General features: G+C 68.5%; 95 protein-coding genes and 3 pseudogenes (1 of these 98 cut by a window edge). 33 read left to right on the forward strand and 65 right to left on the reverse strand.

Annotation, left to right across the window (positions count from 1 at the left end; genetic code table 11):
* The 6 genes from C8K36_RS13945 to C8K36_RS13970 all read left to right on the forward strand — a co-directional run.
* A protein-coding gene (locus C8K36_RS13945; protein WP_107985081.1) for a phosphoketolase family protein crosses the window boundary here: on the forward strand, positions 1-1,329 show its 3' portion. It extends 1,059 nt beyond the left edge of the window; 1,329 of the gene's 2,388 nt are visible here — the last part of the coding sequence; its start codon lies beyond the left edge, outside the window; it ends in the stop codon at positions 1,327-1,329.
* Positions 1,330-1,422: 93 nt separating this feature from the next.
* Positions 1,423-2,193, forward strand: coding sequence for a glycosyltransferase (locus C8K36_RS13950; RefSeq protein WP_107985082.1), 771 nt, complete (start codon positions 1,423-1,425; stop codon positions 2,191-2,193).
* Entirely contained in the window at positions 2,190-3,137 is a 948-nt protein-coding gene (locus C8K36_RS13955) for an acyl-CoA dehydrogenase family protein (protein WP_107985083.1), read from the forward strand. Before C8K36_RS13950 ends, C8K36_RS13955 begins: the two co-directional genes overlap by 4 nt.
* The gene (locus tag C8K36_RS13960; protein WP_258195409.1) at positions 3,134-3,916 is read left to right on the forward strand and encodes a PIG-L deacetylase family protein; all 783 of its coding nucleotides are present in this window, start codon (positions 3,134-3,136) and stop codon (positions 3,914-3,916) included. The genes C8K36_RS13955 and C8K36_RS13960 overlap by 4 nt, the downstream gene beginning before the upstream one ends.
* Positions 3,913-4,515 (forward strand): SAM-dependent methyltransferase, encoded by a 603-nt coding sequence (locus tag C8K36_RS13965; protein WP_107985084.1) that lies wholly within the window; start codon positions 3,913-3,915, stop codon positions 4,513-4,515. The genes C8K36_RS13960 and C8K36_RS13965 overlap by 4 nt, the downstream gene beginning before the upstream one ends.
* Positions 4,516-4,597: 82 nt before the next feature.
* Entirely contained in the window at positions 4,598-4,849 is a 252-nt protein-coding gene (locus C8K36_RS13970) for a DUF4235 domain-containing protein (protein ID WP_181319559.1), read from the forward strand.
* A gap of 34 nt (positions 4,850-4,883) precedes the next feature.
* On the opposite strand, the gene C8K36_RS13975 is transcribed toward C8K36_RS13970, so the two are convergent.
* The 4 genes from C8K36_RS13975 to C8K36_RS13990 form a co-directional block, all read right to left on the reverse strand.
* Positions 4,884-5,741 carry a mycofactocin-coupled SDR family oxidoreductase gene (locus C8K36_RS13975; RefSeq protein ID WP_107985086.1) on the reverse strand — a complete coding sequence of 286 codons (858 nt, stop codon included), beginning with the start codon at positions 5,739-5,741 and terminating at the stop codon, positions 4,884-4,886.
* Positions 5,742-5,843: 102 nt separating this feature from the next.
* Entirely contained in the window at positions 5,844-7,316 is a 1,473-nt protein-coding gene (locus C8K36_RS13980; protein WP_107985087.1) for an RsmB/NOP family class I SAM-dependent RNA methyltransferase, read from the reverse strand.
* Complete coding sequence (gene fmt, locus C8K36_RS13985) at positions 7,313-8,236, reverse strand: methionyl-tRNA formyltransferase (RefSeq protein ID WP_107985088.1); 924 nt, start codon at positions 8,234-8,236, stop codon at positions 7,313-7,315. The genes C8K36_RS13980 and fmt overlap by 4 nt, the downstream gene beginning before the upstream one ends.
* Before the next feature lie 119 nt (positions 8,237-8,355).
* The gene (locus tag C8K36_RS13990) at positions 8,356-10,017 is read right to left on the reverse strand and encodes an alpha/beta-hydrolase family protein (RefSeq protein WP_107985205.1); all 1,662 of its coding nucleotides are present in this window, start codon (positions 10,015-10,017) and stop codon (positions 8,356-8,358) included.
* Between the two features lie 209 nt (positions 10,018-10,226).
* On the opposite strand from C8K36_RS13990, the gene C8K36_RS13995 reads away from it, so the two are divergent.
* Positions 10,227-10,433, forward strand: a complete 207-nt coding sequence (locus C8K36_RS13995) for a hypothetical protein (RefSeq protein ID WP_107985089.1) — start codon at positions 10,227-10,229, stop codon at positions 10,431-10,433.
* A gap of 14 nt (positions 10,434-10,447) precedes the next feature.
* On the opposite strand, the gene C8K36_RS14000 is transcribed toward C8K36_RS13995, so the two are convergent.
* Positions 10,448-11,443, reverse strand: a complete 996-nt coding sequence (locus tag C8K36_RS14000; protein ID WP_258195411.1) for an esterase/lipase family protein — start codon at positions 11,441-11,443, stop codon at positions 10,448-10,450.
* Positions 11,444-11,582: 139 nt separating this feature from the next.
* On the opposite strand from C8K36_RS14000, the gene C8K36_RS14005 reads away from it, so the two are divergent.
* Together C8K36_RS14005 and C8K36_RS14010 are read left to right on the forward strand one after the other, a co-directional pair.
* Entirely contained in the window at positions 11,583-12,599 is a 1,017-nt protein-coding gene (locus C8K36_RS14005) for a magnesium and cobalt transport protein CorA (RefSeq protein ID WP_107985206.1), read from the forward strand.
* Positions 12,600-12,665: 66 nt separating this feature from the next.
* Positions 12,666-13,013: an EthD domain-containing protein gene (locus C8K36_RS14010; RefSeq protein ID WP_107985091.1), complete on the forward strand. Its 348-nt coding sequence runs from the start codon at positions 12,666-12,668 to the stop codon at positions 13,011-13,013.
* On the opposite strand, the gene C8K36_RS14015 is transcribed toward C8K36_RS14010, so the two are convergent.
* The 16 genes from C8K36_RS14015 to C8K36_RS14090 all read right to left on the reverse strand — a co-directional run bounded on the left by C8K36_RS14015 (position 13,010) and on the right by C8K36_RS14090 (position 30,770).
* Positions 13,010-15,031, reverse strand: a complete 2,022-nt coding sequence (locus C8K36_RS14015; RefSeq protein WP_181319560.1) for a primosomal protein N' — start codon at positions 15,029-15,031, stop codon at positions 13,010-13,012. The two genes, C8K36_RS14010 and C8K36_RS14015, sit on opposite strands and share 4 nt — an antisense overlap.
* A gap of 22 nt (positions 15,032-15,053) precedes the next feature.
* A complete protein-coding gene (gene metK, locus C8K36_RS14020) occupies positions 15,054-16,265 on the reverse strand; it encodes a methionine adenosyltransferase (protein ID WP_107985092.1) in 1,212 nt (403 codons plus the stop codon).
* Positions 16,266-16,435: 170 nt separating this feature from the next.
* Positions 16,436-17,713, reverse strand: coding sequence for a bifunctional phosphopantothenoylcysteine decarboxylase/phosphopantothenate--cysteine ligase CoaBC (coaBC, locus tag C8K36_RS14025; protein ID WP_107985093.1), 1,278 nt, complete (start codon positions 17,711-17,713; stop codon positions 16,436-16,438).
* Positions 17,714-17,727: 14 nt separating this feature from the next.
* A complete protein-coding gene (gene rpoZ, locus C8K36_RS14030) occupies positions 17,728-18,006 on the reverse strand; it encodes a DNA-directed RNA polymerase subunit omega (protein ID WP_107985094.1) in 279 nt (92 codons plus the stop codon).
* An 87-nt stretch (positions 18,007-18,093) separates the two neighbouring features.
* Entirely contained in the window at positions 18,094-18,681 is a 588-nt protein-coding gene (gene gmk, locus C8K36_RS14035; protein WP_107985208.1) for a guanylate kinase, read from the reverse strand.
* Positions 18,682-18,738: 57 nt separating this feature from the next.
* On the reverse strand, positions 18,739-19,059 hold the full coding sequence (gene mihF / locus C8K36_RS14040) for an integration host factor, actinobacterial type (protein ID WP_107985095.1): 321 nt from the start codon (positions 19,057-19,059) through the stop codon (positions 18,739-18,741).
* Positions 19,060-19,546: 487 nt separating this feature from the next.
* A complete protein-coding gene (gene pyrF, locus C8K36_RS14045; protein ID WP_107985096.1) occupies positions 19,547-20,383 on the reverse strand; it encodes an orotidine-5'-phosphate decarboxylase in 837 nt (278 codons plus the stop codon).
* Entirely contained in the window at positions 20,383-23,736 is a 3,354-nt protein-coding gene (gene carB, locus C8K36_RS14050) for a carbamoyl-phosphate synthase large subunit (protein WP_107985097.1), read from the reverse strand. Before carB ends, pyrF begins: the two co-directional genes overlap by 1 nt.
* A complete protein-coding gene (gene carA, locus C8K36_RS14055; protein ID WP_107985098.1) occupies positions 23,736-24,896 on the reverse strand; it encodes a glutamine-hydrolyzing carbamoyl-phosphate synthase small subunit in 1,161 nt (386 codons plus the stop codon). The genes carB and carA overlap by 1 nt, the downstream gene beginning before the upstream one ends.
* Positions 24,893-25,435 (reverse strand): transporter, encoded by a 543-nt coding sequence (locus C8K36_RS14060; protein WP_107985099.1) that lies wholly within the window; start codon positions 25,433-25,435, stop codon positions 24,893-24,895. The genes carA and C8K36_RS14060 overlap by 4 nt, the downstream gene beginning before the upstream one ends.
* On the reverse strand, positions 25,435-26,754 hold the full coding sequence (locus tag C8K36_RS14065; RefSeq protein WP_107985209.1) for a dihydroorotase: 1,320 nt from the start codon (positions 26,752-26,754) through the stop codon (positions 25,435-25,437). Before C8K36_RS14065 ends, C8K36_RS14060 begins: the two co-directional genes overlap by 1 nt.
* Before the next feature lie 53 nt (positions 26,755-26,807).
* A complete protein-coding gene (locus tag C8K36_RS14070) occupies positions 26,808-27,749 on the reverse strand; it encodes an aspartate carbamoyltransferase catalytic subunit (RefSeq protein ID WP_107985100.1) in 942 nt (313 codons plus the stop codon).
* Positions 27,746-28,354, reverse strand: a complete 609-nt coding sequence (gene pyrR, locus C8K36_RS14075) for a bifunctional pyr operon transcriptional regulator/uracil phosphoribosyltransferase PyrR (RefSeq protein WP_107985101.1) — start codon at positions 28,352-28,354, stop codon at positions 27,746-27,748. The genes C8K36_RS14070 and pyrR overlap by 4 nt, the downstream gene beginning before the upstream one ends.
* A gap of 195 nt (positions 28,355-28,549) precedes the next feature.
* Positions 28,550-29,071, reverse strand: coding sequence for a transcription antitermination factor NusB (nusB, locus tag C8K36_RS14080; RefSeq protein WP_107985102.1), 522 nt, complete (start codon positions 29,069-29,071; stop codon positions 28,550-28,552).
* Positions 29,072-29,635 carry an elongation factor P gene (gene efp / locus C8K36_RS14085; protein WP_107985103.1) on the reverse strand — a complete coding sequence of 188 codons (564 nt, stop codon included), beginning with the start codon at positions 29,633-29,635 and terminating at the stop codon, positions 29,072-29,074.
* A 16-nt stretch (positions 29,636-29,651) separates the two neighbouring features.
* Positions 29,652-30,770, reverse strand: a complete 1,119-nt coding sequence (locus C8K36_RS14090; RefSeq protein ID WP_107985104.1) for a M24 family metallopeptidase — start codon at positions 30,768-30,770, stop codon at positions 29,652-29,654.
* A 102-nt stretch (positions 30,771-30,872) separates the two neighbouring features.
* Between C8K36_RS14090 and C8K36_RS14095 the strand changes: the two genes are divergently transcribed.
* The gene (locus C8K36_RS14095; RefSeq protein ID WP_107985105.1) at positions 30,873-31,490 is read left to right on the forward strand and encodes a B-4DMT family transporter; all 618 of its coding nucleotides are present in this window, start codon (positions 30,873-30,875) and stop codon (positions 31,488-31,490) included.
* Between the two features lie 89 nt (positions 31,491-31,579).
* On the opposite strand, the gene aroQ is transcribed toward C8K36_RS14095, so the two are convergent.
* From aroQ to C8K36_RS14145, 11 genes and pseudogenes are all read right to left on the reverse strand, one after another.
* Positions 31,580-32,008 (reverse strand): type II 3-dehydroquinate dehydratase, encoded by a 429-nt coding sequence (gene aroQ / locus C8K36_RS14100; RefSeq protein ID WP_107985106.1) that lies wholly within the window; start codon positions 32,006-32,008, stop codon positions 31,580-31,582.
* Positions 32,005-33,114, reverse strand: a complete 1,110-nt coding sequence (aroB, locus tag C8K36_RS14105) for a 3-dehydroquinate synthase (protein ID WP_107985107.1) — start codon at positions 33,112-33,114, stop codon at positions 32,005-32,007. The genes aroQ and aroB overlap by 4 nt, the downstream gene beginning before the upstream one ends.
* Positions 33,115-33,277: 163 nt before the next feature.
* Positions 33,278-33,775, reverse strand: a pseudogene (locus tag C8K36_RS14110) (shikimate kinase); the annotation flags it as partial.
* Positions 33,776-33,779: 4 nt separating this feature from the next.
* A complete protein-coding gene (gene aroC / locus C8K36_RS14115) occupies positions 33,780-34,967 on the reverse strand; it encodes a chorismate synthase (RefSeq protein ID WP_107985210.1) in 1,188 nt (395 codons plus the stop codon).
* A gap of 139 nt (positions 34,968-35,106) precedes the next feature.
* Entirely contained in the window at positions 35,107-35,949 is an 843-nt protein-coding gene (locus tag C8K36_RS14120) for a shikimate dehydrogenase (RefSeq protein WP_107985109.1), read from the reverse strand.
* Complete coding sequence (gene mltG, locus C8K36_RS14125; protein ID WP_107985110.1) at positions 35,946-37,364, reverse strand: endolytic transglycosylase MltG; 1,419 nt, start codon at positions 37,362-37,364, stop codon at positions 35,946-35,948. The genes C8K36_RS14120 and mltG overlap by 4 nt, the downstream gene beginning before the upstream one ends.
* The gene (ruvX, locus tag C8K36_RS14130; protein ID WP_107985111.1) at positions 37,361-37,945 is read right to left on the reverse strand and encodes a Holliday junction resolvase RuvX; all 585 of its coding nucleotides are present in this window, start codon (positions 37,943-37,945) and stop codon (positions 37,361-37,363) included. The genes mltG and ruvX overlap by 4 nt, the downstream gene beginning before the upstream one ends.
* Before the next feature lie 2 nt (positions 37,946-37,947).
* Positions 37,948-40,620, reverse strand: a complete 2,673-nt coding sequence (alaS, locus tag C8K36_RS14135; protein WP_107985112.1) for an alanine--tRNA ligase — start codon at positions 40,618-40,620, stop codon at positions 37,948-37,950.
* Positions 40,621-40,730: 110 nt separating this feature from the next.
* Positions 40,731-40,877, reverse strand: coding sequence for a hypothetical protein (locus tag C8K36_RS24825; RefSeq protein ID WP_181319544.1), 147 nt, complete (start codon positions 40,875-40,877; stop codon positions 40,731-40,733).
* A gap of 33 nt (positions 40,878-40,910) precedes the next feature.
* Positions 40,911-42,332: a replication-associated recombination protein A gene (locus C8K36_RS14140; protein ID WP_107985113.1), complete on the reverse strand. Its 1,422-nt coding sequence runs from the start codon at positions 42,330-42,332 to the stop codon at positions 40,911-40,913.
* Positions 42,333-42,377: 45 nt separating this feature from the next.
* Positions 42,378-43,043 carry a TetR/AcrR family transcriptional regulator gene (locus C8K36_RS14145; RefSeq protein WP_107985114.1) on the reverse strand — a complete coding sequence of 222 codons (666 nt, stop codon included), beginning with the start codon at positions 43,041-43,043 and terminating at the stop codon, positions 42,378-42,380.
* 193 nt (positions 43,044-43,236) lie between these two features.
* Here C8K36_RS14145 and C8K36_RS14150 point away from each other — a divergent pair, with 193 nt between their 5' ends.
* The 7 genes from C8K36_RS14150 to C8K36_RS14180 all read left to right on the forward strand — a co-directional run bounded on the left by C8K36_RS14150 (position 43,237) and on the right by C8K36_RS14180 (position 52,902).
* Positions 43,237-44,043 carry a TauD/TfdA dioxygenase family protein gene (locus C8K36_RS14150; protein WP_107985115.1) on the forward strand — a complete coding sequence of 269 codons (807 nt, stop codon included), beginning with the start codon at positions 43,237-43,239 and terminating at the stop codon, positions 44,041-44,043.
* Positions 44,044-44,105: 62 nt separating this feature from the next.
* Complete coding sequence (locus C8K36_RS14155; protein ID WP_107985116.1) at positions 44,106-45,071, forward strand: TauD/TfdA dioxygenase family protein; 966 nt, start codon at positions 44,106-44,108, stop codon at positions 45,069-45,071.
* Between the two features lie 166 nt (positions 45,072-45,237).
* Positions 45,238-47,568: an arylsulfatase gene (locus C8K36_RS14160; protein ID WP_107985117.1), complete on the forward strand. Its 2,331-nt coding sequence runs from the start codon at positions 45,238-45,240 to the stop codon at positions 47,566-47,568.
* Between the two features lie 267 nt (positions 47,569-47,835).
* Positions 47,836-49,410, forward strand: a complete 1,575-nt coding sequence (locus C8K36_RS14165) for an ABC transporter substrate-binding protein (RefSeq protein ID WP_107985118.1) — start codon at positions 47,836-47,838, stop codon at positions 49,408-49,410.
* 6 nt (positions 49,411-49,416) lie between these two features.
* The gene (locus C8K36_RS14170; RefSeq protein WP_107985119.1) at positions 49,417-50,376 is read left to right on the forward strand and encodes an ABC transporter permease; all 960 of its coding nucleotides are present in this window, start codon (positions 49,417-49,419) and stop codon (positions 50,374-50,376) included.
* Positions 50,373-51,248, forward strand: coding sequence for an ABC transporter permease (locus tag C8K36_RS14175; protein WP_107985120.1), 876 nt, complete (start codon positions 50,373-50,375; stop codon positions 51,246-51,248). The genes C8K36_RS14170 and C8K36_RS14175 overlap by 4 nt, the downstream gene beginning before the upstream one ends.
* Positions 51,249-51,270: 22 nt before the next feature.
* Positions 51,271-52,902 (forward strand): ABC transporter ATP-binding protein, encoded by a 1,632-nt coding sequence (locus tag C8K36_RS14180; protein ID WP_107985121.1) that lies wholly within the window; start codon positions 51,271-51,273, stop codon positions 52,900-52,902.
* 59 nt (positions 52,903-52,961) lie between these two features.
* On the opposite strand, the gene C8K36_RS24830 is transcribed toward C8K36_RS14180, so the two are convergent.
* Together C8K36_RS24830 and C8K36_RS14185 are read right to left on the reverse strand one after the other, a co-directional pair.
* Positions 52,962-53,120, reverse strand: coding sequence for a hypothetical protein (locus C8K36_RS24830; RefSeq protein ID WP_181319545.1), 159 nt, complete (start codon positions 53,118-53,120; stop codon positions 52,962-52,964).
* 96 nt (positions 53,121-53,216) lie between these two features.
* Positions 53,217-53,831 (reverse strand): PIG-L deacetylase family protein, encoded by a 615-nt coding sequence (locus tag C8K36_RS14185; RefSeq protein WP_107985211.1) that lies wholly within the window; start codon positions 53,829-53,831, stop codon positions 53,217-53,219.
* A gap of 212 nt (positions 53,832-54,043) precedes the next feature.
* On the opposite strand from C8K36_RS14185, the gene C8K36_RS14190 reads away from it, so the two are divergent.
* Positions 54,044-54,805 carry a TetR/AcrR family transcriptional regulator gene (locus C8K36_RS14190; protein WP_258195413.1) on the forward strand — a complete coding sequence of 254 codons (762 nt, stop codon included), beginning with the start codon at positions 54,044-54,046 and terminating at the stop codon, positions 54,803-54,805.
* Between the two features lie 3 nt (positions 54,806-54,808).
* Here C8K36_RS14190 and C8K36_RS14195 read toward each other — a convergent pair whose 3' ends face one another.
* From C8K36_RS14195 to aspS, 3 genes are read right to left on the reverse strand one after another with little or no spacing between them, the layout of a single operon-like run.
* Entirely contained in the window at positions 54,809-55,987 is a 1,179-nt protein-coding gene (locus C8K36_RS14195; RefSeq protein WP_107985123.1) for a kinase, read from the reverse strand.
* Positions 55,988-56,029: 42 nt separating this feature from the next.
* Complete coding sequence (locus tag C8K36_RS14200; protein WP_107985124.1) at positions 56,030-57,001, reverse strand: DUF389 domain-containing protein; 972 nt, start codon at positions 56,999-57,001, stop codon at positions 56,030-56,032.
* A 25-nt stretch (positions 57,002-57,026) separates the two neighbouring features.
* A complete protein-coding gene (aspS, locus tag C8K36_RS14205; RefSeq protein ID WP_107985125.1) occupies positions 57,027-58,850 on the reverse strand; it encodes an aspartate--tRNA ligase in 1,824 nt (607 codons plus the stop codon).
* Positions 58,851-59,043: 193 nt separating this feature from the next.
* On the opposite strand from aspS, the gene C8K36_RS14210 reads away from it, so the two are divergent.
* Together C8K36_RS14210 and C8K36_RS14215 are read left to right on the forward strand one after the other, a co-directional pair.
* Entirely contained in the window at positions 59,044-59,985 is a 942-nt protein-coding gene (locus tag C8K36_RS14210; protein ID WP_107985126.1) for a neutral zinc metallopeptidase, read from the forward strand.
* 75 nt (positions 59,986-60,060) lie between these two features.
* Positions 60,061-61,584 carry an AMP-binding protein gene (locus C8K36_RS14215; RefSeq protein WP_258195424.1) on the forward strand — a complete coding sequence of 508 codons (1,524 nt, stop codon included), beginning with the start codon at positions 60,061-60,063 and terminating at the stop codon, positions 61,582-61,584.
* Between the two features lie 5 nt (positions 61,585-61,589).
* Here C8K36_RS14215 and C8K36_RS14220 read toward each other — a convergent pair whose 3' ends face one another.
* Positions 61,590-62,747, reverse strand: a complete 1,158-nt coding sequence (locus tag C8K36_RS14220; RefSeq protein ID WP_107985128.1) for an AI-2E family transporter — start codon at positions 62,745-62,747, stop codon at positions 61,590-61,592.
* Positions 62,748-62,914: 167 nt separating this feature from the next.
* Between C8K36_RS14220 and C8K36_RS14225 the strand changes: the two genes are divergently transcribed.
* The 3 genes from C8K36_RS14225 to C8K36_RS14235 all read left to right on the forward strand — a co-directional run bounded on the left by C8K36_RS14225 (position 62,915) and on the right by C8K36_RS14235 (position 65,406).
* The gene (locus C8K36_RS14225) at positions 62,915-64,066 is read left to right on the forward strand and encodes an acetyl-CoA C-acetyltransferase (RefSeq protein WP_107985129.1); all 1,152 of its coding nucleotides are present in this window, start codon (positions 62,915-62,917) and stop codon (positions 64,064-64,066) included.
* Between the two features lie 66 nt (positions 64,067-64,132).
* Entirely contained in the window at positions 64,133-64,909 is a 777-nt protein-coding gene (locus C8K36_RS14230) for an ArsR/SmtB family transcription factor (RefSeq protein WP_107985130.1), read from the forward strand.
* Positions 64,909-65,406, forward strand: coding sequence for a DinB family protein (locus tag C8K36_RS14235; protein WP_107985212.1), 498 nt, complete (start codon positions 64,909-64,911; stop codon positions 65,404-65,406). The genes C8K36_RS14230 and C8K36_RS14235 overlap by 1 nt, the downstream gene beginning before the upstream one ends.
* Here C8K36_RS14235 and C8K36_RS14240 read toward each other — a convergent pair.
* Together C8K36_RS14240 and C8K36_RS14245 are read right to left on the reverse strand one after the other, a co-directional pair.
* Positions 65,383-65,586: a hypothetical protein gene (locus C8K36_RS14240; protein WP_107985131.1), complete on the reverse strand. Its 204-nt coding sequence runs from the start codon at positions 65,584-65,586 to the stop codon at positions 65,383-65,385. The two genes, C8K36_RS14235 and C8K36_RS14240, sit on opposite strands and share 24 nt — an antisense overlap.
* Positions 65,587-65,654: 68 nt before the next feature.
* Entirely contained in the window at positions 65,655-66,680 is a 1,026-nt protein-coding gene (locus tag C8K36_RS14245; protein ID WP_107985132.1) for an Rv2578c family radical SAM protein, read from the reverse strand.
* Positions 66,681-66,799: 119 nt separating this feature from the next.
* Here C8K36_RS14245 and C8K36_RS14250 point away from each other — a divergent pair, with 119 nt between their 5' ends.
* Positions 66,800-67,165, forward strand: a complete 366-nt coding sequence (locus tag C8K36_RS14250) for a RidA family protein (RefSeq protein ID WP_107985213.1) — start codon at positions 66,800-66,802, stop codon at positions 67,163-67,165.
* A 51-nt stretch (positions 67,166-67,216) separates the two neighbouring features.
* Here the strand turns inward: C8K36_RS14250 and C8K36_RS25205 are convergent.
* Positions 67,217-67,585: pseudogene (locus C8K36_RS25205) on the reverse strand (M23 family metallopeptidase); the annotation flags it as partial.
* Between the two features lie 519 nt (positions 67,586-68,104).
* Here C8K36_RS25205 and C8K36_RS14260 point away from each other — a divergent pair.
* The 3 genes from C8K36_RS14260 (at position 68,105) to C8K36_RS14270 (ending at position 70,434) form a co-directional block, all read left to right on the forward strand.
* Positions 68,105-68,482: a BlaI/MecI/CopY family transcriptional regulator gene (locus tag C8K36_RS14260; protein WP_107985134.1), complete on the forward strand. Its 378-nt coding sequence runs from the start codon at positions 68,105-68,107 to the stop codon at positions 68,480-68,482.
* On the forward strand, positions 68,479-69,426 hold the full coding sequence (locus C8K36_RS14265; protein ID WP_107985135.1) for a M56 family metallopeptidase: 948 nt from the start codon (positions 68,479-68,481) through the stop codon (positions 69,424-69,426). The genes C8K36_RS14260 and C8K36_RS14265 overlap by 4 nt, the downstream gene beginning before the upstream one ends.
* A 165-nt stretch (positions 69,427-69,591) precedes the next feature.
* Positions 69,592-70,434 carry a F510_1955 family glycosylhydrolase gene (locus tag C8K36_RS14270; RefSeq protein ID WP_107985136.1) on the forward strand — a complete coding sequence of 281 codons (843 nt, stop codon included), beginning with the start codon at positions 69,592-69,594 and terminating at the stop codon, positions 70,432-70,434.
* 12 nt (positions 70,435-70,446) lie between these two features.
* On the opposite strand, the gene C8K36_RS14275 is transcribed toward C8K36_RS14270, so the two are convergent.
* The 6 genes from C8K36_RS14275 to C8K36_RS14300 form a co-directional block, all read right to left on the reverse strand.
* Positions 70,447-71,004, reverse strand: coding sequence for a TetR/AcrR family transcriptional regulator (locus C8K36_RS14275; protein ID WP_258195414.1), 558 nt, complete (start codon positions 71,002-71,004; stop codon positions 70,447-70,449).
* 14 nt (positions 71,005-71,018) lie between these two features.
* Complete coding sequence (locus C8K36_RS14280) at positions 71,019-72,476, reverse strand: MFS transporter (protein WP_258195415.1); 1,458 nt, start codon at positions 72,474-72,476, stop codon at positions 71,019-71,021.
* A gap of 182 nt (positions 72,477-72,658) precedes the next feature.
* The gene (locus C8K36_RS14285) at positions 72,659-74,644 is read right to left on the reverse strand and encodes a 5-oxoprolinase/urea amidolyase family protein (protein ID WP_107985138.1); all 1,986 of its coding nucleotides are present in this window, start codon (positions 74,642-74,644) and stop codon (positions 72,659-72,661) included.
* Positions 74,641-75,306 carry an urea amidolyase associated protein UAAP2 gene (locus tag C8K36_RS14290; protein WP_107985139.1) on the reverse strand — a complete coding sequence of 222 codons (666 nt, stop codon included), beginning with the start codon at positions 75,304-75,306 and terminating at the stop codon, positions 74,641-74,643. Before C8K36_RS14290 ends, C8K36_RS14285 begins: the two co-directional genes overlap by 4 nt.
* A complete protein-coding gene (locus C8K36_RS14295; RefSeq protein ID WP_107985140.1) occupies positions 75,303-76,175 on the reverse strand; it encodes an urea amidolyase associated protein UAAP1 in 873 nt (290 codons plus the stop codon). Before C8K36_RS14295 ends, C8K36_RS14290 begins: the two co-directional genes overlap by 4 nt.
* Before the next feature lies 1 nt (position 76,176).
* A complete protein-coding gene (locus tag C8K36_RS14300; RefSeq protein ID WP_107985141.1) occupies positions 76,177-77,712 on the reverse strand; it encodes an amino acid permease in 1,536 nt (511 codons plus the stop codon).
* Positions 77,713-77,986: 274 nt separating this feature from the next.
* Between C8K36_RS14300 and C8K36_RS14305 the strand changes: the two genes are divergently transcribed.
* The 3 genes from C8K36_RS14305 (at position 77,987) to C8K36_RS14315 (ending at position 80,433) form a co-directional block, all read left to right on the forward strand.
* The gene (locus C8K36_RS14305; RefSeq protein WP_107985142.1) at positions 77,987-78,685 is read left to right on the forward strand and encodes a TetR/AcrR family transcriptional regulator; all 699 of its coding nucleotides are present in this window, start codon (positions 77,987-77,989) and stop codon (positions 78,683-78,685) included.
* Positions 78,686-78,748: 63 nt separating this feature from the next.
* The gene (locus tag C8K36_RS14310; protein ID WP_107985143.1) at positions 78,749-79,078 is read left to right on the forward strand and encodes a type VII secretion target; all 330 of its coding nucleotides are present in this window, start codon (positions 78,749-78,751) and stop codon (positions 79,076-79,078) included.
* Complete coding sequence (locus tag C8K36_RS14315) at positions 79,075-80,433, forward strand: hypothetical protein (protein ID WP_107985144.1); 1,359 nt, start codon at positions 79,075-79,077, stop codon at positions 80,431-80,433. The genes C8K36_RS14310 and C8K36_RS14315 overlap by 4 nt, the downstream gene beginning before the upstream one ends.
* A 28-nt stretch (positions 80,434-80,461) precedes the next feature.
* On the opposite strand, the gene C8K36_RS14320 is transcribed toward C8K36_RS14315, so the two are convergent.
* The 5 genes from C8K36_RS14320 to C8K36_RS14340 all read right to left on the reverse strand — a co-directional run bounded on the left by C8K36_RS14320 (position 80,462) and on the right by C8K36_RS14340 (position 86,884).
* Complete coding sequence (locus tag C8K36_RS14320; RefSeq protein ID WP_107985145.1) at positions 80,462-81,466, reverse strand: malate dehydrogenase; 1,005 nt, start codon at positions 81,464-81,466, stop codon at positions 80,462-80,464.
* Between the two features lie 106 nt (positions 81,467-81,572).
* A complete protein-coding gene (locus C8K36_RS14325; protein WP_107985146.1) occupies positions 81,573-84,176 on the reverse strand; it encodes a helix-turn-helix transcriptional regulator in 2,604 nt (867 codons plus the stop codon).
* Between the two features lie 103 nt (positions 84,177-84,279).
* The gene (locus tag C8K36_RS14330; RefSeq protein WP_107985215.1) at positions 84,280-84,861 is read right to left on the reverse strand and encodes a hypothetical protein; all 582 of its coding nucleotides are present in this window, start codon (positions 84,859-84,861) and stop codon (positions 84,280-84,282) included.
* Between the two features lie 46 nt (positions 84,862-84,907).
* On the reverse strand, positions 84,908-86,188 hold the full coding sequence (gene hisS / locus C8K36_RS14335) for a histidine--tRNA ligase (RefSeq protein WP_107985147.1): 1,281 nt from the start codon (positions 86,186-86,188) through the stop codon (positions 84,908-84,910).
* A 15-nt stretch (positions 86,189-86,203) separates the two neighbouring features.
* Entirely contained in the window at positions 86,204-86,884 is a 681-nt protein-coding gene (locus C8K36_RS14340; RefSeq protein WP_107985148.1) for an MBL fold metallo-hydrolase, read from the reverse strand.
* Positions 86,885-87,079: 195 nt separating this feature from the next.
* On the opposite strand from C8K36_RS14340, the gene C8K36_RS14345 reads away from it, so the two are divergent.
* On the forward strand, positions 87,080-87,934 hold the full coding sequence (locus tag C8K36_RS14345; RefSeq protein ID WP_107985149.1) for a peptidylprolyl isomerase: 855 nt from the start codon (positions 87,080-87,082) through the stop codon (positions 87,932-87,934).
* Complete coding sequence (locus C8K36_RS14350) at positions 87,934-88,728, forward strand: peptidylprolyl isomerase (protein WP_107985150.1); 795 nt, start codon at positions 87,934-87,936, stop codon at positions 88,726-88,728. Before C8K36_RS14345 ends, C8K36_RS14350 begins: the two co-directional genes overlap by 1 nt.
* Before the next feature lie 74 nt (positions 88,729-88,802).
* Here C8K36_RS14350 and C8K36_RS14355 read toward each other — a convergent pair whose 3' ends face one another.
* The 10 genes from C8K36_RS14355 to C8K36_RS14400 all read right to left on the reverse strand — a co-directional run bounded on the left by C8K36_RS14355 (position 88,803) and on the right by C8K36_RS14400 (position 100,261).
* On the reverse strand, positions 88,803-91,139 hold the full coding sequence (locus C8K36_RS14355) for a RelA/SpoT family protein (RefSeq protein ID WP_107985151.1): 2,337 nt from the start codon (positions 91,137-91,139) through the stop codon (positions 88,803-88,805).
* Positions 91,140-91,220: 81 nt separating this feature from the next.
* Positions 91,221-91,787: an adenine phosphoribosyltransferase gene (locus C8K36_RS14360; RefSeq protein WP_107985152.1), complete on the reverse strand. Its 567-nt coding sequence runs from the start codon at positions 91,785-91,787 to the stop codon at positions 91,221-91,223.
* Positions 91,788-91,795: 8 nt separating this feature from the next.
* Complete coding sequence (locus C8K36_RS14365; RefSeq protein ID WP_107985153.1) at positions 91,796-93,550, reverse strand: ABC transporter substrate-binding protein; 1,755 nt, start codon at positions 93,548-93,550, stop codon at positions 91,796-91,798.
* Between the two features lies 1 nt (position 93,551).
* The gene (secF, locus tag C8K36_RS14370; RefSeq protein ID WP_107985154.1) at positions 93,552-94,727 is read right to left on the reverse strand and encodes a protein translocase subunit SecF; all 1,176 of its coding nucleotides are present in this window, start codon (positions 94,725-94,727) and stop codon (positions 93,552-93,554) included.
* 2 nt (positions 94,728-94,729) lie between these two features.
* Complete coding sequence (secD, locus tag C8K36_RS14375; protein WP_181319546.1) at positions 94,730-96,448, reverse strand: protein translocase subunit SecD; 1,719 nt, start codon at positions 96,446-96,448, stop codon at positions 94,730-94,732.
* 147 nt (positions 96,449-96,595) lie between these two features.
* On the reverse strand, positions 96,596-96,940 hold the full coding sequence (gene yajC / locus C8K36_RS14380; RefSeq protein WP_107985156.1) for a preprotein translocase subunit YajC: 345 nt from the start codon (positions 96,938-96,940) through the stop codon (positions 96,596-96,598).
* A 177-nt stretch (positions 96,941-97,117) separates the two neighbouring features.
* Complete coding sequence (gene ruvB / locus C8K36_RS14385) at positions 97,118-98,242, reverse strand: Holliday junction branch migration DNA helicase RuvB (RefSeq protein WP_107985157.1); 1,125 nt, start codon at positions 98,240-98,242, stop codon at positions 97,118-97,120.
* The gene (gene ruvA / locus C8K36_RS14390) at positions 98,239-98,844 is read right to left on the reverse strand and encodes a Holliday junction branch migration protein RuvA (protein ID WP_107985158.1); all 606 of its coding nucleotides are present in this window, start codon (positions 98,842-98,844) and stop codon (positions 98,239-98,241) included. The genes ruvB and ruvA overlap by 4 nt, the downstream gene beginning before the upstream one ends.
* The gene (gene ruvC / locus C8K36_RS14395; protein WP_107985159.1) at positions 98,841-99,416 is read right to left on the reverse strand and encodes a crossover junction endodeoxyribonuclease RuvC; all 576 of its coding nucleotides are present in this window, start codon (positions 99,414-99,416) and stop codon (positions 98,841-98,843) included. Before ruvC ends, ruvA begins: the two co-directional genes overlap by 4 nt.
* A gap of 92 nt (positions 99,417-99,508) precedes the next feature.
* Positions 99,509-100,261, reverse strand: a complete 753-nt coding sequence (locus C8K36_RS14400; RefSeq protein ID WP_107985160.1) for a YebC/PmpR family DNA-binding transcriptional regulator — start codon at positions 100,259-100,261, stop codon at positions 99,509-99,511.
* A gap of 305 nt (positions 100,262-100,566) precedes the next feature.
* Here C8K36_RS14400 and C8K36_RS14405 point away from each other — a divergent pair, with 305 nt between their 5' ends.
* A complete protein-coding gene (locus C8K36_RS14405; protein ID WP_107985161.1) occupies positions 100,567-101,601 on the forward strand; it encodes an alpha/beta hydrolase in 1,035 nt (344 codons plus the stop codon).
* A 27-nt stretch (positions 101,602-101,628) separates the two neighbouring features.
* Here the strand turns inward: C8K36_RS14405 and pdxT are convergent, their stop codons facing one another.
* The 3 genes and pseudogenes from pdxT to C8K36_RS14420 all read right to left on the reverse strand — a co-directional run.
* Positions 101,629-102,234, reverse strand: coding sequence for a pyridoxal 5'-phosphate synthase glutaminase subunit PdxT (gene pdxT, locus C8K36_RS14410; RefSeq protein WP_107985162.1), 606 nt, complete (start codon positions 102,232-102,234; stop codon positions 101,629-101,631).
* Positions 102,235-102,329: 95 nt separating this feature from the next.
* Positions 102,330-103,151 carry an acyl-CoA thioesterase gene (locus tag C8K36_RS14415; protein WP_107985163.1) on the reverse strand — a complete coding sequence of 274 codons (822 nt, stop codon included), beginning with the start codon at positions 103,149-103,151 and terminating at the stop codon, positions 102,330-102,332.
* A 114-nt stretch (positions 103,152-103,265) separates the two neighbouring features.
* Positions 103,266-103,817: pseudogene (locus tag C8K36_RS14420) on the reverse strand (pyridoxal 5'-phosphate synthase lyase subunit PdxS); the annotation flags it as partial.

Here is a 103,817-nt window from a genome sequence, read left to right on the forward strand (position 1 = left end):
CCGACGGGCGATAAACGGATGGGCGCGAACCCGCACGCGAACGGCGGCCGACTTCTACGCGACCTCGACCTTCCCGCGGTGGCGCGGTACGCCGTCGACGTGCAGGCGCCCGGTGCGACCCACCACGAGACGACGCGTCCACTGGGCGAGTTGCTGCGCGACATCTACGTCGCCAACCCGGACAACTTCCGACTGTTCTGCCCCGACGAGACGAACAGCAACCGACTCGGCGCGGTGTTCGAGGTGACCGACCGCTGCTCCGCCGGGACCGTCGTCCCGGGCGACGATCACGTCGGTCGCCACGGCCGCGTGATGGAGGTGTTGTCGGAGCACCTGTGCCAGGGCTGGCTCGAGGGCTATCTGCTCACCGGGCGGCACGGCCTGTTCGCGACCTACGAGGCATTCGCCATGGTGAGCGCGTCCATGACGATCCAGCACACCAAGTGGCTCGAACGGGCCCGCTCGCTCGACTGGCGCGCACCGGTCGCGAGCCTGAACATCCTGCTCACCTCCACCTGTTGGCGCAACGACCACAACGGGTTCTCACACCAGGGTCCGGGGCTGATCGACACGGTGCTCTCCCTGTCCGGCGGTGTCACCCGCGTCTATCTGCCTCCGGATTCCAACTGTCTGCTGGTGGTGGCGGAGCACGTGTTCGCCGAGCGGGACTGCGTCAACCTGCTCGTCGTCGACAAGCAGTCGCATCCGCAGTACCTCCCACTCGAGCAGGCCCGCGAGCACGTCGACGCGGGCGCCTCGATCTGGGACTGGGCGGGCACCGAGAACACCGAGGGCTCCCCCGGCGCCGAACCCGACATCGTGCTCGCGTGTGTCGGCGACGTGCCCACCGAGGAGACGCTCGCGGCCGCGGCACTACTGCGCGGACACGTCCCGGATCTGCGGGTGCGGGTCGTCAACGTCGTCGACCTGATGTCGATGGCGCCGCCCGACGTGCATCCGCACGGGCGCTCGCACGAGGACTTCGCGCACTTGTTCACCGAGGACGTCGACGTCGTCGTCGCGTGGCACGGCTACGCCCGCGCCTTCCACCAGTTGCTGCACGGCCGGATGAACCCCGATCGGTTCCACGTCCGCGGCTATACCGAGCAGGGTTCGACGACGACGCCCTTCGACATGGTGGTGCTCAACCACATGAGCCGCTACCACCTCGCGATCGAGGCGCTGCGACGATCCACTCGGACGCCGGCCGGCGCCGAGGCCCTGTCCGGGTACTGCGAGCGCATGCTCGAACGCCATCACGGATACGTGCGCGAGCATCTCGAGGACATGCCCGAGGTCCGGAACTGGGTGTGGCCCGAACCTGTGTGATCAGCAGTTGCCGTGCAATCGACCACCGAATGTGCAAGATTCGACACAGATTATCTCCCGAAGACGCCTGATATCTTTTCGAGAGGAGCACCTGTGTCCTGTAACGCAAACCCCGACCCGCGCTCCGCTCACCGGACGGGTCCCGCCCGCGCGCCGAAGTGCGTCGTCACAGTCGTCCCGGCCCACGACGAGCGAGATCTTCTCCCGCGCTGCCTGACAGCATTGGACGCCGCCGCACGACGCTGCCCGGTGCCGGTGCGGACGACGGTCGTCCTCGACGCCTGCACGGACGGCACCGAGGCGGTGATCCCCGAGGGCGTAGCTCGGATCGACGTCCGAGGCCGCAACGTGGGCGCCGCTCGGGCCGCCGGCTTCGCCGCGAGTGGATGCGTCGGCCGTGACGACGTGTGGTTCGCGACCACGGACGCGGATTCGGTCGTGCCGGAATCCTGGTTCGTCGACCAGTTGGTGTTCTGGGCCGACCACGACGCGATGGTGGGCACCGTGCGCGTCGATTGGACGCATCACACCGCTGCGACCAGAAGTCGATACGAACGTCGGTATCGCCGACGCGACGGCTCGGTGCACGGTCACGTACACGGGGCGAACCTCGGGATCCGCGCGGACGTGTACGGCGCCCTCGGTGGCTTTCACGCCCACGCCACCGGCGAGGACGTGGACCTCGTCGACCGTCTGCAGCGCGCCGGGCACCGCATCGCGTGGGACGAGCAGAGCATCGTCTCGACCTCCGATCGCCGCGATCCCCGGGCACCGGGGGGCTTCGGCCAGTACCTGCACTCCGTCGCCGCGGCGAGCGGATCATCGGGCCTCGTGGTCAGCGCTGCGGCCGTGGAGGAACGATGACGATGAGTTCGGTTACCGTCCATCCGAACGTGACACCCGACGACGCCACCGGTTGGCCGTTGCCGGGGTCGGGCGGCACGAGGAGCAGGTGGCAGGCGCTCACCGACGCGGCGCGCAGCGATCTCGTCGGGGCTCGAATCCTCGAGGCACACGCGGACGCGGTCGCGATCCTCGCCGAACTGCGGGGTCCGCAACCCCGCCCGGGTGAACTCTGGGGCGTGTGGGCCGCAGAGCCGCCCTCACCGGTTCTCACTGCACACCGCACCGCATCGGGTTTCGTGCTCGACGGACGCAAGCCCTGGTGTTCGGGTGCGCACACGTGCACGCACGCGCTCGTGACCGCGCGGCTCGAGGGTGAACGGGCGCTGTACGCGGTCGATCTGCGAGGACCCGACACAGTGGCGGTGCCCGACACGTGGCATGCGGTCGGCATGGCGGCGAGCGACTCCGGGGCTGTGGATTTCGTCGGCGTTCCCGCCGTCCGGGTCGGGGATCCCGGCGCGTACCTGACCCGCCCCGGATTCTGGCACGGCGCGATCGGCGTGGCCGCCTGCTGGTACGGCGGTGCCCTCGCCGTCGCGGACCAGCTCCGGCGTCGCGCGGGCGACGATCCCCACCGGCTGGCCCATCTGGGGGCGGTGGACGCCGCGCTGTACTCGGTGGAGTGCGTCCTCGATGTCGCGGCCGCGGAACTCGACGCCGATCCGACCGATGCGCACGCCGGCCGGATCCGTGCACGACGGGTGCGCGCCGTCGCCGAGGCCGCCGCGACCGAGACGCTCGACCGGGTGGGACGAGCGCTGGGCGCCGGGCCGCTGTGCGACAACCACGCCCACGCGCAGTTGGTGGCCGACCTCACCGTGTATCTCCGCCAGAGTCACGCAGAACACGACCTCGCCGATCTGGGAGCCGCCCTCACCCGACCCGAAAGGAGCATCCTGTGACGGCGAACGCGCCCCGGATCTCGCATCCTCGAACAACGTCCGAACGGTTCGGCGCCGTCCCCGTAGAGGCCGGCGGGACCCCCGAATCCGAGTGGGCCGGGAACACCTCCTTCGCCCACCTCGACGTCCACACATGCCCGGAACTTCTCGTCGCCGCTCCGCATCCCGACGACGAGGTGCTGGGCGTCGGAGCGCTCGCGTCGGAGCTCGCGGCGCGCGGCACCCCGGTGTCCATCCTCTCCGTCACCGACGGTGAAGCGTCACACCCGGACTCACCGACTGTCACACCCGACGCGCTCGCAGCGATGCGCCGTACCGAGTCCGAACGTGCCGCGCAGCGCCTCGGGTTGCCCGCCCCCGACCGACTCGGACTGCCCGACGGCTCCGTCTCGGATCACGAGAAGGAACTCGCAGAGATGATCACCGAACGCCTGCGCCCCGGCGCATGGTGCGCGGCACCCTATCGACACGACGGGCATCCGGACCACGAGTCCGTCGGGCGGGCTGCCGCATACGCCGCCCGGCAGGCGGGGGCGGTGCTGATCGAGTACCCGATCTGGTTGTGGCACTGGTCGTATCCGCTCGATCCGTCCGTTCCGTGGCACCGCGCGAGAACCTTCCACCCGACGGGCCGTCGACAGCGACTCAAGCGGGACGCCGTTGCCGAGTTCACCAGCCAGACAGCGGACCTGTCCCCCGACCCCGCCGATCGCGCGATCCTGCCACCGCGGATCCTCGACAGACTGCTGCGCGACCACGAGACGGTGTTCGTCCCGTGAACCGAATGCCCGACGACTACTTCGACCGGATGTACGCCGACTCGGCGGATCCCTGGGGATTCGGCGAGCGCTGGTACGAGGAACGCAAGCGCGCCCTCACCGCGGCGATACTGCCCCGTCGACGATTCCGCTCGGCATTCGAGCCGGGTTGCTCGATCGGCAATCTCACCGAGGTACTGACACCGCGCTGCGAGCACGTCCTCGCCACCGATGTCGCCGACGAGGCACTCGACCGCGCGCGGTCGCGGCTCGGGGAATGCAATGTCTCGTTCCGACGCTGGGCGCTGGGCGACCCGTGGCCGGCCGAGACCTTCGATCTCGTCGTACTCAGTGAGGTCGCGTACTACCTGCACCCCGAGGAACTGACCCGGGCGCTCGGTGACCTGGTCGAGCACCTGGACGACGACGGGGTGCTCCTCGCAGCGCACTGGCGCCACCCGGTCCCGGACTACCCGCAGACCGGGGACGCCGTCCACACCGTGCTGGCGGCGCAGTCGGGCCTCGCGCGCACCGCGCGGTACGCCGACCCGGACGTTCTGATCGAGACCTTCGAGCCATCCGTCCGCTCCGTGGCTGCCCGCGAGGGCCTGCTGGGATGAGCCGTCCACAACCGACCACGACACCACCGCTGCAGGCCCGTATCGGCCCGCACCTACGAAGGGAAACCTGATCGTGAACAAGATGACCGCGAAGGCGTTGTACAAGCCGCTGTCTCTCGCCACCGGAGTGCTCGGCGGCCTGTTGGCCGGCGTCGCGTTCCGGGAGATCTGGAAGCGGGTCGGCGACGACGACCATGCACCGGACGCGACGGATCTCGAGCGCTCGAACCGGGAAGTTCTGGTCGCCGCGGCGCTGCAGGGCGCCATCTTCGCCGTGGTCAAGGCCGCGGTCGACCGCGCCGGCGCCAAGGGATATCGCGCACTGACGAACTGACCCCGCGGACCGCGGCCGGGCGCGGGGACGAAGCTCAGACTCCGAGTTTCATCCCCGCGCCCGCGTCCACCCTCAACTGCTGGCCGGTGACGAACCGCGACTCGTCCGACGCGAGGAACACCACCGCGTGCGAGATGTCCTCGGGTTCGACCCACGGTGTCGGCATCGCCTGCATGAACGGGAACGTCACCTCGGCGTCCGCGGCCGTCGGGTTCTCGAGATCGGGCCGGAACGTCTTGTACATCGGCGGGCTCTGCAGCATCGGCGTGTTGCAGTTGGTGGGGTGGATCGCGTTGACGCGAATCGAACTGGGGCCCAGCGTCAACGCCAGCGAGTGCGTGTAGGTCGCGATCATCTTTTTGGCGAGGCCGTAGCCGTCGCCGCCGGGGCCCTGCAGCGCTTGCTGTCCGTTGATTCCCGTCTGCGGGACGAGGCCCGCCACCGATCCGGTGGCGATGATCGATGCGCCGGCACCGAGATGCGGCATCGCCGCGTGGATCGTGTTGACGACCCCGACGAAGTCGACGTCGAACGCATCGACGAACCCCTGCGGCGGAATGTGGTTGCCGAGCGGGCAGATTCCCGCATTGGCGACCACGACGTCCAGGCGGCCGAGCTTTTTCACCGCCGCCGTCAGTTCGCGTTCGAGGGCAGCGCGGTCCCGCACGTCCACCTTGGCGGTGACGACCCGGCGCCCGGCCTTCTCGACCAGATGCCCGGTCTCCTCGAGGTCCGCCTCGGTGGCGAGCGGGTACTCGTTGCTGCCGATGTCGGCGCAGATGTCGAAGGCGATGATGTCCGCGCCCTCGTCGGCGAGGTGGACGGCGTGACTGCGTCCCTGCCCGCGTGCGGCGCCCGTGATCAGAACGACTTTCCCGGCAACCCGATTCATCAGTGCTCCTCCGTGGCCGTCCACAGTGAGCGGCGGTGCCGCCGCCCACTGTGGATTAGAACACGTTCGACTGTGACTCAGGCCACGTTCGTCGGGTCCGGATCAGGAGTCCGACGGCCTGCGCAGCGCCGCCATGAACATCGCGTCCGTCCCGTGGCGGTGAGGCCACAGCTGGACGCCCGGGCCCTCGCCCAGGCCCGGGACACCGGGCACCAGCTCGCGCGTGTCGAGGGCGATCGCACCGTGCCGGCGGACCGCGTCCGCCACCACCGCGACCGTCTCGGACGCATGCGGCGAACACGTCGAGTACATCACCACGCCACCAGGACGAACCAGCTTCAGGGCCGACGCCAACAACTCGCGCTGCAGCTTCACCAGCGCGGCCACGTCCGACGGCTGCCGCCGCCACCGGGCCTCCGGCCGGCGCCGCAGCGCGCCCAGGCCGGTGCAGGGCGCGTCGACGAGGACTCGGTCGTAGCCGCCGTCGAGACCCGGGTCGCGGCCGTCCGCGACGTGCACGTCCACCGGCAGGTCCTTGGTGGTCTTGCGTACCAACTCCGCCCGATGCTCGGACGGCTCCACCGCGTCGAGCCGTCCGCCCTCGATGCCGACGAGGGCGCCCAGCAGGGCGGCCTTGCCGCCGGGTCCAGCGCACAGGTCGAGCCATCGCCCACCGTCGGGTCCGTCGAGCGGCGCCAGCGTCAGCGCGCGGGCCACCAGCTGGCTGCCCTCGTCCTGCACCCCCGCGAGACCCTCGCGTACCGCATCGAGCTGGCCGGGATCGCCACCGTCGAGGTGCACCGCGTACGGCGAGTACGGACCCATCTCACCACCGGTGACGAGCGCGAGTTCCTCCGCGGAGATCTCGCCCGGACGCGCGACGAGGTGCACGGTGGGCCGGGCATCATCTGCGATCAGCACGTCCTGCAGTTCGGCGGCGTCGGCGCCGAGGGAGTCCGCAAACGCCTGCGCGATCCACTTCGGATGCGCGTAGCGGAAGGCCAGGTGACCCACCGGATCGGTGACGGCGTCGGGAGCGAGCTCGGCGACCCACTCGTCCTCGGTCTTCTCCGACACCCGTCGCAGCACCGCGTTGACGAACCCCGACTTGCCGGGACCGGCCTCCGCGCGCACCAGGTCCACCGACGTGGCGACCGCCGCGTGCGGGGCGACCCGGGTGCGGAGCAGTTGGTACGCGCCGAGTTGCAGCACGTCGAGCAGCGGCCCGTCGATCTCCTCGACGGGGCGGCCCGCACACGTGGCGATCACCGCGTCGAGCAGACCACGCGCCCGGGCCGCGCCGTACGCCAGCTCGGTCGCCAGAGCGGCGTCGCGGCCGTCGAGCCGCCGCTCCCGAAGGAGGCCCGGCAGAACCAGATTCGCGTACGAATCGCGTTCGCGGACGGCCCGCAGGACGTCGCGAGCCGCGCGGCGTGGCTGATCGACCGAGGCCTGCGCCGGATCCGGGCGGCGGGCCTGGCGCGGGCGATCGTTGCGCCGGCCCGATCCTCCGGGGCGACCACTCGATCCTCCGGCTCCGCCGGATCGCCGTGCCGGTCGCTTCTCGTCACTCACTGTGCTCGTACCTCTCCGTCGAGGCGCGCACCGCGCGCCCAGTCCACTGCCGCCATCTGCTTCTTGCCCTGCGGCTGCACCTGATCGAGGCGCACCGCCGTCGTCGACGTCCCGACGAAGAAGCCGTCCTTGCGAACCTCGATCCGTCCCGGCGGCAGCGTCTCCTGCGCCAACGTCACCGGTCCGACCTTCACCCGCAGATCACCGATCATCGTCCAGGCCCCGGGAGCCGGGGTCACGGAGCGAACGTGGCGGTGCACCGCGAGCGCGGGCTGATCCCACCGGATCCGCGCCGACTCGACCGACACCTTCGGAGCGTGCGAGACGCCGTCGCGAGGCTGCGGGACCGCCTGAACCGACCCCTCCTCGACGCCGTCGAGGACGCTCTCGAGCAGGATCGCACCGCTCTCCGCAAGTCGGCCGAGCAGCGTGCCCGCGGTGTCGGTCGTGCGGATCGACTCGGTGACGACGCCGTACACGGGACCCGTGTCCATGCCCTCGTCGAGCGCGAACACGGTGGCGCCCGTCATCTCGTCACCGGCGTTGATGGCGGCCTGCACGGGCGCCGCGCCGCGCCACGCCGGCAGCAGCGAGAAGTGCAGGTTCATCCATCCGAAGCGCGGGACATCGAGCACCGGGCGCGGCAGCAGATTGCCGTACGCGACGACCGGGCAGGCGTCCGGCGCCAGTTCCTGCAGTCGCGCGAGAAACTCCGGGTCGGACGCCGACTTCGGCGTCAGCACCTCGATGCCGTGTTCGTCGGCGAGCTGTCCGATCGGCGAGCGCACCAGTTTGCGGCCCCGGCCGGCGACGGCGTCGGGCCTGGTGACGACGGCGACCACCTCGTGTCGCTCCGAGTCGATCAGCCGTCGCAGCGACGGCACGGCCGGTTCCGGTGTCCCGGCGAAGACGATCCGCATCAGCGTCGGACCTCCGTGCGCGGGGTACGGGTGGTCCTGCGAGTGGACACGGACTTCACGAGGGCGGCTCCCGGAGCGTCGAATCCCGGCGGTGCCGGGAGGGGGTTCACCCCGCGATTCTACGGAGCGCCCCCATCCCCGGTCAGCGCCGCCTGCACCCGCGCGGTGTCCGCGTCGGACCACCCCTCGGGCTGGAGAATTCGCGCCCACATTCCGGTGGCCTCGGGCCCGTACGAATGGCCGTGCCCGTCCGGCACATCCGCGGAGAACACCATGTCGAGGGTCACCTGCCAGAACGTCACGAACGGCATCCACGTCATGTTGGGGTCCACGTCGCGGCCCCGCGGTTCCTGCAGCCAGTCGGGCTCGTTGAACAGCAGGCTCGGCGACCACCACACGATGGGGTCGCTCGCGTGCTGCCAGTACACGATCCGGCGCGGTTTCCACGGCGTTCCGAGATCGAGGTCCTCGGGTTCGGACGCGAACCGCACCGAGGCGCCGTCTCCGACCACCGGCAGGATCTCCGGCGATCCGGCATCACGGGCCGCCGTCACCTCCTGCCACTGTGGCGTGAAGTTGGGGGTTCCGACCCAGAGTCCGCCGTCGACGCGGGCGGCCATGTCCTGGAATCCGGCGAAGGCGTTCTGGCCGCCGTAGGAGCCCAGGCTCTCACCGAACACCACCAGCCTCGGTCGGGTTTCGACCGGCAGGTCGATCCACCGGGTGAACACCGCGTTGAAGAGGGCGCGCCCGGCGATCTGCGGGCTCTCCCGGTCCGCGATGAACGCCAGCGGGCTCGGCAGGAACGAATACTGCATCGACGCGATGGCCGTGTCGCCCGCCTCGATGTACTCGAGCGACGACGCCACACTCTGGTTCACCCAGCCGCGTCCCGTGGTCGTGTTGACGGCCAGGACCTTTCGCTCCCAGGCCTTCGTCCGGTCCAGTTCGGCGACGACCAGGTTCGCGACCGAAGGCACGGAATCCGCCGACTCGCGTCCGGCGTACACCCGGATCGGTTCCTTCGCGGGACGGCCCGTGACCGCGGTGATGTCCGCAGCACCCGGGCCGCGGCCGACGAACGTGCGCCCCTCCTGCCCGAGCGTGTCCCACGCCTGCGCCGATGCGGGCGACCCGCTCCGCTCGGGGACGGTCGGCTGTTCGACGCCGGCAGCGGTTGCGGTGTCGGCGCCCGAGAAGCTCCAGTTGGCAAACGCAACCAGGCCGTTGTAGAGCGCGCCGTTGACGAGCAGGACTGCGAGCAGGACCGCCACAGCCAGCCCCGCCACGTTGGCAGCGGGCCGCGGAATCAGGCGCCGGGCCAGCGCGGCGAGCTTCCTGGTCCCGACCCGGATGCCCCGCCCCGCTTCGAGCAGCACGAACCAGACGACGAGAGCGATGAGAAACACCAACAGGACGTTGGCCTGGTGGGTGCGCTCGATGCCGACGAGATCACGGACGTAGTTCTGCCACACCCCGCCGAGCACCAGGAACACGGGAACGAGGATCACGGCAGCGACGCCGAGAACCCACCAGCCGATCCGCCGGGTACGCGGCGACCACGACGGTTGCACGCCGCACGAGCGGATCACCCAGGCCGCCAGGCACCCCGCCCCGTAGCCGGCGGCGACAGAGATTCCGGTCGCGACACCCTGCAGGTACCAGGCACGCGGCAGCAGCGAGGGGCTGATGGACCATGTGAAGAGCACCAGGGCGAAGGCGAGCCCCACCGGATGCAGTCGCCGGCCGTACGTCCGCGTCCCGCGCCAGAACCGGCTCAGCGCCGACCGGGAGTCGGCTCCACCGTCGGCGGGTAGGTCGTCTGGCACGTCGGCGGCGCCGGACGTCCTGGTGGCAGCAGTCATGGCCGGAACGATAAGGCCTCGACACCGTTTCGACGCCGCAAACGCCACGCTGCCGCCGTGTCCTGCGGTCTACTGCGAGCGCGGGTGCGTCTGGACCCGCCCGAAACCGAGGCTCGGAGGCCGACATGACGGGAATCGCCACCAAGTTCGACAAGGCCTTCGAAACGCGATCGGTCGACGATCTCGCCGACGCGCCGGTCTCGGCGTTGCAGGGTGTGAGCGATTCCGACGCCGAGCACCTGAAGGCCGCGTTCAACATCAGGACTGTGCGCGATCTGGGCACGAACAAGTATTTCCTGTGGGCGCAGGCCGTGGCGAAACTCGCCGAATGACCCGACACGGACCGTCAGGAGTTACTGACGACGATCATGTCGAGGATCCCGGTCCCCAGCGGGACCGGCCGGCACACCGGTGCGGGGGCCGTGGGATCGAGTTCGCGCACAACCAGTCCGAGCGCGAAGGAGTCGTACACCATGTTGAAGTGTCCACCCTTGTTCTCCGGGCACAGATCCTGCACCGACAGATTCGTCGCACCCGGATCCCGTAGCGCAATGTTGCTGTGGGGCTGGATCATCTCGTCGTAGCGCGAGCCGATCGTGGTGTACCTGACACCGGGCACGGTGTCGCCCCCCGCATTGAGTGCGGCCAGGAACGCGGACCCCTGCATCTGCTGGCTGATCGCCTCCGACGTGAGCCATTCGACGATGCGGTCCGGCCGCGGCAGAAGTCTGAGCAGTGTGACGATCCCGTACATGTTGCCGCCGTACGTGGGCGACGCGACCCCCACCCAGCGATCGACCACCGCGGCGCCCCCGAGTCGATTGACGTAGTAGCGCGCGACGGTGGCGCCCTGCGAGTAGCCCACCAGGTCGACCTTGGCGGCCGTGGTCGCGGCACGCACCCGTTCGACGAAGTCCGCCACCTCGGCGGCGCTGCGCGCCATGTCGCCCCGCGCGTACTTCCCGGGCTTGCCGTCCGAACCGTAGTTGAGCGTGAACACGCAGGCGCCGCGTTCGGCGAGCATCGGCGCCAGGGCGGCCCAGTCGATGTACGAGTCCGAGTCGCTTCCGTGTACAAGGACGACCGGATCCGGATCAGTCGGGCCTGTCCGGCACTCGAAATCGTTCGAGCCGGGCGGCGCCGAGTCCGGATGGTCCTCGGCGTACAGCAGCGCTGCGGCGTGGCGAGTCTGGACCGGACCCGGTTGGGTCGGAACGACATACGACGTATCGGCGGCGGACGATCCCACCGGGAGCGCACCGACGGCCGCCCGCGACGCACCCAGGGCGATCACGAGTACGACTCCCGCCGTTGCCGCGATCATTCGTACGGACCGACCCATACGCACCTCCCGTGGCGGAAAACCTGGACCGTGTCTACCAAGATCACCGGGGCCGCGTCGCCTCGGCGACCGGTGGGCGAGATAACGATCCGGGAACGTGATGGAATAGGGCCATTGCGCGAGAGAATCAGGGGCACTGATGACCATCGTGGACAACGCGGTCTACGTCGACGGAGCGCGCGTGGACACTCCGCCGTCGCTCGACTGCACCTACCGCGCCCTGCGCGAGCACGGCGGCATGGCCTGGATCGGCCTGTATCGACCGGATGCCGCCGAGGTGGAGTCGCTCGCCGACGAATTCGGCCTGCATCATCTCGCCGTCGAGGACACGATCGCGGCTCATCAACGTCCCAAGCTCGAACGGTACGACCAGACCCTGTTCGTGGTGCTCCGGCCCGCCCGCTACCTCGACGACGTCGAGAAGGTCGAGTTCGGCGAGGTGCACCTGTTCGTCGGTCCCGATTTCGTGGTGACAATCCGGCACGCCGAATCCCCCGACCTCGCGCAGGTCCGGCACCGCCTCGAAGCCGACCCCGAACTGCTGAAACTGGGGCCGGAAGCCGTTCTGTACGCGATTCTCGACCAGATCGTCGACGACTACCTGCCCGTCGCGGCGGGCCTCGAGAACGACATCGACGAGATCGAGAACCAGGTCTTCACGGGTGATCCTGACGTCGCCAAGCGCATCTACGACCTGTCCGGCGAGGTCATCGACTTCCAGCGCGCCACCCATCCACTGGTGACGATCCTCGAGGCCCTCGAACGCGGGTCCGACAAGTACCGCGTCGACCTCGAACTCCAACGGCACCTGCGCGACGTCCTGGACCACACACTGCGGGTCGTCGAGCGCGCCGATTCGTTCCGCTCTCACCTACAGACTGCGCTGACCGTGCACGCCACGCTGGTCGCCCAGCAGCAGAACGAAGAGATGCGCCGGCTCACGCTGACCAGCCTGGCGCAGAACGAGGAGGTCAAGAAGATCTCCGCCTGGGCCGCAATCCTTTTCGCGCCGACCCTGGTCGGCACCGTGTACGGCATGAATTTCGCCGACATGCCCGAACTCGGGTGGCAGTTCGGCTATCCGATGGCCGTCCTGCTCATGGTCGCGACATCGGTGACCCTGTATCTCGTCTTCAAACGCCAGCGCTGGCTGTGAGATTCACCTTCCGGTGAGCGAGATCACATCTCGCTCGAATACCGAATGCGCACTTACAGTCCCGGAATGATCAAAGCCGTCGCTCTCCTCGCCCGTAAGTCCGGACTCACGCACGCCGAGTTCGTCGACTACTACGAGAACAACCACGCCAAGCTGATCCGCAGCCTGCTGCCGCAGATTCGGGAGTACCGCCGCAACTATCTCGACGTGGCATCGGGAATCGGCGCGGACGGCGCGCCCACTCCGGACTTCGACGTCATCAGCGAGTTCGTGTTCGACGACCGAGCCGCCTACGACGACATGCTCGCCACGCACGCGCGACCCGAGGTCGCCGCCGCAATCGAGGCGGACGAGGAGAACTTCCTCGACCGGTCACGCAACCGCATGTACATCGTCGACATCCGCGAGAGCTAACCGATCCGCAGCGGGTCCACCTGCACTCGAACGGGACCTGTCGACCGGCGGGCGCTCCGCACCGCACGCGCCTCGGCCAGCGCCTTGGCGAGCGCCCGCCCGTCGGCGCGGGGCACCCGAACGAGCATGCGCTCCACCTCTTCCGGTTCCGGTTCGTCGCTCGAGAACGGCAGTCGTTCACCGGGCGGCAGGGGCACCGGTCCCAGGACCTCCGCCGAATCGGGCAGCGCAGCCAGCTCGAGTATCTCGCCGATCGATGCCGCCGTGCCGTCGATCGCGGCAAGGTGCACGGCGGGCGGGAAACCGACCTCCGTCCGCTCCTCGAGCTGAGCGCGGGCGTGCCACACCGGATCCCAGCGCACCAGCGCCTGGACCGTGGGGATCCCGGAATCGGCGACAACCACCACCTGACCACCATCGCCGTGCGGACGGACGAGCGCCGACGCGGTCATCCATCGGCGCAGCGCCTCCTCCGCGGCCCGCAGATCCGCGCGGCCCAGCAACGCCCATCCGTCGAGCAACAGCGCCGCTCCGTATCCGCCGGGCATCACCGGTTCGGCGCCTACCGTCGACACGACCAGCTTGGGCCCCGGCTCGATCTCGGACTTGACGTCCGAGCCACCCGACGTGTGCACCGCGAACCCGGCGAAGGCTCTGCCCAACTCCTCGGCGGTGCGACCGGCACCCACGACGACCGCGCGCAGCGCGCGTGCACCGCACGCATTGCAGCGGTGGTTGGTGTCGGCGACTCCGCACCACTTGCACGTCGGGGAGCCTGCACCATCCGGCCCCGCGGCCGCCGGCAGCGACAGCGGGCCGTTGCACCGTCGACACCGCGCGGGTGCACGGCACTTCGCACACGCCAGCGAAGGAACGTAGCCACGGCGCGGAACCTGCACCAGCACACCGTTTCCTGCGGCCAGCGCCTGCCGGGCCGCGGCGAAGGCGATGCCCGGCAGACGAGCGGCGCGGGCACCGGGGTCGCGGGCGAGCGCGTGATCGCTGTCCGCGAGTGCGGTGATCATCGGTGTCCGGGACCGTACGACGTCTCGCCCCGCCACCAGGTCGTGCGCCCACCCCGAGTCCACGAGGGCCTCCGCCTCCGCCGTCCGTGCATGCCCGGCCAGGACCACGGCGCACCCCGTCGAGTGCGCGCGCAGCAGCGCGACCTCGCGCGCGTGCGGGTACGGCGATCGGGGCTCGGACAGGCTGCTGTCGCCGTCGTCCCACACCACCACCAGACCGAGGTCCGGTGTGGGCGCGAAGACCGATGCCCTGGTTCCGACGACGATCCGCGCCGTGCCCCGCAGGGCTGCGAGCCATCGGCGATAACGCGCGGACGGGCCGAGGCCGGCCGCCAACCCGACGACGTGATCGGCGCCGACGACGCTCTCGCATGCCGTGACCAGTCTGTCGAGGTCTCGCTGGTCAGGGACCACGAGGACCGCCCCCCGACCCGTCGCCGCCACGACACCCGCCAACTCACCCAATCGCAGCGCCCAGTCCTCACCGGGGAGTGCCTGCCACGCGGCGCGGGGACCACGTCCGGACTCGAGCGCCTCCAGGAAGTTGACGCCGTGGGTATACGCGGACCAGGCTTCCCGATCGACCTTCGCGACGTCCGGTGCCGGGCGTGGGGCCCACTCCTCCGACTCGACCTTGGCATGCCGGGGTGGGATCGCCAGACGCAGTACGTCGGTACGGGTCCCGGCGTAGCGGTGGGCCACCGCGTCGACCAGGTCCCGAACCTCCTCGGTGAGAACGGGTTCCGCCGAGACCACTCGGTCCAGCCACCCGAGCTTCCCGGGATGATCGCTCGACGGGGCCCGCTCGAGGATGAAACCGTCGACGAGACGCCCCGAGAACCGAACCCGCACGCGCACACCGGGCACGGCCTGATCGTCGAGGTCCGCCGGAACGAGGTAGTCGAACTCCCGGTCCAGGTGCGCAACAGGAAGCAGCGGCAGCACACGCGCCACAGGCGCGTGTGCTGCCGCTGTCTTGTCGGTGCCGGTCAGCGAACCGATCTCTCGGTCGCGATCAGAGGCCTGCGGCCGCGCGCAACTTCTCCGCGCGGTCGGTGCGCTCCCACGGCAGGTCCACGTCGGTGCGACCGAAGTGGCCGTACGCCGCGGTGTCCGAGTAGATCGGGCGCAGCAGGTCCAGGTCGCGGATGATCGCGCCGGGACGCAGGTCGAAGACCTCGCTGATGGCCTGCTGGATGGTGGCCACGTCCACCTTCTCGGTGCCGAACGCCTCGACGAACAGGCCGACGGGGGCGGCCTTGCCGATGGCGTAGGCCACCTGAACCTCGATGCGGTCGGCGAGACCGGCCGCAACGGCATTCTTGGCGACCCAGCGCATCGCGTAGGCGGCCGAGCGGTCCACCTTGGAGGGATCCTTGCCGGAGAACGCGCCGCCACCGTGGCGGGCCATGCCGCCGTAGGTGTCGACGATGATCTTGCGGCCGGTGAGCCCAGCGTCGCCCATGGGGCCGCCGAGCACGAACTTGCCCGTCGGGTTCACGAGCAGACGGACGTCGGCGGTGTCGAGCGGAATGGTGAGCTCGGACAGGACATGTCCGAGGACCTTCTCCCGCAGATCCGGGGTCAGCAGGTTGTCGAGGTCGATGTCGGCGGCGTGCTGCGTCGAGATGACAACCGTGTCGAGGCGGACCGGACGGTCGCCGTCGTACTCGATGGTGACCTGGGTCTTACCGTCCGGGCGCAGATACGGCAGCACACCGGTCTTGCGGACCTCGGTCAGACGACGCGACAGACGATGTGCGAGCGCGATCGGCAGCGGCATCAGTTCCGGGGTGTCGGTGCACGCGTAGCCGAACATCAGGCCCTGGTCGCCGGCGCCCTGACGATCGATCTCGTCGTCGGAGGCACCATCGACACGCGCCTCGTGCGAATGGTCGACGCCCTGTGCGATCTCGGGCGACTGCGCGCCGATCGCGATGTTGACACCACACGAGTTGCCGTCGAAACCCTTGGCGGAGGAGTCGTAGCCGATCTCGAGAACCTTGTCGCGCACGATCTTCGGAATGTCGACGTACGCGGACGTGGTGACCTCGCCGGCGACGTGAACCTGTCCGGTCGTCACCATGGTCTCGACCGCGACGCGGCTGCGCGGATCCTTCTCGAGCATCGCATCGAGGATGGAGTCACTGATCGCGTCACAGATCTTGTCCGGGTGACCTTCGGTCACGGACTCACTGGTGAATAGCCGCTTGCCGGACGTGCTCACAGATCTCCCTCTCGACGTTCTGCCGAATCCCGAGTCGCCGGACCCGTGTTGCCGGACTCCGGGAACTCGATACGACACCTGAGCTGATTTTCGTTTCGACTTCTATTCAATACCGCGGACGACCCTAGTGCCAGGAAGCCGTCCCCGGCGCCATCTGCTGGCGCAGTGTGTTACTCGAAGACCATCAGACCGGCGACCGCGTCGAGGACACGACTCGCCATCAGCGATTTCGATCCCGGCTCGATGGCCGACTCGGTGCCATCCGCACCGAGCAACCAGCCGTCGTTGTGGTCCACCTCGAACGCCTTGCCGTCTCCGACGGCATTGACGACGAGAAGGTCACAGCCCTTGCGGGCAAGTTTGGTGCGGGCATGATCGAGAACCCCGCCCGTCGCGTCACCGGTCTCGGCGGCGAACCCGACGATCGCGGTGGACGGCGCGATCGTGCCGTCTCGACGAGCCTGCACGAGACCCGCCAGGATGTCCTCGTTACGGACCAGCGGAATCGTATCCGGCTCGTCCGCCCCCTTCTTGATCTTGCTGGTGGCCACGGTCGCCGGGCGAAAGTCCGCGACGGCAGCAGACATGATCACGGCATCGGCGTCGATCACGTGCTTCATGACCGCCTCGCGCATCTGCTCGGCGGTACGTACGTGCACGACGTCGACGGCGGCCGGGTCCCCGAGCTCCGCGGTGGCCCCCGCGACGAGCGTCACCTGGGCGCCGCGCTGGGCGGCCAGGCGCGCGATCGCGTAGCCCTGCTTGCCGGAACTCCGATTGCCCAGGAACCGCACCGGGTCGAGCGGTTCACGCGTGCCGCCTGCGGACACGACGATGCGCCGCCCCTCGAGGTCCCGCGGCAGTGCCGCGGGCCGCTCGAGAAGCAGCGAGGCCAGCGTGAAGATCTCCTCGGGCTCGGGCATGCGGCCCGCGCCCGTGTCCTTGCCGGTGAGCCGGCCCGACGCGGGTTCTATGACGATGCTGCCGCGTTCACGCAGCGTCGCGACGTTCCAGACGGTCGCGGCGTGCTCCCACATCTCGGTGTGCATCGCGGGCGCGAACACCACGGGGCAACGCGCGGTGAGGAGCGTCGCGGTCAGCAGGTCGTCCGCGCGTCCTGCCACCGCGCGGGCCATGAGGTCCGCGGTGGCCGGCGCGATGACGACGAGATCTGCTTCCTGGCCGAGGCGGACATGAGCCACCTCCGGCACGTCCGCGAACACCCCGGTCTGAACCGGGTTGCCCGACAGCGCCTCGAAGGTCGCGCGGCCGACGAACTGGAGCGCAGCCTCGGTAGGGATCACCCGGACACTGTGACCGCTCTCCGTGAAACTCCGGACGAGGGCACAACTCTTGTAGGCGGCGATACCGCCGCCGACGCCGACGACGATCCGCTTCCGCGCCACCTGCGACCCGTCAGCCGCCGAATCGGGTTCCCGATCGGACACGGGCGTTGCTCCGCTCACTCGCCTTCGGTGTGCTCGAGCAGGTCGGAGTGGATCTCGCGCAGCGCGATCGACAGCGGCTTCTCCTGCAGACCCGGCTCGACGAGCGGGCCGACGTATTCGAGGATGCCGTCACCGAGCTGGTTGTAGTAGTCGTTGATCTGACGAGCGCGCTTGGCCGAGTAGATGACCAGGGCGTACTTGGACGACGTGCGCTCGAGCAACTCGTCGATCGGCGGGTTGGTGATGCCGAGCGGGGTGTCGTAGGCAGGCAGGGCGCCTGCAGTTTCGGACACTAGTGCTTCGGTGCTGCTCACTCGGTTTCTCCTGAACTGGACTGGTTAAGTGCCAAATCGAAATGCCGGAACTAGGGGCAACTGTACCTAGACCTGTCGCCCAGCCAGTAAGGATACCAACTCGTGGCAGGCCTGGCTGACGTCCTCGTTCACGATGACCGTGTCGAACTCGTCCTGCGCGGCCAGTTCGACCTTCGCGGTCTGGAGCCGCCGCTCGACGACGTCGGCAGGTTCGGTTCCGCGGCCCGTGAGGCGAGACACCAGCACATCCCAACTCGGGGGTGCCATGAAGGCCAGCACAGCCTCCGGCATGGCCGCCCGCACGGAGCGGGCGCCGACCAGATCGACCTCGAGGAGAACGGGCTTGCCCTCACTCAATGCCCGACGGACCGGCTCGGCCGGCGTGCCGGAGCGCTGCAGACCTCCGTGAATCTCCGCCCATTCGAGCAGTTCACCCGCCGCGATCATGCGGTCGAACTCCTCGCGCGTGACGAAGTGGTAGTCCTGGCCGTCGACCTCACCCGGACGCGGGTCGCGGGTGGTGGCCGAGACGCTGAAGACAACCTCGGGGAAACGCTCCCGCAGCAGCCGAACGACGCTGGACTTACCCACGGCCGAGGGGCCGGCCAGTACTACCAGCCGACCCCTCCGCACTGCGCTGTCTGCCTCGGACATCGCCGAGGCGGCACTGCTGCCTGACACGTTTTCTGCGTCAGAGATCACGTCTCTCGCTCAGGCCTCGAAATCGAAGCGCTGCAGCAGAGCCTTGCGCTGACGGTCGCCCAGGCCGCGCAAGCGGCGGGTCGGGGCGATCTCCAGCTCGGTCATGATCTCCTGAGCCTTGACCTTGCCAACCTTGGGCAGAGCCTCGAGCAGCGCCGAGACCTTCATCTTGCCGAGAATTTCGTTCTCTTCGGCATCCTTCAGGACCTGCTTCAGGTCGGTGCCGCCGCGCTTGAGGCGCTCCTTGAGCTCAGCCCGGGCCTTACGGGCGGCAGCCGCCTTCTCCAAAGCAGCAGCGCGCTGCTCATCGGTCAACTGGGGAAGGGCCACGGTTCCTCCGTCTCATCGTGTGCACATATGGTCTACAACCCCCGGATAACCAGGGGCGATAGCGACCGTACCCACGTGGAGCGTCGATTGCTAACCCACCCCCCGACGTAGACGCCCGATTCGGGTGGGATATGTGTTCATTCGACGGTGCGTTCGAATGGGACGTAACGCACCGGACGATTCGAACACGAATCCACGCGCCAACCTGGGCCCGAGCGCTATAACCCCAGGTCGTGGCCGCATTCCACGCCCTCGCGGCCCGGTCGGCTCACCGCGACGGCGTGGTGTGGCACACAGTTCGACCGCGGCCGGTCGTCGACTCGGAAAAATCCGGAAGAATTCGCGAAAGTCACGCGCCGTCGTCGCGTGTCGCACGGCTGTGCCATGCGGAATCGGCACCCCCACAACGACAAAAGCCGGACCCGGTGAGTCACCGGATCCGGCCTGTGCCGGTGTGTCACGGCGCGTGAGCGCCGTTTCAGGAGCGTCAGCCCTGAAGGAATGCGAAGGCCTCGACCGACCGCCCCACGGCCTCCTGCAGCGCCGTCACGGACGGCCCTGCCCGCAGCACCTCACGGGACACGCTGGGGACGACTGCGCGCAGGCTGGCACCCGCGAGACGGCGGACGTCGTCCGCGGTGCCGCCCTGATGCCCGACGCCCGGCATGAGGATCGGCCCGTGGAGTGCGCTCAGGTCGGGCGCGTCGGCCAGCGTTGCGCCGACAACGACGCCGACCGAGCCGAGGACGTCCGCACCGGCGTTGCGGGCGGCCGCTTCGTCGACCATCACCTGGCTGATCTTGCGGCCGTCGGCCGACGTCGACAGCTGGACCTGCGCACCCTCCGGGTTGGACGTCGCCGCGAGGACGAACAGTCCGCCGCCATTTCGCTCCGCCAACTCCAGCACGGGGTCGAGAGAGCCGAACCCGAGGTACGGGGACACCGTCACCGCATCGGACTCCAGCGGCGACCCCTCCCCCAGCCAGGCCCGCGCATACGCGTTCATCGTGGAGCCGATGTCGCCGCGCTTGGCGTCGGCCAGCACGAGTGTCCCGGCCTCCCGCAGCACCGTCACGGTCCGTTCCAGGACCGCCATGCCCCCCGAGCCGTACGCCTCGAAGAAGGCGACCTGCGGCTTGACGAGTGCCACCTGCCCGACGAAGGCCTCGACGCAGATCTCGCTGAACCGCTCGAGCCCCTCGACGCTGTCCGGCAGACCCCACGCCGCGAGCAACTCGGGGTGCGGATCCACGCCGACGCACAGCGAGCCGTGACGGCCCGTCGCCGCGTGGAGCCGCGCCCCGAACGACTGGCGAGCCGCCATCACTGCTGAGCCGGCTCGCGCAAGCGCGCGTGCAACTCCTGCAGCGACTGGACACCGATGTCACCGCGGATAGCGGCCTCGATGCCCTGCACGGCTGCGGATGCACCCTGCACGGTGGTGATGCACGGAACGCTCTTCGACACCGCCGCGCTGCGGATCTCGTAGCCGTCGACGCGCGGGCCGGAGTTGCCGTACGGGGTGTTGATCACCATGTCGACCTCTCCGTCCTTGATCTGGTCGACGATCGTGCGGGCACCCTCGGGCAGGGCCTCACCGGACTGCTTGTGCACCTCTTCGCACGTGATGCCGTTGCGACGCAGGACGTCGGCGGTGCCCTCGGTGGCCAGGATCCGGAAGCCCAGGTCGGCGAGCCGCTTGACCGGGAAGATCAGCGAGCGCTTGTCCTTGTTGGCGACCGAGACGAACACCGAGCCGCTGGTCGGCAGCGAGCCGTACGCGGCGGTCTGGCTCTTGGCGAACGCGGTACCGAAGTCCGCGTCGATGCCCATGACCTCGCCCGTCGACTTCATCTCGGGGCTCAGCAGCGTGTCGATGCCGGTGCCGTCGGCGCGACGGAACCGGTTGAACGGCAGCACCGCTTCCTTGACCGCGACCGGAGCGTTGATCGGCGCGTGACCGCCGTCGCCCTCCGCCGGGAGGATGCCGGTGGTCCGGAGTTCGGCGATGGTCTCACCCATCATGACCCGGGCACACGCCTTGGCCAGCTGCACCGCGGTCGCCTTCGAGACGAACGGCACGGTCCGGGATGCGCGCGGGTTGGCCTCGAGGACGTACAGGATGTCGTCCTTGAGCGCGTACTGCACGTTGAGCAACCCCTTGACGCCGATGCCCTTCGCGAGCGCCTCGGTGGATCGGCGCACGTTCTCGAGGTCGGCGCGGCCGAGAGTGATCGGCGGCAGTGCACACGCGGAGTCACCGGAGTGGATGCCGGCCTCCTCGATGTGCTCCATCACGCCGCCGAGGTACACCTCGGTGCCGTCGCACAGCGCGTCGACATCGATCTCCACCGCGTCCTCCAAGAAGCGGTCGACCAGCACCGGCCGGTCGTCGGAGATCTCGGTCGCGCGGGAGATGTAGTTCTCGAGCGACTGCTCGTCGTACACGATCTCCATGCCGCGTCCGCCCAGGACGTACGACGGGCGCACCAGCACCGGGTATCCGATACCGGACGCGATGTCGCGTGCGCCCTCGAACGTGGTGGCGGTGCCGAACTTCGGCGCGGGCAGGCCGGCCTCGGTGAGGACACGACCGAACTCACCGCGATCCTCGGCGAGGTCGATGGCCTCGGGGCTGGTGCCCACGATCGGCACACCGGCAGCCTTGAGGCGCTTCGCCAGCCCCAGCGGCGTCTGACCGCCGAGCTGGACGATGACCCCGGCCACCGTGCCGGACTGGCACTCGGCCCGGTACACCTCGAGCACGTCCTCGAAGGTCAGCGGCTCGAAGTACAGGCGGTCGGCGGTGTCGTAGTCGGTCGAGACGGTCTCGGGGTTGCAGTTGACCATGACGGTCTCGTAGCCGGCCTCGGACAGCGTCTGAGCAGCGTGCACGCACGAGTAGTCGAACTCGATGCCCTGACCGATACGGTTCGGGCCCGAGCCCAGGATCAGGACCTTGGGACGCTCGGTCTGCGGTGCCACCTCGGTCTCGGCCGCGGGATCGAGCTCGTAGGTCGAGTAGTGGTACGGCGTCTTCGCCTCGAACTCGGCGGCGCAGGTGTCGACGGTCTTGTAGACCGGGTGCACCTTCAGCTCGTCGCGCAGCGCGCGGACCGCGTCCTCACCCTCGGGGCTGTCGCCACCGAGTTCGGGGCGCAGCGACGCGATCTGACGATCCGACAGGCCGTGGTACTTGGCCTGGCGCAGCATCTGCTCGTCGAACTTCTTCGCGGCACGGATCTGCTCGCCCAGCTCGCAGATCTGCTGCATCTGGTCCAGGAACCACGGGTCGATAGCGGTCGCGTCGAACAGCTGCTCGATGGTGGCGCCCAGCGCGAACGCCTTCTCGATGCCGTACATGCGGCCGTCGTGCGGAACCTTCAGCTCCTCGAGCAGCGACTCCAGGTCGGTGGCCTCGACCGCGGGGCCCGTCCAGTAGCCGGCCCGCTTGGTCTCGAGCGAACGCATGACCTTGCCGAATGCCTCGGTGAAGTTGCGGCCGATCGACATGGCCTCGCCGACCGACTTCATCGTCGTGGTCAGGGTGCCGTCGGCGCCGGGGAACTTCTCGAACGCGAAGCGCGGAGCCTTGACGACGACGTAGTCGAGAGTCGGCTCGAAGCAGGCCGGAGTCTCGCCGGTGATGTCGTTGACGATCTCGTCGAGCGTGTAGCCGATGGCGAGCTTGGCTGCCATCTTCGCGATCGGGTAACCGGTCGCCTTCGACGCCAGAGCCGACGAGCGGGACACGCGCGGGTTCATCTCGATGACGACCAGGCGGCCGTCCGTCGGGTCCATCGCGAACTGGATGTTGCAGCCGCCGGTGTCGACGCCGACCTCGCGCAGGATGTCGATCGACAGGTCGCGCATCGCCTGGTACTCGCGGTCGGTGAGTGTCATGGCCGGGGCCACCGTCACCGAGTCGCCGGTGTGGACGCCGACCGGGTCGACGTTCTCGATGGAACACACGATCACGACGTTGTCGCGACCGTCGCGCATCAGCTCGAGCTCGTATTCCTTCCAACCGAGGATGGACTCCTCGATCAGGACGTTCGCGGTGGGTGAGGCAGCCAGGCCGCCGCCGGCGATGCGCTGGAGGTCCGCCTCGTCGTACGCCATGCCGGACCCGAGGCCACCCATCGTGAAGGACGGGCGGACCACCACGGGGTAGCCGAGCTCGGCAACCGTGGAGAAGACCTCTTCCATCGTGTAGCAGACGCGCGAGCGCGCCGACTCGCCACCGACCTTCTCGACGATGTCCTTGAACTTCTGGCGATCCTCGCCGCGCTGGATGGCATCGAAGTCGGCGCCGATCAGCTCGACGTCGTACTTCTCCAGGATGCCCTGTTCGTGGAGAGCGACCGCGGTGTTGAGCGCGGTCTGGCCGCCGAGTGTCGCCAGCACGGCGTCGATCTTGTGGCCCTTCTCCGCCTCACGCGCGATGACCTTCTCGACGAACTCGGCCGTGATCGGCTCGACGTACGTGGAGTCGGCGAACTCGGGGTCGGTCATGATCGTGGCCGGGTTGGAGTTCACCAGGGAGACGCGCAGGCCTTCCTCACGGAGAACCCGGCAGGCCTGGGTGCCCGAGTAGTCGAACTCGCAGGCCTGTCCGATGACGATCGGCCCGGAGCCGATCACCAGGATGTGCTCGAGATCTGTACGACGTGGCATTACTTCTTGACTCCCTCGAGCAGGTTGGCGAAACGGTCGAACAGGTACGCGGCGTCGTGCGGTCCCGCCGCGGCCTCGGGGTGGTACTGCACGGAGAACGCGGAATCGTCGAGCAGGCGGACGCCCTCGACGGCGCCGTCGTTGGCGCACGTGTGGCTCACCACGGCGCGGCCGAACGGCGTGTCGAACTCCTGCCCTGCCTCGCCCTCCAGCGCGAACCCGTGGTTCTGCGCGGTGATCGCGATGCGGCCGGTGCCGTGTTCGATGACCGGAATGTTGATGCCGCGGTGGCCGAACTTCATCTTGTAGGTGTTCAGCCCCAGGGCGCGGCCCAGGATCTGGTTACCGAAGCAGATGCCGAACAGCGGCAGCCCCTGTCCCAGCACCTCCTTCGTGAGGTGCACGGCGCCGTCGGCGGTGGCGGGGTCGCCCGGGCCGTTGGACAGGAAGACGCCGTCGGCCTTCAGATCCAGGATGTCGTGCAGCGTCGCGGTCGACGGCAGCACGTGCACCCGGATGCCCCGCTCGGCGAACATGCGCGGAGTGTTGGTCTTGATGCCGAGGTCGATGGCAGCCACGGTGAAGCGGGCCTCGCCACCGGTCGGCTCGACGATGTAGCCGTTGGGCGTGGACACCTCACCGGCCAGGTCGGCACCGAGCATCGTCGGCTGGCTCTTGACGCGCTCCAGCAGGATATCCACGTCCGCGAGTGCGGCACCCGAGAACACGCCGGCACGCATCGAGCCGCGGGTGCGCAGGTGGCGCACGAGGGCGCGGGTGTCGATCCCGGCGATGCCGACGATGTCCTGACGGACCAGTTCGTCCTGCAGGGAGCCGGTGGCACGCCAGCTGGACGTGCGGCGCGAGGGGTCGCGCACGACGTAGCCGGCCACCCAGATCTTGGACTCGGACGACTTACCGGTCGGCCCGACCGACTCGTTGTCCTCGTCGTTCCAGCCGGTGTTGCCGATCTGCGGTGCCGTCGACACCACGATCTGGCGGTGGTAGCTGGGGTCGGTCAGCGTCTCCTGGTAGCCGGTCATGCCGGTGCTGAAGACGGCCTCGCCGAGGGTCTGTCCCACGGCCCCGAAGGTGGTTCCGCGGAAGACCCTGCCGTCCTCGAGAACCAGAACCGCCGTAGTGGAATCAAAGTCGCTCATGCGTCTTCTCCGTTCTGCTCGACCTCACCAGAGCCCGCCGCATTCGCTGTGTCATCACTGTCTGTCTTGCGCACCCACTCGGGGTACACCGTCTTGTCGTCGCCACGGAATCCCGTGTCGATCTCGGTGCCGGTGGGCAGTTCCCACCGGATCACCAGGACTCCGTCTTTCGTCATGACCTTTCCGGCGAGTCCGCTCTCGGTGCGGATCGCGCGGATCGATCCCTCGGGGATCCAGATTGCCGAGGCGCCGTCGCGCTCGAGCAGGATTCCGCCCGTCCAGCGGCTGATCTCGCCGGTGGCGCGGTGGCCGATGTCACCGACGGCGATCCGGTCCTGCCAGCTGGGGGCGATGGTGCTGCCCACGTAGAGGCCGGTGCTCGGGGCGATCAGCTGCCTGCCGAGATCGGCGGGCACCTTCGGGAGCTCGCCGATGGTCTCGGCCTGCCGCCTGGCCCGGGCCTTCCAACCGCGATACATCAGGAAGACCGCGAAAGCCCAGATCGCGATACAGCCGACGACCCACAGAATGCGTTCCATCAGACCATCACTCCTCGAGCGCGAACCTTGCCGTCCCGCGCGGTGACGCGGCCGCGCAGCACCGTGGCCGTCACCTTCCCCGGAAGCGTCATCGCCTCGTACGGGGTGTTGTTCGCGACGCTGGCCAGTTCCGGTCCGTGGACCGTCCACTCCGTGTCCGGATCGACGAGCACGAGGTTGGCCGGCTCGCCCACCTCGATGGGGCGACCCTGGTCGTCGAGGCCGACGATCTCGGCGGGACGTTCACTCATCACGCGGGCGACGCCGCGCCAGTCGAGCAGACCGGGCCGGACCATCGTCGCCACGACGATCGACAACGCCGTCTCGAGTCCGAGCATGCCGGGGCGCGCCTGCGAGAACTCGCAGCACTTGTCCTGCTCGGCGTGCGGTGCGTGATCGGTGGCCACGCAGTCGATGGTCCCCTCGGCCAGCCCCTTGCGCAGGGCGGCGACGTCCGACGCCTCGCGCAACGGCGGGTTGACCTTGTTGACCGCGTCGTACGTCTCGAGACGCGAGTCGTCGAGCAGCAGGTGATGCGGGGTGACCTCGGCCGTGATGGAGATGCCCTGGCTGCGGGCCCACTTCACGAGCTCGACCGAACCGGCGGTGGACGCGTGGCAGATGTGCACACGCGCACCGGCGTCGCGGGCGAGCAGCGCGTCGCGGGCCACGATGGACTCCTCGGCCGCTCGCGGCCAGCCGGCCAGTCCGAGACGGGCCGCGGTCGGACCCTCGTGTGCGACGGCCCCCTCGGTGAGCCGAGGCTCCTCCGCGTGCTGCGCGATCAGCACCCCCAGCGACGCCGAGTACTCGAGCGCCCGACGCATGATCAGCGGGTCGGCGACGCAGTGACCGTCGTCGGAGAACATTTTCACGCGGCCGACGCCGGCAGCCATCGTCGCCATCTCGGCGAGTTGCCTGCCCGCGAGTCCGACGGTGACCGCACCCACCGGGTGCACGTCCACGAGGCCGACTTCCTGGCCACGGCGCCACACATGGTCGGTGATGACGGCCGAGTCGGCGACGGGGCTGGTGTTCGCCATCGCGAACACCGCTGTGTAGCCGCCCAGCGCCGCGGCGGCGGAACCGGAGTCGATCGTCTCGGTGTCCTCGCGGCCCGGCTCACGCAGGTGCGTGTGCATGTCGACGAAGCCCGGCAACAGGATCTGGCCCTGCCCGTCGATGACCTCGACGTCGTCGCCCGCGCTCAGGCCGACGCCGATCTCGAGGATCTGACCGTCGCCCAGGAGCAGATCGGTCGGCTCGCCCTCCCCGTACACCAGAACGTTCTTGATCAACACGTTCCCGCTCGCGGACATCTGCGGCGCCACCTTCTCGTTTCTCGTCTTTTCGCTATTTGTGTTCGGTCCGCTCACGCGACCTCTTCCGTTCCCACCAACAGCCGGAACAGCACTGCCATTCGGACGTGGACGCCGTTGGTCACCTGCTGCAGCACAGCCGTTTTCGGCGAGTCGGCGACCGACGACGCGATCTCCATGCCGCGCAGCATCGGACCGGGGTGCAGCACCACGGCGTGATCGGCCAGCAGGCCCAGCCGCTTCTCGTTGAGCCCGTACGTGATCGAGTACTCGCGCGGCGACGGGAAGAACCCGCCGTTCATTCGCTCGGCCTGCACCCGCAGCATCAGCACCGCGTCCAGCCCGGGGAGTTCGGCGTCGATCGAGTGCGACACCCGGACCGGCCACGTCTCGACCCCTGCCGGCAGCAGCGTGCGCGGCGCCACCAGGACGACCTCGGCACCGAGCATCGAGAGCAGCAGCGCATTCGAACGCGCCACGCGGCTGTGCAGGATGTCGCCGACGATCGCGATGCGGCGACCCTCGATGCCGCCCAGTCGCTGGCGCAGCGTCAGCGCATCGAGCAGGGCCTGCGTCGGATGCTCGTGGGTGCCGTCGCCGGCGTTGATGACGGCCGGGCCGCCGTCCTCCGCGGCACCGGTCCATGCTGCGATCTGGTGCGCCGCACCGGAAGCCGGATGCCGGACGATCAGGGCGTCGGCACCGGCCGCACGCAACGTCATCGCCGTGTCGCGCAGGGACTCGCCTTTCGACACCGACGAACTGGAGGCGCTGACGTTGATCACGTCGGCGCTCATCCACTTGCCGGCCACCTCGAACGACACGCGCGTGCGGGTGGAGTTCTCGAAGAAGACCGTCATCACGGTCCGCCCGCGCAGCGTCGGCAGCTTCTTGACCTCGCGTCCGAGCAGGGCCTGCTCGAAGCGCTCGGCCTCGTCGAGTAGCTCGGTCGCGGAGTCCCGGTTCAGGTCCGCGATGGAGAGCAGGTGCTTCACTTCTCGATCTCCTCTGCGTGCCCGCTCGACAGCACGACGCCGTCCTTGCCGTCGTGCTCGGCGAAGAGCACGGCGACGTCTTCGGTGCGTGCGGTGGGCACGTTCTTGCCTACGTAGTCCGCGCGGAGCGGCAGCTCGCGGTGGCCTCGGTCGACGAGCACCGCCAGCTGGACGGCGCGCGGTCGGCCGAGGTCGCGCAGCGCGTCGAGCGCGGAGCGGACCGTGCGGCCGGAGAAGAGGACGTCGTCGACGAGGACGACGAGCGCGTTGTCGACGCCACCCTCGGGGACGGACGTGCGCTCGAGCGGCCGGTGCGGCTTGGTGCGCAGATCGTCGCGGTAGAGCGTGATGTCGAGGGAGCCGACGGGCGGCCTGACACCCGCGAACTCCTCGATCTTGTCGGCGAGCCGAGCGGCGAGCGTCGTGCCGCGGGTGGGGATTCCGATCAGGACGACGCGAGGTGCAGAACCATCGGTGGCGTCGAGCGCGGTCTTCTCGATGATCTGGTGCGCGATGCGGGCGACGGTCCTACCGACATCGGCCGGGGACAACAGTTCGCGAGCGTTCGCGGGCGAGCCGGATGAGGGCCCTTCGGGCGTACGCATACAGCGACCTCCTTCTCCGCCTCTCTGGACGGATCGTTAAAGGATGTCTGACGCGGCTCAGCCTATCAGCGGCGGCAGCCGCGTCAGATTCCGGGTAGTCCGGGTCCAGGGCCGTTCGGACGACGCTGTGTCCACGGCCACAGGGACGACACTGCCGCCCACCCCGGGGCGGGAATGGGCGGCAGCGTCGTCACGTCAGGACTCGGTGTCTTCGGTGTTCTCGGTGTTGTCGATGTTCTCGATGCTCGGGCGCTGCGAGGTCGCAGCGGCAGCGGCGCGAACCTGGGGCGCCACCAGCACGACCTGGCCCAGCACACCGTTCACGAAGCCCGGCGAATCATCGGTGGACAGTTCCTTGGCAAGTTCGACGGCCTCGTCGACAGCCACCACCGGAGGAACGTCGGTGGCATGGAACAGCTCCCACACGGCAATCCGGAGGATCGCACGGTCCACCGCAGGCAGACGATCGAGCGTCCAGTCCTGCAGGTGGGACTCGATCACCTGGTCCAGCCGGTCCAGGTTCTCCGCGACACCCTGAACGACCGTCACCGTGTACGGGGCGACGGGCGCCACCGAATCGTCGCGGCCCGCGAGATCCGACCGGTCGTCCGCGAGGCGGACCGGATCGACGTCGCGTGCTTCGGCCTCGAACAGGAAATCGACGGCCCGCTTGCGGGCCTTGTGACGTGCTCCGAGTTTCTTATGCGTGCCCGACACTCAGGAATTCACGCGCCCGAGGTAGTTGCCGTCACGCGAGTCGACCTTGAGCTTGTCACCCGTATTGATGAACAGCGGAACCTGGATCTCGGCACCGGTCTCGAGCGTGGCCGGCTTGGTGCCACCCGTCGAGCGGTCGCCCTGCAGACCCGGATCGGTGTGCTTGACCTCGAGCTCGACCGTGACCGGGAGCTCGACGAACAGCGGCGCGTCCTCGTGCGTCGCGACCTGGACCCGCATGTTCTCGAGCAGGAAGCGCGCACCGTCACCGACGGTGGTCTCGTTGACCGGAATCTGGTCGTAGGTGTCGCCATCCATGAAGATGTAGTCGCTACCGTCGTGGTACAGGTAGGTCATGTCGCGACGATCGACCGTCGCGGTCTCGACCTTGACACCAGCGTTGAAGGTCTTGTCGACGGTCTTGCCGGACAGGACGTTCTTCATCTTGGTGCGCACGAAAGCGGGGCCCTTACCCGGCTTGACGTGCTGGAACTCGATGATCTGCCAGAGCTGGCCCTCGATCTTCAGCACGAGCCCGTTCTTGAAATCACTGGTGTCTGCCACTTAGTTCGCGTCTCCTTCAGACGATTGCGAAATCCTTGCTGGTGAGAGTGAGGAGTTCCGGCCCCTGCTCGCGAACGACGAGCGTGTCCTCGATCCTGACGCCACCGCGCCCGGAGAAGTACACACCCGGCTCGACGGTCACCACCGCACCGCAAAGCAGTGTACCGGTGCCGAGCTTGCCGATCCCGGGCGCTTCGTGGATCTCGAGGCCGACGCCGTGGCCGAGTCCGTGCAGGAACAGGTCGCCGTATCCTGCGGACTCGATCACCGACCGCGCCGACGCATCGACCGAACCGACCGGTACACCCGGGACCAGCGCCGCGCGACCGGCAGCCTGCGCCCGCGCGACCAGGTCGTAGAGGTCGCGTTGCCAGTCGTCCGCCGTCTCCAGGACGTACGTGCGCGTCATGTCGGAGTGGTAGCCGCCGATCTGGGCGCCGAAGTCCAGCTTCACGAAGTCGCCCGACCCGAGGACCGCCTCGGTGGGGCGGTGATGCGGAACCGCGGAATTGGGCCCGGCCGCAACGATGGTCTCGAACGAGATGCCGTCCGCACCCCGCTCGAACATCAGCCACTCCAGTTCGCGGGCCACCTCGCGCTCCGTGCGACCGGGGCGTAGTCCGCCTCGCTCGACCAGAGCGGCGAGCGCCTCGTCGGCGGCCGTGCAGGCACGACGCAGCAGGTCCACCTCGCCCTCGTCCTTGACCTCGCGCAACCGCTCGACGATCCCGGGCGCCCGCAGCAGCTCGATCCGCGGCGCGACCTCCTCCCACGCCGCGTGCTGGTCGAACGTGACGACGTGGCTCTCGAACCCGACCCGGCCGACGCCCCACGCCGTCACGAGTTCCAGCAGACCCGGCGCGCACGCCCTGGCGATCTCGGCGCGCAGATCGGGGACCTGCTCCCCCACCTGCACGAGGTATCGGCCGTCGGTGGCGATGACCGTCCGGTCCTCGGCTCCGGTGTCGTCGGCAGCCGAAACGATCAGCGCGGCATTCGATCCCGTGAACCCCGTGAGGTACCGGATGTTGAGCAGATCGGTGACGAGCAGCACATCGAGTTCACGTTCGCGCAGGATCTCGCGGAGCCGTGCCCGACGTGCGGCGGTCGACGTGGGCGCCTCATGGATCGACATGCACCGAAACTACCCCTCGGGGCAGCCGTGTCCGACACCTCTTCGGCCCGTTTGTGTGGGTTACGACACACGCCCGGAATCCTGCTGGTTACGCTGTGTCACATGAATGGGTGGGTCGTACGTGGTCTCGGTCTGGCATTGGTATACGTCGTGGTGCGCACGTTCCTCGGCGCCGCGGTGACGGAGTGGCCCCAGCAGGGCAGCATCCTGCGGTGGTTCTCGTTGATCGTCGTGATCCTCGCCGCGTTCCTGTGGGGCGCGCTCGACGGCATTCGCGACCGTCGTGCGAATCCGGATCCCGACGACTCGGCCGACCTGACGATGCGGTGGCTCGCGGCCGCCGCCGTCGCGGGTGTGCTCGCCGGAGCCCTCTCATGGCTGGTCGGCATGATCTTCGACATCGCGGTCGCCAACGGTTCGTTGTTCTTCGAGGTCACCTCGGGGGCGGCATTCACCATCCTGCTGATCTTCGTCCCGGCGACGATCGCCGTCGCACTGGGTCGCTTCCTGGTCGGACGCGAGTCGAATAACTCACGCGACGCGGTGGCGTACGAGCACGACGCGGATCTCGAGGTCGAAGAGAATGCGGCCGAGAACTACGCCGGTAGCGAGTGGTCGTCCGAGCACGGTCAGGTTCCGGCCGACGACTCCGCCACCGAGGTCTTCTCGCCGGTCGATCCGGACGGGCAGCACGGCGGGGCACATCGCGCGGACAAGTAGCGGAGACAGTCCACATACGGACGAGAGCGGGCCGGGGTGGTGATACCACCCCGGCCCGCTCTCGTCGGACGTCGATCAGTGAACGATCGTCAGCCTCGCTCGGCGAGGAATCTCAGCGCCAGCGCGTAGCCGGCGACTCCCAGGCCGACGATCGACCCGGTCGCGACGGCGCCCAGGTATGAGTGATGCCGGAACTCTTCGCGCGCATGGACGTTGGAGATGTGCAGTTCCACCAGTCCGGCGGTCAACTCTGCGCACGCATCCCGCAGGACGACGGACGTATGCGTCAATCCCCCGGCGTTGAGGATCACCGGTTCGCCCGCGTCGGCGGCGTCGTGGATCCAGCCCAGCAACTCACCTTCGCTGTCGCTCTGCCGGACGACGACCTCGATCCCGAGTTCCTTCGCGGTTCGCTCGCACAGTGCGACGAGGTCGTCGTGCGTGGTGGAGCCGTAGACCTCGGGCTGGCGCTTGCCGAGGCGACCCAGGTTGGGGCCGTTGACGACCTGAACCCTCACAGCAGCACCGACCCGCCACTGGGGCTCGCGTCCCGCGCGATCGCCCCGTACGCGGCGACGAGCAGCGACGGATCCGGTCCCTCGAGACGACCCGGCTTGGCGAGGCCGTCGAGCACGACGAAGCGCAGCAGCCCGGCGCGGTTCTTCTTGTCGGTCTGCATACCCTCGAGCAACTGCGAGAACGCGTCGCCGTCGTAACTGGTGGGCAGACCGACGAGCTCGAGGATCGACCGGTGCCGGTCGGCAGTGGCATCGTCGAGGCGGCCCGCGAGTCGACCCAGTTCGGCCGCGTACACCAGGCCGACCGCCACGGCGGCGCCGTGACGCCAGCGGTAGCGCTCGCGCCGCTCGATCGCGTGACCGAGTGTGTGTCCGTAGTTGAGAATCTCGCGCAGATTGGACTCGCGCAGGTCGGCAGCCACGACCTTGGCCTTGACCTCGACCGAGCGACGGATCAACTCGGGCAGGACCGTCCCGGCCGGATCCAGCGCAGCCGCGGGATCGGCCTCGATGAGGTCCAGGATGACCGGGTCGGCGATGAAGCCGGTCTTGATGACCTCGGCCATGCCCGCAACGATCTCGTTGCGCGGCACCGTCTCGAGTGTCGCCAGATCGATCAGCACCGCCGACGGCTCGTGGAACGAGCCGACGAGATTCTTGCCGGCCTCCGTGTTGATGCCGGTCTTGCCGCCGACCGCCGCATCGACCATCGCGAGCAGCGTCGTGGGCACGTGCACGATGCGCACACCGCGCATCCACGTCGCGGCCACGAAGCCGGCGAGGTCGGTGGCGGCTCCGCCACCGAGGCTCACGATCGCGTCGCTGCGAGTCAGGCCGATACGACCCAGGACCTCCCAGCAGAAGCCCGCGACCGCGAGGTCCTTACCTTCCTCTGCGTCCGGGATCTCGATGCGATGCGCATCGATCCCCTTCTCTGCCAGAGCCGCCCGCACCGCTTCCGCAGTCTCCGCGAGCGGCGGCTGGTGGAAGATCGCCACCGTGCGGGTGCCCGCGAGCTCATCGACGAGCTCACCGAGCAGACCCCGCCCGATGATCACCGGGTAGGGATCGGCCGTTGCCACCTCGACGCGTACCGGTTCCGTCACTTCTCTACTGCTCCGCTTCTGTGTCGTCTCGTGCAATGCCGTCTCGTGCAATGCCGTCTCGTGCAATGCCGTCTCGTGCAATGTCGTCCCTGGCCAAGTCGTCTCTCGCCAGATCGTCTCTCGCCAGGTCGTCTGCGAGTTCGTCCGGTGCAGATCCGCCGGTCAGCTTCGTCACCACCTGCTGGACCACGCGGCTGGGACTGCGACTGTCGGTTCGTACCCGGATCGTCGCCACCTGTCGATACAGCGGCCGACGACGACGCATCAGTGCGTGGTACTTCGCCTTCGGGTCGGCACCGGCCAGCAGTGGTCTACCCGAACTCGTGCCCGTCCGTTTGAGGCCCTCCGCGACGCTGATCTCCAGGTACACCACGGTATGCCCCACCAGCCGGGACCGTGTGCGTTCGGACAGGATCGCACCACCGCCCAGGGACAGGATCCCGTCGTGGGACGCGAGTGCCTCCCCGATCACCTGCTCCTCGATCTCCCGGAAGAACGGTTCCCCGTCCGTCTCGAAGATCTCCGGGATGGTGCGGCCGGTCCGCCGCTCGATCTCCGCGTCGGTATCGAGCAACTCGACATCGAGTGCCTGCGCGAGCCGCCGGCCGATCGTCGACTTCCCCGCGCCCGGCGGCCCCACGAGCACAGCGCGCGGTGTCATCGGATCACCGCGGCGGACGAGCCGCGATGCCGTCGACGTATCGCTGAAAGTTCGAGCGGGTCTCGGCGATCGAGTCGCCGCCGAACTTGTCGAGCGCGGCCTGGGCAACCACGAGAGCCACCATCGCCTCCGCGACGACACCCGCGGCCGGGACCGCACACACGTCGGAGCGCTGATGGATGGCGACAGCCTCCTCGCCGGTAGCCATGTCGATGGTCGACAGGGCCCTCGGCACCGTGGAGATCGGCTTCATCGCGGCGCGTACGCGCAGCGCCTCACCGTTGGTCATGCCGCCCTCGAGCCCGCCTGCGCGGTTGGTGGAGCGCAGGATGCCGTCCGGCCCGGGTCGGATCTCGTCATGTGCCGCGCTGCCGCGGCGACGCGCCGTCTCGAAGCCGTCACCCACCTCGACGCCCTTGATCGCCTGGATGCCCATGAGTGCGGCGGCGAGCTTGGAGTCGAGACGGTCGGCACCACTGACGAACGAGCCCAGACCGACCGGCAGTCCGTGCACGATGACCTCGACGACGCCGCCGAGCGTGTCGCCGTCCTTCTTGGCGGCCTCGATCTCGGCGATCATGGAGATCTCCGCTGCTTCATCGAACGCCCGCACCGGGCTGGCATCGATCGCGTCGAGGTCGCCGGCCTGCGGGCCTGCGCCGACATACGGATCGGAAGCGCCGATCGAGATCACGTGGGACACCACCTCGACGCCGAACAATTGACGGAGGAACTGGCGGGCGACGGTGCCGGCCGCGACGCGAGCCGCGGTCTCGCGGGCGCTCGCGCGCTCGAGCACCGGACGGGCGTCGTCGAAGCCGTACTTGAGCATGCCCGAGTAATCGGCGTGACCGGGGCGCGGACGCGTCAGCGGCGCGTTACGCGCCTGACCGGCGAGTTCTGCCTCGTCCACCGGGTCGGGAGACATGATGGTCTCCCACTTGGGCCACTCGGTGTTGCCCACCTCGACGGCGATCGGGCCGCCGAGCGTGCGACCGTGCCGCACGCCGCCGATGATCGAGACCTTGTCGGCCTCGAACTTCATGCGGGCACCGCGGCCGTAGCCGAGACGACGGCGCGCCAGCTGCGTCGAGATGTCGTCGGACGTCACCTCGACACCGGCGACCATCCCCTCGAGCATCGCGACGAGGGCGGGACCATGGGATTCTCCAGCAGTTATCCAGCGCAACACATCCAGCATCTTTCCACGAGGAAGGGACCAGGTACGACAGTGGGCCGTCGGTGGGCCGTCGGTGGGCCGTCGGTGGGCCGTCGGCCGCTTTCGTCACACCCGCCACAGGCAGGTGCACCGCACGACGGCACCGGCAGAACTAGGAATCGAGTGCGGCGGCCATCGCCTCGCGGGGCGCGGGCATTCCGGTGAACTGCTCCACCTGGCCGTACGCCTGGTTCAGGAGCATCGCGAGTCCCCCGACGACGGTGCCGCCCGCCCGCGAGACGGCCTCCGCCAGCGGCGTCGGCCACGGATCGTAGATCGCGTCGAGCACGAACGGCGCCCGGCCGATCGCGTCGGCGAAGGGGGTTGCCCCCGCCGACGGGACGGTGCTCACGAGCACCGCGGACGCCGCGCAGACGTCGCCGAGTCGGGAGTCGTCGAACGGCAGGTGGCGCACGTCGAGGCCCACGGCCTCCGCGCAGTCGAGGGTGTCCCGTGCCCGGCCGGCATCGCGTGCGACGACGGTCACCGAGCCCACCCCGAGGTCCGCGAGCGCGACGAGCGCGGGCCGCGCCGTTCCGCCCGCTCCGACGACGACCGCCGACGCGCCGGTGAGGTCACCGATTCCGCCTTCGACGAGCGCGCCGCGGACACCGTCGACGTCGGTGCAGTCGGCGCGCCATCCGCCGTCGACGCGGACGAGCGTGTTGGCCGAGCCGATCGTGACGGCGCGGTCGGTGCGCTCGGTCGCGAACTCGAGGGCCGCGACCTTGCCGGGCATCGTCACCGACAGGCCCACCCATTCGGGCCCGAGGCCCGACACCAGCTCCGGTAGCTGCTCGCCGGTGCACTCGATCCGCTCGTACGTCCAGTCGACCAGCCCGAGCGCGCGATAGGCCGCGAGGTGAAGGTTCGGGGACTTCGAGTGTGAGATCGGGCTCCCGAGTACCCCAGCCTTCCGGGCCTTCCTGGCGTCACGGGCAGACACGTCGTTCACCTTCCGCTGTCGAGGATGCCGCTCGTGCGAGCCAACTCGATGTTCGCGAGGTGCTCGTCGTAGCTGCGGGTGAAGAGCGTGGTGCCCTTCTTGTCGATCGTCACGAAGTACAGGAAATCACCCGGCGCCGGATTCTCCACCGCGCGAAGCGCATTGATACTCGGCGACGCGATGGGCGTCGCCGGCAGGCCCGGCATGGCGTACGTGTTCCACGGGGTGACCCGGGCACGGTCGGCGTCGGTGGTGGCGACCTCGGTCTCGTCGAGGGAGTAGTTGACCGTCGAGTCGAACTGCAGCGGCTGGTTCACCGCGAGACGATTCACGACCACGCGCGCGACCTTGTCGAAGTCGGCGGGCAATGCCTCGCGTTCGACGAGCGACGCGACGATGAGCATCTGGTACGGGGCCAGGCCCACGCTGCCGCCCGCAGTCTCGAGACCCGTCGCCTCGTAGCTCTCGGCACTCGACCCGACCAGGTGGTGCAGGATCTCGACGGGCCCCTGGGTCGGATCGAAATCCCAGCTGCCGGCCGCGATCAGACCCTCGAGCTGACGATCCCGGTCCGGGACGTTGGCGACCGGCGTGCGCGCCCAGTCCGGGACGCCGAGCGCCGCGAGGTCCGCGCCCGCGCCCGCCTGGTTGAGCTGGTCGTAGCTGATGCACTTCTTCGTATCGGCCGGGCCGACACAGCTGGCTTCGGAGATGAGCGTGTAGATGCCCTTCTTCACCGCCCCCGTCTGGACATCACGGGTGTCGTGGAGCTGACGGCCTTCCGAGATCACCATCGCCCCGACGCGCGCGGTCGGCGACACGAGGGCCGCGACCGCGTCCGTTCCCGAGATCTGGGTGGCGACCGAGTAGAAGCCGGGCTGCACCGAACTCATCGCATCGTTGCGGAGCGCGGCGCGATAGAACGCGGCCCCGCTCTTGACGACGTCCTTGGTCGCCATCTCGTCGGCGATCTGATCCGCAGTGTCGCCGGGATGGACCTGCACGACCACTTCGGGACCACCCGGTCCCGCGTAGTCGGCCACGTCGCCGCCGGTGATCTGGCCGTACACCGCGACCGCGGCAGCGCCCAGCCCTCCGAGCAGAACCGCTCCGGCCAGGACTCCGATCACCCGGCCCCGGCGCTTGCGCCGTGCGGCCGCCTGCAACCGACGAGCCTCGCCGCGGCTGATGGGATGTGTGCCGACGGCGGTCGGCAGCGCTCGGCGGCGGTCGTCGTCGTACTCGTATCGGTCGTACTCCGGCTCGTAGCCGTAGCCCTGGTCGTGCGGCTGCCCGTACTCGGGCTCGAACGCGGGTCCGTGGTCGTTGCCGGACGCGTACCGGTAGTTGCCGTCGTGATCACCCGCATAGCCGGGGGTCGACTCGTATTCGGGACGACCCGACGGTGGCCGATGATCGTTCACAGGGCGTCTCCCGTGGGTCGATCGCCACCGTCCGCATCCGACACGTTCACCGCGCTACTCCGCTCGTCCAACCATCCCTGCAAGATCGCCACCGCTGCGGCCTGATCGATCATCGGCCGCTGTCCCTTGGCTCGGACACCGCTCTCCCGCAGTGCCCGCGACGCGGTGACCGTCGTCAAACGCTCATCGGCCATTCGCACCGGGATCGGCTCGATCCCGCGCTGTAATCGCCGAGCGAATGCGGATGCCAGATCCGCGGCCTTCCCTCGCTCACCGCGCAGCGTCTGCGGCAGCCCGACGATAACCTCGACGGCCTCGTACTCCTCGACAAGCGCGACAATCCGCCGGATGTCCGGCGCGTCGGGCCCCTTCTCCTTGGACCGCGGAACAGTCTCCACCGGCGTCGCGAGAATGCAGTCCGGGTCGCACGAGGCGACCCCGATCCGCACACTGCCGACGTCGACGCCGATCCGGCGTCCGCGCCCGGGATCGTCGACCCCGGGGCGATCGGGACCCGACCGGGCAGAACTGTCGGGACCCGACTGGGCAGTACTGTCGGGACCCGACGAGGCCGGGGCCACCGCTAGGAGTTTCCTGCCAGGTCGGCGACCCGGCCCCGGACACCCTCGAGCGCCGCGGGGATGCCGGAGACGTCGGAGCCGGAGCCCTGCGCCATGTCGGCCTTGCCGCCACCGCGTCCGCCGATCTGCGGGCCGAAGCTCGATACCAGCTCACCGGCCTTGATCCCGAGGTCCTGCGCCGCCTTGGTCGCGGCCACCACGAACGGCACCTTGCCGTCGGCGTCACCGAGCAGCACCACGACAGCGGGCTGCGTGCCGAAGCGGCCACGGATGTCGGTCACGAGGCTGCGCAGGTCGTTGCCGGCGACACCGTCGGGTGCCCGCTCGGCGACGAGCAGCACCTCACCGAAGCGGTGGGCCTTGTCGACGAACGTGCCCGCCGACGCGAGCACGGCTGCAGCCTTGGTGGCCTCGAGTTCCTTCTCGGCGACCTTGAGGCGTTCGACGAGCGCCTCGATACGGGCCGGGACCTCGTCCGACGGCACCTTGAGCGACGACGCGACCCCGGCGAGCAGCGCGCGCTCCTTCGCCAGGTAGCGATAGGAGTCGAGACCCACGAACGCCTCGACGCGGCGTATGCCGGAGCCCACCGAGGACTCGCCGAGCAGCGTGACGGGGCCGATCTGCGCCGACGTCTGCACGTGCGTACCGCCGCACAGTTCCATCGAGAACGGTCCGCCGATCTCGACGACTCGCACCTCGTCGCCGTAGTTCTCGCCGAAGAGCGCCATCGCACCCATCTGCTTGGCCTTGTCCAGATCGGTGACGAAGGTGTTCACCGCGTGGTTGGCGGCGACGGCCTCGTTGGAGACGACCTCGATTTCCTGCTTCTGCGACTCCGACAGCTGGCCCTGCCAGTTGAAGTCGAAGCGCAGGTAGCCCGGCTTGTTGAGCGAACCTGCCTGAACGGCGTTGGGGCCCAGCACCTGTCGCAGCGCCGCATGCACCATGTGGGTGCCGGAGTGGCCCTGCGTCGCACCCTTGCGCCATTCGGCGTCGACCTGCGCGAGAACGACATCGCCCTCGGTGATCTGGCCTTCCTTGACGGTGACCTTGTGGACCCAGACCTTCTTGGCGATCTTCTGCACGTCGTTGACCTGCACGCGCAGACCGGCCGCGGTGATCGTGCCGATGTCGGCGATCTGGCCGCCCGCCTCCGCGTACAGCGGGCTGCGGTCCAGGATGACCTCGACGTCCTGGCCCGCGGTCGCGGTGGGCACCCGGACACCGTTCGAGATGAGCGCGAGCACGTGCGCCTCGGACACCAGTTCGTTGAAGCCGGTGAACTCGGTGGGTCCGCGGTCGACCAGGTCCTTGTAGACGGTGAGGTCGGCGTGCGCGTGCTTGCGCGCCTGCGCGTCCTCCTTGGCACGCTTGCGCTGCTCGGCCATGAGCGAACGGAAGCCGTTCTCGTCGACGCTCAGGCCGGCCTCGGCCGCCATCTCCAGAGTCAGGTCGATCGGGAAGCCGTAGGTGTCGTGCAGGGCGAATGCCTCGCTGCCGCCGATGACCTTCTTGCCCGTGGACTTCACCTCGTCCGCCGCGATCTCGAAGCGCTTCGAGCCGGAGTCGAGGGTGCGCAGGAACGCTGTCTCCTCGCCGACGGCGACGTTCGAGATGCGCTCGAAGTCGGTCTCGAGGACCGGGTAGGACGGTGCCATCGTGTCGCGCACCACGGCCATGAACGCGCCCATCGACGGCTTGTCGGCTCCCAGCAGCTTCGCCGAGCGCACGATGCGGCGCAGCAGGCGACGCAGCACATAGCCGCGGCCGTCGTTGCCCGGGTTGACGCCGTCGGCGATGAGCATCGCGGCGGTGCGGGCATGGTCGGCGATCACGCGGAGGCGGACGTCGTCCTCGTTGTTCTTGCCGTACGCGCGGCCGCTGAGTTCCTCGGCCTTGGAGATGACGGGGCGCACGAGGTCCGTCTCGTACACGTTGTCGACGCCCTGCAGCAGGAACGCGACGCGTTCGACGCCCATGCCGGTGTCGATGTTCTGCTTCGGCAGCGGGCCGAGGATCTCGAAGCTGTCCTTGCCGGAGCCCTCGCCGCGCTCGTTCTGCATGAACACGAGGTTCCAGATCTCGAGGTAGCGGTCCTCGTCGGCCTCGGGGCCGCCCGGGGCGCCGTACTCGGGGCCGCGGTCGTAGTAGATCTCCGAGCACGGGCCGCACGGGCCGGGGACACCCATCGACCAGTAGTTGTCGGCCATACCGCGGCGCTGGATGCGCTCGTCCGGGATGCCGGCCTCTTCCTTCCAGATGTCGCGGGCCTCGTCGTCGTCCAGGTAGACGGTGACCCACAGTCGCTCGGGGTCGAAGCCGTAGCCGCCGTCCTCGACGCTGTCGGTGAGCAGCGCCCACGCGTGCTTGATCGCGCCGCGCTTGAAGTAGTCGCCGAAGCTGAAGTTGCCGGCCATCTGGAAGAACGTGTTGTGACGGGTGGTGACGCCGACGTTCTCGATGTCACCGGTGCGCACGCACTTCTGGACGCTGGTCGCGGTGGAGTACGGCGGGGTCTGCTGGCCGAGGAAGAACGGCTTGAACTGGACCATGCCCGCGTTGACGAACAGCAGGTTCGGATCGTCGAAGATCAGCGAGGCGCTGGGCACCTCGGTGTGGCCCGCCTTGACGAAATGGTCGAGGAAGCGCCTACGGATCTCGTGGGTCTGCACCGGGGTTCGTCCTAACTTATGTCCGTCTGATGAAACAGTGTCCAGCCGCCGACATCGCCACCGAAATGCGAATCAGCCATTCGCAAGCTTAACGCCCCGGCGCTCGCCATTTATTCGGCGGACGTGGCGGGCTCGGGCAGACGGTCACGACGGCGCCGGTCCTCGACGAAGTGGCCGACGACGACGAGGCTGCGAAACGCGGCGAAGCGGCGGTGACCACCCCCGCCCCCACGAAGCTCGCGGTGGCGCTGCAGCACATAGCCGGATTGTGACGCGGATCTCGCGACGACTCAGCGCCCTCGCACGATCCTCCGCAACTTTCCGACACGGGAGGCGATCTCGCGCTCCACGCCGTGCCCGGTCGGTTCGTAGTAGTCGACGCCGACGAGTTCGTCCGGCGGGTACTGCTGCGGGAGGACACCGTCCGGATGGTCGTGGGGGTATCGGTAACCCACCGCGTTGCCGAGCCCCGCGGCCCCGGCGTAATGGCCGTCCCGCAGGTGCGGGGGCACCAGCCCGGACTTTCCGGCCGAGACGTCGGCCATCGCCGCCCCGAGCGCGGCAATGACGGCCCCGGACTTGGGCGCGGTCGCCAGGTGGATCGTGGCCTGCGCCAACGCGAGCCGAGCCTCCGGCATGCCGATGAGCTGCACGGCCTGCGCGGCGGCGGTCGCGGTCTGCAACGCCGTCGGGTCGGCCATCCCGATGTCCTCGCTGGCGTGCACGACGAGTCGGCGGGCGATGAAGCGCGGATCCTCTCCCGCGGTGATCATCCGGGCGAGGTAGTGCAACGCGGCGTCGACGTCGGAGCCACGAATGGACTTGATGAACGCGCTGATGACGTCGTAGTGCTGGTCGCCGTCCCGGTCGTAGCGGACGGCCGCCTTGTCGACGCTCGATTCGACGGTCTCGAGGTCGAGCACGGCCGGCCGCTCGTCGGTCCTGTCGAGCGCGGCGCCGGCCGCGGCCTCGAGCGCGGTGAGCGCGCGGCGAGCGTCACCGGCGGCGAGACGGACCAGGTGTTCGAGCGCGTCGTCGGCGATCTCGACGGAACCGCCGAGGCCCCGCTCGTCGGCGCGGGCCCGCTCGATGACCACGCGGATGTCGTCGGAGGTGAGGGACTGCAGTTGCAGCACCAGGGAGCGTGACAGCAGCGGAGAGACGACCGAGAACGACGGGTTCTCCGTGGTGGCAGCCACCAGCAGGACAATCCGGTTCTCGACCGCGGCCAGCAGCGCGTCCTGCTGTGTCTTGGAGAAGCGATGGACCTCGTCGATGAACAGCACCGTCTGCTCGCCCTGGAGCAGCCTGCGGCGAGCCAGTTCGATGACACCCCGCACCTCCTTGACGCCCGCGGACAGGGCTGACAGCGCCTCGAACTTGCGTCCGGTCGCGCCGGAGATCAGCGAGGCCAGCGTGGTCTTGCCGGTACCGGGCGGGCCGTAGAGCATGACGGACGACGCCCCCGATCCCTCGACCAGCCGGCGCAACGGGGTGCCGGCACCGAGAAGGTGCTGCTGCCCGACGACCTCGGACAGATCGGTGGGACGCATCCGCACGGCCAGCGGAGCACCGGGATGTGGACGGGACACCTGCCGAGGAGCCGACGTGAGCGGCTCGACCTCGGGTTCGGCCGCGGAGTCGGCCGAGGGTGCCTCGAACAGGCCCGCCGAAGCATCGGCCGGGTCCGTGTCGCCGAAGAAATCAGTCACGCCCCGACGCTACTAGCCGGCACCGACGCGCCGACCAGGCCACACTCAGGAGTGACCCCGCGCACGATGCGTCTCGTCGGAGGTCGGTGCACGCAACAATCCCTCCCAGGCGTCGATGCATGCCGACAACTCGCCTTCATCGGGAGACGCACTCGACCGACCGTAGCGGGCCAGCGTCCGCAGCGCGCTCTCGTAGACCATCATGATCCGTTGCCGCCGTGCATCTTTCGGAAGATCGACGAGGGCATCGGCGAGGGCGTCGCGTAACGCCCGGTCGACGGCGATGCCGCTGGCGGTCACAACCGGATCTGCCGCACCGAATACGCTGCCGAGGACTTCGGTGTCCAGCAACCGGTCGACGAGACCGACGTAGTGGTTTCCTTCGCGAAGACTGTCGGCGAGCGGCTGCACGAGGCACCACAGCGCGTCTCGGACACCCAACCGACCGTGACGCGTGCTCCGTTCACGGATCATCGCCTCCCGCTCCGCGTTGATCACGGGCAATCGATGCTCGAGAACTGCTTCGAGCAACTTCTCCTTCGAACCGAAGTAGTAGGTGATCACCGACGAGTTGTGTTGCCCTGCGGCACTGCGGATCTCAGCCAGGGTGACTGCCCCGTAGCCGCGCCGGGCAAACAGTCGCTCGGCCGTCTCGACCAGGAGGACCCGCGTCTCCTGGCCGGCGCTGTAGTGGCCACGTCGGGCGGTCATGGCTGCCCACCCTAATCGAGCCGGATCTCGACTCGGCGCGCCCCGACGCCTTTCCGGCATTGCGCGCGTTTATCGTGCGATCGCCGATCTGTAAACCCCTGAGCGCACGGGGAGTGCATCCATTCCGGAAATTAATAGCCTCCCATTACTTTGACTGTCGTCCCAGTCCCCCAGCCGAATTCGAGGACGATCGATGACGACACTCGCACACCCCATCGTGACCGTCGTTCCGCTCGCCGGAGCGATAGGCGCCGAGATCCGCGGCCTCGACGTAGCCAACCTGTCCGACGCGGATCTCCACGCCGTCCGGGACGCGCTGCACCGCCACGGGGTTCTGTTCTTCCCCGCGCAAGGTGTCGACCCCGCCACCCATCTGGCGTTCGCGCGGAAGTTCGGCGAGATCGTCTACCCGCACGAGCACCTGGCCCACCTCGGCGACGAGGGCTACCGCGAGATCAGCGTCATCAGCACCGACAACGGCAGCGCCTACCAGGCCAATCGCTGGCACTGCGACGTGGCGTGGAGGCCGGAGCCGACGCGCTTCAGCGTGCTGCACATGCAGGTACTGCCCGCCGTCGGCGGCGACACGCTGTGGTCCAACCAGTACGCGGCGCTCGACGCGTTGTCTCCGCCGATCCGCGAAGCGCTGTACGGACTGACGGCCACGCATCGGATCGCGCCGCTGCCCAACGTCCCGGAGGCCGTTCACCCGCTGGTGATCCGACATCCGGACACCGGGCGCGAAGCACTGTTCGTCAACGATCTGTTCACGTCCGCGATCAACGACGTCACCGACGACGAGAGCCGCGCGCTCCTCGGGCTACTGAAATCCGTCTCGATCCGACCCGAGTTCACCGTCCGCCGCCGCTGGGCTGTCGGCGACATCGCGATCTGGGACAACCACTTCGTCCAACACAACGCCATCTACGACTACGGCGATCAACCGCGTCGGATCCACCGCATCGAGGTCGCTCCCGAGGCGCCCGTCCCGGCCCGCTGATCTGCTGCCCGGCAGCGCACCACACCACCCATTCCGAAACCCCGTTCCCTCAAGGAGGAATCGTGACCACCCTCGAGACTCGCCCCACCACCGCGTCCGACATCTACGCCGCCGGCGGCATCACCGTCACCAAGCTGGGAGAGCACATCGGCGCCCTGATCGAGGGCGTCCATGTGTCCGGCGACATCGCCGCCGAGACCGCCTACGCGATCCGCTACGCGCTGGCCGCCAACAAGGTGGTCGTCTTCCGCGGCCAGCACCACGTCACGGACGACATCCAGTACCAGTTCGCGGGCACGCTCGGCTCGCAGACGACCACCCACCCGACGCTGACGTCCGAGGACAACCGGACGCTGGTCATCGAAGGTGCTGCGAACAGCTGGCACACCGACGTCAGCTTCATCGACCGGATCCCGAAGGCCTCGATCCTGCGCGCGGTGGACATCCCGCCCTACGGCGGCGCCACCACGTGGGCGTCGACCACCGCCGCTTACGCGCAGCTACCCGTCCCGCTCCGGGCGCTCGTGGACAACCTGTGGGCCGTCCACAGCAACGAATACGACTACGCGGGCGTGCACGCCGATCGCAAGGGCATCGCGGTCACCACCGAGAACACGATGCACAGCTTCACCCGCCTGAAGTTCGAGATCGAGCACCCCGTGGTCCGCGTCCACCCCGAAACCGGCGAGAGGTCGCTGCTGCTCGGTCATTTCGTCAAGAACTTCGTCGGTCTGAAGACGTCGGAGTCGGCCGCGTTGTTCCAGCTCCTCCAGGACCGGGTCGTCCGGCTCGAGAACACCCTCCGCTGGGCCTGGACGCCGGGCGACCTGGCGATCTGGGACAACCGCGCGACCCAGCACTACGGCATCGCGGACTTCGGCTCGCACAAGCGCAGCGTCCACCGAGTGACGCTGGCCGGCGACGTCCCGGTCTCGGTCGACGGCGATGCCAGCCGCATCCTCTCCGGCGATGCCTCGCACTTCTCGGTCGTCGACACCTCCGACCGTTTCCCCGGCTTCACCGCCTGATTCGCCCACGCCGCAGACGTCAGCGAGCGGAAGTCGCCTTGGGCGCCATCGCGACGGAGGAGAATTGCGCGACGAGCGGGCGCAGGAGCAGGAGCAGGAGCAGGACACAGTATTCGGTTCGAGTCGCTCCGTCGGGCCAGTCCGTACAGAACAGAGGAGAGCCCCGATGGATCGCACTCAGCTACCCATCCACCTGACCCAGGACGCGGTCGAGCCCGCGCACGACGTCCGCCATCAGCAGGAGCCCCTCCCCGGACCTCCGAGGGTGACCGCCCCCGAGGGTGCACCCAACGCACTGGTGATTCTGCTCGACGACATGGGCTTCGGTGCCTCGTCGGCCTTCGGTGGGCCGTGCTCGATGCCGGTCGCCGAGCAGCTGGCGGCCGACGGGCTGAGGTTCAACCGCTTCCACACCACGGCGATCTGCTCGCCGACACGGGCGGCGCTGCTCACCGGGCGCAATCACCACAGCGTGGGAATGGGGGTCGTCACCGATTTCTCCTCCAGCGCCCCGGGCTACACGGGCATCCGCCCCCTGGACGCCGCGCCGCTGGCACGGACCTTGCGGGAGAACGGCTACGCGACCGGTGTATTCGGCAAGTGGCACCAGATCCCGCAGGACGAGATCACGCCAGTCGGCCCGTTCACGCACTGGCCGACCCAGGAGGGCTTCGACACCTTCTACGGGATCATCGGCGGGGCTGACGATCAGTTCCACCCGAACCTGTACTCCGGCACCGCGCAAGTGGAGCCGCCGTCGACGCCGGAGCAGGGTTACCACCTCTCCGAGGACCTGGTCGACAAGACCAGGGACTGGATCCGATCGGTGCGCGACGTCGACAAGGAGCGCCCCTGGTTCGCCTACCTGCCCTTCGGTGCCACCCACTCCCCCTTCCAGGTTCCCGACTCATGGCGGGACCGGTACCGCGGAAAGTTCAACCACGGCTGGGACGAGCAACGCGAGCAGACTCTCGAGCGGCAGAAGGAGCTGGGCGTCGTCCCGCCCGACACGCTCCTGTCGCCCTGGCCCGACGGTGCTCCACATTGGGATGAGCTCGACGACGACGGGCGCGTCGTGGCAGAGCGGCTCATGGAGATGTACGCGTCCTTCGCCGAGCACACCGATGAGCAGGTCGGTCGACTGGTCGAGTATCTCCGTGCCAGCGGAGAGCTCGAGAACACGATGGTCTTCTACATCCTGGGCGACAACGGTGCCTCCTGCGAGGGGCGCCTGACGGGTACGTTCAACGAGTCGCGGACCTACAACGGACTGCCTGAGACCGCCGCCGAAATTCGTGGCCGCCTCGACGAGATCGGGGGGCCGACCAGCTATGTGAACTACCCGGTCAGCTGGGCCCTGGCCATGGACACCCCGTTCCAGTGGACCAAGCAGGTCGCGTCCCACTTCGGGGGAACCCGCAACGGGCTCGTCGTGCACTGGCCGAAGGAGATCTCTGAAGGCGGCGGCGTCCGCACGCAGTGGCACCATGTCATCGACGTGGCACCGACCATCTTGGAGGCCGCCGGAATCCCGCATCCCGACCAGGTCGACGGGATCAGCCAGCGCCCCATCGAGGGCACCTCGATGCTCTACGCGCTCCGCGACGGCGCCGCGCCCGACCGGCACCTCACCCAGTACTTCGAGATCTTCGGCAACCGCGGGATCTTCCACGAAGGCTGGACCGCGGTCACCAAGCACCGTTCACCATGGGACCTGTCGCGGACCGAGCCCATCCCGTTCGACCAGGACACGTGGGAGCTGTACGACACCACCCGTGACTTCTCCCAAGCCACCGACCTGGCCTCCGAGCACCCGGAACGGCTGGCCGCGCTGCAGGAGCTGTTCCTGGAGCAGGCACGGTTGCACCAGGTGCTGCCGCTCGATGATCGAGGCATCGAACGCATGGACGCGGCTGTCGCCGGGCGCCGCATCCCCGACCTGGGCGGGCGGGTCACCGTGCCGGCCGGCACGCGTCGGCTACCGACCGCGGCGTTCCCCAGCACGTCGAACACATCGTTTCGGCTGAGCGTGCCCGTAGTGGCCGACAGTGAGGGGTCCGACGGCGTCCTGGTGAGCTTGGGCAACTCCTTCAACGGGCTCTCCTTCTACGTCCGAGAAGGGGTGGTGTCGTTCGCCCACAACCTGTGCGGGCTGGTCACCACGCATGTACGCGCCACCGAGCCACTGACGGCCGGCGAACACCTGCTCGAGTACCTGTTCAACTATGACGGCGGAGGCATAGGTCGGGGCGGGACCGGTCAGGTCCTCATCGACGGTCGGATCGTCGGGGAGGGTCGCGTCGAACGCACGGCTCTGTTCGGTTCCGGTCGGCTGACGGTGGGCGCGAACCCCGGCACGCCGGTCACCTCCGACTACGCCCGCGCCGGCGAGTACCGGTACACCGGTCGGGTCGGCGAGGTCACCGTCGAAACCGATGCCGCAACCAGCTGGCCCACCAACGCTCAGCGGCTCGAGGCGGAGCTCGTCACGCACTGACCGCCACCCCATCCAGCGGCGGTCTTGTAAAGGATTCGACGCACGGGGATCAGATACCTCGGCAATCTGATTCCCTCCAATTACTTTGGTCCTCATACCTTCTCCGGCCCCGGCCCACTGACAGCCGACGTCGGTTCGGCCGGCGGCATCACCGTCACCACGCTCGGCGCGAACGTCGGCGCCCGGCGCTCTTCGCCGGCTTCACCGCCTGAATCTCCTCCGCCCCAACGAGTTCGCCCCCTCCACACGTCCCCGAAAGGACCTCCTGTGTTCAGCCGCCCTGTCCTCCCCCGGCGCCGCTCCCTGTTGGGAGCTCTCGCCCTGTCCGTCGTCGGTGTCCTCGGCGTCGCGGGGTGCAACTCCGCGGTCGACCAGGCCGGCGCCGACACCCGAACCGAGGTCACGGAGGGCGGCGTCCTTCGGATCGGCGACGGTGGTGATCTGACCCCCGCGTCGCTGTACTCGGGCGCCCCCGCGCAGGCCGCCATCACCGGTCTGGTCTACGACACCCTGATCCGTTACCCCGCCGACAGCCTCGACCCGCAGCCGAAACTGGCGACGTCCTGGAAAGTCTCCGACGACAAGCTGTCGGTGCACCTGGCACTGCGTGACGACGTGACCTTCCACAACGGCAAGCCGCTCACTTCTGCGGATGTCGAGTCCAGCATCCGGACGTACGCCGATCCCGCCCGATCCGGGCAGCTCGCCCGCACAGCCGCACTGGTCGCCGACTTCGACACCAGCGACCCGCACGCGATCACGCTCACGCTCGCCAGACCCGCCGGAAACTTCTTCGACCTGCTCGACGTCATGCCGATCATCGACCAGGACACCCTGCCCGATCTCGACACCGGCAAGGGCTACAACGGGACCGGTGCGTTCCGGTTCGTCTCCTGGAAGCCGGGAGCGTCGATCACGTTCGACGCCGACAAGCAGTACTGGGGCGGGGCGCCGCACCTCGACGGGGTGGAATACGTCATCGTCCCCGACGCCCAGACGCGGGTCTCGCAGCTGCGGTCCGGCCAACTCGACCTACTGCTCAACATTGCGCCCCGCGACGCCGACGAACTGGGCAGCAATCCCGGTTTCCAGGTGGTCGACCAAACCGGCGTGCAACGCACCGCGTACATCGGCGCCAACGTGCAGGCGCCGGGGCTCAGCGACGTCCGGCTTCGCCAGGCGATCGCCCACGCGGTGGACCGAGATCGGATCGTCGCCGATGTCTACCAGGGGCACGGGAGCGTCGCCAGCCTGCCCTGGCCGGAGTACTCCCCCGCATTCGACGCGGATCTGAACGGCACGTACGACCACGACGCCGAGAAGGCCGAGGCACTGGTCGCCGAGGTCGGCAGCGTGCCGGTCATCCCCGTCGCATACACGGCGGGATCCACCGAATCCGAGGCAGTCGCACAGATCCTCCAGGCCGACCTCGCCGCGGTCGGGATCGAGACCACACTCCAGCCTCAGGACCAGGCCACCACCCTCAAGAACCTGATCGGGGGCACCTACGGCGGCCTGTGGATCACCGAGCACACTTTCGCGCAGTACACACCGGCAACCCTGCCCACCAGCGCCTACGTGTACAACGCGAACAAGAACGCGTCGAACTTTTCCAACGCTGAATACAAGGCCGCTGTCGAAAAGGTCTGGGGGATCACCGATCCGAGCAGTACCGACGCCGAGGACGCGTACCGGGCGCTGAACGCCGAGCTGCTCGACAACGCCTTCGTGATCGGCCTGTTCAACCATGAGAACGAGCTGGCCACTTCCGCCGACGTCCACGGCGTGGGCTGGACCAAGAAGGGCGAGCTCGACCTGAGCAACGCCTACCTGGCTGGGTGACGAACGATGCTGCGCTACAGCCTCCGTCGGATCCCCTCCGCCCTGATCGTGCTCGCTGTCGGCTCGGTGGTGATCTTCACCCTGCTGCGGCTGGTGCCCGGCGACCCGGCCCAGATCCTTGCGGGCCCGGACTCCTCCCCTGAGGCACTCGAGTCGATCCGTGACGAGCTCGGTCTGACCGGGTCACAAGTTGGCCAGTACTTCTCATGGCTCGGCGGTGTCGCCTCGTTCGATCTCGGACATTCGCTGACCCTCGGCGGCGACATCGGTTCCCTACTGCTCGACGCACTCGGTAACACCCTGGTTCTCGCGGTGGCGGCACTGTTGATCGCCGTTGTCATCTCGTTCACGCTGAGCACGGCCTCGGTGATCATCGACCGGCGCTGGCTCGACAGCATCGTGACGACGTTCGGCACGATCGCGGTGGCAATCCCGAACTTCGTCACCGGCGCGATCCTGGTGGTGCTGTTCGGTGTGGTGTGGGCGGTGCTGCCCGCGGGAGGCGTTCCGAGGAAGGGTTTCCTCGATGATCCCGGAATCTCCGTGCAGTACCTGATCCTTCCCGCCGTCTGTCTGGCGCTGCCGATCGCCGCTGCGCTGACCCGGTTCCTCACCGAGTCGCTGCGCAGCCAACTCGCGGAACCGTACGTCACGACAGCTCAGGCCCTGGGGATCTCACGCCGTCGCATCGTGCTGACGCAGGTCCTGCCCAACGCGTTGCCCTCGACGCTCACGGTGTTGGGGATCCAGGTCGGCCACCTACTCGGCGGAACCGTTCTGGTGGAGGCGATCTTCGCCTGGCCGGGGCTGGGACACCTGATCGAGCGGGCGATCTCGAGCCGAGACTATCCCGTCGTGCAGGTGATGCTGCTCTTCTCCATCGCACTGTTCGTTGCCATCCAATTGGTCACCGACCTCGTCAACGCGTGGCTCGATCCGCGAATCAGGCTGGGAGGTCAGGCATGAGCACCGTTTTCGACACCGCACCCGAGGACGAGGCGGCGACCACCACCGGGGCCGATCGACTCGATCGCTGGGCCGCGCTGCGCAGCGGTCGGGGGCTGGCCGGGCTCATCCTGGTGGTCATCGTCGTGCTCGCCGGCCTCGCGGCGCCCTGGCTCGCGCCGTTTGCACCGGACGAGCAGACCGCCGGGGCGGCGCTGCAAGGGCCGAGCGGTCAGCACCTGCTCGGCACCGACTCCGTCGGACGCGACATCCTGTCCCGGACCCTCCACGGCATCCGGATCGACCTGCTCGTGATCTTTCTGGCGGTGCCGGCCGGCGCGGTGATCGGCTCGCTGCTCGGTCTCGCGGCCACGCGGCACGGCCGCATCGACCACGCTCTCCAACGCGCTTTCGACCTGATCCTCGCCTTCCCGACCATCGTCCTCGCCATCGCGCTCACGATGGTCATCGGACCAGGTGTCTGGACGATCGCGACGGTGATCGTGCTCGCCGAGATCCCGGTGTTCGGTCGACTGACCCGAACCTCGGTGCTCACGGTGCGGCAGGCGCCCTTCGTCGAGGCCGCGCGGACGCTCGGCGCCGACGAGGGGTGGATCCTGCGCCGACACGTCCTGCCGAACTGCCTCGAACCGCTGACCGTGCAACTCGCGCTGGCGATGTCTGTGGGGGTGTTCATCGAGGGAGCCATGAGCTTCCTCGGCCTCGGAATCGTCCCACCCACCCCGTCGCTCGGCTCCCTCATCAAGGAGGGCACGCAGAACGCCTATCACTCGCCGTTCTTCGTCGTCGGCCCTCTTGTCGTCGTCGTCGTCCTCGTGCTCGGCCTGCTCCTGATCTCGCAAGCTCTCGCCGCCCGGTCACGGCTGCGGTGACCCACCACTCCAAGGACCCCTCGTGCCCCCTTCACTACTCGACATCCGTGACCTGACCATCGCCTTCGGACAGGCACGACCCGCCGTCGACTCCGCCTCACTCGAGGTCGCACGCGGTGAGTTCGTAGCCCTGGTCGGCGAATCCGGCTCCGGCAAGTCCATGACCGCGCGCGCGATCCTGGGTCTGTTGCCCGGCGGCGCCACAGCACAGGGGTCGATCGTCCTCGACGGACAGGAACTGATCGGAGCAACCGAACCCGAGCTCGAGCGGTTGCGCGGTTCGAAGGTGTCGTTGATCTTCCAGGAGCCGCAGAGCGCGCTGAACCCGGTCCGCCGCATCGGGTGGCAGCTCCGTGAGGCGATCCGCGCGCACCGGAAGATCTCGAAGACCGACGCACGCGACGCCGCCATCCACCTGCTCGAGCAGGTGGAGATCCCCGACCCCCGACGACGCGTGGACTATTTCCCCCACCAACTGTCCGGGGGACAGAAACAGCGGGTCGCGATCGCGCTCGCATTGGCGGGAGAACCCGATCTGCTCGTCGCCGACGAGCCGACCACCGCCCTCGACGTCACGGTGCAGGCCGAGATCCTGGCGCTGCTCGGCCGTGTCCGCCTCCGATCCGGCATGGGCATCCTGCTGATCACCCACAACATGGGTGTGGTGGCGCAGCACGCTGACCGCGTCATCGTCATGCGCGCCGGAGAGATCGTCGAAACCGGCGGTGTTCATTCGGTGTTCGACGCCCCGACCCACCCATACACCCGGTCCCTGCTGGCAGCGGTCCCGCGACTTCCCGAACAGGCCGGCGCCGAGCTACCCGGACGGGCCACCGATGTCGTACTCGAGTTCGACGCGGCCACCGTCACCTACGCGGCGCACCACGGGAATCCCGCGTTCCGCGCCGTTGACGGGGTGACCCTCACGGTCGGCCGGGGCGAGGTACTCGGACTGGTGGGCGAATCCGGTTCCGGTAAGACCACGCTCGGACGGGCCGCCGTCGGACTGGTGGGACTCACCGCGGGCCGAGTGCTCGTCGAAGGACAGGACCTCGGGGACATCTCCGCCCGGCAACTCCGCGAGTTGCGCCGTGACGTGGCGTTCGTGCAGCAGGACCCCGCGACATCGCTCGATCCCCGGTTGACGATCGCCGCGAGTATCCGCGAACCGCTCGACGTGCACGGCGTCGGGTCGTCGACGGAACGTCGCCGGCGAGTGCTCGAACTCCTCGACGCCGTTCGGTTGCCCGCCCCCTTCGCCGACCGCTTCCCCCATCAACTGTCGGGCGGTCAGCGCCAGCGGGTGGCGTTGGCCCGCGCGCTCGCGCTGCGACCGAAACTGCTCATCGCCGACGAACCCACGAGCGCACTGGACGTGTCCGTGCAGGCCGAGGTGCTCCAACTCTTCACCTCCATCCAGCACGACCTCGGCTTCGCGTGCTTGTTCATCAGCCACGACCTGGCGGTGGTGCACCAGGTCGCGGATCGGGTCGCGGTCCTGCGGTCCGGATCGGTGATCGAGACGGGACCGGTCGACGCCGTGTTCACAGCGCCTCGCGAGAACTACACGCGAACGCTCATCGAGGCGGTGCCGCTACCCGATCCGGCGCGGCGTCCCACCCACTCGGCGCGCCGGAGCCCCGCCGCGGTCTGACACCGACGCCCGGACCGACGCGAAAAGATCTCGGCCTCATGACCTCCACACGAGCCTTGTCAGCGACCGAACAACGAGGCGAAGAAGCCCGACTTGGCCGGCTTCTCGCACTTGCAGCGCTCCGCGTTCGGAACGGTTCGCATGACGCTGTCGACGTGCTGGCCGCAGCCGCCCCACGTGGTCTTGGCGCAGGTCTTACAGGTGACGGGATAACACACGGCAAATCTCCTCAGTAGTGGCGGAAGGTGCCACCCACGATACCCCCAGGGGTATCTGATGCAATGTGCGTGTGCCCACACTCCCGACCTACTCGTTCAGTCGCGCGGTGCGGTCACGCGAATCCTGTCGACCCGCCCCGACAGCTCGAGCCGACGCGCCAGCACCGGGTTGTCGACGGCCTGACTCTCGTGGCATGCGATCGCAGCGAACTGCATCTCGCGATCGACCTCGACATCGATCACCCCGTCCCCGTCGAACCCGCCGAAGTCCGTACCGAACTCGGCGTTCAACGCCTCGGCAACCGTCGGCGCGACACCCCACTCCAGCACTCGCAGACCCTGCTCGCCCGCGATCCGGACAGCGGACGCCGTCGCCGCTCGATGGTCCGGATGGCCGGTGACACCGCTCGCCTCGAAGACGATCAGCGTGGCCGCCCCACGCAGCGCGTCCCTAACGACGGCGTCGAGGTCGTCGGGGGCCACCGTGGCGAGGCCGCCGTCAGGAAAGTCGAGTAGGTCGACGGCGGTGACCCCGAGCAGCTCCGCCGCGGCCGACAATTCGTCCCGGCGCACCGTGGCGAGGTCCACCCCGGCGCCGAGCGTGCTGGCCTCGCCACTCGTCAGACACAGCACCCGAAGGTCCGCGCCCGCGACCGCGAGCGCCGACAGCACGCCACCCAGACCGAAGCTCTCGTCGTCCGGGTGGGCCATCACCGCCAGCGCCGGCCCGCCGGACACGAGATCCCGCAGCACCGCCTCTCCTGCCGCCTCGATCACACCGAGCCCCTTTCGTCGCCCCCCCCCAATTCGTCGTCCGCCCAGCTTCCCACCGAACGACACCCCGAACACGACTTCGCCGCCAGTCTCGTCGCCTTACGCTGTAAAGTGCTGTGAACTGCCGGTTTTACAGCGTAAGGAGATGCGTGGCGCCATCCGACACAGAGCGCGGCGCCGCGGCACGCACGATGCAGTTGCTGTGGAGTCCCCCGGGGGCACCGTCGCCCTCGACGGCCGGGCTCACCCTCGAGGCGATTATCGATGCAGCAACGGTCATCGCCGACGAGCGGGGCGATGCCGCGGTGCCCCTGCGTGCGATCGGGGATCGCCTGGGGTGCACGGCGATGGCGCTCTACACCTACGTGGGGGGAAAGGCCGAACTCCTCGACCTCATGCACGACCGCACGTATGCACAGTTCGGTACAGCGCCACCGGTCTCGGTGGTCGAGTGGTGCGAGCGACTCCTCGAGTTGTATCTCGCGCATCCCTGGATGCTCGACCTCGCGCACTCTCGGCCCGCGCTCGGCCCGCACCAGCAGCAGGCCTTCGAATCACTGCTCGGCACTCTCGTGCCCAACAGTTTCGATCGTCGCGATGTCGTGGCGATCGCGTCGTCGGCGTTCTCGCTCCCGGCCTCGGCTGCGCGCACGATCGTCGATGCCCGCGGGGCGCTGTCGGGTTCGGTCGAGGACAACGAGCTGTGGTGGAACGAGCGGATGGACACCCTCGCGGCGGCCGCACCGGATTTTGCCGCCAGGTTTCCCCTCGCGAGTGGCCTGTCGCAGCACCAACCAGCGGCGGGGACCGGGACTACCCCCGATGATGTCCCGACGCTGGAGCGCGCGGCCCGCGATAACCTGCGCCGCGCAGTCGAACTGCTGGTCGCCGGCGCGTCAGGAAGAGACTGAGCCTCAGCCGATCCGCTCGTGGAGTCGCGCGACCACCTGTGCGGCGTGGTCGGCCACCTCGAGGGATCCGGATTCGTGCGCGAACCGCGCGAGGCTTTCCCACCGCGCCGTGAGCGCCTCTGCGCGCGGCGCGGACAATTGGTGTCCCCGAACCGCCGCGATGCGCGTGTAGTCCTCGGGCAGGAAAAGGAACGTGCTGAGCCACACCCACACGAGCTGTGCGTCGATGACGCGCTCGTTGAGGAAGTCGTCGTCGGCGAGGACCGGCCACATCCCGACGACCTCGGCCCGCCACGCCTCGGTCATCGCGCGCGCCCGCTCGTACGAGAGCTCGATACTGCACAGGCAGGCGGGGAACGAGACCAGTGCGTACGCCAGATCGAGGGTGGCATCCCGGAAGCCGCCCCACTCGTAGTCGAGGAAGCGGACGCCGGCGTCGTTGACGATGATGTTGTCCGGGCACAGGTCCGACGGGCTGAAGGCACGGAATCGGCCCCCGCCGAACAGTTTCCCGGCCCGCGCAGCGATCTCCAACACGGCGGACGGAACCTCGACACCGAGTTTCTCGGCCAAGAGCGCAGGCACCGTCTCGAGCGACGCCGCGGCCTGCTCCGCGACGACGTCGCCACAGTGGGCCACCTCGGCACGCCGCAGGAGCGCGGTGAAGTCTTCCTCGCGGCCGACGGTCGCGGCATGCATCCGCCCCAGAGCCTGGGCCATGGCCATCAGCGAGTTGGTGACCGAGTCGGGATCCGCGTTCTTGAGCAGTGTGGCGAACGGCGTGGAATCGCCGAGATCGCCCAGGACGAGAAGGCGCTCGTCGAAGTCGTAGGCAAGCAACTCGGCACCGGGACGGCTTTCCGTCGCCAGGGCCGTCGCGAACTGATAGGACACCGCTTCCCGGAGGAATGCCACGTCGACCGAGTCGGAGTCGATGCCGTCGAACTCGATACGCCGTGGATCGGCCGCCTTGCGCGTCGACTCACGGACCTGCTTGAGAATGAGTGTGCGCGGCAGGGAGAACGGATTCTCCGCCACGCGAACGCGAAGCACGATCGTGCGGCCACTTCCCCCGAGGTCGACAGGATCGACGAGTCGGACAGCAGCGCCCGTACGACGGGCGAGCAACTTCTCGGCTGCGGCAACGACCTCGGAGAGGGGTTCCGCCAATATTGCGGTCATCGCTCACCAACCTACCTGGCCGGGCCGGTCGGGGCCCGGTATTCAATGCCGCGGAAACCGAACCGAGTCCACTGACCTGGGAAGATGACGATTTGTGTGTCGGTTGCGGTTATCACCCGTGCGCTGCAGCAGCAGGACGAGCACGGCCGCAATCACGATGCCCGTCAGGTTGACCCCCAACTGCGCGGCCGACATGAGGGCCACTCTCCACTCACCGAGGGCTGCGGCTACGGCCGTGAATCCGGCCGCCGGAACCGTGGTCACGGAGATGAACACTCCGACCAGGGCGGCAGACTTCGAGGACACCAGGGCGAGCATGCCCGCCGCGCCGGCGAGCAACGCCACGATGAACGACGACAGCCCGACGCGATAGATGAAGTCGACCTGGTGGAGGTCCTTGATCGTCGCCAGATCGACCCAGCCCAGCAGCTTCGCCACCAATGTGCAGGCCACCGTCACCGCAATGGCGAAGGGGAAGCCGACGACCAGTGCGAACAGCGAGCGGCGAGCCAGGCTGAACTTCCGGCGAGCGACCGCGACGGCGAGCGCCGCCAGTGGCCCGAACTCGGGTCCCACGACCATCGCGCCGACGATCGTGACCGGCGAATCGGTGACGATGCCCACCGAGGCGAGCAGGCACGCGATGGTAAGGAACGCCAGGAAGGTGATGTTGAGGGTCGACTCGTCGCGCGTGCGAGTGGTCAGTTCGTCCCATACGACCGTGTCGTCCGGGTCGCCCGGGGCCGCCCGTTCGGCAGCCCGGGCCGAGTCCGACAGCACCGTCTCGATCGGCACGAGGGTGATCGCGCCGCGGTGCTCGATCTTCAGCTCGTGGAGCTGGTCGAGCACCTCGTTGGCAGACTCGCGGGCGATGTCCGCCTGGACCACGTCGCCGACGGGCTCGACGGCGGAGCCCCGCGCCACTGTGATGTGGGTGGCGCCGGGCTCCTCCTCGAGCAGCGCGAGGACCTCGTCGGTGATATCCCCCGGACAGATCACACGCAGATGCAGCACTTGCGGTTCCCCCCGCTTTCGAGACCTACTCGGACGTGGCCTCGGCCACGGACCCGGATTCGGCCTCGGACTCGGACTCGGCCGCCGGCGGCTTCGGCTTGGCGTCGATGCCCGACTCCTTGCGCTGGAGCGCGGTGATCGGCGCGGGAGCGTCCGTCAACGGGTCGACGCCGCCGCCCGACTTCGGGAACGCGATGACCTCACGGATGGAATCCACGCCCGCGAGCAGCGCGGTGATGCGATCCCAGCCGAACGCGATGCCGCCGTGCGGCGGGGCGCCGAACGCGAAGGCATCGAGCAGGAAGCCGAACTTCTCTTCGGCCTCCTCGTGCGAGATGCCCATCACCTTGAAGACGCGTTCCTGAATGTCCTTGCGGTGGATGCGGATGCTGCCGCCACCGATCTCGTTGCCGTTGCAGACGATGTCGTAGGCGTAGGCGAGCGCCGAACCGGGATCGGTGTCGAACGTGTCCAACGACTCCGGCTTCGGCGAGGTGAACGCGTGGTGCACGGCAGTCCAGGCGCTGTAGCCGAGGGCCACGTCGCCACTCGCCGTCGCGTCGGCGGTGGGCTCGAACATCGGCGCGTCGACGACCCACACGAAGGCCCACGCGTCGGGATCGATGAGGTTCTGCTTGCGGGCGATCTCGCCGCGGGCGGCACCGAGGAGTGCACGCATCGGCTTGGTCGCGCCGGCCGCGAAGAAGATGCAGTCGCCCGGCTTCGCGCCGACGTGCGCAGCGAGGCCCTCGCGCTCCGCATCAGTGAGGTTCTTGGCGACCGGGCCGCCGAGCGTTCCGTCCTCGCCGACGAGCACGTACGCAAGGCCCTTGGCACCGCGCTGCTTGGCCCATTCCTGCCACGCGTCCAACTGCTTGCGGGGCTGGCTCGCGCCGCCCGGCATCACGACGGCACCGACGTACTCGGCCTGGAAGACGCGGAAGGTGGTGTCCTTGAAGAAGTCCATGCACTCGACGAGTTCGATGTCGAAGCGCAGGTCGGGCTTGTCGGAGCCGAAGCGGCGCATCGCCTCGGCGTACGTCATCCGCGCGATCGGCGTGGTGATCTCGTACCCGATCAGCTTCCACACCGAGTGGAGGATCTCCTCGGCGAGGAGCATCACGTCGTCCTGTGTCACGAAGCTCATCTCGATGTCGAGCTGAGTGAACTCCGGCTGCCGGTCGGCGCGGAAATCCTCGTCGCGGTAGCAACGCGCGATCTGGTAGTACCGCTCGATGCCGCCGACCATGAGCAGCTGCTTGAACAGCTGCGGGCTCTGCGGCAGCGCGTAGAAGCTGCCCGGCTGCAGGCGAGCGGGCACCAGGAAGTCGCGGGCACCCTCGGGCGTCGAGCGCGTCAGGGTCGGGGTCTCGACCTCGACGAACTCGTGGTGAGCAAGCACTGCGCGGGCAGCCGCGTTGGCCTTCGACCGCAGCCGGATCGCGCGGCCGGGACCCTCACGGCGCAGATCCAGGTAGCGGTACTTCAGGCGCGCTTCCTCGCCCGCCTGGTCGTCGAGCTGGAACGGCAGCGGCGCGCTCTCGTTGAGTACCTCGAGCTCGGTCGCGTTGACCTCGATGGCGCCGGTGGGGATCTCGAAGTTCTGGTTGCCCTCGGGGCGGACCTCGACCGTGCCGGTGACCTTGACGCAGTACTCGGCGCGCAGTCGGTGCGCCTGCTCGAGCACGTCACCCGCGCGGAACACCACCTGGGAGACGCCCGACGCGTCGCGGAGATCGATGAAGATCACCCCGCCGTGATCGCGCCGCCGAGCCACCCAACCGGTGAGGGTGACGGTCTGCTCAGCGTGCTCGGGTCGTAGCGAGCCGGCCAGGTGGGTGCGCAGCACGGGATTCCTTTCACAGTCTTCCGACACAGTGATCGATCCGTGCTTTCAGCACGGATGTCGATTCGTGCTTCCAGCACGGTGTTCTGTCTGCAGCGATCCTACGGAGGGACCTCGTGTTATCGGAAACGCACGCCCGGATTGCTGGAATGCTGTTACGGCCGGCACACGCAGTAATGGATAGGGAGCCATCGGGATGACGTTCAACGAGGGCGCGCACGTCGACGCAGGTCGCGTATCGGTCGGCGGCGGCGGAGGCGGCGGACGAGGCGGAAAATTCGTTCTCGGCGGAGGCGCCGGCGGCCTGATCGTGCTGGTGCTGGCACTGCTGCTCGGTGGTGATCCCGGTTCGTTGCTGGGCGGGCTCACCGGCGCGACAGGCATGCCGGCCGATAACGGCACCAGTGCAGTGAGCGGATCACTGGCCGAGAAGTGCCGCAGCGGAGTCGACGCCAACCGCGATGTCGACTGTCGCGTGCTCTACACAGTCGGGAGCCTCGACCAGGTGTGGGAGCCACAACTGCCCGCGCAGACCGGTGTGGACTACGTCGCTCCGAAGGTGCGCATCTTCTCGGGGTCGGTGAACACCGGGTGCGGCAACGCGACCAGCGACGTGGGCCCGTTCTACTGCCCCGCCGATTCGACGGCGTACTTCGACACCAGCTTCTTCCAGCTTCTGACGGACCGGTTCGGGACCAACGACGGCGCGCTCGCGCAGGAGTATGTGGTGGCCCACGAGTTCGGGCACCACATCCAGAACCAGCTCGGCGACATCGGTCGCGCGCAGCAGGACCCGCGCGGCGCGACATCGCAGGCGGTGCGCACCGAGTTGCAGGCCGACTGCTATGCGGGAGTCTGGGCGCGCTACGCGTCCTCGCAGCCCGGCCCGGACGGATCGGCACCCCTGCTCGCGCCCCTCACCGACAACGACGTCCGCGACGCCCTGTCGGCGGCCTCGGCGGTCGGTGACGACCGGATCCAGCGGTCCGCGGGCGCCCGCGTCAACCCCGAGGGGTGGACGCACGGGTCGTCGGATCAGCGGCAGAAGTGGTTCCTGGCCGGATACGGCACCGGCAAGGTCGCGGCCTGCGACACCTATTCGGCCCGCGACCTGAACAGTCCCCCCGCGCTTCGCTGATTCGCGCCGCCTAGCCTGTCCTGGATCGACGTTCGACGACACCGACCAGTTCCGGGGAGGCCTCCATTGGCGACCGTGCACCGTGAGCGCGCGCTCGAAGCCCCCGACGAGGTGGCGCTGCGCGACGGCCGCGTCGAGTTGTCGTGGCCCGACGTCGACCGGATCGTCAACCGGATCGCCAACGCGCTGCGAGCGATCGATCCGGGGCCACACCGTCGCGTCGCGGTGTTCGCCCGCAACTGCGCCGAGACGGTCCTCGCCCACGCCGGCATCATCCATGCCGGCTGCTCCCCCGTCCCGGTCAGCAGCCACCTGACCGTGTCCGAACTGACCTACATTCTCGGGGACTCGCAGGCGGCAGCGGTTTTCGTGGGCCCGGAGAACGTCGAGATCGGCCTCGAGGCGGCACGATCGGCCGGCGTGCCTCTCGTCGTGGGCTGGCGGTGCGACGATTCGGACGACAACCGCGTGTGGAATTGGGATCGGTGGCTGTCGGGCGCCTCGGACGACGATCCGCCGTCGGACGTTTCGGCACTGCCGTTCCTGTCGTACACGTCCGGCACCACGGGAACCCCCAAGGGCGTCAACGCACTCGCCGGCAGCCCCACCCCCGGGACGACGGTCGACGCCTACGTCCGGTCGATGCAGTCGCTGCCCGCCGCGCAGTGGCCCGGACATCTCGTGGTCGGCCCGCTGCATCACACCGGCCCGCTTGGTGGCGTCCGCCTCGTCGCGGCCGGACGTCCGGTGACGGTGCTCGAGAAGTTCGACGCCGAAGCCGTCCTCGCGACGATCGAGCGCCACCGCATCGCGACCACGCTGATGGTCCCGACACACTTCCACCGTCTGGTGTCGCTGCCTATGGAGGTGCGCACCCGCTACGACGTCAGTTCACTCCGTCTCGTCACGCACACCGGTGCCCCGTGCCCGCCGGACGTCAAGCGCGCGATGATCGACTGGGTCGGTCCGGTGCTGTTCGATTCGTACGGCGGCAGCGAATCCGGTCCGCTGTGCGGCATCACGAGCGACGAGTGGCTGATCCGCCCGGGCAGCGTCGGCCGGGTGCGGCCACCGTTCGTCCGGGCCGTCGCGGTCGGCGCCGACGGAAGCGAACTTCCCACCGGCCACGAGGGCCGTCTTGCGTTCGAGGAACGGGACGGCCGATCGGTCGCCTATCTCAATGCCGACCAGAAGACGTCCGATGCGCTGATCCGTCCCGGCCTGTTCACCCTCGGTGACGTCGGCTATGTCGACGATCAGGGCTTCGTGTTCATCACCGACCGTGAAACCGACATGATCATCTCCGGCGGCGTGAACATCTATCCCGCCGAGATCGAGACCGTGCTCGCCACCCACCCGGGTGTCGCCGACGTCGCGGTGATCGGTGTGCCGGACGCCGATATGGGCGAGTCGCTGCTGGCGCTGGTGGTCCCCCGCGGGCAGGCACCGTCGGCGGCCGACCTCGTCGAGCACTGTCGCACGTCGCTCGCGGGCTACAAGGTCCCGCGCGTATTCGAGTTCCGCGACGACCTCGGGCGCACCACGATGGGAAAGCTCACCAAACGCACCCTGCGGGCTCCGTATCGGACGGCGCACTGACGCGGTCAGTCGCCGTCGTCGCGATCCCGATCGTCATCCTCCGACGCCCCGGACTCCGCGTCCACTTCCTGGACCAGTTCGTATCGGCGGCCGTACGTTTCGACGATCGCCTGGATCACCGCGACGACCGGCACCGAGACCAGCGCGCCGATCGCTCCGAACAGTGAGGCCCCGACGATGACCGACCCGAAAGCGACGGCCGGATGGATCGCGACGGTCCGGGACGTGATCCGCGGGTGGAGGAGATAGTTCTCGATCTGCTGGTACGCGGTCCCGAACAGCACCACCCATACCGCGTCGAGGGGTTGCGCGGCCGCCGCGATGATCGCGGGCAGCCCGATCGCGAGGTAGGTACCGATGGTGGGGATGAACTGGGAGACCACGCCGGTCCAGATCGCGAGCGGAAGCCAGTACGGGACGCCGATCACCAGGAAGAAGATCCCCGTCGCGACAGCGCTGCACGCCGCGAGGATGACGCGGGACACGACATACCCGCCTGCCTTGTCGACGGAGATCTCCCACACGGTTGCGATCACCTTCTGCTGGCGCGCCGGGAACCAACTCGAGATGGTCTTGCGTAGTTGCGGTCCCTGGGCCGACATGTAGAAGACGAACAGCAGCACCGTCGCCGCCTGGAACACGGCGCCGACCAGCGTCGACACGACACCGAGGACCCCGGGGGTGAACCTCTCGGCGAGGCTCTGGATGGTCTCGGGCGTGATGTTGATCAGATCCTTGCCCGTGGCGAAATCGGTGCCGAACTGCTTGTTGGCCCATTCCGTGACGTGAGTGAGGGCATCGGGCAGTGCGCCGAGCAACTGCGCGAGTTGCTCCGCGAGCAACGCACCGAAGATCGCGATGAACCCGATCGCGAACAGGATCGTCCCGAACAGCACCAGCCCGGTTCCGGCGCCCCGCCGGAGCCCGGCCCGTTCCAGTCGGTCGACGACCGGTTCGATGGTCACGCTCCCGAGCCACGCGAGGAAGAGCATGCCGAGGAAGTCCCGGATGTGAAGGAACATCCAGCCCGAGATCTGGTACGCCGCAACCGCGAGCAGAACGTAGACGATCGCCACCCGAAGCGAGCGCAGATTCGCCCTGCGTGCGAGGTCGCCGATCGACGCCCGCCCGTCCGAGCCGCCCTGCGAGTCGTTGCCGCTCATCGCACCCTCCGCCCCGATTGCCGCCCTACCGCGGGAACCTACCCGTCCCAGCAGGACTCGGCGGGGAGGTTCCCCGGCAGAAATCCCTCCGATCTCCAGGGGTGGACGTTCACCGCGGGACGGCGTATAGATTAATTATCTACCTAATTAATCGTGAGGAGCGTTCCATGGGCGAGGCGTACATCATCGACGCGATCCGTACCCCGGCCGGCAAGAAGAACGGCGCCTTGGCGTCCGTCCACCCGATCGACCTGGGAGCGAGCGCAATCCGTTCGCTCCTCGACCGCACCCCGATCGACCCGGCCGCCATCGACGACGTCGTCTTCGGCTGCGTCGACGCGATCGGCGGCCAGGCCGGCAACATCGCACGCACCGCCGGCCTGGCCGCAGGGCTGCCCGAGCACGTTCCCGGGGTGACCGTCGATCGGCAGTGCGGGTCGAGCCAGCAGGCCCTGCACTTCGCCGCGCAGGCGGTGTTGAGCGGGACCGCCGATCTGGTCGTCGCGGGCGGCGTCCAGAGCATGAGCCGTATCCCCATCTCCGCGGCCATGACGGCCGGCCGCCGATACGGGTTCGAGGAGCCGCAATCCGGTTCCGCCGGATGGCATCGGCGCTACGGCAACGAGGAAATCTCCCAGTTCCGCGCCGCCGAACTCATCGCCGAGAAGTGGGGCATCAGCCGCGAGGACATGGAGCGGTGGGCCCTGCGTAGTCACGAGCGCGCCCGCACGGCCGCAGCACTGGGCCGCTTCGACGCCGAGATCGCCCCCGTCGGCGCGTTCGCGGCGGACGAGTGCCCACGGAACACGAGCCTCGCGGCGATGGCCGCCCTGCCGACGCTGCGGCCGGGCGGACGCGTGACCGCCGCGCTGGCGAGCCAGATCTGCGACGGCGCGAGCGCGACGCTCGTCGCGTCCGAGGCCGCCGTCCTCGCGCACGGCCTGCGGCCGCGCGCGAGAATCCATCACCTGAGTGCCCGCGGCGACGACCCGGTCTTCATGCTCACCGCGCCGATCCCGGCCACCGAACACGCGTTGCGCCGCACCGGGATGCACATCGACGACTTCGACGTCATCGAGGTCAACGAGGCATTCGCATCGGTGGTGCTGGCCTGGGTCGCCGAAACGGGGGCCGACCCGGACCGCGTGAATGTCAACGGCGGCGGGATCGCGCTCGGTCACCCGCTGGGCGCGACCGGAACCAAGCTGTTCGCGACGATGCTGCACGAGCTCGAGCGCACGGGCGGGCGGTTCGGCCTGCAGACGATGTGCGAGGGCGGAGGAACCGCGAACGTCCTGATCGTCGAACGACTGGACTGAGGAAACCCGTTGACATATGCAGGTAAATGCCTGCATAGTTTTGGTGTGCAATCCGAACAACCCGATATGGACGCGGTTTTCAAGGCACTGGCCGACGGCACCCGCCGGCTGCTGCTGGACCGGCTACGGGAGCACAACGGTCAGACGCTGCGGGAGCTGTGTGAGCGGGTCGATATGGCCAGGCAGTCGTTGACCCAGCATCTCGACATTCTCGAGCGGGCCGGGCTGGTGACCGTGCTGCGGCGCGGGCGCGCGCGGGTGCACTACATCAATCCGACACCGATTCACGACATCGAACAGCGCTGGATCTCCGTCTTCGACCGCCCCCGGCTGAATGTCCTGCGCGCCATCAAGAACCAGGCAGAGGAGTACACCATGACCGCCACCGTGCCGAGCTACGTCTACGTCACCTATATTCACGCCAGCGCCGAACAGGTATGGAAGGCGCTGACCGACGCCGACCTGACCGCCCAGTACTGGTCCCACGAGAATGTCTCCGACTGGCAGCCCGGTTCACCCTGGGAGCACCGCCGCGCCGACGGCTCCGGCAAGGTCGACGTCGTCGGCAGGGTGCTCGAGTCCGAACCTCCGACGAAGCTGGTTCTCACCTTCGAGGACTCCCCCGAGGAGGACCGCTCGCCGTCCGTGGTGACCTTCTCGGTCGAGTCCCACCGGGACATCGTCCGGCTCACAGTCACCCACGAGAACCTGCCGAATGAGCAAATGCTGCAAGGCATTTCGAGCGGCTGGCCCTCGGTGATCGCCAACCTCAAGTCCCTGCTGGAAACCGGCAAGGTCCTCCCACAGGCCCCGTGGGAAATGGACTCGGCGGTGCGCGCCTGATGTTGGACACCACCGCATTGCGCGAAGCTTACGACTCATTCCTGGAAGCCGCTGTCACCGTATCCGATTCGACCCACCTCCGGACGCCCCCACCCGGTGAATGGAATGCCGATCGGATCCTGGCCCACGTCTGTCTCGTCACCGCGGGCACTATCGCCGCGGCGGCGGCGGTTGCGGCGGGGGAACACACCACCTACGACAATCGCCACACCCTCGACACCTGGACGATCGACCGCGTGGCCGAACGGGCGGGCGGGCCCCCTGGCCTGCGTGAGCGCCTGCGCCGTCAGGCAGAGATCCTCTGCGGCTTCGGTGGACCCGCCCTGTCCGATCCCGAACTCGACACCCCCGTCCCGCTCCTCGGGCTCTCCGGGGGCACCCTGCTCACCGACACCGTCGTCCCGCTGCGCGGACTGTTCGCGGGCCTGGCCGACATCGAAATCCCCACCCACACCAGGCAACTGCTGGCCCTTCTACCCGAAGAGGCCGCCATCTGACACGCGATCAGGGCCGATTCCGCCGAGGAGGTAGACGCGCTGCGCCGCGTCGTCGACCTCGGCAAAGATCGCCCGGACCCACGCCTCGGGCTCAGGTAGTTGCACGTGCCGGTGGGCGCCCGTCTCGGCGTGAGCACTCGCCACTGTCACGGTCACGGTCACGGTCACGGTCACGGTCACTGCGGTTCCGCTGGAGGCGGGGTTCGAGCCCTGCCCAGCGGTCGAATCCCGAGGGACGGGCCGACGCCTCAGAACAGCGTGAGTGCGGGCGCTGCGCCGGCCCCGACGAGCTCACGGCGCGCCGGGGGCGTCGGGTCGCGGTGCTCGGATCGATCACCGAGCCCGTACTTGTCGACCATCGGCTCGACCCGCGCCCGCAGCCACAGCTTGTACTCCGGGGTGACGTACGCGCCCCGCCCGTACAGCTGCCGATACCGCCGCACCAGCGCGGGGTGCTCGGACGCGAGCCAGTTGAGGAACCAGCCCCGGGTACTGCCGCGCAGGTGCATCGGGAAGATCGTCACGCCGGTGGCCCCGGCCTCCGCGATGGCCTCGAGAAGTCCGTCGAGATGCGCGGTCGAATCGGTGAGGTATGGAATCACCGGCGCCACCATGACATTGCACGGCAGCCCGGCGTCGGTGACCGCCCGGATCAGATCCAGCCGGGCGCGGGGATCTGGCGTTCCCGGCTCGACGGCCTTCTGCAGTTCCGGGTCGTGGATCGCGAGTGACACCCCGATGCCCACCGACACCTGCTCGGCCGCCTGCCGCAGCAACGGCAGATCCCGGCGCAGCAGCGTGCCCTTGGTGAGAATCGAGAAGGGCGTGCGAGATTCGGCGAGTGCACCGATGATGCCGGGCATCAGCCGATAGCGCCCCTCCGCCCGCTGGTACGGGTCGGTGTTGGTACCCAGCGCGACGTGTTCACGCTTCCAGGAACGCCGGGCCAATTCTCGTCGCAACACCGCAGCGATGTTCGTCTTCACGACGACCTGCGAATCGAAGTCGTGACCCGAATCGAGGTCGAGGTACTCGTGGGTGGGCCGCGCGAAGCAGTACCGGCACGCATGACTGCACCCACGAAACGCGTTGACGGTGAAGTGGAACGGCAGCGACGCACCGTCCGGCACCTTGTTGAGGGCGCTCTTGCACAGCACCTCGTGGAACGTGATGCCCTCGAACTCAGGCGTCTGGATGCTGCGCACCAACCCGGCCCGTTCCAGACCCGGAAGCGCGCCGTCGTCGGCGTCGAGCGTCTGCCCCTGCCACCTCATGGCCCCAGTCGAACACGCGTGCGAAGCAGTGTCAACCATTTCTTCGAAACAGTGTTCGAGTCGAGGTATCGTCGGTGCGGGAACACGCCCGAAACATCGGACTGACACAATTTCCGACCATGACCAGAAAGAACATCTCATCCGGTTCCGAGTGGGAGCCCAAGATCGGCTACTCGCGCGCAGTGCGCATCGGCAACCAGGTCGCCGTGTCCGGCACCACCTCGCCGGGCGCAACGCTCGAGGAGCAGACCCGCGGCGCTCTCGCGACCATCGCAGCGTCCCTGACCGAGGCGGGCGCGTCGCTCACCGACGTCATCCGCACCCGGATGTACCTGCGCGACATGAGCAAGTGGGAGGAGGCCGCCCTCGCCCACGGCGAGGTGTTCGGCGACATCCGTCCCGCCACCACGATCCTCGAGGTGAGCGCGCTCATCGATTCCGATCTGCTCATCGAGATCGAGGCCGACGCCGTCGTCGCCGACTGACCTCGAACCGTCGCGGGCCGCCTTGTCCTCCGAGGCGGCCCGCACCTGTCGTCAGAACATGAACACGCCGCGCGTGGCCAGCCACGCGATCGGGTCGGTCTTGATCCAACCCGGGAGATCGACCTCGAAGTGCAGGTGCGGGCCCGTCGAGTTGCCGCGGCTACCGACGTCTGCGATGCGCTGGCCCGCCGACACCCGCTGACCGACCGACACCAGGTTGCGGTTGTTGTGGCCGTACGTCGTGACGGTGCCGTCGTTGTGCCGGATCCGGACCCACAGACCGAAGCCCGACGCCGGCCCCGAGTCGATCACGACGCCGTCGGCGACGGCGTAAATGGGGGCACCCATGTTGGCGGCGATGTCGATTCCCATGTGGCCACCGCCGAAGTAGGTGGTGATGGGGCCCGTAGCAGGCTTGACGACTCCCCCGAGACCCAGACTGCCGAGCGGCAGACCCGAGCTGGAACCGAAGTCGAGGCTCTGCAGCGCACCGGAAACGTTGTTCACCATCGAGGTGGCGTCCCGCAGGATGTTCGTCAGGTCGGCCGAGCTCGGCAACGGTGGCAGCGCCGGCTGCGCCGAAGCCGTCGACGCCGAGCCTACGACGACTGCCGCCGTCAGCCCCGCAGCCGCAACGGCGCCCGCCACGATCCGCTGAAACCCCTTCTGCCACTTCCCACGCGTCATTCCCTCACCCTTCCGTCGAACGCTCTGATCAGATCTGTAGAACCACATCGGATACGAACTCGTCACGAATCCACGATTACGAAGAAGTCCCACATCCCGGTCGCCGGCGCAACTCCAACGGCGATTTCGGTTCTCCCACCGGAGCATCGCATCGGCGCCGAAGAACGTTGCAGCAAGCCACACGTTTTCAGCGCGGCGACCGGACCTCACCCGGCGTCGTATCCTGAGGTGCGACGATAACGGGAGGCAACTGTGCGTGTTCGCGGATTCGGCGAGCTCGAGGCTGTCGTGATGGATCGACTCTGGAACCGCGGGACCGCCTCCACCGTCCGCCAACTCTTCGACGAGCTCGCGAAGGAACGCGAAATCGCGTACACCACGGTGATGTCCACGATGGACAACCTGCACCGCAAGGGCTGGCTGGAGCGTGAACGAGTGGGCAAGGCGTTCAGCTACTGGCCCACTCTCACCCGCGAGCAGCACACCGCCCGACTGATGCGCGACGCCTTCGACGACGGCGGTCGCTCCGATCTGGTCCTGACGCACTTCCTCGAACAGATGTCGGAAGAAGAGGCACAGAGCCTGCGGATCGCGCTCCGACGCCTCGCCGCCCCAGGGGACGCCGGATGAGCGCGGCGGCGTGCCTGCTCGCGTACGCCGTCGCAGTCGCGGTCATCGCCCCGCGAATCCTGCCGAGACTGACCCGAAGTGGCGTCGCGCCACGGCTGGGGGTGGTGGCCTGGCTGGTGGCGATCGCCTCGGCGGCGGCGTCGTCGATCGCGTTCGTGGGCGTCGTCGCCGCCGACACGTTCGCCGGTACGTCGGTCTTTGCGGCGTGCGAGCACCTCGTGCGGGCGATCGCCGGAGCGCACAGCATCGCGGCCACTCGGTTCGTCACCACGGCGGTCGGGGTCGCCGCAGGATCCGCGCTGTTACTCGCGGCAGTTCGGTTGACGCGCAACCTCGCCGCGCGACGACGTGTCACGTTCGGTCACGCACGCTCGGTACTGATCGTGGGCCGCCGCGTGGCCGGAGTCGACGCCGTCGTGCTCGACGCTCCCGAGCGGGCCGCCTACTGCGTCGCGGGACGGCCGGACGCGATCGTGGTGACCTCCGGTGCTCTCGATGCGCTCGACCATCGCCAACTCGACGCGGTGCTCGCCCATGAACGCGCGCATCTCGCCGGTCGACACCCCCAACTGCTCGCGATCGTGAGGGGACTCGCCGACGTCGCGCCGCGCCTTGCCCTCTTCACGGCCGGCGCGACCGACATCGCCCGACTGCTGGAGATGTGCGCGGACGATCGAGCGATGCGCGCCCACACACCGCACACCCTCCTGCGCGGACTCGTCACGCTCGCCGGTTCCCGGCCGATTCCCGATGGCGCCTGCGGCGCAGGCAACGTGGCCGTCCTGGCCCGCGCCGGCCGGCTGGCGTCGCCGCCGGGGCGCGGGGACCTGGTGCGCAACCGCGCTCTGCTGTCCGGCGCGATTGCCTTTCTGGGAGCACTCCCCCTCGGCGCGACCACCCTGGCCGTCACCGGCCGGATGCTGTGCCTCACCACGCTGCTCTGAACCTGGGTGGCGGCGTGAAGGAGCCGGTCCGAGTCGGCCGGACAGCACCGGGAGCCCGCCGGGCGAGACTTCTACTAACCTACTAAGTAGAACAGTAGACAAGTTTGGAGCCTCCGCGTACGTCGACAGGCCCGACCGCTACCCGCCCCGGACGGAGAACACCCGATGGCCCGATTCCGCACTGCCGCATTACCTGTGATCGCCGTTGCCGCGTTCGCCGTCGGCGGCTGCACCAGCGGCACGCAGACCACGGCGGACGCCGAGACCACCACCCCCGCCGTGGTCAATCCACGCCTGGTGACGATGCCGCTGAGCCCCGAACTGGATCACCTGCACGGCCTGCACGTCGACGCCGACGGAACGGTTCTCGCCGGAACACATTCCGGCCTTCTCGCGCTCGCGCCCTCCGGGAACACGACGCGTGTCGGCCTATCGGAGGACGACCTGATGGGGCTCAGCGGCGTCCCGGGCACGGACACGCTCTACTCGTCCGGCCACCCGGGGCCGTCGAGTGACGCCCCCAACCCGTTGGGGCTCGCGCGGAGCACCGACGGCGGTGTGACGTGGGAGTCGCGATCGTTGGTGGGTGAGGTGGACTTCCACGCCCTCGCGAGCGACGGCGCGATCCTGGTCGGTTTCGACACGTCGTCGGGCATCCGGGTCTCGGCCGACGACGGTGCCACCTGGACACCCGGCGCCGCCATCGGCGCGTCGGCGGTGGCCGTCAACGACATCGGCATCTGGGCGGCCACCCAGGGCGGGCTGCTGCTCAGCACCGACGGGGCCGCAACCTTCACCCCCGCCCCCGGCGCGCCGCCCGTCGGACTGGTGTCCGCGGGCCGCGACGGGGGGCTGTGGGGCATGGACGACGACGGCAATGCGTGGCGTAGCCGCGACGGGCTGTCGTGGGAGGAGTTCACTCGGGTCGGCGAGGTGGAGGCTTTGACGGCGGTCGACTACGACACCGCCTACGCCGCCACCGCGCAGGAACTCCACACCTTGCGCTGACGGATGTCAGCGCTACGGCGCCGGGATCTCGTCGATGATCGACTGGACCACGGCGCCGTAGCGCCGGACGAGGTCCTCCGGATCGATCTCGTCGACCGGCAGGATCCCGACGGTGCGGATACCGCTGGCGAGACCGAGCAGGACGGCGACGACCATCTGCGTCGGCAGTCTGTCGTCGGACGTGTCGCCGATCTTGCCGGAGATCCCCCGGATGTAGCGCTCGCGGGCGTCGGCCCGCACCGCGTGCCGATCGGGTGCCTCGTGGATGAGCAGCGGCATCATCACCCACGGTTCGGACTCGTCGGCATCGCGCCGCTCGACGATGTTGCGCACCAGGCGATAACCGGGGGCCTCGTCCTCGCAGACGTGCGGATCGTCGGCGGCCGACGGCAGTGTCGGTGCCGCAGCCTTGTACAGCTCAGCCTTGCTGCCCATCATCTTCATCACCATGGCGGGCGAATATCCGGCGAGTTCGGCGACGTCCTTGATGGTCGTCGCGGTGTACCCGCGCTGAGCGAAGAGCCGACGGGCGGCGTCGATGATGTTGTCGCGCGTGGACTTTCCGCTCACTACCCTCTCCCTGGTCACGACGCGGTCTCCACACGTGCCTCGGCCGCGGCCTCGATCACCGTCGACACACGCACCGTCCGAGGCATCCGCGGGATGAACCACGCGACTGCCGCGGCGAGCAGCGCCATGCAGCACGCGACCGCGAACACCGCCCGGAACGCGTCGAGAGTCGGCAGGTTCACTCCCGCGACGTCCATCGTCATCGCGGTCAGGAGCGCTGTCACAACGGCACTGGACGTCGAGGTACCGATCGACCGGACCAGGGAGTTGAGGCCGTTCGACGCCGCCGTCTCGGTGATGGGCACCGCCTGCATGATCAAGATCGGCATGGCCGAGTAGGTGATCGCGGTTCCGATGTTTACCACCATTGCGCCCAGGATGATGAGCGCGACCGACCCGTTGAACGTGAACCGGATGACGTACGCGGCCGCGAGGATGAGGGCACCCGTGATGAGCGTGGTGCGGGCTCCGAATCGCACGGTGATCTTCGCGGACAACGGCGAGAACGCCACCATCGACAGGCCCGCCGGCACCATGCACAGGCCCGCGGTCAGCACGCTGAGCCCGAAGCCGTAGCCGGTGCTCTCGGGCATCTGCAACTGCTGCGTGGTCGCGAGCATGTTCGCGAACATCGCGAATCCGACGATCATGGACGCGATGTTGGTGAGCAGCACCGGACGCCGAGCCGAGGTCCGCAGATTCACCATGGGGTCCTTGACGCGCAGCTGGTAGGGGATCCAGATGGCGAGCACCACCACCGCGAGCGCAAAACAGCCCAGCGTGCGGGCACTGCTCCACCCCCAGGAACCACCCTTGGAGATTGCCAAGAGGAGAGCCGTGAGCGCCACCGACAGGATGATCGCGCCGAGGATGTCGAAACGTCCGGGCGTGCGAACCTTCGACTCGGGGACCACGATCGCCACGGCGGCGAACATGACAGCGCCCGCGGCCGCCGAAATCCAGAAGATCGCATGCCAGCCCAGGTGGGGATAGATCACGCCGGCAAGCGGTAGTCCGAGGGCGCTGCCCATACCGAGCGTCGCACTCATGAGCGCGGTCGCGGCAGGCACCTTCTCACGCGGCAACTCGTCACGCAGGATCCCGATGCCGACCGCGATGAGCGACGACGCAAACCCCTGCATGCCGCGCCCGATGAGCACTGTCAGGAAGGTGCCACCGACCGCGGCGAGCAGCGAACCGCTCACCATCACTGCCATGGCCACGAGCATCATCTGCTTCTTGCCGACCATGTCCGCCAAACGCGAGACGATCGGTGTCGCGACCGCTGCACTGAGCAGTGTGATCGTGACGAGCCAGAACGCATTGTCGGCGCTGACGTCCAGGATGTGGCGCAGATCCGGGAGCAGCGGCACCACGAGCGTCTGCTGCAGAGACACCAGGGTGCCGCACAGGCACAGCACCGCCGTGATGAGCGCGCTGGATCGACGCGGGCGGACCCTCTCCCGGGACACTGTGGGGGCGCTGGATCGTGCTGGCAATGGATCATCTCCGAACGTGCGGTCGTGCCCGGAGACGGCGTAGAGCCGGTGCCCGGAACGATCAATGGTGAATGAGCGTTCACCAAGCAGTGAACACCCATTCACCATGTCGGAGCAAATCGCCGTCCCGCTACGAGGGATGTGTGATCAGCCCCTCAGCGGCGCGCGAACTCACCGGCCTCCTCCCAGCGGCGACGCTCCTCACCGAACGCAATTGCCTGCTTGGCCCGGAAGGCCTCGATCGATGTCGCGTTGTCCTCGAGGAACCTCTCGTGGTCGGCCAACGAGAAGTTGCCGTCGGCGATCTCGATCCCACCCGACCCCCGGCCGGCAGCGAGATCGGCTCGCAGATCCAGCAATTCGTCGGGGCCGACGGGGTACCACGAGATCCGGTCGAAGAAGCGCAACAGCCACGGCGTTCCGTCCTCGAACGGCCCCGCCGACTGCGGGTGCAGGTGGTTCCACACCTGTGTCGTGCGGCCGACGAACTGGTATCCGCCCGGCCCCTCCATGCCGTAGATGCACAGGTACGCGCCGCCGATGCCGACCGCGTTCTCCGGCGTCCAGGTGCGGGCCGGGTTGTACTTGGTGGTGACCAGGCGGTGCCGCGGGTCGAGCGGGGTCGCGACCGGCGCGCCCAGATACACGTCCCCCAATCCCAGGACCATGTAGTCGGCGGCGAACACCGTGTCGAACACGTCGTTCACCGACTCGAGGCCGTTCATGCGGCGGATGAACTCGATGTTCCACGGGCACCACGGCGCGTCGGCACGGACGCCGTGCATGTACCGCTCGATGGCCTCCCGGGTGGCCGGGTCGTCCCACGACAGCGGCATCCGCACCGTCCGGCTCGGCACCACCAGTTCGTTCGCGGCCGGGATCTGCTCCTCGGCCTCGGCCAACAGTCCGAGCAGCGTCGAGACCGGCAGGACGTCGGGGTCGACGCGAACCTGGAGCGATCGGATCCCGGGTGTCAGGTCGAGCAGACCTGTGGGCCGCTCGGCGTCGAGCCGCTGGTGCAGGGCATGAACGCGGGCCCGCAGCGCCAGATCCAGTGTCATGTCGCCGTATTCGACGAGCACGTTGTCGTCGCCGGAGCGGCGGTACGTGACCGCGGTGGCGCCGTCGCGGCGAGCGAGGACGCCGTCGTCACCGTCTCCGCCGGTCGAGAGCACCGCGGGCAGCGACGCCCGCCGGCCGAGACCGAGATTCCGCCGGGACGCGGTGCGCTCCGACCGGACCGGAACGAACCGCACCGTGTTCCCCGGGGCCAGTTGACCGAGCTTCCATCGGTCCGCGGCCACCACCGTGACCGGACACACGAAGCCGCCCAGGCTCGGACCGTCGGGTCCCAGGAGGATCGGGGTGTCGCCCGTGAAGTCCAGCGCGCCGATCGAGTAGGCGTTGTCGTGGATGTTCGACGGATGCAACCCGGCCTCGCCGCCGTCCGGTCGGGCCCAGTCCGGCTGAGGGCCGATCAACCGGACGCCGGTGCGATCGGAGTTGAAGTGGACCTCGTAGTCGGTGCGATACAGGGTGTCGATGTCGGCGCGGGTGAAGAACTCGGGAGCACCGTGAGGCCCCTCCGTGACCGCGATCTCCCAGCGCCGGGACAGGGCGGGGACGGCGTCGGACGGCACCGCTGCCGGTTCACCTGTCGGCGCGTCACCGAGGGCCAGAACGTCGCCCTCACGCAGCGCCCTGCCGTCGAGCCCGCCGAACCGGCCGAGCGTGAAGGTCGAAGCGCTGCCGAGGAATTCGGGGACGTCGACGCCGCCGGCGATCAGGACGTAGATCCGCAGGCCCGGACCGGAGACGGCTCCGACGTCGAGCTCTCCCCCGGCCGGAACGAGTACCGGGCGCCACTGCGGAACGACGATGCCGTCGACGGTCACCGTCGTCGGAGCGCCGGTGACGCACACGCGGGTGGGTTCGTCGAAACGCAGCGCCGGACCTGCCATGACCGCCTCGAATCCGGCTGCGCCCTCGGAGTTTCCGACGGCCACGTTGCCGAGGCGGAACGACAGGTCGTCCATCGGCCCCGACGGCGGGACGCCGATCTGCCAGTAGCCGGTCCGACCCGGGTAGTCCTGGACGGTGGTGCCCATGCCGGGGCGCAGCACCGTGCACTTGGCGGTCATGGCTGCACCTCCGACGGCCGGGTGACGATCATCCGGACGGCCGTGGGGTCGAAACCGTTGCACGGGTTGTTGATCTGCGGGCAGTTCGACACCAGGACCAGCGCGTCGACGGCGGCGCGCAACGCCAGACGCTTGCCCGGTGCGGACAGACCGTCGACGATGCCGAGCGCGCCGTCCGGATCGACGGGGACGTTCATGAAGAAGTTGATGTTCGATACCAGGTCACGCTTCCCGAGCCCCCAGCGGGCGCCCTCGACCAGGAAGTTCTCGACGCACGCGTGCTGGTGCTTGGTGTGGTGTCCGTAGCGCAGCGTGTTCGATTCCTGCGAGCACGCGCCGCCGACGGTGTCGTGGTTGCCGACCTCGTCGGCGACGATGGCCATGAGCGGACTGCCGTCGTCGGAACGCAGCACGCTACCGGTGGTGAGAAACAGGTTGCCCTGTCCCACCACGGTGGCGGCGGCCGAGTAGCGCTGGGAGTGGTCCCCTGCCGCGTAGATCAGTGTGTCGACCGCTTGGTTGCCGTGGAGGTCGACGATCGTCAGGACGTCGCCCGCGGCGACGACGGCCGACCACGGTCCGCGAGGGGCGACGACCTCGTCGAGGACGACCCGTCCGGGAACGAGGGCCAGGTCGGTGGCGGCGGGAACGGTGGTGGTCATCGGGCGTCCTTTCCGAGGTGCTCGGCTGCCCACACGTCCTCGGTGTTGAGGACAGCGCGGTGGTATTCGGGGTCGTCGTTCGGGAGGGTGGCGAGGCCGTCCGGGGCGGCCCACGCGAGGATCTCGAGCGGTGTCGTCGAGAACTCCGGTGCCGGATCGAGGGGGTGTGCGGTGTTCGCGACGAGCACGATCACCGGCACATGGACGAGCAGGTCGACGTGCGCTCCCGCGCCGGCGGTGCCGGTGCTGTCGAGAGCGCCGTCCGGCGCGACCCGCACGCCGTGGAAGAACGACAGCGACGGCGGCAGGTCCCGCGGGCGCAGGTCGTGCTTGGCCGCGGCGACGGTGAACAGTTCCCGTCCGGCGGGCGACGGCGAGTGCAGGGCGCCGGCGCCGTACTTCTCGACGTTGGCGGCCGCGCTGGTGGTCCCGCACAGCGCGTCGTGGTGGCCCGACGTGTCGGCGACGACGGTCGCGAGGACCCGCCCGGCGTCGGAGAGCAGCGGGTGCCCGGCCCCGACGTATGCCTGCCAGGGAACCTTCACGGTGTCGGCCACGTTCAGGCGCTCCCACGGTGCGTCGGCGCGGTAGAGCAGCACATGGGCGCAGGCGTTGCCGTCGAGATCCCGGAGACGGAGCCGAGTGCCCCGAGCGAGCACCTTCGACGTGTACCGCCCGCCGGGCACGGTCTCGGCCCAGGTCAGGTCGTGTGCGGCGACGCCGTCGGGCGGCGTGGGCCAGTCGGAAGCCGGCACCACCGGCATTGCGGCGGTATGCGTTCCGGCCTGCGCGCGGGCGTGAGTACGCGCCCCGGAGGTGGTGCCGGTGGCCGCGTCGGACGCGAGGGCGGAGGCGTTGCTGGTGGTCACTTCAGGCTCCGATCGTGACGGGGGTCGGGACGGGTTCGACACGGGGACGACGAACCGTCGCGTGGTAGGCGAGGCCGACGAGCACGACGGCCGCGACGGTGAGCGGTGCCGCCCACTGCAGCAGCGGGTACTCGCCGGTGGGGTTGAAGATCTCGGCGCGCGGCCAGGACAGGTTGATCACCATCGCGACGCCGTAGGCGACGGCGGCGATGTTGACGGGAATCGCGAAGACACCGAGCGAGAAGAGCTTTCGCCCGTCGGCGTCGACCTGGGGCCCGGAGTACGGGAATCCCTTCAGTCGGCGGACGAGCAGCGGCACCGTCACCATCAGGTATGCGAGGTAGATCAGCACGATGCACACGCTCGACAGGGTCGTGAAGATCGCGGAGTTGCCGACGTTCACGGCGAGCACCGCGATGCACAGCACGCCGATCACGATCGACGGCGCGATCGGGGTGCCGGTGCGGACGTCGACCTTGGCAAGCACCTTGCTCGCGGGCAGTCGACCGTCCCGGGCCATCGAGAACATCAGCCGCGACGCAGCCGTCTGGATTGCAAGGGTGCACACGAACACCGCGATCGCGACGTCCACCAGCAGCAGGGTTCCCCACGGCGAGCTGAGAATCGAGGTCAGCACGTACGGCAGACCCTCGGCCGCGAGGCGACCGTCGGTGAGGCTCGGCGCGGCCATGAGCGCGCCGACGATCATCAGTCCACCACCCAGCGCCGACACGGACAGCGCCAGCCGAATGGTGCGCGGCGCGACCCGGCGCGGGTTGCGGGTCTCCTCGGCGAGCTCACCGGCGGAACCGAAGCCCACCATCACGTAGGCCGCCATGAGGCCCGAGACGATCCACGCCCAGATGTAGCCGGGCTGGGTGCCGGCCGCGCCGGCGTCGAACACGACGTCGGGTCCGCGCTGAGCATGCGTGAAGAACATGCCGATCACCGCAATGACGCCGATGATCTCGCAGGTCACGCCGATGTTGTTGATGCGCGACATCCAGTTCACGCCGATGCAGTTGATGATCGTGGTGAGCGTCAACAGGATCGAACCGAGCAGCACGGCGTTGGCGGCACCGCTCGAAGACGTCAGGGCGGTGTCCTCGCCGATGATCTGGAACCCGCTCCAGATCGACGGCAGAACCACCTGCAGCGCGATCGCGGCGGCCGATGCGGTGACGATCTGCGCGACGATCATGAACCAGCCTGCGAACCATCCCACGATCTCGCCGCCCATGCGCCGCGACCATTGGTAGATGGCACCCGAGATCGGATACCGCGCAGCCAGTTCCGCGAAGCACAGCGCCACCATGAACTGGCCGAGGAACACCAGCGGCCAGGTCCAGAAGAACGCGGGACCCGCGAATCCGAAACCGAGGCCGAACAATTGGAAGATCGTGGTGAGGATCGACACAAACGAGAATCCGGCCGCGAACGACGCGAACTTCCCGAGCGATCGGTGCAACTGCTGCTCGTAACCGAATTCAGCGAGGTCACCCGCTTCGGTCGACACCGGTGGTGCGGTGGTCGTCATGGAACTCCTCTTGAAAGGAAGACGGAAGCCGCACCGCTCCGGGCTACCGGGCATCGGCTTTTCTGTCAGATGACAGTTTTGCGACCGAAACGGCGCCGCCGATGTCGCGCACGTTGCAATCGTGGGTCGCGGCCGCCCGCCCCGATTGCGTGGCCGTGTCGTGGGTTACGCCCGCGTGACAGGCTGCTCACACCCGCAGGTCGCGGACTTCTTCCGGCGAAAACGCGCGCCCGGGACCCGCGGAGACGGCCACCGAACCTGCCAAGATGAGGCCATGACGAGCACTGGCGCCGGTCGACCTCGGCTGACAACCCGCCGACGGCCGGGAGCGACCGCGCGGGACGAAATCCTGGATGCCTCGGCGGAGTTGTTCACGACGCGGGGGTTCTCGGGTACCTCGACACGGATGATCGCGGATGCCGTCGGCATCCGGCAGGCGTCGATGTACCACCACTTCGCGACGAAGGACGACATCCTCGCCGCGCTGCTCCTCGACACGGTTGCAGCGCCCCTCGCCTGCGCCCGAGCATTACGGACGGCGTGCCCCGATCCGGTCGTCCGCATCTACGCACTGGCGCTGTACGACGCCACCCAGCTCGCGGAGTCCCGATGGAATCTCGGCGCGCTCTACCTCCTGCCTGAGGTGACGACCGAACGCTTCGCCGAATTCCGCTCGCTCCGTACTCAACTCATGACGCGGTACACGGAATTCGCCCTCGACGCCCAGGCCGCCATCGACGATTCCGATTCGGACCCGGCTGCCGCCGCTCTGCCGTTCCGCCTCGTCGAGGCGACCATCAATGCCCGGTCCGACGCGTCCGCCGAAGTACCGGACACCGCGCTGTCCGCCGAGGTCGTCGCCGACGCGGTCCTGCGGGTCCTCGGCCGCGGCGGGCCGCCGACCGAAATGCGAGCCCAGGCCCGGGTGCAGCTTCAGCGAGTAGCCGAGAGTTGTCCACAGCCCCACCGATGAGCGATGCCCACCGGTCGGTGAGTCGGTTACAGTGTGAGCCGAGTCGACCAAATGGGGGGTCATATGGACGGGTTTTCTGCTGCGCCCGATGAGATTCGGGCGTACGGGGACGTCGCGGCGGGGGCCGCGGCACACATCGCGACAGCGGGCGGGTTGGACCTGGCCGCGAATGTTGCCGCGCTGACGCCGGTGTTCGGCGCGATCGGCGCAGACTTCCTGGCGACGTTCGCCACTACGCAGACCGCGCACGCACGCTCGGTCGCCGCCCTCGCGAACCACTATGCGGGGACGGGGTCGGTCGCGCGTGCGATCGCCGCCGCGTACGACGCGACCGACCACGCCACCGGCAGCGTCCTCGGTGACGCGCACAGCGCTCTGGGGGAAAACGCATGACGACACCCGATCCCACCGCCGGACCGAGCCCGACGACCGTGCTCGACATGCTGCAGGCCTCGCCTGTCGGGCCGGTCCTGGACATGCCGGTTCCGCTGACGCCGATGGAGGCGCTCGGCGCCTCCCCGATCGGCCCGCTGCTGAACACCCCGTTCACCGACATCGCCGCCGGTGCCCTGCCGCCTCTTCCCATGCTGCCGCCACTTCCCACGCTGCCGCCGCTTCCCGACCTGCCGCAGCTTCCACCGCTGCCGGGTATCGACCAACTGTTGCAACCGGTCTCCGATCTCGCGAGCGCGTTCGGGACCGGCACGCTCGGAGGGTTCGACCCCACCGCGATGCTGCGGGACTCGTCGTCGGTGATCGACACCGCACTGTCGATGGGCATCTCGGGGCTGCGCGCGCTCGATCAGGCCTGGGACGGTCAGGCGGCGCTCGCTGCACAATCGCAGGGCGAGCAGGCGCGCATCAGCGGTGAACAACTGAGTGAGCGCGGCAACGCCATCGCCGCGGTCACCCAGGAGGCCGCGGCAACGGTGTCCCGCGGCAATACCCAACTCGTTGCGATCGCGGAGTCGTTCGCGGCCACCGCAGTCGCGGCCGCACCGGTGGCACTCACGCCGCCGGGCCAGACGATGCTGCTCGCCGCGGCCGCCGACCACCTGCAACGCGCTCTCACGGTCGTCGCCGCGACGCGTACGGAACTCGCGCGCCACCAATCGGCGATGGTCACCCTGGGCGCGGACATCCCCGTACCGGTGGCCCCGGCGCCGGCAGCCGGCCTGCGGGCCGCGGGTGGACAATCACCCATCGCCGTCGCCGGTGCGGTACTCGAGTCCGTCGGCCGAACGCTCGCCGACTCTGCGACCCAGCAGACTGCGGACACGCTTGCCTCCCAGACGTACGCGGCGAGCGTGACACCCGGTTCGGTCCGCGAGTTCGCCCCCGCCGCGGCCACGTTCGGTGGCGGGGCGGCGCTGTCCGGCGGCAGCGGAACAGGGCTGGTACCCGGCTTCGTCGCGGGTGGCACAGGAATCGCTGCGGGGTCGATCGGGCGCGGGCCGTCGGCTGCTCCGTCCCCGGGAGCCGCCGTTACGAACTCCACCAACACGAACGCCGGTGTCGGCGCAGCCGCCACGCACGGCCCCGGGACCCCCGGCGGCTATGCGCCCACGGGGATGGGCTCGTCGGCCCCGCGCGGCGCGTACGACGACTCGGTGCACGGCGGATCCGGCTACCTCACCGCCGCCGTGTCGAGCAGCGAGATCGTCGGCGACCTGCCGATGGTGGCGCCGGCGGTGATCGGCACCGTCGAGATCGATGCGTTGGGCGGAGACGACGCGGCGGCGCTCTGAGCCGGGTTCGACGTGCTCGGTCCGGTCGTCAGACCAGACCGAGCGCCCGAACCGCGTCGCGTTCCTGCTCGAGTTCGGTGACCGAGAGGTCGATCCGCGCCCGGGAGAAGGCGTCGATGTCGAGGTCCGGCACGATCTGGAACTCACCGTCGGCGCAGGTGACGGGGAACGAACTGATCAACCCCTCCGGGACGCCGTAGGAACCGTCGGAACACACCGCCATCGAGACCCAGTCGCCGTCCTCGGTGCCGGAGATCCAGTCGCGGACGTGGTCGATCGCGGCACTGGCGGCACTCGCCGCCGACGACGATCCACGTGCCTTGATGATCGCGGAACCACGCTGCTGGACGGTGGGGATGAAGGTGTCCTCGATCCACGCCTGATCCGACACCGCGTCAACGGCGGGCTTGTTGCCGACGAAGGCGTGGGACAGGTCTGGATACTGTGTTGCCGAATGGTTGCCCCAGATCGTCATCCGCCGGATCCCGGCGGCCGCCTCCCCCGTCCGGTGCGCGAGTTGCGCGATGGCGCGGTTGTGGTCGAGCCGGGTCAGCGCGGTGAATCGGGTGCGCGGCACTCCGGGCGCGTTCGACATCGCGATGAGCGCATTGGTGTTGGCGGGGTTACCCACGACGAGAACCTTGACGTCGTCGGCCGCCGCTGTCTCGATGGCCCGTCCCTGAGTCGTGAAGATCGCGCCGTTGGCAGCGAGGAGGTCGCCGCGTTCCATCCCCTGCGTGCGGGGGCGCGCTCCCACCAGCACCGCGACGTTGGCGCCGTCGAAGCCGGCCGTCGGGTCATCGGAGATGTCCACGCCGCTCAGCAGCGGGAACGCTCCGTCCTCGAGTTCCATCGCGACGCCCTCGGCGGCGCGAACCGCCGAGGGAATCTCGAGCAGTCGCAATCGAACGGGGGTATCCGGGCCGAGCATGTCGCCGGCAGCGATCCGGAACAGCAGACCGTAGGCGATCTGGCCGGAAGCCCCCGTGACGGTGACCGTGACCGGCGCCTTGTGGACAGGTGCAGTGTGCATGCCGCCTCCTCGCGTCGTATTCGACACCTTCCACGGTAGTCACGAATTCGACGGCGGGAGAAAGAGATCGGTCACACCCCGCTGCAGCGGACGAGTGTGTCGGCAGTCACACCTGGACGAGTTTCGCGAGGTCGCTGCGGTGGCTGAGCGCCAGCTTCTCGCACGCACGGTAGATGTGGCCCTCGACAGTGCGCACCGACAACACGAGCCGACTGGCGATGTCCTTGTTCGACAGCCCGCGACCCACCAGCACCGCAACCTCACGTTCGCGATCGGTCAGGGGCAGCGGTCGCGCCGCCTTCGCGAGTGCCGGTGTGGTCGCGCCGTCGCATTGCGACGCGAGCCAGTGCGCCTTCGCGGCGGACGTCAACTCGCCGCGACGATCATTGGATCGGGAGTACGCCGTCGCCGCCTGGGCGTAGGTGTCGGCGGCGGCCAGCAGGGTTCCGGTGCGTTCGAACTCGGCCGCCAACGAATCCAGCGTCGCACCGTCCGCCTTGGCCAGTGCATGCGCCCGCGCCGCCGCGACCCGCGCGAAGGGGCCGTCGACGAAGCCCGCGAGTTCGGCCAACCGCGAAACAGTCGAGTAGTCGCCGAACGTCGTCGCCACATCCAGCGCGATCGCCTCGACGGCGTACTGCCCGGACTGCGCCGCCAGTTCCCCGGCCCGCCGCGCGGCGTGTACCGCCGCCGAGACCTCCCCCGCCGAGCCCGCGACCCACGCCCGTGCCACCTCGATCAACGGGTCGAAGAACGCCAGTTCCGGTCCGGAGTTTCGCTCGGCAACCGCGAGCGCGGCGGCCGCGTCGGCGCCTTTGCCCTGTGCGGCCCGCACCTGGCACAAGCTCACGGCGGCCAGCAGCATCCACTCCGACCGGGTCTCGCGGTCCAGCACCGCGAGCGCCTCGGTGAGGTGTTCGGCGGCGTCGTCGAGTCGCCCGCTCGTCAGTTCCACCACACCCGATGCGACGTCGGCCAGCGCGGCGCTGTTGGGTTGACCGGCCGCGAGGTCCCGGTAGCGCGCCGAGGTCGCCTCGGCCACCGACAACCGTCCGACGAGGGTCAGGGCCAGCACCTCGAAATAGCCGATGTGGAATCGCAGCAGACCGTCGCCGTGCGAGATCGCCTCCCACGCGGAGGCCGCGAGAGCCCCCACCTCGAGGCCGCGCCCGGACACCGTCAGCGCGGCCACGCCCGCGAAGACCCCACTCGCGCGTGCCCACGGGTGCGCCTCGGGCGCCGCCTCCACCCGCCGAGCCAGGTCGATCGCCGTCCCGAGATCCCGGTCGTAGAGATGCAACACGGCGTCGAGGGCGACGACGGACACCGCCAGCATCGGATCGGTGATCCGGTCGCGCTCGCGCTGGAACAGCGCTACCGCCTCCTGGGGGCGTCCCGCCTCGAGATACAGGCTCGCGACGCGGGTCAGCAGCCATCTCGCGACGTCGTACTCGCACAGCGCGTCAGGATCGACGGCTGCGAAGACCTTCTCGGCCTCGTCGCCCTTGCCCTGCCACATCAGCGCGCGCCCCAGCGCGAACGAGGCGTCGAAGCCGCCGCCGCGGCGAACTGCGGCGCCGGCGAGCCGGGCACCCAGTTCCAGGCTGGCCATCGCGATCGCGTCCTCGGCCCCACGCACCAGGAGTTCGGGGTCCGGTTCGATGCCCGACTCCATAGCGAGTTCCGCGATCCGCATCGACGTCACGACGCCCGGGTCGGGCGATTCACGCAGCACCTCGACGAGGCGCCGCTTGATGCGCTGCGCGGCGAGCACCCCGGCACGGTCACGAATCACCTCACCGAAGAGCGGATGGGCCAACCGCACGACGTGCGCGTTGCCGACGTCCCGGATCCGGACGAGGTCCATCCGCTCGGCCTCCTCGATCGACCGGCGGCTCACCAGTTCGCTGAGGACCTCGAGCTCGAGCGGCTCACAGAACGCCAGGTAGTCGACGACGTCGAGGGCGTCCCGCGGTGTGCGGGCGAAGCGTGATTCGAGCAGTGATGCGAGGGCGGCCGACACACCGGGCCGGCCCCGCAGTTGCCACACGCCGCCGGATCTGCGGAGGGTGCCGCCGTCGAGGGCGCCCTCCACGAGATGCCGCAGGAACAGCGGATTGCCTTCCGACGCCTCCCAGATGGCGTCCGCGCTGAACCGCTCGACCGGGGCGCCGAGCACCTGATGCAGTTCCTGGTCCATCTCCGCACGAGTGAACGGCTGTACCACGAACGGAGTGAGCAGCCCGTCCTTCCAGAGTGCCTCGATCGCCGACGGGACCGGCGCGCCGCTGCGGACCGTGACGACGAGGCGCACGTCCCGCCCGACTGCCAACTGGTGCACCAGACCCGCGGAGAACTCGTCGAGCAGGTGCGCGTCGTCGACACCGATGATGGCGGCGCCGCCGTCCGGGGCCACGCCGTCCTCGGCGAGCACATCGCGGACGGCCCGCAGGGCGACCACCGGATCGCGGGACGTCGTCCGGGCGAGGTGCGGGGCGAAGGCCCCGAGGGGAATGCTCTGGGTCGATTCGGTGCCCGCGATCCAGCGGGCGTCACCGGTGAGCGATCCCACCAGCTCCCGCGCCATCGTCGTCTTGCCCACGCCCGCGGTGCCGACCAGCACCACTCCGCACGACCTTCCGTCGCGGAGCAGTTCCCGAGCACCCTCGAACGCAGCCTTGCGGTCGAGGACGGGCCAGAGACCGACCATGCTTCGAACGATAATCCTGTCGGCGGGCCCCGCGCACCGAACCACTCAACCCGCAATCAGGGAGTTACTGGACGGTCAGTCCGTCACGACCGCTTTCGGCGGCTCAGTTCGAGAGCGCTGCCACTTCCGCGTCGGTGAGGACCGTCTGGGGCACGCGCCCCGCGTCCCGGGCCAGCGCCACGGCCCGGTACAGCGGTCGCTCCTCGAGGCCCGCGCCGCGGGCCTCCGCTCGCAACTGATCGATCAGCAACGACGCCGCCGCCGCGGCCGGAGCCAGCTCACTCGCCGACAGGGCGTCGGCGAGCTTGCGCAGGCCCAGCACGTCGAGTTCGCGGCCACCGTCGGCGGTGTAGAGCGCGAGCGGCACAGTGCGGACCCTGCGGCCGTCGCCGATCCGCAGGACTACCTGACTGACCCGCGCCGCGCGGACGACGAACTCCACGCTCGCGGCCTGCGCGACGTCGATCCGCCTCTCCACGAGGCCGTTCGAGGCATGGATCGTGGTTCCGGCCAGCCACATTCGACGACGGGTCGCCAGCAGAGCGGACACCGCAGTGGGAAGCGCGATCACCGCGGCGACCACGACCGCGATCAGCGGTGCAGCGAAGATCGCCACCACTCCGCCCACCACGATCCCGATCACAACGGCGACCAGTGCGACCTTCCGCATGCGCGGCGCCAGCATCGCCGCCGGGATCAGGTCGAGGGAGAACTCCTCCCCCGCCTGCCTGTCAGGCGTCGGCAAGAATCGAACCGATGTGTGCGACAACGCCGTCCATCGGCACCGACGTCTGCTCGCCGTTGCCCAGGTTCTTGACCGCTATGGTGCCGGCAGCGAGATCCTCGTCGCCCAGCACCAGCGCGAGACGGGCACCGGACCGATCCGCCGCCTTCATCGAACCCTTGATGCCGCGCTCGCCGTAGACCATGTCGACGCGGATGCCGGCCTCGCGCAGCGCGTACGCGATCTTCACCATCTCGGTCTTCGCGGCGCCGCCCAGCGGAACCCCGAAGACCTCGCAGCGCGCCGGGTTACCGGCGGACTTGCCCTCGGCCGCGAGCGCGAGGATCGTCCGGTCGACGCCCAGGCCGAACCCGATGCCCGACAGCGGCTGTCCACCGAGTTGCGCCATCAGCCCGTCGTAGCGGCCACCGCCGCCGATGCCGGACTGCGCGCCCAGACCGTCGTGGACGAACTCGAACGTCGTCTTGGTGTAGTAGTCCAGGCCACGCACCATGCGCGGGTTGACGACGTACGGCACGCCGAGCGCATCGAGGTGTGCGAGAACCTCGTCGAAATGGGCCTTGGCGCTCTCCGAGAGGTGGTCGAGCATGAGCGGCGCGTTCGCCGTCATCTCGCGCACTTCCTTGCGCTTGTCGTCGAGCACGCGCAGCGGGTTGATCTCGGCGCGACGGCGGGTGTCCTCGTCCAGGTCCAGCCCGAACAGGAACTCCTGCAGCCGTTCCCGGTACTGCGGGCGGCAGGTGTCGTCGCCGAGCGAGGTGATCTCGAGGCGGAAGCCGTCGAGACCGAGACCGCGGAAGCCGGCGTCGGCGATCGCGATCACCTCGGCGTCGAGCGCGGGGTCGTCGACGCCGATCGCCTCGACGCCCACCTGCTGCAGCTGACGGTAGCGCCCGGCCTGCGGGCGCTCGTAACGGAAGAACGGGCCCGCATAGCTGAGCTTCACCGGAAGCTGGCCGCGGTCGAGCCCGTGCTCGATCACGGCGCGCATCACGCCGGCGGTGCCCTCGGGACGCAACGTCACCGAACGGTCGCCGCGGTCGGCGAAGGTGTACATCTCCTTCGACACGACATCGGTGGACTCACCGACACCGCGCGCGAACAACCCGGTGTCCTCGAAGATCGGTAGTTCGATGTGCCCGTAGCCCGCCAACCGGGCGGCCCGGGTCAATCCGTCGCGCACGGCGACGAATTCCGCGGACTGCGGCGGGACGTAGTCGGGAACGCCCTTGGGGGCCGAGAAGGTGCTGAGGCCTGACTTACTCACGGTGGTTACTTTTCCTTACTGGGAGGCGGTCAGTCCAACGAGGAACGGGTTGGCGGCACGTTCCTGGCCGATCGAGCTGGAACCTCCGTGCCCGGGCAGGATCGCGGTGGTGTCGTCGAGTACCAACAGCTTCCGCGCAATCGACTGCAGCAACTGGTCGTGGTTGCCACCGGGCAGGTCGCTGCGGCCGATCGAACCCTGGAACAGGGTGTCCCCGGTGAGCGCCACCTGGAGCGGGCCGTCCTCGGTGGCCAGTTCGGTGCGGAACACGACGGATCCCTGGGTGTGGCCGGGCGTGTGGTCGACGACGAAGTCGATTCCCGCGACGGTCAGCTCGTCCCCGTCGGCGATCTCGATCACCTCGGCGGGCTCCCGGAATTCGACGCCCGCAATCATCTGGTTCATCGACGAGCCGATGCCGCGGCCCGGATCGGTGAGCATGTACCGGTCCTCCGGGTGGATGTAGGCCGGGATGTCGTAGCGCTCGCACACCGGGTGCACCGACCACGTGTGGTCGAGATGGCCGTGGGTGAGCAGAACCCCCTTGGGCTCGAGCCCCTGCTGTTCCAGAAACTGCACCAGCGGCTCAGCGGCGTCCTGCCCGGGATCGACGACGACGCACTCCCCCGAGTCGTCGTGCGCGAGGATGTAACAGTTGGTCTGGAACATCCCGGCGGGGAATCCGGTGACGAGCACGGCGACAACTCCTAGAGTACGGGGCGGTTACGGAGGCCATTCGGGATCCGACGCGGATCAGTACAGCCTAGGCTGTCGCCCCGCCAGGATCCTCTCAGGTTGAGGTGGCAGACTCGCGCATGTCCCATGCGCGGTGACGGGCGCCACGGGAGATTCCGGAACAAACCGAACGAGACGCACGGGAGGACGACTGCAGTGCCGAGCAATCAGCAGCGCCGCGAGGCCGCGAAACGAAAGCTGGAACGCCAGCTCGAACGGCGCGCCGGGCGCGCCCGCAAGCGCAAGCAGATGACGATCGGCGGAATTATCGTCGGCGCGATCGTGGTGATCGCGGTCGGTGCCGTCGTCGTGACGCTGTCCGGCAAGGACGACAACACGACCGACACCACCGCCGCGTCCGAGACACCGAGCGCCGCCGCGATGCCTGCCGGCCGGGCCACGCCACTGCCGAACCTCGTCAACTGCACGTACACGCCGGCCGAGGCCGCTACGAAGCCGAACAATCCGCCGCGCGCCGAGGGCATCGACACCACGGTCGCGACGGTCAGCGCGAGCATGGAGACCACGCAGGGGCCCATCGGGCTGACCCTGGACAACGCGCAGTCGCCGTGCACCGTCAACAACTTCGCCAGCCTCGCGTCGCAGGGCTACTTCGACGGCACCACCTGCCACCGCCTCACCACCAGCGACTCGCTGAAGGTGCTGCAGTGCGGTGACCCGACGGGCACCGGGGCCGGCGGTCCGGGCTACCAGTTCCCGAACGAGTTCCCCACCGACCAGTACGCCCCCGACGACCTCGCCGCGCAGACGCCGGTCACGTACAAGCGCGGCACCATCGCGATGGCCAACGCCGGAGCGGGAACCAACGGCAGCCAGTTCTTCCTCGTCTACGGCGACTCGACACTGCCGCCGCAGTACACGGTCTTCGGCACGATCGACGAGACCGGGCTCGCGACGGTCGACAAGATCGCCGCCGCAGGAGCCGAGGGCGGCGGCGCCGACGGCAAGCCCGCCACCCCTGTCGACATCACGAGCGTGAGGTTGGATTGATGAAGCGCACAGCACTCGCGGCCGCCGGACTCGGCGTCGCCCTCCTCCTCACCGCATGCTCATCCGGCGACGGTGATTCGTCGGACACCGCCGGTTCGACGAGTTCGTCGAGCATGTGGACCACCCCCGAGGCGCCGAAGATCGATCTGTCGCAGTACCCGGCACTGCCCGCGGTGCCGGCACCGTCGGCACCCACCGTCGACTGCAGCTATTCGGCCGCGGGCAACGCCGCCAAGGACGTCACTGCTCCGAACGGGACCGCTGTCTCCACCGCGGGCACGGTCGGGGTCGCGCTGACCACCGGCCAGGGCCCGATCGGAATGACCCTGGACCGTGCAGAAGCGCCGTGCACCGTCAACAGCTTCGTCAGCCTCGCCGAGCAGGGCTACTTCGACGGCACCCCGTGCCATCGTCTCTCCACGTCGCCCGGCCTGCAGATGCTGCAGTGCGGTGACCCCAGCGGTCGCGGAAACGGCGGGCCCGGCTATCGGTACGCCAACGAGTACCCGACGAACCAGTTCGCGCCGAACGACCCGGCGCTGAACAACCCCGTCGTGTACCCGCGCGGCACCGTCGCGATGGCCAACTCCGGTGTCGACACCAACGGCAGCCAGTTCTTCCTCGTGTTCGAGGACTCGCTGCTGCAGCCGAAGTACACCGTGGTCGGCACGATCTCGGAGGAGGGCCTCGCCACGATCGAGAAGATCGCGGCCGCCGGCGACGACGGATCCAGCTCAGCCGGTGGCGGTGCCCCCAAGACCCCGGTCACCATCGAGACCGCCAAGGTCGCCTGACCTCGTTCCCACAGCTGAAAAGGCCCCCCGAGCGCTCGGGGGGCCTTTTCAGCTGGTTCAGGGTTGCTCTTCGTCTACGCCGCGGAGGTGACGCGGTAGACGTCGTAGACGCCCTCGACGTTGCGGACCACGTTGAGCACGTGGCCGAGGTGCTTCGGGTCGCCCATCTCGAAGGTGAACTTGCTGACCGCGACCCGATCGCCGGACGTGGTGACCGACGCGGACAGGATGTTCACCTTCTCGTCGGCGAGCGCCTTCGTCACGTCCGAGAGCAACCGGTGCCGATCGAGCGCCTCGATCTGGATCGCGACGAGGAACAGCGACGTCGGCGACGGCGCCCACTCCACCTCGATGATCCGCTCCGACTGCTGACGCAGCGACGTCGCGTTGGTGCAGTCCGTGCGGTGCACGCTGACCGCGCCGCCTCGGGTCACGAACCCCAGGATCTCGTCGCCCGGCACCGGGGTGCAGCACTTGGCGAGTTTCGCGACCGTGCCCGGCGCACCCGGCACCAGCACACCCACGTCACCCGATGTGCGCGAGCGGGTCGGGATCGTCGACGGCGTCGACCGCTCCGCCAACTCCTCCTCGACGGCCGTCTCGCCGCCGAGATGCGCGACCAGGCGTTGCACCACGTGCTGCGCCGACACGTTGTGTTCGCCCACCGCCGTGTACAGCGCGGAGACGTCCGCGTACCGCAACTCGTGCGCCAGCGCGGCCATCGCCTCCGCGTTGAGCAGACGCTGCAACGGAAGTCCGCCGCGGCGAACCTCCCGGGCGATCGCGTCCTTGCCGGCCTCGAGCGCCTCCTCGCGGCGCTCCTTCGCGAACCACTGCCGAATCTTCGCCTTCGCGCGCGGGGACACCACGAACGTCTGCCAGTCCCGGCTGGGGCCGGCGGTCTGTGCCTTGGACGTGAAGACCTCGACGACCTCACCGTTCTCGAGCGTCCGCTCGAGCGCCACCAGTCGCCCGTTGACCCGGGCACCGATGCACCGGTGCCCCACCTCGGTGTGCACGGCGTATGCGAAGTCCACCGGAGTGGATCCCGCCGGCAGGGTCACGACGTCACCCTTCGGGGTGAAGACGAAGATCTCCTTGACCGCGAGGTCGTAGCGCAGCGACTCGAGGAACTCGCCCGGATCCGCGGCCTCACGCTGCCAGTCCAGCAGCTGACGCATCCAGGCCATGTCGTCGACCTCGGCGACATCGCTGGAATGCTTGCCCTTCGTCTCCTTGTACCGCCAGTGCGCGGCAATGCCGAACTCGGCGGTGCGGTGCATGTCGCGCGTCCGGATCTGGACCTCGAGCGGCTTGCCCTCGGGACCGATCACCGTGGTGTGCAGCGACTGGTACACGCCGTAGCGGGGTTGCGCGATGTAGTCCTTGAACCGGCCCGCCATCGGCTGCCACAGCGAGTGCACGACACCGACGGCGGCGTAGCAGTCCCGGATCTCGTCGCACAGGATCCGGACGCCGACCAGATCGTGGATGTCGTCGAAATCGCGGCCCTTGACGATCATCTTCTGGTAGATCGACCAGTAGTGCTTGGGGCGGCCTTCGACGACCGCGCTGATCCGCGACGCCGACAATGTCGCGTTGATCTCCGCGCGCACCTTCGCCAGATACGTGTCACGCGACGGCGCCCGGTCTGCGACCAGACGCACGATCTCCTCGTACTTCTTGGGATGCAGGATCGCGAACGCGAGGTCCTCGAGTTCCCACTTCACCGTCGCCATCCCGAGCCGATGCGCGAGCGGCGCAATCACTTCCAGCGTCTCGCGGGCCTTGCGGGCCTGCTTCTCGGGCGGCAGGAAGCGCATCGTCCGCATGTTGTGCAGACGGTCGGCGACCTTGATCACCAGCACGCGGGGATCGCGGGCCATCGCGATGATCATCTTGCGGATGGTCTCGCCCTCGGCTGCCGAGCCGAGCACGACCTTGTCCAGCTTGGTCACGCCGTCGACGAGGTGCGCGACCTCGTCGCCGAACTCGGCGGTCAGTTCGTCGAGCGAGTACCCGGTGTCCTCGACGGTGTCGTGCAGCAGCGCTGCCACGAGCGTCGTGGTGTCCATCCCCAACTCGGCGAGGATGTTGGCCACGGCCAGCGGATGCGTGATGTACGGGTCGCCGGACTTGCGGAACTGCGTCGCATGCCGCTGCTCCGCGACGTCGTATGCGCGCTGGAGAAGTGAAAAGTCGGCCTTGGGGTAGAGCTCACGGTGCACCGCGACGAGCGGTTCCAACACCGGACGGATCGGCGCGTTGCGCTGACCGGTGATGCGACGCGCCAGACGCGCCCGCACGCGGCGCGATGCCGACGTCGGCACCGGCGCGCTCTTCTCGGTGGGAGACGCCCCACCGGTATTCGTGGCATCAGCGTTCTGGGAACGATCAAGATGCTGGGTCATGCCGTCACCTCCTGCCACCGCATTGCCACGGCCACTCGAAACCCGGTGGCACTGCTACACCACCAGGCACAACTGTAGTCCTCAGACCCTGACCAGCGACGTCAGCGGGTACCGGTCGAACCGCTGCCGACCACCCAGCTCCTCGATCTCGAGGACCACCGCGACACCGACGACCACGGCGCCCGCCCGCGACAGCAGTTCCGCCGCCGCCAGCAGCGTGCCGCCCGTGGCGAGGACGTCGTCGATCACGAAAACTCGACGCCCGTTCAGGTCCGGCGCATCGCATGGAATCTCGAGTGTCGCGGCACCGTACTCGAGCGAGTAGCTCTCGGAGTGCACCGGCGGCGGAAGCTTGCCGGCCTTGCGTACGGCGAGCACGCCGCAGCCGAGTTCCAGTGCCGCACCGCCGCCGAGGAGGAAGCCTCGGGCGTCGACACCTGCGACCAGATCCGCCCCGGCACCCGCGGCTGCGAGGCCCTCGATCACCGCGCGGTAGCCGGGCCCGTCCGCGAACACGGGCGTGAGGTCGGCGAACCGGACACCGGGGGTCGGGAAGTCGTCGCACCAGCGGGTCAGACGGGAGACTGCGTCGCCCGCCCGCTCGAGTACCGCGGAGAATTCCGGGGTGGGGGCTTCCGGTGCATCCATCTGAGAAATCACCTGAGAAGTATCCACCTGTCCATGTTCCACCCCGCACCGGACCTCGTCGGATTGGGGACGACCGCGTGCATGCCCTTCGAGTGGGCGATGGTCCGCGGCTGGTCGAACAGGGGGATCGTCGGCATCTCGTTCCACAGGATCGCCTCGGCCTCACCGAGCAGCGACATGCGGGCGGACAGCGATGCATCGACGGACAGTTGGTCGACCACCTGATCGAATCGCCGGTTGGAGAACGATCCGAAATTGTCGCCGTTCCCGGTGCGCAACGCGAAGGCTGCGGCATCGACCGTGTCGGTTCCGGCGGCACCGGCCGCGGACGCGGTGCCCGCCAGCACAGCGTCGACCTGTCCGGCCCGCAGGGCCGTCGGCGAGAAGTCGGGCGAGCCCGCGTCCTCGACGGTGATGCCCGCGCCCGCGCAGGAGTCCGCGACGATCCGCACCGTACGTGCGCGCCGCTCGTCCGGGCCGAGATACCCGACCCGGACCGTCAACTGCTGCTGGCCGGCCGCCTCCCGCGCGGACGTCGCACCCGCAATATCGGGATCGGTGTACAGGCCGCCCTCGGCAGCGACCGCCGACGGATAGAACAGCGTGTCCGGAGCCGTGATCCGAGAGTCGACGACGCCCGATCCCACCCCGTCGGCGCGGTCGAATCCGGGGTGCCCGAGTTCGTCGTACAGCCGCTGCCGGGGCAGACAGAGCGCGAAGGCCCGACGTGCATCGGCCGAACCGAACACGCCGTGCGTCGCGAGCACGAACTGCTCCACACTGCGCGACGGCTCCTCTGCGACATCGAACCCATCACCCGGATCGAATCCGGAGAGGGAACCGGCACCGACGTCGACGACCTCGACGTCACCGGCAGCCATTCCGGACTGGACGTCCGAACCCTTGGGCCACACCACGATCCGCGAGGTCTGCGGTTTGATGCCCCACCACCGCTCGTTCTCGACGAGGACGAGACCACCGTCCGCGGTATACGAGTCGATCCGATACGGCCCGGACGAGGGCAACTTGGTCAGATCCAATTCGCCCGGCACCAGGCGCCACCCGGTGTTCCAGAAGTCCGCGATCCGGCCGATGGCATCCATATCGCCGCTCCGAATCGCGCCGACGAGATCGGGCACGCCCGCGGACTGCGCCGCGACGTGTGCCGGCATCAGCTCGGTGGCCCCGAACAGCGACCGCCAGCCGAGGTAGCCGCGACCGGGCGCGAAGACGACGGTGGCGTCCTTCGCCCCGGGCTGACAGTCGACGCGTTCGATGTCCGCGTACCCCGCCCGAGTCGCGGCGTCGAACATCGGCACCGGACCGCCGTCACCGGGGCGCGTGAACCGGCCGTTGCCCGCCGCCCACGCGAGGACGAAGTCGTCGCACGAGACCGGAACTCCGTCCGAATAGACCGACGCCGGGTTGAGCCGGTACTGGACCGTGAGCGAATCTCCCGGCAGCACGTTCGCGGTCCCGAAGTCGGTGTCGGCTACGGGTGCGCCGGACGGACCCGTGTAGTTCATCCCGGTGAGGACCCTGCTCAGTGCCTGCACGGCACCGGTCGGCGATCCGTCGACGGTATTGCCGTTGTAGGTGGTCACGACGTTGTCGATCGCGTACCCCAGCGACGGCACCTGATCGGCGGGTTCGCCGCAGGCTGCGGTCGCACCCACCGCGACCGCGGCGGCCAGGGCGACGATCGACCTGGCCGCGCGGCGGGTGGCACGGGGGGCGCGGCGGAAACTGTTCGCGTCCGGCATGTCAGTGCCTCTTCTTGTTGCGCTTCCCGGTCGGTACCGCGCCGGGTCGCGGCGACGAGCCCGCGGTCGAAGGCACTCGTGCCTCCGACCGGGCACCTCCGGCGCGGGCGCCGTTGTCGGCGCGCTTGGCGAGCACCTTCTTGGTGTGCGCCGCCACAGGTCCCCACCGCTCCTTGATCGACACCAGCATCGGGGTCGCGGTGAAGATCGACGAGTACGCGCCGACGAGGATGCCCACCAACTGGACGAGCGCGAGGTCCTTGAGCGTGCCCACGCCGAGCAGCCACACGGCCACCACCATGAGGGCGATCACCGGCAGGACCGAGATGACCGTGGTGTTGATCGACCGCATGAGGGTCTGGTTGACGGCCAGGTTCGCCTGCTCGGCGTACGTGCGCCGGTTCAGGTGCAGAATCCCGCGGGTGTTCTCCTCGACCTTGTCGAACACGACGACCGTGTCGTAGAGCGAGAAGCCGAGAATCGTGAGCAGGCCGATCACCGTCGCCGGCGTGACCTCGAAACCGATGAGCGAGTACACGCCGGCGGTGACGACCATGTCGAAGAACAGCGAGATGATCGCCGCGATCGCCATGTCCCGTTCGAAGCGGATGGCGATGTAGATGCTGACGATGATGAGGAAGACCACCAGCGCGATGAGGGCCTTCTTGGTGATCTCACCGCCCCACGTCTCACTGACGTCCGCGACGCTGATCGCATTTTTCGACGGATTGCCGTCGCTGTCCTTTGGCTGGAACTCGTCGTACAGAGCGTTCTGCAGCGAGTTGACCTGACCGGCGTCCAAGGCCTCCGAGCGGATCTCGATCGACGAGCTCGAACCCGAACCGACCGTCTGTACCGACACCGCTTCCTGGCCGAGGCTGTCGGCGTAGACGGTCTCGACCTGTTCGGTGGTCACGCCGGAGGGCGCCGGGAACTGGATGCGGGTGCCACCCTCGAACTCGATGCCCAGCGTGAAGCCGCGCACGACGATGCTCAGCAACGAGAGCCCGACGATGGCCGCGGTGATCATGTAGTAGAACTTGCGGCGCCCGATGACCTCGAAGCCGCCGGTGCCGGTGTAGAGCCGCTGCAGCCAACTGTGGTGCGGCAGCAGTGCCCGATCGACGCCCGCGTCGCTTGCGCCCGTGGAGGTTGCGGAGGTGTTCGACTCACTCATGTTCATGCCTCCATGTCCGACGATGCCTGCGGGGTCGATGCCGCGACCACCTTGCGTTCGCGAGCGACCTGCTGGACCGCGCCGAGACCGTTGACGCTCGGCTTGGACCAGAACCGGGACTTGGACGCCATGTACACCAGCGGCCACGTCACCAGGAACACCACGACCACGTCGAGGATCGTCGTGAGGCCGAGAGTGAACGCGAAGCCGCGCACCTGACCGACAGCGAGGGCGTAGAGGACCGCGGCGGCGATGAAGCTGACCGCGTTACCGGAGAGGATGGTCCGGCGGGCACGCGCCCAACCACGCGGAACGGCGGACCGGAAGCTGCGACCCTCACGCATCTCGTCCTTGATGCGCTCGAAGAACACGACGAACGAGTCCGCAGTCATACCGATACCGATGATCAGACCTGCGATGCCGGCGAGGTCGAGCGTGAACCCGATGTACCGGCCGAGGAGAACCATGACCGCGTAGACCATCAGGCCCGACAGCACGAGCGACAACGCCGTCAGGACGCCGAGCATGCGGTAGTAGACCAGGCAGTAGATCAGCACCAGCGCGAGACCCACGGCGCCCGCGATGAGGCCGGCCTCGAGCGACGCGAGACCCAGGGTCGCCGACACCGTCTCGGCCTCCGACGCCTGGAACGACAGCGGCAGCGAACCGTACTTGAGTGTGTTCGCCAGTTCCTGCGCCTGTGTCTGGTTGAACTGTCCGGTGATCGACGTCGAGCTACCGGCAGGGGTCGCACCCTGCACGACGGGAGCGCTCACGACCTTCGAGTCGAGGGTGAACGCGGCCTGCTTGCCGATGTTCGCTGCCGTGAACTGCGCCCATGTGGTGCTGCCACTGGACTTGAAGCTCAGGCTCACCTCGTAGCGGGACTGCTGGGAGTTGTACCCCGAGCTGGCGTCGGAGATCTCCTGGCCGTCGATGATGCTGGGCGCCAGGAGGTACACGGTGGTGCCGTCCGTCGAGCACGCAACGAGCGGCAGGGCCGGATCGTCGTTGCCCTGCAGCGGGTCCGGTGCCGAGCAGTCGAGGGTCGCCATCGCCTGCTGCTGGACCGCCGGGTCCTCGCTCTGGCGGGTGGCCTTGGCCTTGGCGATCTCCGCTGCGGCGGCCTCGGGCGAACCGGGGGTGGGCTCGGCGGACGCCGGCGCAGGTGCCGTCGCCGGAGCAGGTTCCGTTGTCGGAGCAGGTTCCGTCGTCTCGGTGGGATTCTGCGCCGGGAACGGCCGCTCCTGAGCGTCCGGGATGGCGGCGGGCTCCGTCGGCGCGGGCGCCGGCGTGGTCGGGGCCTGGGTCGCGGGCGCCGGCTGCGCGCCGGGAGCGGCCGCCGCCTGCGAACCGATGACCGGCCGGATGTACAAACGGGCCGTCTGACCGAGCGAACGCGCCTGTGCGCTGTCGTCACCCGGGACCGTGATCACCAGGTTGTCACCGTCGATCACCACCTCGGAGCCGGACACGCCCAGTCCGTTGACGCGCGTCTCGATGATCTGCTGCGCCTGACGGAGACTGTCCTGGCCAGGGGTGCTGCCGTCAGGAGTCCGCGCGGTGAGGGTGACTCGCGTCCCGCCCTGAAGGTCGATCCCGAGCTCGGGGGTCGGGGACTTGTCTCCGGTGAAGAAGACCAGCGCATACAGCACCGCGACGAGCGCCGTGAATACGGCGAGCGCGCGCACTGGGTGCACCGATCCTGTCGAAGGTGCCACGGTCTGTCTGTCTCCTCGGTACGTGCGGATCAGATGATGACGCAAAGGTGATGACGCAAATCAATGACAAGTAAGGACACTCGGCGATCCGAGCGCGAACCGGCCCACGACGACAGGGGAAACCTGCCGCCGCGGGCGGCTACCGCTCTATTCGCCGTTCAGACGACGCTGGGTCTCGTCCGGGGTCTCGTCGCCATGATCGTCGGCGTCGGTCTCGTCGGAGTCGAGTGTCTCGTCGTCGTCGATGATGTGCTCACGCACGACCATCCGCGACCAGGTGGTGACGACGCCGGGAGCGATCTCGAGATCGACCGTCGCATCGTCGAGGCCCGCAACCGTCGCATGCAGTCCGGCAGTGGTCATGACTCGGTCACCGATCTTCAGGGAATCCTGGAGATCGGTCGTCTTCTTCATCTCCTTCTTCTGCCGCCGGATGCCGAGGAACATCGGCACGAGCAGAGCAAGAATCAGAAGCGGAAACAGCAATTCCATCAGGAAGTCAGTCCTCGGGTTCGTCACTTAGGGCGTTACACAGGGCGATGCCACGGAACCGGGTCGGTGCCGCGCCAGTGACCAGTGTGCCACTAGCGGGTCGATCGAAAGGGAAATCGTCACCGATGGCATTTCGCTCATATCGAACAACGTCGGTCGACGAACGGAGGAATCACCTCAGGATTCACCCGTGCCGGCGGCATCCGGGTCGAACGACCCGAGTTGTGGCTCCCTGGCGCGCACCTCGATTCCGCCCACCGCAGCGTCCGGCGGTGGGATGAGGCCGAGCTGAGCCCACGCTGCGGCCGTCGCGACCCGACCGCGGGGCGTCCGGGCGATCATGCCCGCACGCACGAGGAACGGCTCGCACACCTCCTCGACAGTGGACGGCTCCTCCCCCACCGCGACCGCGAGGGTCGACACGCCCACCGGCCCTCCACCGAAGCTCCGCACGAGCGCTCCCAATACCGCCCGGTCCAACCGATCGAGCCCGAGCACATCGACGTCGTACACGGCGAGGGCTGCCTGTGCGACCTCCTTGGTGACGACACCGTCGGCACGCACCTCCGCGTAGTCACGCACGCGGCGCAGCAACCGATTCGCGATTCGCGGCGTGCCGCGCGACCGTCCGGCGATCTCCGCGCTCGCGTCCTCACCGAGTTCGATGCCGAGGATGCCGGCCGACCGGGTGAGGATGAGCTGCAGTTCGTGCGGCTCGTAGAAATCCATGTGCGCGGTGAAACCGAACCGATCTCGCAGCGGTCCGGTCAGTGCACCCGATCTCGTGGTGGCACCGACAAGCGTGAACGGCGCGACCTCGAGCGGGATCGACGTGGCACCCGGCCCCTTCCCGACCACGACGTCCACCCGGAAGTCCTCCATCGCGAGGTACAGCATCTCCTCGGCCGGGCGTGCGATCCGGTGGATCTCGTCGATGAAGAGCACGTCACCCTCGACGAGGTTGCTGAGCATCGCGGCGAGGTCGCCGGCGCGTTCGAGAGCGGGACCGGACGTCAGCCGCAGCGACGTTCCCAGTTCCGTAGCGATGATCATTGCCATGCTCGTCTTGCCCAGGCCGGGCGGACCGGACAGCAGCACGTGATCGGGCGTCCCGCCGCGCATCTTCGCGCCGGTCAGGACCAACTGCAACTGTTCCCGGACCCGCGGCTGGCCGATGAAGTCGGTGAGGCTCTTCGGCCGCAGGCTCGATTCGATCTCGCCGTCCGAGGCGACGAAGTTCGCGGTGACGGCCGACTCGTCGTCCGGCCCCGCGTGGTCGCCCGCGCCGTCGTCGAAGATCATCGCGTCTTTCCGAGCAGCGCGAGCGCCGACCGCAGGACGGTGGACGTCGGGGCTTCGGGATCTGCTGCGACGACGGTGTCGGTGGCCTTCTCGGCGTGTTCGAGGCGGAAGCCGAGCCCGGTCAGCGCCTCGACCACCTGATCTCGGACGACGCCGGCCGACGACACAGCAGCCGCCCCCGGGATGTCGCCGGCCACGGCGACGGCTTCGACCTTGTCGCGAAGCTCGACGACCATCCGTTCGGCGCCGCGCTTGCCGATTCCGGGAACCCGCGTCAGAGCGGTGACGTTGCCCTCGGCCAGCGCCTTGCGCAGTGACTCGGGCTCGAGCACCGCGAGGATCGCCATCGCCAGGCGCGGACCCACCCCGGACACGGTCTGCAGCAGCCCGAACAGATCGCGCGATTCGGCGTCGGCGAATCCGTAGAGCGTCATGGAGTCCTCGCGCACGATCATCGCGGTCAGCAGACGTGATTCGTCGCCCCTCCGGAGCGTCGCGAGTGTCGCGGGCGTGGCGTTGACGCGGTATCCCACTCCCGCCGCCTCGACCACCGCATGGTCCAACCCGATGTCGAGAACCTCACCTCGAACCGAAGCGATCACCGTGTCCCTGCCTTTCCGGCTGCAACTTCTCTCAGTCGCGCCTCGTACCGCCGCTTCTGCTCGGCTGCGGCCGCCTCGGCCGCGGCCATCCGATCCAGCATCGGCGCGCGCCAACAATGGCAGATCGCGAGGGCGAGGGCGTCCGCCGCGTCGGCGGGCTTGGGCGCGGTGTCGAGTCCGAGAATGCGGGTGACCATGGCGGTGACCTGCTTCTTGTCGGCGGTACCGCTGCCGGTCACGGCAGCTTTCACCTGACTCGGGGTGTGAAAGCACACAGGGATGCCCCGCTTGGCCGCGGCGAGGGCGACTACGCCGCCTGCCTGCGCGGTCGCCATCGCGGTCCGCACGTTGTGCTGGGAGAACACTCGTTCGACGGCCACGACGGTGGGCCGGAACCTGTCGAGCCACTCGTCGGCGGCATTGGAGATCCCCAGGAGCCGCGACGCGAGTTCCATGTCCGGCGGCGTCCGAACGACGTCGACCGCAACCGGTTTCACCTCACGCCCACGGCCGGCATCCACGACACCGAATCCGCATCGCGTCAGGCCGGGGTCGACACCCAGAACACGCACGCGCCCACCTCTCGCACTACCGAACAGTTGTTCGAGCATAGCGGGAGGCGGGCGCGTGACGATGCACCAACACGCAGTCGGTGCGGTGGAGACTATGCGTCGAGTTCGGCGAGTACCTCGTCCGAGACGTCGATGTTGGTGTACACGTTCTGGACGTCGTCCGACTCCTCGAGGGCGTCGACGAGCTTGAACACCTTGCGGGCGCCCTCGGCGTCCACCGGGACCTCGACGGAGGCACGGAAGTCCGGATCGGCCGACTCGTAGTCGACACCGGCCTCGACGAGCGCGGTGCGGACGGGGATCAGGTCGCCGGCCTCACACACGATCTCGAAGGAGTCACCGAGGTCGTTGATCTCCTCGGCACCGGCCTCGAGCACGATCTCCAAGAGGTCGTCCTCGGTGCGGCCGTTCTTCTCCAATACGACGACACCCTTGCGAGTGAACAGGTAGGAGACCGAACCGGGATCCGCCATGTTGCCGCCGTTGCGGGTCATCGCGGTCCGAACCTCGCCTGCGGCACGGTTCCTGTTGTCGGTGAGGCACTCGATGAGCACCGCGACACCGTTGGGGCCGTAGCCCTCGTACATGATGGTCTGCCAGTCGGCGCCGCCCGCCTCTTCACCGGCGCCGCGCTTGCGCGCGCGCTCGATGTTGTCGTTCGGCACCGAGGTCTTCTTGGCCTTCTGGATGGCGTCGAAGAGGGTGGGATTACCCGCCGGATCACCGCCACCGGTACGAGCCGCCACCTCGATGTTCTTGATCAGCTTCGCGAAGGCTTTGCCGCGCTTGGCGTCGATCACAGCCTTCTTGTGCTTGGTGGTGGCCCATTTGGAGTGGCCGCTCATTCGTGGGAGCCCCTTCCTGCAGCGCGCCGTGGCAATTACGACAAATCCCACGACGAATCGACTGCACTTCTGTCGGATGTTCGATGCTACCTGCATACCTTTCCACGTCGGACGGAGCGCCCACCGACCAAGGTCACGATCCGGTACCTCTTGGACAGTTCCGTGGACAGTCCGCCCGGTTCGTTGGAGCCTTCCAAAGACATCGATGACGACATCCATGACTGGACTCGAAGGACGACGGAATCGACTTCTCGCGCGGGGGCGCACGGAGGGAAGTCGGAATCGTTGGGGGAAAGGGCGTACTCATGCGCATTCACGGACCGGGCCGATCGAAACGGGTGAGACGGCGGCTGATCGCCATCGCCGCGGCGGTGCTCGCGCTGCCTGCTTTCGTCGCCGTAACCGGGCCGACAGCGGCTGTGGCGGCACCTGCCGGCGGGTACGAGGAAGTGTTCGTCGACTCGTCGATGGGCCCGATCAAGGTCCAGATCCAGTGGGCCGCGCGCGGCGGAAACGCCGCGCTGTATCTACTCGACGGCATGCGCGCGCGAGACGACCGCAACGCGTGGTCGTTCGAGACGAATGCGCTCGATCAGTTCCGCCTCGACAACGTCACCCTGGTGATGCCGGTCGGCGGTCAGTCGAGCTTCTATTCCGACTGGTACGGGCCGAGCAACTTCAACGGGCAGAAGGTCACCTACAAGTGGGAGACCTTCCTGACCCGGGAATTGCCGAACTACCTCGCAACCCGGGGTGTCTCCCGCACCAACAACGCCGTGACCGGATTGTCCATGGGCGGATCCGCGGCGTTCACCCTCGCGGCGTATCACCGCGATCAGTTCAAGTTCGCGGGCTCCTACTCGGGGTATCTCAATCTCTCGGCGCCCGGCATGCGCGAAATGATCCGCATCGCGATGCTCGAGGCCGGAGGTTTCAACTCCGATGCCATGTGGGGCCCGCCATGGGACCAGCAATGGATGCGGAACGACCCGTTCGTATTCGCACCGATGCTGCGTGGGCTGTCGATGTACATCTCGTCGGGCAACGGACTACCTGGAGAGTACGACGCGCCCGGAGCCCTGTTGGGGTCGCTCGGATCGTCGAACCTGCAGGGCTCGCTCGGATCGTCGGGATCGATTACGTCGTTCAACACGTCCAACGCGATGGGGCTCGAGTCGCTCGCCCTGGCCAACACGCGCGCGTTCCAGATGCGACTGGAAAGCCTCGGGATCTCCGCGACGTACGACTTCACCGCGCAGGGCACGCACAACTGGGGCTACTGGTCCGCGGAACTGTGGAAGTCACGTCCCCAGATCCTCGACGCCCTCAACGCGTGGTGACCACGGCCAGGTGACCGGTGCGGGGCCTCAGTTGCCCCGCACCATGTCCACGAACAGTTGATGCACGCGACGATCGCCGGTGACCTCCGGATGGAACGAGGTGGCCAGCACAGGGCCCTGTCGCACGGCCACGATGTGGTCGGCGGCGGGGCCTTCCGGCACGCGGGCCAGCACCTCGACGCCGGGTCCGACACGCTCGACCCACGGCGCGCGGATGAACACGGCGCGGACGGGGTCGCCGTCGATCCCGGTGAATTCGAGATCGGACTCGAACGAATCCACCTGACGGCCGAAGGCGTTGCGGCGCACCGTGATGTCGAGTCCGTCGAGATGCTGTGCATCCGGACGAGTATCGAGGACCTCACTTGCCAGCAGGATCATGCCGGCACACGATCCGTATGCCGGCAGTCCGTCCTTCAATCGCGCACGCAGCGGGTCGAGAAGTTCGAACACGGTCAGCAGGCGGCTCATCGTCGTCGATTCGCCACCCGGAATCACCAGGCCGTCCACGGATTCGAGTTCGGACAGTCGGCGCACGCCGATCGCCCGGGCCCCACTGGTTTCGAGTGCCGCGAGATGTTCGCGGACGTCGCCCTGCAGTGCGAGCACGCCGATCGTCGGTTGATTGGTCACGAGTGAAAATCCTGCACTATTCGACGCTATTGACTCCGGAAACGCTATCAGCCGCCGGTCCGCAGTCCGCATCCGCCAAGGCCCGACGGGCGACGTCAGTCGCGGCGCAGAAACCGCGTGAGCCCCTCCTGGACGACGGCCGCCACGAGGTGGCCTTCACGGTTGAAGATTCGGCCCTGGGTGAGAGCACGCCCGAATCCCGCCGACGGCGACGATTGGTCGTAGAGCAGCCAGTCGTCGGCCCGGAACGGACGCATGAACCACAGCGCGTGATCGAGGGACGCACTCTGGATCGGGGTGTCGGGGTGCGTGGTGCTGGCCGAAGCAAGCAGCGTCATATCGCTCATGTACGCGAGCGTGCAGATGTGGAAGACCGGGTCGTCGGGCAGCGCCTCGCGGGAGCGGAACCAGACCTGCTGCTGGACGGGAACGCCCCGCCGGCGCTCGATCCGGTCGGCCGGCACGTACCGCAGATCCCAGTCCGCCCACTCGCGGAACTCCCACGACATCTCCTCCGACGTAAGCGTCGAGGCGTCGGGCAGCTCCTCCGGCGCGGGCACCGGCGGCATCATGTCCTCGTGCTCGATCCCCTCGTCGAGAACGTGGAACGACGCCGACATCGTGAAGATCGCCTGCCCGTCCTGCACCGCGGTTACCCGACGCGTGGTGAAGGAACGGCCGTCCCGGATGCGGTCCACGAGGTACACGATCGGCATCACCGGATTACCGGGCCGCAGGAAGTAGCCATGCAGAGAGTGAACGTGGAACTGCTCGTCGACGGTCCGCACCGCGGACACGAGTGCCTGACCGGCAACCTGACCGCCGAACGTGCGGGGAAGGATCGTCTCGGTCGCGATACCCCGAAAGATGTCCCGCTCGAGTCGCTCGAGTTCGAGGATCTGCTCGATCTTCGCCATCTGGGGCTCCTTCCGCCACGTTCGCTCAGGCTAGCAACGCACAAACACGAACGCGGTGAGAGCCGTATCGGCCCTCACCGCGTTCGTCAGACCTGGATCGATCCGCGGGTCAGATCACCAGCCGCGCTCGGCGAGGCGGTGGGGCTGGGGGATGTCGTCGACGTTGATGCCGACCATGGCCTCGCCCAGGCCACGCGAGACCTTCGCGAGGACGTCGGGGTCGTCGTGGAAGGTGGTGGCCTTGACGATCGCGGCAGCACGCTCGGCGGGGTTGCCGGACTTGAAGATGCCGGAGCCGACGAACACGCCCTCGGCGCCGAGCTGCATCATCATCGCCGCGTCCGCGGGGGTCGCGATGCCACCGGCGGTGAACAGGGTGACGGGGAGCTTGCCGGCCTTGGCGACCTCGACGACGAGGTCGTAGGGGGCCTGCAGTTCCTTCGCCGCGACGTACAGTTCGTCCTCCGGGAGGGAGGTCAGGCGGCGGATCTCCTGGCGGATCTTGCGCATGTGGGTGGTGGCGTTGGAGACGTCTCCGGTGCCGGCCTCGCCCTTGGAACGGATCATCGCAGCGCCCTCGTTGATGCGGCGCAGGGCCTCACCGAGGTTGGTGGCACCACACACGAACGGGACGGTGAACGAGAACTTGTCGATGTGGTTCTCGTA

Source organism: Rhodococcus sp. OK519 (assembly GCF_003051005.1).
In the GTDB taxonomy this organism is placed as follows: Bacteria; Actinomycetota; Actinomycetes; order Mycobacteriales; family Mycobacteriaceae; genus Prescottella.

Bases quoted from the DNA above. Each gene is read 5' to 3' on its own strand.
- C8K36_RS13955 (WP_107985083.1), top strand. From the start codon at position 2,190: ATGACGATGAGTTCGGTTACCGTCCATCCGAACGTGACACCCGACGAC.
- C8K36_RS13970 (WP_181319559.1), top strand. From the start codon at position 4,598: ATGACCGCGAAGGCGTTGTACAAGCCGCTGTCTCTCGCCACCGGAGTG.
- C8K36_RS13975 (WP_107985086.1), bottom strand. From the start codon at position 5,741: ATGAATCGGGTTGCCGGGAAAGTCGTTCTGATCACGGGCGCCGCACGC.
- fmt (WP_107985088.1), bottom strand. From the start codon at position 8,236: ATGCGGATCGTCTTCGCCGGGACACCGGAACCGGCCGTGCCGTCGCTG.
- C8K36_RS13995 (WP_107985089.1), top strand. From the start codon at position 10,227: ATGACGGGAATCGCCACCAAGTTCGACAAGGCCTTCGAAACGCGATCG.
- C8K36_RS14000 (WP_258195411.1), bottom strand. From the start codon at position 11,443: ATGGGTCGGTCCGTACGAATGATCGCGGCAACGGCGGGAGTCGTACTC.
- C8K36_RS14005 (WP_107985206.1), top strand. From the start codon at position 11,583: ATGACCATCGTGGACAACGCGGTCTACGTCGACGGAGCGCGCGTGGAC.
- C8K36_RS14010 (WP_107985091.1), top strand. From the start codon at position 12,666: ATGATCAAAGCCGTCGCTCTCCTCGCCCGTAAGTCCGGACTCACGCAC.
- gmk (WP_107985208.1), bottom strand. From the start codon at position 18,681: ATGTCCGAGGCAGACAGCGCAGTGCGGAGGGGTCGGCTGGTAGTACTG.
- pyrF (WP_107985096.1), bottom strand. From the start codon at position 20,383: ATGGCGGCTCGCCAGTCGTTCGGGGCGCGGCTCCACGCGGCGACGGGC.
- carB (WP_107985097.1), bottom strand. From the start codon at position 23,736: ATGCCACGTCGTACAGATCTCGAGCACATCCTGGTGATCGGCTCCGGG.
- carA (WP_107985098.1), bottom strand. From the start codon at position 24,896: ATGAGCGACTTTGATTCCACTACGGCGGTTCTGGTTCTCGAGGACGGC.
- C8K36_RS14060 (WP_107985099.1), bottom strand. From the start codon at position 25,435: ATGGAACGCATTCTGTGGGTCGTCGGCTGTATCGCGATCTGGGCTTTC.
- C8K36_RS14065 (WP_107985209.1), bottom strand. From the start codon at position 26,754: ATGTCCGCGAGCGGGAACGTGTTGATCAAGAACGTTCTGGTGTACGGG.
- pyrR (WP_107985101.1), bottom strand. From the start codon at position 28,354: ATGCGTACGCCCGAAGGGCCCTCATCCGGCTCGCCCGCGAACGCTCGC.
- C8K36_RS14090 (WP_107985104.1), bottom strand. From the start codon at position 30,770: ATGTCGATCCATGAGGCGCCCACGTCGACCGCCGCACGTCGGGCACGG.
- C8K36_RS14095 (WP_107985105.1), top strand. From the start codon at position 30,873: ATGAATGGGTGGGTCGTACGTGGTCTCGGTCTGGCATTGGTATACGTC.
- C8K36_RS14145 (WP_107985114.1), bottom strand. From the start codon at position 43,043: ATGACCGCCCGACGTGGCCACTACAGCGCCGGCCAGGAGACGCGGGTC.
- C8K36_RS14150 (WP_107985115.1), top strand. From the start codon at position 43,237: ATGACGACACTCGCACACCCCATCGTGACCGTCGTTCCGCTCGCCGGA.
- C8K36_RS14160 (WP_107985117.1), top strand. From the start codon at position 45,238: ATGGATCGCACTCAGCTACCCATCCACCTGACCCAGGACGCGGTCGAG.
- C8K36_RS14170 (WP_107985119.1), top strand. From the start codon at position 49,417: ATGCTGCGCTACAGCCTCCGTCGGATCCCCTCCGCCCTGATCGTGCTC.
- C8K36_RS14175 (WP_107985120.1), top strand. From the start codon at position 50,373: ATGAGCACCGTTTTCGACACCGCACCCGAGGACGAGGCGGCGACCACC.
- C8K36_RS14185 (WP_107985211.1), bottom strand. From the start codon at position 53,831: ATGGCCCACCCGGACGACGAGAGCTTCGGTCTGGGTGGCGTGCTGTCG.
- C8K36_RS14195 (WP_107985123.1), bottom strand. From the start codon at position 55,987: ATGACCGCAATATTGGCGGAACCCCTCTCCGAGGTCGTTGCCGCAGCC.
- C8K36_RS14210 (WP_107985126.1), top strand. From the start codon at position 59,044: ATGACGTTCAACGAGGGCGCGCACGTCGACGCAGGTCGCGTATCGGTC.
- C8K36_RS14220 (WP_107985128.1), bottom strand. From the start codon at position 62,747: ATGAGCGGCAACGACTCGCAGGGCGGCTCGGACGGGCGGGCGTCGATC.
- C8K36_RS14225 (WP_107985129.1), top strand. From the start codon at position 62,915: ATGGGCGAGGCGTACATCATCGACGCGATCCGTACCCCGGCCGGCAAG.
- C8K36_RS14230 (WP_107985130.1), top strand. From the start codon at position 64,133: ATGGACGCGGTTTTCAAGGCACTGGCCGACGGCACCCGCCGGCTGCTG.
- C8K36_RS14235 (WP_107985212.1), top strand. From the start codon at position 64,909: ATGTTGGACACCACCGCATTGCGCGAAGCTTACGACTCATTCCTGGAA.
- C8K36_RS14245 (WP_107985132.1), bottom strand. From the start codon at position 66,680: ATGAGGTGGCAGGGGCAGACGCTCGACGCCGACGACGGCGCGCTTCCG.
- C8K36_RS14250 (WP_107985213.1), top strand. From the start codon at position 66,800: ATGACCAGAAAGAACATCTCATCCGGTTCCGAGTGGGAGCCCAAGATC.
- C8K36_RS14265 (WP_107985135.1), top strand. From the start codon at position 68,479: ATGAGCGCGGCGGCGTGCCTGCTCGCGTACGCCGTCGCAGTCGCGGTC.
- C8K36_RS14270 (WP_107985136.1), top strand. From the start codon at position 69,592: ATGGCCCGATTCCGCACTGCCGCATTACCTGTGATCGCCGTTGCCGCG.
- C8K36_RS14285 (WP_107985138.1), bottom strand. From the start codon at position 74,644: ATGACCGCCAAGTGCACGGTGCTGCGCCCCGGCATGGGCACCACCGTC.
- C8K36_RS14290 (WP_107985139.1), bottom strand. From the start codon at position 75,306: ATGACCACCACCGTTCCCGCCGCCACCGACCTGGCCCTCGTTCCCGGA.
- C8K36_RS14300 (WP_107985141.1), bottom strand. From the start codon at position 77,712: ATGACGACCACCGCACCACCGGTGTCGACCGAAGCGGGTGACCTCGCT.
- C8K36_RS14305 (WP_107985142.1), top strand. From the start codon at position 77,987: ATGACGAGCACTGGCGCCGGTCGACCTCGGCTGACAACCCGCCGACGG.
- C8K36_RS14310 (WP_107985143.1), top strand. From the start codon at position 78,749: ATGGACGGGTTTTCTGCTGCGCCCGATGAGATTCGGGCGTACGGGGAC.
- C8K36_RS14315 (WP_107985144.1), top strand. From the start codon at position 79,075: ATGACGACACCCGATCCCACCGCCGGACCGAGCCCGACGACCGTGCTC.
- C8K36_RS14320 (WP_107985145.1), bottom strand. From the start codon at position 81,466: ATGCACACTGCACCTGTCCACAAGGCGCCGGTCACGGTCACCGTCACG.
- C8K36_RS14325 (WP_107985146.1), bottom strand. From the start codon at position 84,176: ATGGTCGGTCTCTGGCCCGTCCTCGACCGCAAGGCTGCGTTCGAGGGT.
- C8K36_RS14330 (WP_107985215.1), bottom strand. From the start codon at position 84,861: ATGCTGGCGCCGCGCATGCGGAAGGTCGCACTGGTCGCCGTTGTGATC.
- C8K36_RS14350 (WP_107985150.1), top strand. From the start codon at position 87,934: ATGAAGCGCACAGCACTCGCGGCCGCCGGACTCGGCGTCGCCCTCCTC.
- C8K36_RS14355 (WP_107985151.1), bottom strand. From the start codon at position 91,139: ATGACCCAGCATCTTGATCGTTCCCAGAACGCTGATGCCACGAATACC.
- C8K36_RS14360 (WP_107985152.1), bottom strand. From the start codon at position 91,787: ATGGATGCACCGGAAGCCCCCACCCCGGAATTCTCCGCGGTACTCGAG.
- C8K36_RS14365 (WP_107985153.1), bottom strand. From the start codon at position 93,550: ATGCCGGACGCGAACAGTTTCCGCCGCGCCCCCCGTGCCACCCGCCGC.
- secF (WP_107985154.1), bottom strand. From the start codon at position 94,727: ATGAGTGAGTCGAACACCTCCGCAACCTCCACGGGCGCAAGCGACGCG.
- yajC (WP_107985156.1), bottom strand. From the start codon at position 96,940: ATGGAATTGCTGTTTCCGCTTCTGATTCTTGCTCTGCTCGTGCCGATG.
- ruvB (WP_107985157.1), bottom strand. From the start codon at position 98,242: ATGATCTTCGACGACGGCGCGGGCGACCACGCGGGGCCGGACGACGAG.
- C8K36_RS14400 (WP_107985160.1), bottom strand. From the start codon at position 100,261: ATGAGCGGCCACTCCAAATGGGCCACCACCAAGCACAAGAAGGCTGTG.
- C8K36_RS14405 (WP_107985161.1), top strand. From the start codon at position 100,567: ATGCGCATTCACGGACCGGGCCGATCGAAACGGGTGAGACGGCGGCTG.
- C8K36_RS14415 (WP_107985163.1), bottom strand. From the start codon at position 103,151: ATGGCGAAGATCGAGCAGATCCTCGAACTCGAGCGACTCGAGCGGGAC.